The 115,343-nt window shown below is 35.8% G+C and carries 96 protein-coding genes, 2 tRNA genes, 3 rRNA genes, 1 other RNA gene and 4 pseudogenes (2 of these 106 cut by a window edge); 83 read left to right on the forward strand and 23 right to left on the reverse strand.

Features of this window, described 5'->3' with window-relative positions; translation table 11 throughout:
• Together IP358_RS03305 and IP358_RS03310 are read left to right on the forward strand one after the other, a co-directional pair.
• Window positions 1-188 carry the end of a dipeptide ABC transporter ATP-binding protein gene (locus IP358_RS03305; protein WP_006801696.1) on the forward strand. 1,399 nt of this gene lie to the left of the window's left edge, so the window shows 188 of its 1,587 coding nt (coding positions 1,400-1,587); its start codon lies off the left edge, out of view; its stop codon occupies window positions 186-188.
• The gene (locus tag IP358_RS03310; RefSeq protein ID WP_006801695.1) at window positions 178-759 is read left to right on the forward strand and encodes a thermonuclease family protein; all 582 of its coding nucleotides are present in this window, start codon (window positions 178-180) and stop codon (window positions 757-759) included. Before IP358_RS03305 ends, IP358_RS03310 begins: the two co-directional genes overlap by 11 nt.
• Window positions 760-782: 23 nt before the next feature.
• Here IP358_RS03310 and IP358_RS03315 read toward each other — a convergent pair whose 3' ends face one another.
• Window positions 783-1,148 carry a hypothetical protein gene (locus IP358_RS03315; RefSeq protein WP_006801694.1) on the reverse strand — a complete coding sequence of 122 codons (366 nt, stop codon included), beginning with the start codon at window positions 1,146-1,148 and terminating at the stop codon, window positions 783-785.
• 70 nt (window positions 1,149-1,218) lie between these two features.
• Between IP358_RS03315 and pseI the strand changes: the two genes are divergently transcribed.
• The 10 genes from pseI (at window position 1,219) to IP358_RS03365 (ending at window position 12,947) form a co-directional block, all read left to right on the forward strand.
• The gene (pseI, locus tag IP358_RS03320) at window positions 1,219-2,235 is read left to right on the forward strand and encodes a pseudaminic acid synthase (protein WP_006801693.1); all 1,017 of its coding nucleotides are present in this window, start codon (window positions 1,219-1,221) and stop codon (window positions 2,233-2,235) included.
• 782 nt (window positions 2,236-3,017) lie between these two features.
• Window positions 3,018-4,514, forward strand: a 16S ribosomal RNA gene (locus IP358_RS03325).
• Between the two features lie 85 nt (window positions 4,515-4,599).
• A tRNA-OTHER gene (locus IP358_RS03330) sits at window positions 4,600-4,675 on the forward strand.
• Window positions 4,676-4,689: 14 nt separating this feature from the next.
• Window positions 4,690-4,764 (forward strand) — tRNA-Ala (locus tag IP358_RS03335).
• A gap of 442 nt (window positions 4,765-5,206) precedes the next feature.
• Window positions 5,207-8,086: ribosomal RNA gene (locus IP358_RS03340) — 23S ribosomal RNA — on the forward strand.
• A 393-nt stretch (window positions 8,087-8,479) separates the two neighbouring features.
• Window positions 8,480-8,595, forward strand: a 5S ribosomal RNA gene (gene rrf / locus IP358_RS03345).
• Together the 16S, 23S and 5S rRNA genes with 2 tRNA genes alongside form the textbook arrangement of a ribosomal RNA operon.
• Window positions 8,596-9,005: 410 nt before the next feature.
• Window positions 9,006-11,156, forward strand: a complete 2,151-nt coding sequence (locus tag IP358_RS03350) for a hypothetical protein (RefSeq protein ID WP_370525628.1) — start codon at window positions 9,006-9,008, stop codon at window positions 11,154-11,156.
• Between the two features lie 145 nt (window positions 11,157-11,301).
• Window positions 11,302-12,225, forward strand: a complete 924-nt coding sequence (locus IP358_RS03355) for a hypothetical protein (protein ID WP_370525629.1) — start codon at window positions 11,302-11,304, stop codon at window positions 12,223-12,225.
• Window positions 12,222-12,422 carry a hypothetical protein gene (locus IP358_RS03360; RefSeq protein ID WP_370523637.1) on the forward strand — a complete coding sequence of 67 codons (201 nt, stop codon included), beginning with the start codon at window positions 12,222-12,224 and terminating at the stop codon, window positions 12,420-12,422. Before IP358_RS03355 ends, IP358_RS03360 begins: the two co-directional genes overlap by 4 nt.
• Window positions 12,423-12,431: 9 nt before the next feature.
• Entirely contained in the window at window positions 12,432-12,947 is a 516-nt protein-coding gene (locus IP358_RS03365) for a c-type cytochrome (RefSeq protein WP_040498942.1), read from the forward strand.
• A gap of 2 nt (window positions 12,948-12,949) precedes the next feature.
• On the opposite strand, the pseudogene IP358_RS03370 reads toward IP358_RS03365, so the two are convergent.
• The 3 genes and pseudogenes from IP358_RS03370 to IP358_RS03380 all read right to left on the reverse strand — a co-directional run.
• Window positions 12,950-13,932 (reverse strand): annotated as a pseudogene (locus IP358_RS03370) (cation diffusion facilitator family transporter).
• A gap of 88 nt (window positions 13,933-14,020) precedes the next feature.
• On the reverse strand, window positions 14,021-14,767 hold the full coding sequence (locus IP358_RS03375; RefSeq protein WP_370521400.1) for a methyl-accepting chemotaxis protein: 747 nt from the start codon (window positions 14,765-14,767) through the stop codon (window positions 14,021-14,023).
• Between the two features lie 36 nt (window positions 14,768-14,803).
• Window positions 14,804-16,120 (reverse strand): annotated as a pseudogene (locus IP358_RS03380) (hypothetical protein); the annotation flags it as partial.
• A 262-nt stretch (window positions 16,121-16,382) separates the two neighbouring features.
• Between IP358_RS03380 and IP358_RS03385 the strand changes: the two are divergent.
• The 27 genes from IP358_RS03385 (at window position 16,383) to IP358_RS03515 (ending at window position 47,306) form a co-directional block, all read left to right on the forward strand.
• The gene (locus IP358_RS03385; protein ID WP_006803243.1) at window positions 16,383-18,401 is read left to right on the forward strand and encodes a methyl-accepting chemotaxis protein; all 2,019 of its coding nucleotides are present in this window, start codon (window positions 16,383-16,385) and stop codon (window positions 18,399-18,401) included.
• A 142-nt stretch (window positions 18,402-18,543) separates the two neighbouring features.
• Entirely contained in the window at window positions 18,544-19,326 is a 783-nt protein-coding gene (locus IP358_RS03390; RefSeq protein ID WP_006803242.1) for a transporter substrate-binding domain-containing protein, read from the forward strand.
• Window positions 19,327-19,341: 15 nt separating this feature from the next.
• Window positions 19,342-20,040, forward strand: coding sequence for an amino acid ABC transporter permease (locus tag IP358_RS03395; protein WP_006803241.1), 699 nt, complete (start codon window positions 19,342-19,344; stop codon window positions 20,038-20,040).
• On the forward strand, window positions 20,027-20,857 hold the full coding sequence (locus tag IP358_RS03400) for an amino acid ABC transporter ATP-binding protein (protein WP_006803240.1): 831 nt from the start codon (window positions 20,027-20,029) through the stop codon (window positions 20,855-20,857). The genes IP358_RS03395 and IP358_RS03400 overlap by 14 nt, the downstream gene beginning before the upstream one ends.
• A 62-nt stretch (window positions 20,858-20,919) precedes the next feature.
• Entirely contained in the window at window positions 20,920-22,167 is a 1,248-nt protein-coding gene (gene lysA, locus IP358_RS03405) for a diaminopimelate decarboxylase (protein WP_006803238.1), read from the forward strand.
• A 9-nt stretch (window positions 22,168-22,176) separates the two neighbouring features.
• Entirely contained in the window at window positions 22,177-23,238 is a 1,062-nt protein-coding gene (gene pheA, locus IP358_RS03410; protein WP_006803237.1) for a prephenate dehydratase, read from the forward strand.
• 36 nt (window positions 23,239-23,274) lie between these two features.
• Window positions 23,275-23,811, forward strand: a complete 537-nt coding sequence (fliL, locus tag IP358_RS03415) for a flagellar basal body-associated protein FliL (protein ID WP_006803236.1) — start codon at window positions 23,275-23,277, stop codon at window positions 23,809-23,811.
• A 2-nt stretch (window positions 23,812-23,813) separates the two neighbouring features.
• Window positions 23,814-24,176, forward strand: a complete 363-nt coding sequence (gene acpS, locus IP358_RS03420) for a holo-ACP synthase (RefSeq protein WP_006803235.1) — start codon at window positions 23,814-23,816, stop codon at window positions 24,174-24,176.
• A gap of 100 nt (window positions 24,177-24,276) precedes the next feature.
• Window positions 24,277-25,674: a class II fumarate hydratase gene (fumC, locus tag IP358_RS03425; RefSeq protein WP_006803234.1), complete on the forward strand. Its 1,398-nt coding sequence runs from the start codon at window positions 24,277-24,279 to the stop codon at window positions 25,672-25,674.
• Between the two features lie 148 nt (window positions 25,675-25,822).
• Window positions 25,823-27,163: an Asp-tRNA(Asn)/Glu-tRNA(Gln) amidotransferase subunit GatA gene (gene gatA / locus IP358_RS03430; protein ID WP_040498875.1), complete on the forward strand. Its 1,341-nt coding sequence runs from the start codon at window positions 25,823-25,825 to the stop codon at window positions 27,161-27,163.
• 9 nt (window positions 27,164-27,172) lie between these two features.
• On the forward strand, window positions 27,173-28,624 hold the full coding sequence (gene guaB / locus IP358_RS03435; protein WP_006803232.1) for an IMP dehydrogenase: 1,452 nt from the start codon (window positions 27,173-27,175) through the stop codon (window positions 28,622-28,624).
• Between the two features lie 14 nt (window positions 28,625-28,638).
• Window positions 28,639-30,075, forward strand: a complete 1,437-nt coding sequence (glnA, locus tag IP358_RS03440) for a type I glutamate--ammonia ligase (RefSeq protein WP_006803231.1) — start codon at window positions 28,639-28,641, stop codon at window positions 30,073-30,075.
• Window positions 30,076-30,250: 175 nt separating this feature from the next.
• A complete protein-coding gene (yajC, locus tag IP358_RS03445; RefSeq protein WP_006803230.1) occupies window positions 30,251-30,523 on the forward strand; it encodes a preprotein translocase subunit YajC in 273 nt (90 codons plus the stop codon).
• Window positions 30,524-30,528: 5 nt separating this feature from the next.
• Entirely contained in the window at window positions 30,529-32,106 is a 1,578-nt protein-coding gene (secD, locus tag IP358_RS03450; RefSeq protein ID WP_006803229.1) for a protein translocase subunit SecD, read from the forward strand.
• Window positions 32,107-32,114: 8 nt separating this feature from the next.
• A complete protein-coding gene (gene secF / locus IP358_RS03455) occupies window positions 32,115-33,086 on the forward strand; it encodes a protein translocase subunit SecF (RefSeq protein ID WP_006803228.1) in 972 nt (323 codons plus the stop codon).
• Window positions 33,086-33,427 carry a DUF6394 family protein gene (locus IP358_RS03460; protein WP_006803227.1) on the forward strand — a complete coding sequence of 114 codons (342 nt, stop codon included), beginning with the start codon at window positions 33,086-33,088 and terminating at the stop codon, window positions 33,425-33,427. Before secF ends, IP358_RS03460 begins: the two co-directional genes overlap by 1 nt.
• 10 nt (window positions 33,428-33,437) lie before the next feature.
• The gene (leuS, locus tag IP358_RS03465) at window positions 33,438-35,903 is read left to right on the forward strand and encodes a leucine--tRNA ligase (protein ID WP_006803226.1); all 2,466 of its coding nucleotides are present in this window, start codon (window positions 33,438-33,440) and stop codon (window positions 35,901-35,903) included.
• The gene (lptE, locus tag IP358_RS03470; protein ID WP_040498833.1) at window positions 35,903-36,403 is read left to right on the forward strand and encodes an LPS assembly lipoprotein LptE; all 501 of its coding nucleotides are present in this window, start codon (window positions 35,903-35,905) and stop codon (window positions 36,401-36,403) included. The genes leuS and lptE overlap by 1 nt, the downstream gene beginning before the upstream one ends.
• On the forward strand, window positions 36,403-37,632 hold the full coding sequence (locus IP358_RS03475; protein WP_006803224.1) for a GGDEF domain-containing protein: 1,230 nt from the start codon (window positions 36,403-36,405) through the stop codon (window positions 37,630-37,632). Before lptE ends, IP358_RS03475 begins: the two co-directional genes overlap by 1 nt.
• Window positions 37,622-38,842: a Mur ligase family protein gene (locus IP358_RS03480; protein ID WP_006803223.1), complete on the forward strand. Its 1,221-nt coding sequence runs from the start codon at window positions 37,622-37,624 to the stop codon at window positions 38,840-38,842. Before IP358_RS03475 ends, IP358_RS03480 begins: the two co-directional genes overlap by 11 nt.
• On the forward strand, window positions 38,843-39,775 hold the full coding sequence (locus IP358_RS03485) for a peptidoglycan DD-metalloendopeptidase family protein (RefSeq protein ID WP_006803222.1): 933 nt from the start codon (window positions 38,843-38,845) through the stop codon (window positions 39,773-39,775).
• An 8-nt stretch (window positions 39,776-39,783) separates the two neighbouring features.
• The gene (locus IP358_RS03490; RefSeq protein ID WP_232086827.1) at window positions 39,784-40,137 is read left to right on the forward strand and encodes a bactofilin family protein; all 354 of its coding nucleotides are present in this window, start codon (window positions 39,784-39,786) and stop codon (window positions 40,135-40,137) included.
• The gene (gene mfd, locus IP358_RS03495; protein ID WP_006803220.1) at window positions 40,127-43,162 is read left to right on the forward strand and encodes a transcription-repair coupling factor; all 3,036 of its coding nucleotides are present in this window, start codon (window positions 40,127-40,129) and stop codon (window positions 43,160-43,162) included. The genes IP358_RS03490 and mfd overlap by 11 nt, the downstream gene beginning before the upstream one ends.
• A gap of 2 nt (window positions 43,163-43,164) precedes the next feature.
• Complete coding sequence (locus IP358_RS03500) at window positions 43,165-43,980, forward strand: TIGR00282 family metallophosphoesterase (protein WP_006803219.1); 816 nt, start codon at window positions 43,165-43,167, stop codon at window positions 43,978-43,980.
• A gap of 9 nt (window positions 43,981-43,989) precedes the next feature.
• The gene (locus tag IP358_RS03505) at window positions 43,990-45,873 is read left to right on the forward strand and encodes a menaquinone biosynthesis decarboxylase (protein ID WP_006803218.1); all 1,884 of its coding nucleotides are present in this window, start codon (window positions 43,990-43,992) and stop codon (window positions 45,871-45,873) included.
• Window positions 45,874-45,927: 54 nt separating this feature from the next.
• Window positions 45,928-46,479: a hypothetical protein gene (locus tag IP358_RS03510; protein ID WP_006803217.1), complete on the forward strand. Its 552-nt coding sequence runs from the start codon at window positions 45,928-45,930 to the stop codon at window positions 46,477-46,479.
• Window positions 46,476-47,306, forward strand: coding sequence for a CvfB family protein (locus IP358_RS03515; protein WP_006803216.1), 831 nt, complete (start codon window positions 46,476-46,478; stop codon window positions 47,304-47,306). The genes IP358_RS03510 and IP358_RS03515 overlap by 4 nt, the downstream gene beginning before the upstream one ends.
• 1 nt (window position 47,307) lies before the next feature.
• Here the strand turns inward: IP358_RS03515 and IP358_RS03520 are convergent, their stop codons facing one another.
• From IP358_RS03520 to exbB, 4 genes are all read right to left on the reverse strand, one after another.
• Window positions 47,308-49,449 carry a WD40 repeat domain-containing protein gene (locus tag IP358_RS03520; RefSeq protein WP_006803215.1) on the reverse strand — a complete coding sequence of 714 codons (2,142 nt, stop codon included), beginning with the start codon at window positions 49,447-49,449 and terminating at the stop codon, window positions 47,308-47,310.
• A gap of 97 nt (window positions 49,450-49,546) precedes the next feature.
• On the reverse strand, window positions 49,547-50,212 hold the full coding sequence (locus IP358_RS03525; protein WP_006803214.1) for an energy transducer TonB: 666 nt from the start codon (window positions 50,210-50,212) through the stop codon (window positions 49,547-49,549).
• On the reverse strand, window positions 50,209-50,598 hold the full coding sequence (exbD, locus tag IP358_RS03530) for a TonB system transport protein ExbD (RefSeq protein WP_006803213.1): 390 nt from the start codon (window positions 50,596-50,598) through the stop codon (window positions 50,209-50,211). Before exbD ends, IP358_RS03525 begins: the two co-directional genes overlap by 4 nt.
• Window positions 50,595-51,026 (reverse strand): TonB-system energizer ExbB, encoded by a 432-nt coding sequence (gene exbB, locus IP358_RS03535; protein ID WP_006803212.1) that lies wholly within the window; start codon window positions 51,024-51,026, stop codon window positions 50,595-50,597. The genes exbD and exbB overlap by 4 nt, the downstream gene beginning before the upstream one ends.
• Window positions 51,027-51,227: 201 nt before the next feature.
• Here exbB and IP358_RS03540 point away from each other — a divergent pair, with 201 nt between their 5' ends.
• From IP358_RS03540 to IP358_RS03590, 11 genes are all read left to right on the forward strand, one after another.
• Window positions 51,228-53,312, forward strand: coding sequence for a TonB-dependent receptor domain-containing protein (locus IP358_RS03540; RefSeq protein ID WP_006803211.1), 2,085 nt, complete (start codon window positions 51,228-51,230; stop codon window positions 53,310-53,312).
• A gap of 93 nt (window positions 53,313-53,405) precedes the next feature.
• Window positions 53,406-54,221 carry a peptidylprolyl isomerase gene (locus IP358_RS03545; RefSeq protein ID WP_006803210.1) on the forward strand — a complete coding sequence of 272 codons (816 nt, stop codon included), beginning with the start codon at window positions 53,406-53,408 and terminating at the stop codon, window positions 54,219-54,221.
• An 8-nt stretch (window positions 54,222-54,229) separates the two neighbouring features.
• Entirely contained in the window at window positions 54,230-55,153 is a 924-nt protein-coding gene (locus IP358_RS03550) for a class II fructose-bisphosphate aldolase (RefSeq protein WP_006803209.1), read from the forward strand.
• Between the two features lie 12 nt (window positions 55,154-55,165).
• The gene (efp, locus tag IP358_RS03555; RefSeq protein ID WP_006803208.1) at window positions 55,166-55,729 is read left to right on the forward strand and encodes an elongation factor P; all 564 of its coding nucleotides are present in this window, start codon (window positions 55,166-55,168) and stop codon (window positions 55,727-55,729) included.
• 9 nt (window positions 55,730-55,738) lie between these two features.
• On the forward strand, window positions 55,739-56,314 hold the full coding sequence (locus tag IP358_RS03560) for a DJ-1 family glyoxalase III (protein WP_006803207.1): 576 nt from the start codon (window positions 55,739-55,741) through the stop codon (window positions 56,312-56,314).
• Window positions 56,311-57,549 (forward strand): murein transglycosylase domain-containing protein, encoded by a 1,239-nt coding sequence (locus IP358_RS03565; protein WP_006803206.1) that lies wholly within the window; start codon window positions 56,311-56,313, stop codon window positions 57,547-57,549. Before IP358_RS03560 ends, IP358_RS03565 begins: the two co-directional genes overlap by 4 nt.
• Entirely contained in the window at window positions 57,549-58,262 is a 714-nt protein-coding gene (locus tag IP358_RS03570) for an arginyltransferase (protein ID WP_006803205.1), read from the forward strand. The genes IP358_RS03565 and IP358_RS03570 overlap by 1 nt, the downstream gene beginning before the upstream one ends.
• A gap of 2 nt (window positions 58,263-58,264) precedes the next feature.
• Window positions 58,265-59,101 carry a phosphatidylserine decarboxylase gene (locus IP358_RS03575; protein ID WP_083781407.1) on the forward strand — a complete coding sequence of 279 codons (837 nt, stop codon included), beginning with the start codon at window positions 58,265-58,267 and terminating at the stop codon, window positions 59,099-59,101.
• Entirely contained in the window at window positions 59,085-60,080 is a 996-nt protein-coding gene (gene nadA / locus IP358_RS03580) for a quinolinate synthase NadA (RefSeq protein ID WP_083781408.1), read from the forward strand. Before IP358_RS03575 ends, nadA begins: the two co-directional genes overlap by 17 nt.
• 12 nt (window positions 60,081-60,092) lie before the next feature.
• Entirely contained in the window at window positions 60,093-60,920 is an 828-nt protein-coding gene (gene nadC / locus IP358_RS03585) for a carboxylating nicotinate-nucleotide diphosphorylase (protein WP_006803202.1), read from the forward strand.
• A gap of 8 nt (window positions 60,921-60,928) precedes the next feature.
• Window positions 60,929-61,810, forward strand: a complete 882-nt coding sequence (locus IP358_RS03590) for a thiamine-phosphate kinase (protein WP_006803201.1) — start codon at window positions 60,929-60,931, stop codon at window positions 61,808-61,810.
• Between the two features lie 32 nt (window positions 61,811-61,842).
• Here IP358_RS03590 and IP358_RS03595 read toward each other — a convergent pair whose 3' ends face one another.
• From IP358_RS03595 to folD, 5 genes are read right to left on the reverse strand one after another with little or no spacing between them, the layout of a single operon-like run.
• Window positions 61,843-62,181 carry a hypothetical protein gene (locus IP358_RS03595; protein ID WP_006803200.1) on the reverse strand — a complete coding sequence of 113 codons (339 nt, stop codon included), beginning with the start codon at window positions 62,179-62,181 and terminating at the stop codon, window positions 61,843-61,845.
• A gap of 9 nt (window positions 62,182-62,190) precedes the next feature.
• Entirely contained in the window at window positions 62,191-62,616 is a 426-nt protein-coding gene (gene rpiB / locus IP358_RS03600; RefSeq protein WP_006803199.1) for a ribose 5-phosphate isomerase B, read from the reverse strand.
• 8 nt (window positions 62,617-62,624) lie between these two features.
• Window positions 62,625-63,305: a site-2 protease family protein gene (locus tag IP358_RS03605; RefSeq protein ID WP_006803198.1), complete on the reverse strand. Its 681-nt coding sequence runs from the start codon at window positions 63,303-63,305 to the stop codon at window positions 62,625-62,627.
• Complete coding sequence (lepB, locus tag IP358_RS03610; RefSeq protein WP_006803197.1) at window positions 63,306-64,121, reverse strand: signal peptidase I; 816 nt, start codon at window positions 64,119-64,121, stop codon at window positions 63,306-63,308. It lies immediately after the preceding gene.
• Window positions 64,121-64,972, reverse strand: coding sequence for a bifunctional methylenetetrahydrofolate dehydrogenase/methenyltetrahydrofolate cyclohydrolase FolD (gene folD / locus IP358_RS03615; RefSeq protein WP_040498830.1), 852 nt, complete (start codon window positions 64,970-64,972; stop codon window positions 64,121-64,123). Before folD ends, lepB begins: the two co-directional genes overlap by 1 nt.
• A 171-nt stretch (window positions 64,973-65,143) precedes the next feature.
• Between folD and IP358_RS03620 the strand changes: the two genes are divergently transcribed.
• The 13 genes and pseudogenes from IP358_RS03620 (at window position 65,144) to IP358_RS03680 (ending at window position 77,545) form a co-directional block, all read left to right on the forward strand.
• Complete coding sequence (locus IP358_RS03620; protein WP_306820936.1) at window positions 65,144-65,473, forward strand: c-type cytochrome; 330 nt, start codon at window positions 65,144-65,146, stop codon at window positions 65,471-65,473.
• Window positions 65,474-65,616: 143 nt separating this feature from the next.
• Complete coding sequence (locus IP358_RS03625; RefSeq protein ID WP_101357024.1) at window positions 65,617-67,182, forward strand: 4Fe-4S binding protein; 1,566 nt, start codon at window positions 65,617-65,619, stop codon at window positions 67,180-67,182.
• Window positions 67,175-67,777, forward strand: coding sequence for a TorD/DmsD family molecular chaperone (locus IP358_RS03630; protein WP_101312916.1), 603 nt, complete (start codon window positions 67,175-67,177; stop codon window positions 67,775-67,777). Before IP358_RS03625 ends, IP358_RS03630 begins: the two co-directional genes overlap by 8 nt.
• A 73-nt stretch (window positions 67,778-67,850) precedes the next feature.
• Window positions 67,851-68,045 carry a twin-arginine translocation signal domain-containing protein gene (locus tag IP358_RS03635; RefSeq protein ID WP_006803193.1) on the forward strand — a complete coding sequence of 65 codons (195 nt, stop codon included), beginning with the start codon at window positions 67,851-67,853 and terminating at the stop codon, window positions 68,043-68,045.
• A 26-nt stretch (window positions 68,046-68,071) separates the two neighbouring features.
• Window positions 68,072-70,909, forward strand: coding sequence for a molybdopterin-dependent oxidoreductase (locus IP358_RS03640; RefSeq protein WP_083781406.1), 2,838 nt, complete (start codon window positions 68,072-68,074; stop codon window positions 70,907-70,909).
• Window positions 70,910-70,920: 11 nt separating this feature from the next.
• Entirely contained in the window at window positions 70,921-71,550 is a 630-nt protein-coding gene (gene fdh3B / locus IP358_RS03645) for a formate dehydrogenase FDH3 subunit beta (RefSeq protein WP_006803191.1), read from the forward strand.
• 10 nt (window positions 71,551-71,560) lie between these two features.
• Window positions 71,561-72,514 carry a formate dehydrogenase subunit gamma gene (locus tag IP358_RS03650; RefSeq protein ID WP_006803190.1) on the forward strand — a complete coding sequence of 318 codons (954 nt, stop codon included), beginning with the start codon at window positions 71,561-71,563 and terminating at the stop codon, window positions 72,512-72,514.
• Window positions 72,514-73,302 (forward strand): formate dehydrogenase accessory sulfurtransferase FdhD, encoded by a 789-nt coding sequence (fdhD, locus tag IP358_RS03655; protein ID WP_006803189.1) that lies wholly within the window; start codon window positions 72,514-72,516, stop codon window positions 73,300-73,302. Before IP358_RS03650 ends, fdhD begins: the two co-directional genes overlap by 1 nt.
• Window positions 73,303-73,667: 365 nt before the next feature.
• A pseudogene (locus IP358_RS03660) lies at window positions 73,668-74,294 on the forward strand (Cache 3/Cache 2 fusion domain-containing protein); the annotation flags it as partial.
• A 753-nt stretch (window positions 74,295-75,047) separates the two neighbouring features.
• Complete coding sequence (locus IP358_RS03665; protein ID WP_370522961.1) at window positions 75,048-75,488, forward strand: methyl-accepting chemotaxis protein; 441 nt, start codon at window positions 75,048-75,050, stop codon at window positions 75,486-75,488.
• A gap of 119 nt (window positions 75,489-75,607) precedes the next feature.
• Entirely contained in the window at window positions 75,608-76,978 is a 1,371-nt protein-coding gene (locus IP358_RS03670) for an SLC13 family permease (protein WP_006803187.1), read from the forward strand.
• A gap of 81 nt (window positions 76,979-77,059) precedes the next feature.
• Window positions 77,060-77,155: pseudogene (locus IP358_RS03675) on the forward strand (adenine-specific methyltransferase EcoRI family protein); the annotation flags it as partial.
• A gap of 72 nt (window positions 77,156-77,227) precedes the next feature.
• The gene (locus IP358_RS03680; RefSeq protein ID WP_006803186.1) at window positions 77,228-77,545 is read left to right on the forward strand and encodes a hypothetical protein; all 318 of its coding nucleotides are present in this window, start codon (window positions 77,228-77,230) and stop codon (window positions 77,543-77,545) included.
• A 32-nt stretch (window positions 77,546-77,577) separates the two neighbouring features.
• On the opposite strand, the gene lepA is transcribed toward IP358_RS03680, so the two are convergent.
• Window positions 77,578-79,368 (reverse strand): translation elongation factor 4, encoded by a 1,791-nt coding sequence (lepA, locus tag IP358_RS03685; protein ID WP_006803185.1) that lies wholly within the window; start codon window positions 79,366-79,368, stop codon window positions 77,578-77,580.
• Between the two features lie 120 nt (window positions 79,369-79,488).
• Between lepA and sppA the strand changes: the two genes are divergently transcribed.
• Window positions 79,489-80,370 (forward strand): signal peptide peptidase SppA, encoded by an 882-nt coding sequence (gene sppA, locus IP358_RS03690; protein ID WP_006803184.1) that lies wholly within the window; start codon window positions 79,489-79,491, stop codon window positions 80,368-80,370.
• Between the two features lie 10 nt (window positions 80,371-80,380).
• Window positions 80,381-81,211: a formyltetrahydrofolate deformylase gene (purU, locus tag IP358_RS03695; RefSeq protein ID WP_006803183.1), complete on the forward strand. Its 831-nt coding sequence runs from the start codon at window positions 80,381-80,383 to the stop codon at window positions 81,209-81,211.
• A gap of 3 nt (window positions 81,212-81,214) precedes the next feature.
• Here the strand turns inward: purU and IP358_RS03700 are convergent, their stop codons facing one another.
• Entirely contained in the window at window positions 81,215-81,949 is a 735-nt protein-coding gene (locus tag IP358_RS03700) for a M48 family metallopeptidase (RefSeq protein ID WP_006803182.1), read from the reverse strand.
• A 121-nt stretch (window positions 81,950-82,070) separates the two neighbouring features.
• Here IP358_RS03700 and IP358_RS03705 point away from each other — a divergent pair, with 121 nt between their 5' ends.
• The 12 genes from IP358_RS03705 to IP358_RS03760 all read left to right on the forward strand — a co-directional run bounded on the left by IP358_RS03705 (window position 82,071) and on the right by IP358_RS03760 (window position 96,609).
• Entirely contained in the window at window positions 82,071-83,492 is a 1,422-nt protein-coding gene (locus tag IP358_RS03705; protein WP_006803181.1) for an NAD-dependent succinate-semialdehyde dehydrogenase, read from the forward strand.
• A 70-nt stretch (window positions 83,493-83,562) separates the two neighbouring features.
• Window positions 83,563-84,045: a YqhA family protein gene (locus IP358_RS03710; RefSeq protein ID WP_040498863.1), complete on the forward strand. Its 483-nt coding sequence runs from the start codon at window positions 83,563-83,565 to the stop codon at window positions 84,043-84,045.
• A 9-nt stretch (window positions 84,046-84,054) separates the two neighbouring features.
• Window positions 84,055-84,600, forward strand: coding sequence for a LolA-like outer membrane lipoprotein chaperone (gene lolA, locus IP358_RS03715; RefSeq protein WP_006803179.1), 546 nt, complete (start codon window positions 84,055-84,057; stop codon window positions 84,598-84,600).
• 121 nt (window positions 84,601-84,721) lie between these two features.
• Window positions 84,722-86,005, forward strand: coding sequence for a citrate synthase (locus tag IP358_RS03720; RefSeq protein WP_006803178.1), 1,284 nt, complete (start codon window positions 84,722-84,724; stop codon window positions 86,003-86,005).
• Between the two features lie 73 nt (window positions 86,006-86,078).
• On the forward strand, window positions 86,079-87,425 hold the full coding sequence (locus IP358_RS03725) for a class II 3-deoxy-7-phosphoheptulonate synthase (RefSeq protein WP_006803177.1): 1,347 nt from the start codon (window positions 86,079-86,081) through the stop codon (window positions 87,423-87,425).
• 166 nt (window positions 87,426-87,591) lie between these two features.
• Window positions 87,592-88,263 (forward strand): homeostatic response regulator transcription factor HsrA, encoded by a 672-nt coding sequence (gene hsrA / locus IP358_RS03730; RefSeq protein WP_006803176.1) that lies wholly within the window; start codon window positions 87,592-87,594, stop codon window positions 88,261-88,263.
• A 4-nt stretch (window positions 88,264-88,267) separates the two neighbouring features.
• Window positions 88,268-89,305 (forward strand): sensor histidine kinase, encoded by a 1,038-nt coding sequence (locus tag IP358_RS03735; protein ID WP_006803175.1) that lies wholly within the window; start codon window positions 88,268-88,270, stop codon window positions 89,303-89,305.
• 51 nt (window positions 89,306-89,356) lie between these two features.
• The gene (locus IP358_RS03740; RefSeq protein ID WP_040498821.1) at window positions 89,357-90,115 is read left to right on the forward strand and encodes a hypothetical protein; all 759 of its coding nucleotides are present in this window, start codon (window positions 89,357-89,359) and stop codon (window positions 90,113-90,115) included.
• Window positions 90,116-90,614: 499 nt separating this feature from the next.
• Window positions 90,615-93,188: an autotransporter outer membrane beta-barrel domain-containing protein gene (locus tag IP358_RS03745; protein WP_370525630.1), complete on the forward strand. Its 2,574-nt coding sequence runs from the start codon at window positions 90,615-90,617 to the stop codon at window positions 93,186-93,188.
• Window positions 93,189-93,197: 9 nt separating this feature from the next.
• Window positions 93,198-93,713, forward strand: a complete 516-nt coding sequence (locus IP358_RS03750; protein WP_040498942.1) for a c-type cytochrome — start codon at window positions 93,198-93,200, stop codon at window positions 93,711-93,713.
• Between the two features lie 115 nt (window positions 93,714-93,828).
• Window positions 93,829-95,229 carry an alanine/glycine:cation symporter family protein gene (locus IP358_RS03755; protein ID WP_006803173.1) on the forward strand — a complete coding sequence of 467 codons (1,401 nt, stop codon included), beginning with the start codon at window positions 93,829-93,831 and terminating at the stop codon, window positions 95,227-95,229.
• 51 nt (window positions 95,230-95,280) lie between these two features.
• On the forward strand, window positions 95,281-96,609 hold the full coding sequence (locus tag IP358_RS03760) for an MATE family efflux transporter (protein WP_248613419.1): 1,329 nt from the start codon (window positions 95,281-95,283) through the stop codon (window positions 96,607-96,609).
• Window positions 96,610-96,631: 22 nt separating this feature from the next.
• On the opposite strand, the gene IP358_RS03765 is transcribed toward IP358_RS03760, so the two are convergent.
• Window positions 96,632-96,844 (reverse strand): hypothetical protein, encoded by a 213-nt coding sequence (locus IP358_RS03765; RefSeq protein WP_006803171.1) that lies wholly within the window; start codon window positions 96,842-96,844, stop codon window positions 96,632-96,634.
• Window positions 96,845-96,970: 126 nt separating this feature from the next.
• On the opposite strand from IP358_RS03765, the gene serS reads away from it, so the two are divergent.
• The 3 genes from serS to IP358_RS03780 are packed head-to-tail and all read left to right on the forward strand — an operon-like array spanning window position 96,971 to window position 101,447.
• Window positions 96,971-98,248, forward strand: a complete 1,278-nt coding sequence (gene serS, locus IP358_RS03770) for a serine--tRNA ligase (RefSeq protein ID WP_006803170.1) — start codon at window positions 96,971-96,973, stop codon at window positions 98,246-98,248.
• Window positions 98,249-98,251: 3 nt separating this feature from the next.
• Window positions 98,252-100,675: a tetratricopeptide repeat protein gene (locus IP358_RS03775; protein WP_006803169.1), complete on the forward strand. Its 2,424-nt coding sequence runs from the start codon at window positions 98,252-98,254 to the stop codon at window positions 100,673-100,675.
• A gap of 4 nt (window positions 100,676-100,679) precedes the next feature.
• Window positions 100,680-101,447 (forward strand): TIGR02757 family protein, encoded by a 768-nt coding sequence (locus tag IP358_RS03780; RefSeq protein WP_006803168.1) that lies wholly within the window; start codon window positions 100,680-100,682, stop codon window positions 101,445-101,447.
• On the opposite strand, the gene IP358_RS03785 is transcribed toward IP358_RS03780, so the two are convergent.
• From IP358_RS03785 to IP358_RS03795, 3 genes are read right to left on the reverse strand one after another with little or no spacing between them, the layout of a single operon-like run.
• Complete coding sequence (locus IP358_RS03785) at window positions 101,444-103,738, reverse strand: flagellar hook-basal body complex protein (protein ID WP_006803167.1); 2,295 nt, start codon at window positions 103,736-103,738, stop codon at window positions 101,444-101,446. The genes IP358_RS03780 and IP358_RS03785 overlap by 4 nt on opposite strands.
• A gap of 11 nt (window positions 103,739-103,749) precedes the next feature.
• A complete protein-coding gene (flgD, locus tag IP358_RS03790) occupies window positions 103,750-104,916 on the reverse strand; it encodes a flagellar hook assembly protein FlgD (protein ID WP_083781404.1) in 1,167 nt (388 codons plus the stop codon).
• Between the two features lie 9 nt (window positions 104,917-104,925).
• Window positions 104,926-106,830 carry a flagellar hook-length control protein FliK gene (locus tag IP358_RS03795; RefSeq protein ID WP_169302242.1) on the reverse strand — a complete coding sequence of 635 codons (1,905 nt, stop codon included), beginning with the start codon at window positions 106,828-106,830 and terminating at the stop codon, window positions 104,926-104,928.
• A 129-nt stretch (window positions 106,831-106,959) separates the two neighbouring features.
• On the opposite strand from IP358_RS03795, the gene typA reads away from it, so the two are divergent.
• Genes typA through IP358_RS03810 form a run of 3 tightly spaced genes read left to right on the forward strand, consistent with a single transcriptional unit; the run spans window position 106,960 to window position 112,533 of the window.
• Window positions 106,960-108,759, forward strand: coding sequence for a translational GTPase TypA (typA, locus tag IP358_RS03800; RefSeq protein WP_006803164.1), 1,800 nt, complete (start codon window positions 106,960-106,962; stop codon window positions 108,757-108,759).
• Between the two features lie 9 nt (window positions 108,760-108,768).
• Window positions 108,769-111,141: a ribonucleoside-diphosphate reductase subunit alpha gene (locus tag IP358_RS03805; protein WP_006803163.1), complete on the forward strand. Its 2,373-nt coding sequence runs from the start codon at window positions 108,769-108,771 to the stop codon at window positions 111,139-111,141.
• Window positions 111,142-112,533, forward strand: coding sequence for a PhoH family protein (locus tag IP358_RS03810; protein ID WP_006803162.1), 1,392 nt, complete (start codon window positions 111,142-111,144; stop codon window positions 112,531-112,533).
• A 1-nt stretch (window position 112,534) separates the two neighbouring features.
• On the opposite strand, the gene prfB is transcribed toward IP358_RS03810, so the two are convergent.
• The 4 genes from prfB to IP358_RS03830 form a co-directional block, all read right to left on the reverse strand.
• Window positions 112,535-113,638: a peptide chain release factor 2 gene (prfB, locus tag IP358_RS03815; RefSeq protein ID WP_006803161.1), complete on the reverse strand. Its 1,104-nt coding sequence runs from the start codon at window positions 113,636-113,638 to the stop codon at window positions 112,535-112,537.
• A 9-nt stretch (window positions 113,639-113,647) separates the two neighbouring features.
• Window positions 113,648-114,646 (reverse strand): tRNA 2-selenouridine(34) synthase MnmH, encoded by a 999-nt coding sequence (gene mnmH / locus IP358_RS03820; protein WP_006803160.1) that lies wholly within the window; start codon window positions 114,644-114,646, stop codon window positions 113,648-113,650.
• A gap of 15 nt (window positions 114,647-114,661) precedes the next feature.
• Window positions 114,662-114,759: signal recognition particle sRNA small type (gene ffs / locus IP358_RS03825), an RNA gene on the reverse strand.
• 51 nt (window positions 114,760-114,810) lie between these two features.
• On the reverse strand, window positions 114,811-115,343 hold the 3' portion of the coding sequence (locus tag IP358_RS03830; protein ID WP_006803159.1) for a pyridoxamine 5'-phosphate oxidase family protein. 55 nt of this gene lie beyond the right edge of the window; the window shows 533 of its 588 coding nt (coding positions 56-588); its start codon lies beyond the right edge, outside the window; the stop codon is at window positions 114,811-114,813.

Here is a 115,343-nt window from a genome sequence, read left to right on the forward strand (position 1 = left end):
GACTAAGTTATATTTGTATTAGCCACGATTTAAGTGTGATTGCAACGCTGTGCCAAAATGTTTTAGTCTTAAAAGATGGAAGAGTTTTAGAGCGTGGAGCCACAAAAGAAGTCTTTAATGCACCTAGGGATTCTTATGTAAAAGAGTTATTGCAAGCAAGTATAATAGGGAGCGTAAATGATTTTTAGGCTTTGGTTTTTGGTTGTAATTATAAGTATGCAGGGTTTTGGCTTTAGTATCCCCCCTGTAAGTATGCAGGTGCTAATGAAGCATATTTTTTCACCCACACATTTTAGCGTGTATAGTAAGGATTATGGAATGATGTATTGCCAGCTTTATGGCGTGGCTAGCGTTAGTAAAAGTTTCAAATGGGAAGGATGTGAGATTTCACCGCAACAACTCAAAGAAATGCGCCATTTTGCAATGCAATATGCACAAAATCAAATTAAACTAGAACAACAATTTCGCTTAGGCTATAAGAATGGCTGGTGTTTTTTACAAAAGGGTGGGAATCTTTTTAACGCGCAAGTGGTGCGTGATGGCTATGCAGTGGTGCAACATTTTGATTTGAGTGAAGAAAAAACACTCAAGGATTTAGAACTCTTAGAATCTATTGCAAGAGATGAAAAAAGGGGGCTTTGGAAAGAATGGGGAGAGGAAATGCAATGTTTAAAGATAGCATTAAGAGAAATTGCACAAGTCGGACTTAAAGAGAGTTTAGAGAAGAGTATGGAATTAAGGATGCAGACAATGGAGTAAAATTGGAATCAGAAATGTGGAATCTAAATGGATTCCGTGTTTTGAGTGTTGCTTTTATTATTATTTAGGAATTCATTTAAATTTTCCATTTGTTGTTGTAAGAATTCTTTTGTTTTATTGGATTCTATGATTTTTTCAAGCTCATTTGCGCCTTCTTTTAGGATTTGTGTCTGTTTTTCTACAAATTCTTGCGTTTTGTTGCTATATAAAAAGTCATTAAGTTTTTGTGTGTGTGAATTTAGTGTATCTTTTAGCCCAGAATCTTGCATTGCATTTTGTAAAGTCTGCCCAGCTTTATTTTCTAAATCATTCAAACTTTTCTCATCACAGCCTGTGGATAAAAGCACAAAAGCCCCTAAAAAGAGTAATTCTGAATAGTATTTCACCATAAAAATCCCTTAAATTTTTAACAATTTAAGATATAATCTTATCCAAAAATCACAGAATTTTGGATAACAAATGCAAAAAGATAAAATTTTTTTAGTGGCTGAACTCTCTGCAAATCATAATCAAGATAAAAATTTAGCCTTGCAAACCATAAAAGCTGCCAAAGATGCAGGTGCTGATGCAATAAAGCTACAAACCTATACACCAGATTGTTTGACTCTAGATTGCGATTTGGAAGATTTTAAAATTAAAGGCACATTGTGGGAGGGGAAGAATTTTTATGCGCTTTATAAGGAGGCGATGACGCCTTGGGAGTGGCATAAAGAATTGTTTGACTATGCAAAAGAGCTTGGATTAGTTTGCTTTTCAAGCCCTTTTAGTAAAGAAGCAGTAGATTTTTTAGAAACATTGGAAAATCCTATTTATAAGGTTGCATCTTTTGAAATTGTAGATTTAGAGCTTATTAAGTATATGGCGTGCTTAGGCAAGCCTATGATTTTATCAAAAGGAATTGCCACAAAAGAAGAAATAGAAGAAGCGATTAATGTTTGCAAGGAGGTTGGCAATGATTCTATTACGCTTTTGCAATGCACAAGCTCTTATCCAGCTCCCTTAAATAGTGCAAATTTATCGTTGATTCCACGACTTCAAAAAGATTTTAGTGTTGCCATTGGCTTATCTGACCATACGCTAGGTATTACAGCCCCTATTGTTGCAGCATCACTTGGAGCAAAAGTGATTGAGAAACATTTTATTTTAAATCGTTCTTTAGGTGGTGTAGATAGTGCATTTAGCCTAGAGCCACAAGAGTTTGCACAAATGGCAAAGGCAGTTAGAGAAACAGAAGAGTTGCTTGGAGATTCTACTTATACTTTAAATGAAAAGTCTAAAGAAGGGCGTGTTTTTATGCGTTCTTTGTATATTGCAAAAGCCATTAAAAAAGGTGAATTAATACAAGAAAATGCAATAAAATCTATTCGTCCGGGGCATGGAATCGCACCAAAATATTTAAAACAAGCAGTGGGGAAGCGCGCTAGTAAGGATTTGTGGTATGGTAAGGCATTGCAATTTGGAGATTGGGTAGAATAAATATCCCCCCCAATTTTAATCTCCCCTTAAGCTTTTCTAGCTATAATTCCACTTCCTTTTTTGCGCTAAATTTTAATCCCTTAAATTAGCACATTGTAACAGATTATAATAAGTGAATTTCACTCATTTAATCCTTAGTTTTATAAATCTTTACTTTTCTTGATTATAATCAAGAATCCAGCAAATGATTTTATTTAAAACTTAAGATGCAGGCTTTTCTAAGGTTTAATCTTTAATGTAAAAATGTTCTTTAACTTTAGATTATGTAATATACATATTAATGTAGTATGCGCATTAAAGTTAAATGATCTTTGACAACTAAGCAGGAAATAATAAAGAACAACAACTTCTTAAATTATTTTCTAAATTCTTATACAACAAACTCAATTTATTGCTTTGTGGTTTTATTCTTTAAAGCAGTCTTTATGTCATTTGTTAAAAGTTTATATTTTTTGAGTTTCTTATTATAGAAAGATTAATTCTTTCTTTATATTTTGGAACTTTTACTAAACTTATAACTAAAGCACACTAAAGATTGTTTGCATAAAACACAAATCTAAAACAGAGATTTTGAGATTTTAGGACAAACTAATCCAAACACAGATTCTTTTTAGATAATTTAAACTTATTAATAAGAATCTAAAACCAAGTAAAACTTAAATCTTAAAATTTAAAGAAACTCTTTAGAGAATCTTTAAATCTTTATTCTTTTAAGCTTTTCTTTCTTTATCTTATGGAGAGTTTGCAATCATTATTTATTTTTGATACAAACTTCCATAATTTTTATGGAGAGTTTGATCCTGGCTCAGAGTGAACGCTGGCGGCGTGCCTAATACATGCAAGTCGAACGATGAAGCTTCTAGCTTGCTAGAAGTGGATTAGTGGCGCACGGGTGAGTAATGCATAGGTTATGTGCCCTTTAGTCTGGGATAGCCACTGGAAACGGTGATTAATACCGGATATTCCCTACGGGGAAAGGTTTTTCGCTAAAGGATCAGCCTATGTCCTATCAGCTTGTTGGTGAGGTAATGGCTCACCAAGGCTATGACGGGTATCCGGCCTGAGAGGGTGATCGGACACACTGGAACTGAGACACGGTCCAGACTCCTACGGGAGGCAGCAGTAGGGAATATTGCTCAATGGGGAAACCCTGAAGCAGCAACGCCGCGTGGAGGATGAAGGTTTTCGGATTGTAAACTCCTTTTGTTAGAGAAGATTATGACGGTATCTAACGAATAAGCACCGGCTAACTCCGTGCCAGCAGCCGCGGTAATACGGAGGTGCAAGCGTTACTCGGAATCACTGGGCGTAAAGAGCGCGTAGGCGGGATAATAAGTCAGATGTGAAATCCTATGGCTTAACCATAGAACTGCATTTGAAACTATTATTCTAGAGTATGGGAGAGGTAGGTGGAATTCTTGGTGTAGGGGTAAAATCCGTAGAGATCAAGAGGAATACTCATTGCGAAGGCGACCTGCTGGAACATTACTGACGCTGATGCTGCGAAAGCGTGGGGAGCAAACAGGATTAGATACCCTGGTAGTCCACGCCCTAAACGATGAATGCTAGTTGTTGGGGTGCTTGTCACTCCAGTAATGCAGCTAACGCATTAAGCATTCCGCCTGGGGAGTACGGTCGCAAGATTAAAACTCAAAGGAATAGACGGGGACCCGCACAAGCGGTGGAGCATGTGGTTTAATTCGAAGATACGCGAAGAACCTTACCTAGGCTTGACATTGATAGAATCCGCTAGAGATAGTGGAGTGCTAGCTTGCTAGAACTTGAAAACAGGTGCTGCACGGCTGTCGTCAGCTCGTGTCGTGAGATGTTGGGTTAAGTCCCGCAACGAGCGCAACCTCGTCCTTAGTTGCTAACTATTCGGTAGAGCACTCTAAGGAGACTGCCTTCGTAAGGAGGAGGAAGGTGAGGATGACGTCAAGTCATCATGGCCCTTACGCCTAGGGCTACACACGTGCTACAATGGTATGTACAAAGAGAAGCAATACCGAGCAAGTGGAGCAAATCTATAAAACATATCTCAGTTCGGATTGTAGTCTGCAACTCGACTACATGAAGCTGGAATCGCTAGTAATCGCAAATCAGCAATGTTGCGGTGAATACGTTCCCGGGTCTTGTACTCACCGCCCGTCACACCATGGGAGTTGTATTCGCCTTAAGTCGGAATGCCAAACTGGCTACCGCCCACGGCGGATGCAGCGACTGGGGTGAAGTCGTAACAAGGTAACCGTAGGTGAACCTGCGGTTGGATCACTCCTTTCAAGAGAGATAACTCAATATTTGTTTATTGAGTTTAAGTTGTTCTTTATCCTGCTTAGTTTTCAGAGATCATAAGACTTTAAGTAGGGGCTTATAGCTCAGGTGGTTAGAGCGCACCCTGATAAGGGTGAGGTCGGAGGTTCAAGTCCTCCTAAGCCCACCAGATGAAATTCTTTTGGGGAATTAGCTCAGCTGGGAGAGCGCCTGCTTTGCACGCAGGAGGTCAGCGGTTCGATCCGCTATTCTCCACCAAGTCTTAAAAGACAATGCGCTAATAACAAATTTAGTAGAGCAGTTTATTTGTAAATGAGTTATACTTAAATATGTTATCTATAAAAGCTAACTTTTAAATATAAGTAAGCCTGTTAGTATGTGATATTAATGCCTAATGTAATAGAATTAACAATAAAAGATAAACTTTTTATTTCTTTAAATAATATTTTTAAAGTAATTCTGGGATATACTTAGATAATTAAAGTGATTCTCAAGTGATTCTAATGTAAGTGTTTTAAATCTCAAACATTTACATTAGAATCTTTATAAAACCTAATAGATTTAGTAGAGATTCTAAATGATATTTAACAACACATTGTCAAAGCCTATATAAGTAATAACTACAATCACGCAAATAACTAAAGATTGTCTTAATGTTTGCATTGCATTCGATAAGGCAGTGGCGTTAGAATATAAAGTCAGTTAAGCTTGTGAAGGGCAAATGGTGGATGCCTTGGGTAGTAGAGGCGATGAAGGACGTACTAGACTGCGATAAGCTATGGGGAGCTGTCAAGATGCTTTGATCCATAGATTTCCGAATGGGGCAACCCAATACATAGCAATATGTATTACCTTAAATGGAGCGAACCTAGTGAAGTGAAACATCTCAGTAACTAGAGGAAAAGAAATCAATAGAGATTCTCTTAGTAGCGGCGAGCGAACGGGGAACAGGGCAAACCAGTAGCTTGCTACTGGGGTTGAGACTGCAACATCCACGGAGAGACTCTAATAGAACATTCTGGAAAGGATAGCCACAGAGGGTGATAGCCCCGTATATGAAAGAGTCTTTCTAGGTAGCAGGATCAGAGTAGGTCAGGACACGTGAAATCCGGGCTGAAGCAGGGGAGACCACTCTCAACCCTAAATACTACTACTACACCGATAGCGAACCAGTACCGTGAGGGGAAAGGTGAAAAGAACCGCAGTGAGCGGAGTGAAATAGAACCTGAAACCATTTGCCTACAATCATTCAGAGCCCTATGATTTATCAGGGTGATGGACTGCCTTTTGCATAATGATCCTGCGAGTTGTGGTATCTGGCAAGGTTAAACTAATGTGAAGCCGTAGCGAAAGCGAGTCTGAAAGGGCGATTTAGTCAGATGCTGCAGACCCGAAGCTGAGTGATCTATCCATGGCCAAGTTGAAAGTGGGGTAACACCTACCGGAGGACTGAACTCGTACCCATTGAAACGGGTTGGGATGAGCTGTGGATAGGGGTGAAAGGCCAATCAAACTCAGTGATAGCTGGTTCTCTTCGAAATATATTTAGGTATAGCCTCAAGTGATAGTAATAGGGGTAGAGCTCTGATTGGGCTAGGGCTGCTCACCGCGGTACCAACCCCTGTCAAACTACGAATACCTATTACCGTATCTTGGGAGTCAGGCGGTGGGTGATAAAATCAATCGTCTAAAGGGGAACAACCCAGACTACCAACTAAGGTCCCAAAGTTCTATTCTAAGTGGAAAAAGATGTGGAGTTACTCAGACAACCAGGAGGTTGGCTTAGAAGCAACCATCCTTTAAAGATAGCGTAACAGCTCACTGGTCTAGTGATTCTGCGCTGAAAATATAACGGGGCTAAGATAGACACCGAAGTTGTAGATTGTGCTGATGCACAGTGGTAGAAGAGCGTTCACATCAGCGTTGAAGCCATACCGGTAAGGAGTGGTGGAGCGGTGTGAAGTGAGCATGCAGGAATGAGTAGCGATAAAAGTGGTGAGAATCCACTTCGCCGAAAATCTAAGGTTTCCTACGCTATGCTCGTCATCGTAGGGTTAGTCGGGTCCTAAGACAAGTCAGAAATGGGTAGTCGATGGAAAATAGGTTAATATTCCTATACCAACATTAGTGTGCGATGGGGGACGCATAGGGTCAAGACAAGCTGACGGATAGAAGTGTCAGTCGAAGGGTGCAAGTTAGGAGATTGGTAAATCCGCTCCCGTATCCCAAACCCAACAGGCATACCAAAACCTTCGGGTAGCGGTGTGAATTGTTAAGATCGTCGTGCCAAGAAAAGCCTCTAAGTTTAGCTAATGTTGCCCGTACCGTAAACCGACACAGGTAGATGAGATGAGTATTCTAAGGCGCGTGAAAGAACTCTCTTTAAGGAACTCTGCAAACTAACACCGTAAGTTCGCGATAAGGTGTGCCACTTTAAGTGGTCTCAGCAAAGAGTCCTCCCGACTGTTTACCAAAAACACAGCACTTTGCCAACTCGTAAGAGGAAGTATAAGGTGTGACGCCTGCCCGGTGCTCGAAGGTTAAGAAGGATTAGTCAGCCGCAAGGTGAAGCTTTGAATTGAAGCCCGAGTAAACGGCGGCCGTAACTATAACGGTCCTAAGGTAGCGAAATTCCTTGTCGGTTAAATACCGACCTGCATGAATGGCGTAACGAGATGGGAGCTGTCTCAAAGAGTGATTCAGTGAAATTGTAGTGGAGGTGAAAATTATCCTACCCGCGGCAAGACGGAAAGACCCCGTGGACCTTTACTACAGCTTGGCACTGCCGATGGGAGCATTATGCGCAGCATAGGTGGGAGGCTTTGAAATCTTTACTCCGGTAGAGATGGAGCCACCGTTGAGATACCACCCTTAATGTTTCTGTCTGCTAACTAGCTAGAGTTATCCTCTAGTAGGACAATGCCTGGTGGGTAGTTTGACTGGGGCGGTCAGCCTCCTAAAAAGTAACGGAGGCTTGCAAAGGTTGGCTCAAAATGGTTGGAAATCATTTGTAGAGTGTAATGGCATAAGCCAGCCTGACTGTAAGACAAACAAGTCAAGCAGAGACGAAAGTCGGTCATAGTGATCCGGTGATTCTGTGTGGAAGGGTCATCGCTCAAAGGATAAAAGGTACCCCGGGGATAACAGGCTGATCTCCCCCAAGAGCTCACATCGACGGGGAGGTTTGGCACCTCGATGTCGGCTCATCGCATCCTGGGGCTGGAGCAGGTCCCAAGGGTATGGCTGTTCGCCATTTAAAGCGGTACGCGAGCTGGGTTCAGAACGTCGTGAGACAGTTCGGTCCCTATCTGCCGTGGGCGTAGGAAAGTTGAGGGGATCTGTCCCTAGTACGAGAGGACCGGGATGGACATACCACTGGTGTAGCTGTTGTCCTGCTATGGGCATCGCAGCGTAGCTACGTATGGATGTGATAAACGCTGAAAGCATCTAAGCGTGAAGCCAACTCCAAGATGAACTTTCCCTGAAGGTCGCAGGAAGACTACCTGCTTGATAGGGTAGGGGTGTAAGCATAGTAATATGTTTAGCTGACTACTACTAATAGACCGTTTGGCTTAATTGATAAAAAGCCACTGCCTTAATGAGTGTAATCCATTAAGATAGATTTTTAGTTATTGCATTACTTATAGTATCTCTTAATATCTTTAAAGCCTTTAGAATAGTTTAAGTAGCTAAAAGGATATTAAGATAAAGATTTAAAAGCTTCTAAAGAATTCAAGCTTTAAAAATTGAAACTTTAAAGAGTTAAATGATTAAAGACTTATTTGGTTGATTTTACTTTTCTTTTAAAGTATTTAATCAAATTAACTTATATAGGCTTAGTATCATAATTTAAATATTAAACCTAGATTCTTTTAAAATCTTTGCTAAAGTGTTAGTAAAGTTACTTAGGTTATGCTTTAAAGGGATAAAGCTTATATAGGCTTAGTATTATTTATGAGTATTACATTGTCATCTTCGTGCTAATAGAGAAGAGGTTCCACCTAGCTCCATTCCGAACCTAGAAGTTAAGCTCTTCTTCGCTGATGATACTGCTCCTTTCAGGAGTGGTAAAGTAGGACAGTGCGGAGATGAGAGTGTAATAAGATTGTGTTGGATTCTGCATTTGCTTCGTAGGGATTAATTCTTTCATTTTAAGTTTTACTTTGTTTGGGCTTTAATGGTTGATATAAGCTAAGTTGTTTGTTCTATGTTTGCTTTGTGTTATTTGTTTTAAAAATCAATAAAACTTTCTTAATATTTTTATTATCTGTTACCAAATGTAACTTCTAAATTAAATTTATAAAATATACTTAATCTTTTTATAAAACTTAATAAATCCCTATAATATGGAATTAATCTTTATATTTTTCTTTACATAATAAAAATGATTTTTATTTCATTTAAAAAATAGTAACAATATCACTTAAATTTTAAAAGGATTTATTATAAAATGGCAGGGTTTAAAATAAAAATCACACTTTAAACAAAGGAGAAAAACAATGGAAAAAACATTGAATAATCATTCTAGTATGATTGATATTCCTGCGGGGGGGGGGGCATTTAAGAGATATTTAAATCCATTTACTAGCAAGGCAATTTATTATAGCGTTCTTGCAACTTCACTTTCTACTTTTATCTTTCACTCACAAGCTTATGCACAATCAAATAATGAAAAATCTGTTCCACAAATTATTGCTTTAAATGTTACGCAAAATCCTTTGGTAAATCCTGCTCAAAACCTTAAAAATTCTAAGGTTAAATTAGATTCTAATTTAAAAACAAATAGAAATAATACTGGACAACTTAGGACTTTTTCTTCTGTAAAAGCTACAGAAAATAAACTTGAGATTGACAATAATACTCAAAATATAACTTATACGGGTGAGACAAAATTAGATGAATTGCAATTTAATAAACAAGACACAGGTGATAGCGCTACAAAAATTAGTTTTGAAAACCTTTCAATTAACAAACTAGCATCTAAAGGATTATTAGAAAAAACAATGGAGAATTTATTTAAAGATGCTGGTGTAGATATTAATGATAAAAGCACATATGACAATTGGTGGTTTAAATATGGTTTTGATGATATTAATCCAATTCCCAAAGCTGAGCGTTTGGATCTAGTTGGGAAGGATTTAACAATTACTGAAATTGATAATAAACACAATATTGTTATTAAGACGGAGAAATTGAAAGTAGATAGCATAAAAAATGGTGCTGGTGGGCTCTATATAGATTTTAAAGAGGGGGTGATAGGAGAGAAAGGCAAAGAGGCTATCGGTTTTTCCGAAGTTGATTATGTTCTTTCTCATTCTTCTTCCTTTCCATCAAATTTGAGGGCGCACAGCAACATAACGATATATACTGAAAAAGGACATATTGATGGAGATATTAACACCAAAGGAAGTGGCAGCAGGGGAATAGAAGTATGGGTGACTGGAGAAGGGGTTATTAGTGGGGATGCATATGTTATGTCTTCAGAAATGATACCAGCTTTTGATTGGGAAGGAGATTTATTGGAAAGTTCTAGTGGATCATTACATATAAGTCTAGCAAATGGTGCTAAGATGCTAGGAGATGTATTAGTTGAGAACGAATATGGTTACGGTGTTCTTGTGTTACAAGCAGGTCTGATAAAATCCCAGATGCAAGGAGATATTAATCTTAAACAAGGAAGTATGATGTTGGCTATGGGGGATAATACCGAAATAAGTGGAGAAATTAATATAGAAAAAGATGGGATTATGACCATCAAAGATATAGCGGGATTTCATAAAGGTAAAGGAGTGATTTCAAATAAAATTACTAACGAAGGTTTCCTGAATTTTGATATCAATAGCCAATTATCGTCGAATGATATAATAATTGAAAATGGTATTGATAATGATGGTGGAATTGTTAATATTACAAGTTATAATAATGATGAAAGTTATTTGGGATTTCTCAAAAAAGACGGTTATCACTTCAAAAATATAAATGGCGGTAAAATAGCAATTGACGGCTGGGATTTTAGAGAAAAAGAGGGTAATGGTAGAATTGTAATAGATACAGGAAATGGTGGGAATGACGGCACAAGAGAGCAGAATTTAAATAAAGTAGCTTTTGGCTCATATTTTGATGTTAATGGTAACATTATTCGCTCAACACAATGGGTAGATGGTAAAGAGATTCCTAGAACCATCACCCTCTTTGGCGATGATAAAATCTTCGCTAAAGGCTCTTATGTCCAATACCTTGTTTTAACCCCTGAAGAAGAAAAGGATCTTAAAGATGGAAAAATCAGTATCTATGATAAAGACGGCAGACATAATGTAGCAGGACATTTTATTGAAGGGGGAGCAGGAGCTAATGGAGAAAGTAACTTTGCAACCTTACTCCATGAAGGAAAAGTCATTAAACTTAGTGTTGGTGGTGGAGATACTATTGCACCTGTTGTTCAAGCAGATGGTTTAATTGGTGAATTAAAAGTTAATGATGATACTCCCGGCTCCACTATTGGTTCTAATCAAATTAATGCACTAAATACTAATATGACACAAACCTTTAACACCCTTAAAGAAATCTCTACTAAAACTTTTAGAACAGAGCATACTAATCTCTCAAGCTATAATACTCTAAAAAGAACAAGTAGCTTATGCTCTTTATAATCATTCTAAAAATGCTTCAAAGAATAATTCTTTAGATAACAATCCTACAAACAAGAATCTTTCTAGTAATAATTTAAAAAATCATACCAATAATAATCTCTTGAGTTATAATGCAAAGAATTCTTTAAATGATAATATAAATCTATTGGATAATACTAGTAACCCAGGTAATACAAATATTGCTAGTAATGTAAGTAATATAAATGCTTTGACAAATCCTGCAAGCAACACTTCAGGGAATAACACTTTAAGCAATGTTTCAAATAACACTAACTTAGAAGCTTATGCCACAGATGAACAAATTACTACTTATGCTACTTATGCACAAGCTGGTGCATCTGATGCTTTACTCTATGATGAAATCAATAAAGGCTATACAGATTTAGATCTCTTAAGAGCCTTAGATGATATTTTTATTAAGCAAAATAAAAAAGAAAGTGATCTTTATACTTATGCAGTGCCTTATTATAATTACATTAAAGATAAATCTTTAGGATTAGGCACCACAAAAACAAATAGTTATGGATTGCTAGCTGGAGGACAATTAAATTCTAATTATGGAGTTTATGGCTTTTATATTAATTTAGAAAACTCTAAGAGAGAAAACAACACAACAAGCACAGATACAGATAGCACAAGTTATTTAGCAGGATTAACTTATTACAATGCCTTCCATAGATTTTCTAATAAAGAACTCTATGTTAGTCTTAATACAATGCTAGGAACTACAAAGAGTGATGTCTCTATGATAGATAGTGATTCTTATAAAGATGATTTTGACTTTGATTCATTAAATTATGGAGCAGAACTAAGAGCTGGAGTTAATATTTATAATGTCTTAACTAATAGTTATTGGACACCAGAGTTAGGTTTAATCTATACAGGAATGGCAGTAGATTCTTATGAGATTAAACATACAAAGCTTACAGAATATTATGATAAAACAACAATTAATCTCTTAGAAGGGGTTGCAGGATTAAGATTCCATCACGCTTATAATCAAACTACACGCTTTAATGCAGCACTAGGAGCTAAGTTTAGACTCTATGATGATGCAAAAGTCAAATGAAAATTGCAGGAGAGACATTAGCAAATCCTTTGTTTGCTACAAGAGATATTAAACTTCCAGATACTTCTTATTATGTGCAATTTGGTCTTGTTAAACTTCTAGGAGATAATGTAGAGTTAAGTCTAAACTATCAAGGAAACTTTGCAAAAGATATTCAAGGACATACTGCCTTTGCTAGAATTGGATATTGGTGGTAAGGAGAGAAAATGCAAAGAATAATACTAACTTTACAACAAGAGAAACAAATAAAACAAAACAAAAGTCTAAGCTATCAAATACAGCAGGCTTTACAACAAAATAAACAAAGCAAACAACAAATAAAACAAGTTAAACAAATCAACAAACAAAACAAAAAGACTTCCTATGAAGTCTTTAAAACAACACTAACTTCTTTTTTAGGATTATGTTTATTAGGAAGTTTAAATCTTGCACAAGCAAAAGACAATTTTAATCCTAGTAAAGAATATAAACAAAATTGTTCTATCTGTCATGGAGCAAATGGATTAAAAGCTCCACCTGGAGGTAGAGAAACACAACTTATTGGTGCAATGCTAAAAGATTATGTGTATCAAAGACTTATTGATTATGCAAGTGATAAAGGAGGAACACCGGGAAATAACTTTATTATGTTTGCAGTAATGGATGAATACCAATACACTAAAGAAGAAATCAAACAACTAGCAGAGTATATTACAGATTTAGGGCATAAGGAGATGGAGTAGGGTTATAGCCATTTAGGGTTTGCAGTAAAGCTAACAGATAGCCAAATTTTATAGCTAGGAATCATAAGTGATTCTGCGATATGCTCCCTAATGGCGTCAAATTCTTGCATACTTTTAGGCTTAAAATTTTCCTGCGTTAGAATATTGACTTCAACCATATAAAAGCGTCCTGATTTTGCAGTGTGTGTATCGTAATCCTTAAAGCCGAACTCTTTGCTAATGTGCTCCATTATTTCTGTAATTCTCTCATCAATATCTATGGGGGCTACCATTATTAAGTCTTTGAAGTTTGCAATAGCAATGCGTGTGGGAGTGATACAAAGTAACAAAGATAATACAGCAAGCAAAATTGGATCAACATAAAGTGCAAATGCGGTATTTGTTTGGGGAAGTAAATAGATGATTCCAAATGCGACTAAAGCACCTAAATATAGCACGCAATCGATTTTCCATTCTGTATTATCTACTTGAATTAAATCTGATTCTAATATTTTTGTATAAATATGTGTATAGGTAAATAAAATCGTACAAAAGATAAAGGCACAAAGGCTATAAACAGCTGCACCACCTAGCTCTACGGCATATCCCCCGTGGATAATGCTTTTTAGCGCGTTAATAAAGGCATAAATACATACAAAGACTAATACAAGAGATTTACCATAGGTTCAAAACGCACATAACCATATTGAAAAATATCATCATCTTCTTTATAAATATAGCGCGAAGTTACTACGCTAAGCGCACCAAGTCCAACACTAACAAGTGCAACAAAGCCATCAAAAATCACCGCCATTGATTTAACAAAAATCCCAAATCCGATTCCAAAAATCGCTAAAAGTAAAGCGCTAAACATTGAAACTTTCAAAATAAATTGTTCTTTATGATTATCTACAATAGAATCCTTTGTGTTTGAAAGAGTGCGCACTTGATTATCACGCACGCTAGTGCCATAGTTTTGCTTAAAAATCTTGCTAAAAAGCCCCATTGAAGCCCTTGTTTGTGGAATACTTGATTATATAGTAGAGAAGTTAATGGATAGTTAAAAGACCCAAAAAATTGGAATCTTTTTTAAGTTAAAATTTCTTTTTGTTTGTGTCTTCTGTAATGTCTTGTGCAATTTGCTCAACATCTTTAGAGATGCTTGAAGTGTTATCGGCAATGCTCAGATTGTTTTGCGTGATTTTTTCTAGTTGCCCCACAGCTTCGTTGATTTGCTCAATTCCAGCGGTTTGCTCTTTGATAGATTCGCCCATATCATTCACGCCTTGCGCTAGGATATTAATGTTTGCGTCAATTTCACTTAATGATTTTCCTGTGCGTTCAGCTAGTTTTCTAACTTCATCTGCTACAACTGCAAAGCCTCTGCCGTGCTCACCTGCTCTTGCTGCTTCAATAGCGGCATTTAATGCTAGCAAGTTTGTTTGATCTGCAATATCTCTAATCACACCAACAACATTCTTAATATCACTGCTTTGGTTAATCACTTCTTGTGTTTTGGAACTCACATTTTGCATAGAGCTTGTGATTTGTTCTATTGCTTGTGCGGTTTGTTCCAAAGATGATGCTTGATGGTGTGAACCTTCTACGAGCTTGTCCATCATCTCTTCTAAGTTTTTAGACTTCGTGTTTAGTGCGCTTGCGAAGTTTGCCGATGTGGTTAGCATTGTCTTAATTTCTTGCCCTAAGGTGTTTGTAGTAATCTCTACTCCACCTTTAGCGTCCTTCACTTCCGTTGTGAAGTCTAAGTTTGTATAGCTTTGGAATACGCGTTCAATCTCATTAGTATCGCTTCCGATTTTATTTTCTAAGGTTTGTAGCATTTTATTTAACACTTTCTTAAGCTCATTGAGTTGTGGATTATAAGGCTGTGCTGTTATTCTTGCGGTTAAATCCCCACTTTCAATTCTGTTTGCTGTTTCAATAGATTCCTTAACTGCTTGTGTGTCTTGCTCTAACCCTTTTTGAGTTTTTTGGATATTTTCATTAATTGCTACCGTCATTAAGCCAATTTCATCTTCTGCACGAGGCTTGATGAAAGCTGGTGGTGTTTTTGTCTCGTAATTTAGGTATTTGAAGAAACCAAAGAGTAAGTTATAAAGTGTATTGATTCTTGTGATAACTTGCGTGCGGATATAGAAAAATAAGGTTAATCCAATAATGGCTAAAGCGATAAGTGTGCAAACAACAATGATTGTTGTAAGAGATCGAACAGGCTCTGTAATAGAGTCAATAGGTGCTGTTACAAACGCGCTCCAGTGTGTATTCATACTCTCTCTACCGATTTGAAAAGTGTTAATTGCCGTTAGACTTTCATTACCTTGAGCATTAAAGTATTCATAAATCCCGTCTTTTCCTTCTTTTGCTGCTTGCATTATTCTCTTAGTGCTTTCGTGTGGATTAATTTCATTTAATGCCTTGCCCAAAGCGTTTTGATTAATATGCGCTGCGATGATTCCATCAGCAGTCATAATGGCTTTATAATCACCTTTAAATACGGATCGTTCTTGTGTGTTAATGTCTTTAGAAATGGCATTAAGATTTACAAAAAGTCCTAAAACAGCAACAATTTCACCACTTTTATTTTTGAGTGGATAGTTCATTGCAACACCCACGCTTTCGCCTTGTTCTGCAATATTTCTAAGAGCTGGGATTCCAATATTTGGCTCACCACTTTGAAGTGCTTTAAGGACGCTTGGAATCTCTATAATAGCATTATCTGCTTTTAAGCTTTTTATGCCACCGAGATTTCTAATATCGGAATCTGTAACTAAGATTAGCATTTTTCCATTAGCAGCTTTAAAGTTTTCATTGCGGATATTCTCTCCAGAATACATTGGATCAATCACATACAAATAACCATAATCTGCAACTCCGGAGGAATCTAACATTGTCCCCACAGCATCTTGTAACACTTCTTCTCTTGCATTGCGGTCTATCATACCGCTAATTGTGTCTTGTTGTGATTCTAAGACGGCAAACATTTCATTGAGATACCCGCCAACAAGATTAGAAAATCTAGCTGCTGTGTTGTTGAGTAATTTGTGAGTTTCTTGGAGTTGGATAGTCGCTGAACGCGAAATGACTACATAAGACATAATCCCTAAACAAATCACTATAACAAATAGAATAGTTGAAACGATTTTTGTTCCTAATTTTAGCTTGTGCAAATTCATTTAATCAATCCTTATTAAATTTAATAGCGTTAAAGAGCATTTGCAAAAATTGCTAAACTCTTTCTTAGTAAAGCATTTAATAATACAATAAAAAACTTAAAAAGAAGCAAGAATATAAAGAATTTTATCTGCTAGAGTTTCAATGTTGTGCTAGATTTAAAGAAAGCTGAAATTTTAGTTTAATAGTAAAAATCTAATTCAATATAAATCATTTAAGCAATACAATCCCGCTACTATATTAAAGCATAAAAAGGAGAAGAATATGCTACGCTCATTAGGCGGTAAATTAACTGCAAGTGCAGTTGCTATCTTTGCCATTATTATTATGGTTATTAGTGCATTTAACTTTCAAAACACTTCAGGAGATGTGCAGGAGCTTTATCGTGGAATCCAAAAACAAACGCTAGAGTCTGCTTATAAGAGTATTTATATTACTATGGGTGAAGAGGCGCAAGAACATTTGCGTGTGCTTGCAAGAGATCTTTCAAGAATCAATAAAGATAATATTGTGCAGCAGCGCATTATTTTAGATACTGCTTCAGCCTTAGTAAAATATCCTTTAATGTTTATTGTTTATGAAGAAGATGGAAAAGCAATTTTGCAAGATTATAATAGTGAGGGGGAGACAAATTTTTCTTCAGAGTGGGATGATGTAGGGAATGTAGATTTGCGCCAACGCCCTTGGTATATCCAAACAAAACAGGCAAATGCCGGGATTATTACTCCTGTGTATGTTAGCGAAGTGGGAAAATATAAAGGAGATTCTTTTGCTACTGCAACTATGCCTATTATAAAGAATGGGAAGTTTGTCGGTGTCGTTGGAATGGATATTCAAGTCGATCAGTTTCAAGCGCGTTTTGAAGCATTTAAAAATCCAGAACTTCCTTCTATGAGCGTATTTATCACAGATAGCAATGGGGCGATTTTTTCCCACGAAGATATGGAGTTTGTAAAAAGTGGTTTATCTAAAGATGTTGAAACTGCACTCAAGCAAGATCTCCAAGCCAATGCAAAAAAAGAGGGTGAGATTGACTATAACTTAACCTTAAGAAATGGACAAGTTATTGATAAGCTTGGATATTATAAGCAATTTCCTTTTGGCTGGACAATTGTTGCTACGGCAGATAAGAGTGATTATACAGCAGCGGTTAATAAGAGTTTAATGGAGACAATTATCTTAGCAGTTGTTATGATTATCATCGGTGCGGTTGTGATTTTGTTTATTATACGCTATTTTACAAATCCTTTAAATACAATTAAATTAACCTTAATTGAATTTTTTAAATATCTTAATCATGAAAGTAAAGTTGCCCCTAAAGCACTTGAGATAAAAAGTCAAGATGAGATTGGAACAATGGCTCAGGCAATCAACGCAAATATTGAACAAACAAAAAATGGGCTACAAAAAGATGAAGCTCTTGTTGAACAATCTGTTAAGGTGATTCAAAGAGCAAAAGATGGTTATGCGGATTCCATTATTGACTTAGATGGTGTAAATCCACAACTTAACCATTTGCGCGATGTGGTAAATGATTTATTGAGATTGTTGTCTAGCGCAATTGGTAGAGATTTACCAGAATTAAATCGTGTCTTTGATAGCTTTGTTGCGCTTGATTTTAGCACGCAAGTAGCCAATGCACAAGGGCGTGTGGAGATAGTAACAAATACTTTGGGTGAAGAAATTCGCAAAATGCTTAGAACTTCTTTAGAATTTGCAAACTCTCTAAATGAGCAAAGTAGCAAGCTTGAAAGTGCGGTAAATTCGCTAACGCAGTCTTCTAACTCTCAAGCTTCATCTTTGCAACAAACAGCAGCAGCGGTAGAAGAAATCACTTCATCAATGCATAATGTAAGTGGTAGAACACAAGAAGTTATCCAGCAGACTGAGGATATTAAAAATGTAATCGGAATTATTAGAGATATTGCAGATCAAACAAACTTGCTAGCATTAAATGCCGCTATTGAAGCAGCAAGAGCAGGTGAGCACGGCAGAGGCTTTGCAGTTGTAGCAGATGAAGTAAGAAAACTAGCTGAACGCACAGGAAAATCTCTTGGAGAGATTGAGGCAAATGCGAATTTGTTGGTGCAAAGCATTAATGATATGGCAGAATCTATTAGAGAACAAACCGCAGGTATTACACAGATTAATGAGGCGATTTCAAATTTGGAAACTGTAACGCAAGAAAATGTAGGGATTGCAAACACAAGCTCTGATATTTCTCAAAATGTTTCTGAGATTGCCAAGGCAATTTTAGAGGATGCTAATAAGAAAAAAATCTAATATAAAATATGGAATCTAATTTGGATTCCATATTTTTCTGCATAACAACTTTTATTTCAATCACTAAAGATTTTATAGTATTTACAAAAATGCTTGGGATTTTGCTATAATCCTTGCTTATTTTTCTTGCAAGGAGATTTGCGTGTATCGTTTAATATTATCTAGCGTTTTAGCGACTTTTATAAGTTTTGGGTTGAGTGGTTGTAAAGAAGATGAAAAGTTAGTCGTAGCAACAGCAGCAGAGTTTCCGCCTTTTGAATTTAAAGAGGGTTCGGAATATAAGGGTGTGGATATGGATATATCCAAAGAGATTGCAAAGCGTTTAGGTAAAGAACTTGAAATTAAAGATATGGAGTTTGACTCTGTGATGAGTGCTGTGAGTAGTGGGAATGCAGATTTTGCAGCAAGTGGTTTGACAATTAATGAAACGCGTTTAAAGGTGGCTGATTTTACAAAGCCTTATTATAATGCTAATCAAGTGGTAGTTATTAAAAGTGAAAATGCCGAACTTAAGGCAGTTAAAAATAATGCAGAAGCATTAATTGACGCAATTTCTAAGAAAAATGGCATTAAAATTGGTGTGCAGACAAGCACAACAGGTGCATTTTTTGCCAAAGGGGATAAAGATTGGGGATTTGTAGGGTTTCCTAATGCGGAGGTTAAGAGTTTTGTAAATGGTTCTCTTGCCATTAGTGCTTTGGTAAATGGGCAGGTAGATCTTGTAATTTTAGATGAAGCTCCAGCAAAACTTATTTCTAAGGCAAATGCAGGCACGGAAGTTTTACCGATAACTTTAACGCAAGAACAATATGGAGTCGCAGTTAAAAAGGGCAATAAAGAGCTTTTGGATTCCATTAATGGCGCATTAGAAGCAATGGAGAAAGATGGCACTTTGGAATCTATTATGCAAAAATATTTCAAATAAAGCTTTTATTAAATAATGGATAAATTAGAAGTTTTTTACAATCAGCTTATCATAAAAGGTGGCTATGCGCTTGTTTTAGAAGGGATTTGGGTTACTATTGTATTGGCTGTTTGTGGATTGTTAATAGGCATTATCATTGGAACTTTATTAGCAATTCTACTAACAAAAGATGAAAAGAGCGCATTTGAACGTGTATTAGTTTTTATTGGCAGATTGTATGTTGGATTCTTTCGGGGGACACCTATTGTTGTGCAATTGCTTTTTATTTACTTTGTGATTTTGCCACTTTTTGGACTTGCAGGTAGTAGTGCATTACTTGTGGCAGTGGTGATTTTTGGCTTAAATAGTGGCGCATATGTGAGTGAGATTATCCGTGGTGGAATTTTAAGCGTGGATAGTGGGCAAAATGAAGCAGCAAGGGCTTTAGGACTTAATTCTAAACAGAGTATGCGCTTTGTTGTATTTCCACAAGCCCTTAAAAATGCACTTCCAAATTTAGGCAATGAATTTATTACTTTGCTTAAAGAGACTTCAGTGGCAAATTATGTAACAGTGCATGATTTAACCTATGCGTTTAAAACGATTGGAAGTGCAAGTTATGAATATATGATTCCGTATTTCTTTTTAGCGGTTTGTTATTTGGTGCTTGTAATATTGGCAAGCTTTATTGTGAAAAAATACGAAGGGAAGTTAAGAAGAAGTGATAAGCGTTAAAAATCTTGTTAAAAAATATTATGATTACACAAAAGTAGCTAAACAAGAAAAAGTCGTGCTTAATGGTTTAAATGTGGAATTTAAGCGTGGAGAGAAGGTTGTAATTGTAGGTCCTAGCGGGAGTGGAAAAAGCACTTTTTTGCGCTGTTTAAATCTTTTGGAGATTCCAGATAGCGGAGAGATATGGTTAGATAACAAAAGGATTTCTAATTTAAGTATTGAATTGTATCCAGAGCTTGTAAGTCTTAAGGGTAGGGCGTTAAAAAAGGAGATTTTAGAATATGATAAAAAGCATCATATTGATATAAATTTAGCGCGCGCTAAAATGGGAATGGTGTTTCAGCATTTCAATTTATTTAATAATTTGAGCGTTTTAGAAAACATTACGCTTGCTCCTGTGCAGTTAAAGCGTGCCACGCAAAATGAAGCAAAAGAGTTAGCTCTAGCGCTTTTGGCGCGTGTAGGTTTATATGATAAGGCGCATGAATATCCTGTGCGTTTGAGTGGTGGACAAAAACAAAGAATTGCGATTGCAAGGGCTTTGGCGATGAAACCTGAAGTGATGCTTTTTGATGAGCCAACGAGTGCATTAGATCCAGAAATGGTAGGAGGTGTTTTGGAGTTAATGAAAAGTGTGGCAAATGAGGGAATGAGTATGGTTTGTGTAACACACGAAATGGGCTTTGCAAGGGAAGTTGCTACGCGTGTTTTGTTTATGGAAGGAGGGAATATTTTAGAAGATTCTCCACCTAGAGAGTTTTTTGATATGCCAAAAAGCGAGCGGTTGCAGTATTTTTTAAGCCATATTAAACATTAAAGAGATTTGATTTTTAAGGCTTTTTTACTACAATGGTTGAAATTTGTTTTTAAAGAGTGAAAATGGAAAATGTGTTTAATATTCCGCAGCTTAGTGGAAATTTGAGAAAAGAGTTATTGCAGAGTGCAGCAGAGCAGTTTGGCACGCCTTTGTATGTATATGATTTAGAGAGAATTGAAGCGCGTTTTAATGCGTTAAAGCAGGCTTTTGCTGGCAGAAAAGCATTGGTGTGCTATGCGTTAAAGGCAAATTCCAATTTAAGCGTGATTAAAAAGCTTGCTAGTTTAGAAAGTGGGGCAGATTGCGTGTCTTTAGGAGAGATTAAGCGTGCAGTAATGGCTGGAATTCCAAAGTATAAGATTATTTATAGCGGTGTGGGAAAGCAGGATTTTGAGATTAAAGAAGCTATTAGCCTTGGAATTTTGTTTATTAATGTGGAGAGCAAAGAAGAGATGCTACGCGTGGAGGCTTGTGCTAGAGAGCTGGGAATCTCTGCTAGAATTTCAATTCGCGTTAATCCTGATATTGATCCCCAAACACATCCTTATATCTCAACAGGATTAAAAGAAAACAAATTTGGCGTTAGTATTGAAGAAGCAAAGGGAATGTATTTGCATGCGCATAATGCCGAGTTTTTAGAGCCTATTGGAATCCATTTTCATATCGGTAGCCAACTAACAAAGCTAAAGCCTATTGCAGAATCTGCGCAAAAAATCGCACAGCTTACACAAAGTTTGCTAGCATTAAAGATTGATATTAAGTTTTTTGATATTGGTGGGGGAATTGGAATTACTTATAGTGATGAAAGTACAATTAGCCCCTATGATTATGCGCAAGCAATTTTAGCAGAGTTGCGCGGACTTGATGTAACAATTGTTTGTGAGCCGGGCAGATTTATAGTAGGAAATAGTGGGGTATTTTTAACGAAAGTGTTGTATCAAAAGGAAAATCAAGGCAAGCGATTTGTTATAGTAGACGGAGCTATGAATGATTTAATCCGTCCTAGTCTTTATGCTGCTTACCATCAAATTTTAGCTCTTAAAAATATGGAATCTAAAGGGGAAGCTGAAGTGGCAGGTCCTATTTGTGAGAGTGGTGATTATTTGGGTAAAAACATTGTGTTGCCACATTGTGAGCGAGGAGATATTTTAGCAGTTTTAAGTGCTGGAGCATATGGCTTTAGTATGGCAAGTAATTATAATACGCGTCCTAGATGTGCAGAAGTGGTGGTTGAAAATGGAAAAATCCGCTTGGTGCGCAAAAGAGAGAGTTTTGAAGATTTAATCGCATTGGAAAAAGAGTATTTATAGGGGGCAATTGTGAATTTACAGCATTTTAGGACAGAGATTGATGGGATTGATGATAGTATTTTAGAACTCTTAGAAAAAAGAATGGAGATTGTTAAGCGCATTGGTAAAGCAAAAATGCAGAGCAATGCGCCTATTTATCGTCCAGAACGCGAAAAAGAAATTATTGATAGATTGAATTCTAAGAAGTCTTTATTGCTTGATAAGTCTGCTATTGAAGCGATTTATTTAGAGATTTTTGCGGTGAGTCGTAATCTTGAGTTGCCAGAGAGAGTAGCTTATCTTGGACCTCTTGGAAGTTATACGCACCAAGCAGCGGAGAGTCGCTTTGGGGCAATGTGTGAGTATTTTTCGCACAATACAATCACACAAGCAATTAAAAGCGTGGAGAATCGTCGCGCAAGTTATGCTGTGATTCCTATTGAAAATAATCAAAATGGGGCGGTTGGAGAAACACTGGATTTGCTTAAAGATACAGAGTTGAAAATCGTTGCAGAAATTTATATGCCCATTCATCATTGTTTTGCAAGTATAGCGCAAAGCGTTAAAGAGATTGAAGTGATTTATTCTAAAGATATTGCGTTTGGGCAGTGTTCTAGCTTTTTGAGTGAGCATTCTTTAGATCATATCCAAAGAATTCCTGTGGATTCTACGGCTAGAGCTGCACAACTTGCAGCAGAGAATCCCAAATGCGCTGCTATTTGTTCACATATTGCTGCAAAGTTGTATAATGTTCCAGTGCTTTTTGGGAATATTGAAGATAATTCGCATAATAAAACGCGCTTTATTATTGTAAGTAATTTTAAAAATCAGCGTTGTGGTAGGGATAAAACTTCCTTGTATGCAAATCTTGCAAATACTGATCGTCCTGGGGCATTATACCATTTGCTTTATGATATTAAGGATTTAAACATTAATATGACTTCGATTCAATCACGCCCCGTTTCTGGAAGTGATTTTAACTATTGCTTTTTTATTGATATTGATGGGCATATTGATGACGCAAATGTAGCAGAGCTTTTTTTGCGCTATCCTAATGCGTTAAAATGGCTTGGAAGTTATTTGAAAAACTAAGTATAATATGCATTTAATTTACAAAAGGAGTAATGTATGGCTGAAGAAGAAAAAAAACCTTCAAAGCTAGAAGGTTTAAAACAGAATAAAATGATTTTATTTATCATCATTGGTGTGGTTGCGTTGTTGTTGATTATTTTTATTGTTGTTGGAATCTTAATTTTTAGTGGTGGAAATGAGTCAGAACAAGCAGGAGTAGCACCACAAACACAACAAAGTGCAGCAAATAAGGGAAGTACAGCAAATCCAAATAGTAGTCTTTTGAGTGTTGGTCCAATGTATCCGTTGGATCAGTTTATTGTAAATTTGCTTGCTTCAGGAGGTGGGAAGCGTTATTTGAAGACTTCTATTGCATTAGAACTTAGTATTCCAGAAATGCAAGCCGAACTTGATATAAAGCGTGATGTATTGCGTGATACAGTAATTACAATCCTTAGCTCTAAGACATTTGAAGAAGTGCAAACCGCCAAAGGGAAACAAAAACTTAAAGAAGAGATGATGGAACGCATTAATGAATTTTTGGTAGATGGTAGAGTAGTTAATATGTTTTTTACAGAATTTGTTGTGCAATAGTTATGTTATGTGTTGGGGTTGATATTGTTAGCATAAAACGCATAGAAATGTTTGTCAAGAGATATCAGACACAAGGGCTTAGGCGTTTTTTAAGTGAATTTGAGATTTCTCTTGTAAAGACTCCCCAAAGCATTGCTGGCTTTTGGGCAGCTAAAGAAGCTTGCGCAAAGGCTTTAAAATGTGGAATTGGAAAGGAATTAGGATTCCACGATATTTTGCTTTCAAAAAGCAATAAAGGTGCGCCTTTGTTGCAGCTCACTCCAGAAAAGCTTGCTTATTTTAAAGTGCAAGATTTAAGTCTTTCTATCTCGCATGATGCAGGGTTTGCTATTGCAGTTGTTGCTGCAAGTATGGAAAATCATTAGAGTAATTTTATTTTTAGGATAGCGTTTTTGCTTAAGTAAATATTATAGAATTTTAGGCTAGATTTTTATATCTTAAAATTTTTAAAGAAAGGATTGAGCTATGGAGCAAAAATTTAGGATTGAGCGTGATACGATGGGCGAAGTGAAAGTTCCAGATGATAAGTATTGGGGGGCGCAAACAGAGCGGAGTTTTGAAAATTTCAAAATTGGGATAGAAAAAATGCCAAAAGTGCTAATTTATGCCTTTGCAAACCTTAAAAAATCTTTAGCTATTGTTAATCATAATTTAGGAAAGCTTGATGAAGTGCGTAAAAATGCGATTGTTCAGGCATGTGATGAAATAGTAGCGGGTAAATTTGATGAGAATTTTCCGCTTGCAATTTGGCAAACAGGTTCTGGCACACAAAGCAATATGAATATGAATGAAGTGATTGCAAACCGCGCCACAGAGATTGCAGGTTATGACTTTAGAAAAGAAAAATTTGTCCATCCAAACGATCATGTAAATATGTCGCAAAGCTCTAATGATACATTCCCAACGGCAATGAGTATTGTAGCAGTGGAGCAAGTGCTACAAAAGCTAATCCCTTCGCTTGAGTGTTTAAGCACAACACTAGGTAAAAAAGCGCAGGATTTTAAGGAGATTATTAAGATTGGACGCACTCATTTGCAGGATGCTACACCTTTGACTTTAGGGCAGGAATTTAGTGGGTATCATTCTATGCTAGAGCATTCCAAAGAGCAAATTCTAGCAAGTTTGCCTACACTAAGAGAGTTAGCCATTGGTGGAACAGCGGTAGGAACAGGATTAAATGCGCATCCACAACTTAGCGAAAAGGTAAGCGCAGAGCTAACAAAAATGCTAGGTATTGAGTTTGTATCAAGCCCTAATAAATTTCACGCATTAACTAGCCACGATGCGATTACTTTCACACACGGAGCAATGAAAGGCTTGGCGGCAAATTTAATGAAAATTGCAAATGATATTAGATGGCTTGCAAGCGGTCCTAGATGTGGATTAGGAGAGCTTAGAATTCCAGAAAATGAACCTGGAAGCTCCATTATGCCCGGAAAAGTTAATCCCACACAATGTGAAGCGCTAACTATGGTTGCTGTGCAGGTTATGGGGAATGATACAGCGATTGGAATTGCTGCAAGTCAAGGAAATTTTGAGCTTAATGTGTTTAAACCAGTGATTATTTATAACTTCTTGCAAAGCCTAGATTTGCTTGCTGATGCAATGCATTCCTTTAATATCCATTGTGCTGAAGGGATTGAGCCGGAGTTAGAAAAAATTGATTACAACTTGCACCATTCTTTAATGCTTGTAACTGCGCTTAATCCACATATCGGCTATGAAAATGCCGCAAAAATTGCTAAAAATGCCCATAAAAAAGGAATTTCTTTAAAAGAAAGCGCATTAGAGTTAGAGTTGGTGAGTGAAGAGGATTATAAAAAGTGGATTGATCCTAGTAAAATGATTGGTCCAAAGACTTAAATGAAATCTTAAAAGTTGGAATCCAAAATACGATTCCAACTTTGCACTTTTGCATAAAATTTTATAAAAACACAGAATTTTTAACCCTTCTATTAACAAAACTTCTTTATAATTCGCAAATTTTTAACATTTTGGAGTTTTTATGTCTATTCCAACACTACAAGAAGCACTAAAGCTTGATAAAGATGGCATCCAGGCTTTAAAGAACACACTCAAAGAAAAGATTAAAGCAAGTGATTTAAACGCTTATGTAGGAGCATTAGAAGATGCTGATACAGATCTTATTCCTATTGCTATTAAAGACAATATTAATGTTAAAGGATGGGAGATTACTTGTGGGAGTAAGATTTTAGAAGGTTATATTGCCCCTTATAATGCAAGTGTGATTGAAAATTTAAAACATAAGGGCTTCGCTCCTTTTGGACGCACAAATATGGACGAATTTGCGATGGGTAGCACAACGGCTAGTAGTTGCTATGGTAAAACTTTAAATCCTAGAAATAAAGAGAGAGTTCCGGGTGGAAGTAGTGGTGGAAGTGCAGCGGCAGTAGCAGGTGGAATTGCACTTGCGGCACTTGGAAGCGACACTGGTGGGAGCATTAGACAACCTGCTAGTTTTTGTGGTTGTGTGGGGCTAAAGCCAACTTATGGTAGGGTTAGTCGTTATGGGCTTGTGGCGTATAGTTCAAGCTTGGATCAAATTGGACCAATTACGCAAAATGTGAGTGATTGTGCATTGCTTTTTGATGCAATTGCAGGTTATGATAGGATGGATTCCACAAGCGCAAATTTAGAATCGCCAAGCACTTTTGAAGATTTAAATGCTAAGCGTAAGTTAAAAATTGCAATCTTGCCAGAGTTTTTAAAGAATGCAGATTCTAGTATTCAAAATGCTTATCAAAAAACCATAGATATTCTAAGTCAAAATGGACATACAATTTTTGAAAAGCAAATGCTAGATACTAGCTATATGATTGCTGCATATTATGTGATTTGTACGGCTGAAGCAAGCTCAAATCTAGCGCGTTTTGATGGGGTGCGCTATGGAAAAAGAGCAGAGAATTTAAGTAATCTTAAAGAATTATATCTTAAAACACGATCCCAAGGCTTTGGCGATGAGGTGAAGCGCAGGATCTTGCTTGGCTCTTTTGTCTTAAGTAGTGGATATTATGATGCGTATTATATTAAAGCACAAAAGGTGCGCACGCTAATTGCAAGGCAATATGAAGAGATTTTGCAGGATTGTGATGTGATTTTATCCCCTGTTGCGCCAAGCGTTGCTTTTAGTTTTGAAGCGTGTAAAACACCTTTGCAAATGTATTTAGAAGATATTTATACTATTGGTGTAAATTTAGCTGGGTTACCTGCAATCTCTTTGCCTGTGGATAGTGATGAGGGCTTGCCTATTGGAATGCAGTTTATTGGAAAGGCTTTTGATGAACAAACGCTTTTGGATATTGCATTGCATTTAGAAAATACATTAAAATAAGGAGTTTTTATGAAGATTAGAGCGCGCGCATTAACCTTTGAAGATGTTTTATTGGTTCCTGCATATTCTGAGATTTTACCTAAAGAAGTCTCTTTGCAAACGAAATTTTCACGCAATATCACCTTAAATGCCCCTCTTGTTTCTGCGGCAATGGATACAGTTACAGAAGAGCGCACAGCAATTGCAATGGCAAGGCTTGGAGGAATTGGAATTATCCATAAAAATATGGATATTCTAACACAGGTTGCACTCATTAAAAAGGTAAAAAAAAGCGAGAGCGGAGTGATTATTGATCCTATCTATATTTCTCCTAACTCCACACTTGCTGACGCAAAAGAGATTACAGATAATTATAAAATTTCAGGTGTGCCAGTAGTTGATGAGCATGGAAGTTTAATTGGAATACTAACAAATCGTGATATGCGCTTTGAGACAGATTTAACGCGCCCAGTTAAAGATGTGATGACGAAAGCACCGCTAATTACAGGGAGAGTTGGCACAAGTTTAGAAGAAGCGCGCAATATTATGAATAAGCATAAAATTGAAAAGCTTCCTATCGTCAATGAAAAAGGCATCTTAAAAGGATTAATTACTATTAAAGATATTCAAAAACGCATTGAGTATCCTAATTCCAATAAAGATGATTTTGGGCGTTTGCGTGTTGGGGCTGCAATTGGTGTATTCCAATATGAGAGAGCAAGGGCACTTGTGGATGCTGGGGTTGATGTGTTGGTTTTGGATTCTGCACACGGACATAGCAAAGGGATTTTGGAAACCATTAAGACTATTAAAAAAGATTTGGTGGTTGATATTGTTGCGGGAAATGTCGCTACAGGAGAAGGTGCGCAAGCCTTAATTGATGCAGGAGTTGATGGGGTGAAGGTGGGTATTGGACCTGGAAGTATTTGTACAACAAGAATAGTGGCAGGTGTTGGTGTGCCACAAATTACTGCAATTGATGCTGTTGCAAAAGTATGTCAAAAAGCCCAAATTCCAGTAATTGCTGATGGTGGTATTAAATATTCTGGAGATATTGCAAAGGCTTTAGCAGTGGGTGCCTCTAGTGTTATGATTGGAAGTATGTTGGCAGGTACGGAAGAATCTCCAGGAGAGACAATTATTTACCAAGGAAGACAATATAAAACTTATCGCGGAATGGGAAGTTTGGGAGCGATGAATCGTGGAAGTGCAGATCGGTATTTTCAAGAAGGAACAGCGCAAGAAAAACTTGTTCCAGAGGGTATTGAAGGGCGTGTCCCCTATCGTGGAAGGATTGCTGATGTTGTTCATCAAATGCTTGGTGGATTGCGCTCATCTATGGGATATTTGGGGTCCAAAGATATTCCAACGCTTTGGGAGAAGGCGGAGTTTGTGGAGATTACACAAAGTGGCTTAAGGGAATCACATGTGCATGATGTAATGATTACCAAGGAAGCACCAAATTATCATATTAATCATTAATTAAAGGAATTAAAATGCAAAGATTGGCAATGGATAGAAAAGCAGTAGAAGAGTTTTTTAATTATTGCAAAGAAAATGAAGTTGAATTTATTGATTTTCGTTTTACGGATATTAAGGGTGTTTGGCATCATTTTTCTTTTGATGCTGAAGTGATTGATGCAAGTAGTTTTGAAGGGATTCCTTTTGATGGGAGTTCACTTCCTGCTTGGCAGCCTGTGGATAAGTCTGATATGGTCTTAATCCCAGATCCTGTGCGCTATTTTATTGATCCTTTCACTGCGGATACAACAGTGGTCGTGTTTTGTGATGTGTGGGATATTTATAAAGATGAGCCTTACGAAAAATGTCCGCGCTCTATCATTAAGCGTGCTATGAATCATCTTAAAGAAACTGGAATTGGTGATGTGGCATATTTTGGTCCAGAGAATGAATTTTTTGTGTTTGATTCTATTAAAATTAAAGATTCTGTAAATTGCCAGTATTATGAGCTTGATACAGAAGAGGGTGAATGGAATCGCAACAAGGAATTTGAAGGGGTGAATTTTGGGCATCGTCCTGGCACTAAGGGAGGATATTTTCCAGTGGCTCCAGTAGATTCTATGGTGGATTTGCGTGCTGAAATGGTTAAGGTGTTAAAGCAAGTGGGCTTAGAGACTTTTGTGGTGCATCACGAAGTGGCACAAGGGCAGGGTGAAATTGGTGTGAAGTTTGGGGATATGCTTGAAGCTGCGGATAATGTTCAAAAGCTTAAATATGTTGTGAAAATGGTAGCGCATTTAAATGGCAAAACAGCAACCTTTATGCCAAAGCCTCTTTATGGCGATAATGGTAGTGGAATGCATGTGCATATTAGCATTTGGAAAGATAATAGGAATCTTTTTGCGGGGGATTCTTATCAAGGTTTAAGTCAAATGGCATTGCACTTTTTGGGGGGTGTATTAAAGCATGCAAGGGCGTTAGCTGCCTTTACAAATCCTAGTACAAACTCTTATAAACGCCTTATTCCGGGCTTTGAGGCACCAAGCATTTTGACTTATTCTGCACAAAATAGAAGTGCAAGTATTAGGATTCCTTATAATAGTGGAGAAAAGGCAAAGAGAATGGAGTTTAGATTCCCTGATAGCTCTAGTAATCCTTATTTAGCATTTGCATCGCTTCTTATGGCAGGGATTGACGGGATTAAAAACAAGATTGAGCCAGGGGAGCCTATGGAGATTAATCTTTTTGAGTTGCATTTAGATGAAATTCGCGAAAAAGGCATTAAGCAGCTTCCACACACACTCAGACACGCTATTGAAGAAATGTTGGTGGATAGAGCGTATTTAAAAGAAGGTGGAGTGTTTAGTGAAGAGTTTATCCAAGCCTATAAAACTTATAAATTTGAAACAGAAATCTGGCCTTGGGAAGCCCGCCCTCATCCTTTTGAATTTATTACTACTTATAGCTGTTAAGCTTTTCTTTATTTTGGATTCTAGGTTTGGAATCCAAAATAAAATTTTTGCTACTTCTTAAAATATAACAATTGTAAGATTGATTCCTAAAAGCTTAGATTCCATTTTTTTAAACATTTAATTAGTAAAGCGGTGGTAAAATCCGCAAATTTATTTCACTTTATAAGGGTAAACTATGGAAAATGCTGGAAATATCTTTACACAATTGCTTCCGCTAATTGTGCTAATTGCGATTTTTTATTTCTTGATTATTCGTCCGCAACAGACACAAGCAAAGCGTCATAGAGAGATGATTGCCAATCTTGATAAGGGAGATAAAGTTGTAACAAGTGGTGGATTTATCGTGGAAATTGTTAAAAAAGAAGAAGAGTTTTTTATGGTGCGTTTAAATGATGATACGCTTGTAAAGCTTTCTAAAGATTATGTTGCTAAGAAAATTGAACAATAATTCCTATGAAAAAAGCTTTTAATACAAAGTTGCTTTTTTTTGTTATTGCAACACTTTTTGGAATTGCGCTTTCTGTGCCTTCAATCTTTCAAACACAAGGTCCTAAAATTACTTTAGGTTTAGATTTGCAAGGGGGACTAAATCTACTCTTGGGTGTAAAAACAGAAGATGCAATCAAAACGCGTTATGGCTCTCTTGCATCACAGATTAATTATTATGCTTTAGATGAGCAAATTTTGCTAGATGGATTAAATGCGCGTGAGAATAGCGTAAGTTTTGAACTTTTGGATTCTAATGAAAAGGTAAAGGTAGACGCGTATTTAAAAACGATTCCAGGTTTAAATGTGGCTGAAAATCATTTAAACTACACAATTTCTTTTACGGAAACTGAGATTATGAATCTTAAGAATTTTGCTATTGAACAAGCAATTGGAAATATTAGAAATCGTTTGGATCAGTTTGGGTTATCTGAGCCCAGCGTAACTAAGCAGGGGGAAGATGCTATTTTGGTGCAATTGCCAGGCATTAAAACACAAGAAGAAGAGCAGCGTGCTTTAGAATTGATTTCAAAGGGTGGTCATTTGCAAATGATGGCAGTTGATGAAGCGCGTAATGCAAGAGTTTCATCAATGACGGATTTAGAAGCGCAATCCTATGGTGATGTAATCTTACCCTTTGTAGATGATGAAAAACAAAAGATCTTGTTAAAAGCGATTCCTATTTTAGATGGTGCAATGCTAACAGATGCAAGGGCGGCGTATGATCAAAATGGACAGCCTGTGATTAATTTTACTCTTAATGCGCAAGGTGGTAAGATTTTTGGTGATTTTTCTGGAAAAAATGTTGGCAATCGTATGGCTATTGTATTAGATGGTGAAGTGTATTCAGCCCCTGTGATTAGAGAGAGAATTGGAGGGGGAAGTGGGCAAATTAGCGGTGGTTTTAGTGTGCAGCAAGCAAGTGATATTGCAATTGCCCTTAGAAGTGGGGCTTTGCCAGCACCTATTACCTTGCTAGAAAAGCGTAGTGTAGGTCCTTCGCTTGGTGCTGATAGCATTAAAGCTTCCATGATTGCATTAATTACAGGTGCAATTTTAGTTGTGGCATTTATGGTGTTTTATTATGGGATTGCAGGGTTTATTGCTGATATTGCAATGGTTGTAAATATCTTGCTAGTAATTGCAGTGATGTCTTTATTTGGAGCAACTTTGACGCTTCCAGGTATGGCTGGAATCATCTTAACTGTGGGTATGGCAGTAGATGCAAATGTGATTATTAATGAAAGGATTCGTGAGGGATTTCGCGCTAAAGAAAACTTTATAAAATCCTTAGAAAATGGCTACGCTAATGCTTCAAGGGCAATTTTTGATTCCAATTTAACTTCTTTGATTGCTGCAGTATTGCTTTATATGTGTGGCACAGGAGCAATTAAAGGGTTTGCAATTACAATGAGTATTGGAATTTTAGCTTCTATTATCACCGCAATTGTCGGCACACACGGAGTTTTTAGAATGTTGCAAGATCGTATTGTAAAGTCAGGTAATTATGCATTATGGTTTGGCTATAAAGATAGAAGCAAATAAGGAGAAATATGGATTTTTTTAAACATAATAGAATCTATGATTTTGTAAAAATGTCTAGTTATGGAATCGTGCTTTCTTTAATTTTATTTGTGGGTTCTCTCATTTTATTTGTTAAACCAGGATTCACATTAGGTGTAGATTTTGCTGGTGGGACGATTATCCAAGTGCAATATGATAAACCAGCGCCTTTAGCAGAGATTAGAAAAACATTAGAAGCAGTGGATGCTTATAATGGAGTGCAAGTTAGTGAGTTTGGTTCGCCAGAAGAAATTTTAATTAAACTCCCAACTGCTTCATCAAGTGTTAATCAAGATATTGGACAAGAAGTTGCAAATATCTTAAAGAATACTGGTAATCTTAGTGTGCGTCGTGTAGATATTGTGGGACCAAAAGTAGGCAATGAGCTAAAAGAAAAAGGTGCTTTAGCTTTGGTTTTGGCTTTAGCTAGTATTATGCTTTATGTCTCTTACCGCTATGAGTGGAGATTTGCATTAGCAGCGATTTTGGCGCTTGTGCATGATATTGTTATTGCTACTGGAGCTGTAATTTTATTTGATATTGATTTGAGTTTAGAGGTTATTGCTGCACTTTTAACACTGATTGGTTATTCTATTAACGATACAATTATTATTTTTGATAGGATCCGTGAAACCATTGGGATACGCGTTAATGATAGCTTGGAAAATGTTGTCAATGAAGCACTTTCAGCTACGCTTTCAAGAACTGTTTTAACTTCTCTTACTGTATTTTTTACAGTCTTTACGCTTTATGCTTTTGGTGGGGAGATTATTAAGGGCTTTAGTTTGCCAATGTTGGTAGGATCCATTGTTGGAAGCTATAGCTCTATTTTTGTTGCAAGCAAACTTGTTATTTTATTTAAATTTGATTTGAAAAAATATTACCAAAAAGTTACAGAAGCAGAGCGTAAAGCATTAGAAAAAAAGAAACTGCGTGAAATGTATGAGAGAGGGAGAGTGTAATGGATTGGGGAAAAGTAACTTTTGTCTTTTTTATTTTAATGAGTTTAACTTCTACGGTAGGTTTTTTGTATGAGCAAAATTTGGTGATGTTGTTTATAGCTGGTGGAGTAAATATTCTTTCTACAATTTTAAAAGTTGGTGTAAGAAGTTTTATGTCAGCAGAGCTTATGGCGGCATCTTTGGTCGCAGATTTGCATTTGATTCCATCTTTTATTTATATGCAAGTCTTTAATAATGTAAATGTTGCTGTGGCATTGGCACTTGGAGCATTGGTTGCAAATATAGTTTCTATTGTGTTTATTGCTATTGAAAGCATTAAGAGTTATAACAATTACAATTAGAAGGTGGGATATGGAATATAATCCTAAGGTTATTGAGAAGAAGTGGCAAAAGTTTTGGGAGAAGAGTGGCGCATATGAGCCAAAAGAAAATAAAAGTCTTCCCAAAAAGTATATTTTAAGTATGTTTCCATATCCTAGTGGAAATATCCATATGGGACATGTGAGAAATTATTGCATTAGTGATGCGATTGCTAGGAAGTTTCGTAAAGATGGTTACAATGTGTTGCATCCTATTGGTTGGGATGCTTTTGGAATGCCAGCGGAAAATGCAGCAATCAAGCATAAAACTCATCCTAAAAAATGGACTTATTCTAATATTAAAAATATGAAATCTCAGCTTTATAGCCTTGGATTTTCTTTTTCTAAAACGCGTGAACTTGCAACTTGTGATTTAATTTATTCTAAATGGGAGCAAAGCTTTTTTATTGCGATGTGGGAAAAGGGGTTAATTTATCGCAAAAAAGGCTTTTTAAATTGGTGCCCGAACGATCAAACTGTGCTTGCAAATGAGCAGGTGATTGAAGGAAAATGTTGGCGTTGTGATACGCCTGTAGTGCAAAAAGAGATGTATCAATACTATATTAAAATTACAGATTATGCTGAAGAGTTGCTAAGGGATTTAGATACGCTAGAGGGGAAGTGGCCTAATCAAGTCTTAACAATGCAAAAAAACTGGATTGGTAAATCAGAGGGTTTAAGTTTTTCTTTTGATTTGGAAAAGAGTATTCAAAGTGAGGATTGTGTGATTTCTGCTTTGGAAGTTTTTACTACGCGCCCTGATACGATTTTTGGCGTGAGTTATTGTGCGCTTGCACCTGAACACCCTCTGGTTAAAGCAATGCTAAAAAACCCAGAAGTTTATGGACTTTCCAAAGAAGCAGTAGAACAAATTCAAGCAATACAAAATACAAGCGAGAGAGAGCGCGCACAGCAGGAAAAAATGGGGATTCCGCTTGGAATTTATGCAATACATCCACTAAGCGAAAAAAAGATTCCACTATGGGTGGCAAATTTTGTTTTAATGGGTTATGGAAGCGGAGCAGTAATGAGTGTTCCAGCCCACGATGAAAGAGATTTTGAGTTTGCTAAAAAATACAATTTACCTATTATTCCTGTGATTGCGCCAAAAGATTCTGTAGATTATTCTAAACAAGGTTTTTATGCAGAAAGTGGAACATTAATTAATTCCCAAGAATATAATGGCTTGGACAATGAAGAAGCAAAGAGAAAAATTATTGCTTATTTTGAGAAAAATGGCAAGGGCAAGTCTGTTGTTAATTATAAGCTTCGTGATTGGGGGATTTCACGACAAAGGTATTGGGGGACGCCTATTCCTTTAATCCATTGTGAGTTTTGCGGGATTGTGCCAGAGTCTTTAGAAAAACTGCCCGTTGCATTGCCTGAAGATGTTAGTATTGATGGGGAGGGAAATCCTTTGGATAAGCACCCAACTTGGAAGCGTTGTGTTTGCCCACAATGTGGAAAGGAAGCAATAAGAGAAACAGATACGCTTGATACCTTTATGGAATCTAGTTGGTATTTTTTACGCTATACAACTTCGCAGAGCTTGCGTGATAGTGAAGCAATTAATACACAAGAAGCGCGATATTGGATGGATGTGGATGAATATATTGGCGGAATTGAACATGCGATTTTACACTTATTGTATGCGCGTTTTTTTACAAAGGTGTTAAAAACGCTTGGATATACAGAGTCTAGTGAGCCATTTTCTCATCTTCTAACGCAAGGAATGGTTACAAAAGATGGTGCAAAAATGAGCAAATCCAAAGGAAATGTTGTTGATCCTAGTGAGATTATCACGCAATTTGGCGCGGATACTGCAAGGCTCTTTATTCTTTTTGCGGCACCTCCTATTAGAGAGCTAGAATGGAATGACTCCGCTGTAGAAGGTTCTTATCGTTTTATTAAACGCTTGTGTGCGAAAATTGAAAAAGTACAGAAAATTACAGCTTTGCCAAAAATTACAGCAGAAAATTTAAGCGAAGCGGAAAAATATGCACGCAAAAAAGTTTATGAAGCATTGAAGAAATCTTATGAAACTTTTACGCATGAGAGTGGGTATGCTTTCAATACACTAATTGCTGCTTGTATGGAAGCTTTGAATGCTCTTAATGAACAAGATAATGTAGAAGTGTGGAGTGAGGGGTATTTTATTTTACTTAATATTTTAGAACCGATTATTCCACATATTTGTTGGGAGTTAAGCCAAGAATATTTTAATCTTGCAAATTTTGCTCCTATTGTTGTAGATGGATCTGCATTAAAAGAGGATTCCATTACAATGGCAATTACGGTTAATGGTAAGCGTAGAGGAGAAATTAAGGTTGCTTTAAATGCGGAGAATGCGGAAGTTTTAGCACTTGCAAAAGTAGCTGTTGAAAAGTGGATTGCAGATTTTACTATTGTTAAAGAAATTGTTGTGCCAAATAAGCTTGTGAATTTTGTGGTGAAATGATGCGAAAAATTACTCTATTTATTGCTTTGGTTATTTGTTTTAGTGCGTGTGGTTATAAACCTTTGGCGCATAATACACAAAAAACACTTGGTGATAAAATTTATATAGAAGTCAAGATTGATCCTAGAGATCCTCAAAATAGCGTTACATTAAAAGATGAACTTTCTAAAAGCATTTTTGAGCGTTTGCACGCAAATATTGTGGATAAGGATGAGGCAACTTCTATTATAGAAGTGCAGTTGCGATCGGTTAGTTTTAACTCTCTTGCGGAAAATCGCACAGGTTTTGCGACATTTTATCGTTGTGAAGTTGTTGTAGAATTTAAATATATTAATAATTTAAGCCAAAAAATGCGCGTGTTTAATAAAAAGGGATTCTATAATTTTTCACTAAATGAAAGCTCCATTATTACAGATTCTGTACGCCTTGAAGCAATTAATTATGCGACATTACAGGCATTAGATGGATTTATCTCTCAAGCAGGAATTGATGGATATTAATGCAAAATACACAAAGTATTGCTAGAGAGGCATTAAAAGAACTTTTAAAGGAAGGTAAAGATCCAACTCCAGAAGCTTATGCGCAGGCTTATTGTGTGGCAGCCAAGAAGATGGGTATTGCAGCGGAATCAGAATTTAGTATTGAAAAAGTGCTTGAAATGTTAGAGACTGAGGCAAAGGAAAATTTACCAAATAAGAGATTTAAGAATAAAAATGAGCTTTTTATAGCCTTAACAAAAGCGATTAATCATTTGAATTTTTCTAAAAAAAATTTTAGCACTTCTTTGGAAATTTTAAAATTTCTTTTGCGTTTGCTTACTACACATCCTCAAAAAGAAATTAGCACACTTGCAAAAGGAAATTTAATAGAGATTGATAAGCTTAATTCTAAATCAATGCAAAGTTGGCGTGAGCGTTGGATGGAACAGGTTAAAAAGATTCCAGAATTTGATGCTTTGGATTCTTTAAAGGTGCTAGAAATTTTGAGTAATTTTAAGATTCCATATTTTGAGATTCAAAAATGGCAAGATGAAGCTAAAGTTTTATTGAAAGAGCAAAAGCCAAGCAAAGAAGCACAAATTAAGTTAATAAAAAGTCTAGAGGGGCAAATTTTAGCACTAGGTAATGCGCAATATTTGCAAAAGAAATCAGATAAAGAATTAGAGATAAAAGATTTTGCAAGCACAACAAATCCCTTAAAAAAATCAACACAAAAGCCCCTAGAATTTAAAAATGCAACAGCATTACCTATTGATGCAACTACGACTTTAATGTCTAAAGCTGGAATGCAAGAAGTGTTAAATTATGCCGAAGAAGCGTTTATTAGAGAAAATAAAAATTATTCTGTGATTGTTTTTGGAATTGCAAGTTATGATAAGATTAAATCACATTTTGGCTTGGAAGCAGCAAAACGGATCTTAGCAACACTTGGAAGATTATTGAAGCAATATAGTAACACAAGTGATTTAATTGCTTATTATGGAGATGAAGAGTTTTTGGCTTGTTTGCTTGGCAGAGAAAAAGAAGAAGCGATTGCTTTTATTTATAATTTAGATAAGATTGTAAGTAATAGCAAGTTTATGTTTCAACAAACACGCATTGCGATTGCTTTAAGCGCACAGGTTTCACATCGTGTAGAGGCAAAAGATTTGGAATCTATGCTTAAAGTTAGTATTGATGATTTTATTAAATGCAAAGACTCGCAAGGAATTATTAAATATGAGTCTTAGACTAGAGTGTTTTTTAGAGCAAAAGGGGGCAGAGTATGCACCTTTTAATCCAAAACGCGCACCAAAACTTTTAGAGCAACTTCACCTAAAATTCAATAAGAATCAAGTTATTATTCAAATAATAGGCACAAATGGTAAGGGTAGTACAGGAAGATTTCTAGCCTTAATGTTTAAAAATTTGGGAGTAAAGACTGGACATTTCACTTCGCCACATTTACTTTTTTTGCGTGAGCGGTTTTGGATTGATGGAGAGAGTGTTGCAGAATCTGTGCTGGAGAATGCTTTTGATAGCTTAGATATTGAAATTTTGCATAAAGCGAGTTATTTTGAAGTGCTTACATTTTTGGCTTTTAGAGTGTTTGAAAAATGTGAAGTGGTGATTTTAGAAGCAGGGCTTGGGGGGGAATATGATTCTACAACGACTTGTAGCACTCCACAACTCACACTTTTTACAAGTATTGGAATAGATCACGAAGAGTTTTTAGGAAAAAGCATTAAAGAGATTGCGACAACCAAACTTAATGCAATGGCTAAACTTTCTGTTTTAGGGTTTCAAAGAGAAAAGGAAGTAATAAGCATAGCTGAAAAAATTGTAAAAGAAAAAGATTTGGAGTTAGAGAAAGTAGAAGAGATTCCGCAAAACATTTTAGAGTATGTCAAGGAGCGTAATTATCCGCATTATCAAGCGCAAAATTTAACACTTGCTTGGAAGGCTTTGGTGATGGCGATAAAAAAGATTCCAACTTTAAAAAGGTTGGAATCTAAAATTGATTTTGATTTAAATTTTTCTTTAGATTCTTTTTTGCGAACACTTCCACTCCTTGATTTGCAAGGGAGATTTCAGAGTTTAACGCCAAAGATTTTTTTAGATGTGCTGCATAATGTTGATGGAGCAAAGGCATTATTAGAACATTATATAACTTTTAGTGAGGATAAAACAATTTTGATTTATAATTCTTATTTTGATAAGAATCCAAAAGCAATTCTATCGCTTTTAAAGCCTATAATTGAACGCGTTGAGATTTTTGAAGTGGAAAATTCGCGCATAATTAAAAAAGGCGCATTAGAGGAAATTTTAAAAGCATTAGAGATTCCTTATTGTGATTTTTCGCATTTAAATAAAGAATCGCAATACCTTGTGTGTGGTTCTTTTAGTGTGGTGGCAAAGTTTTTAAAAGATTTTAAAGAAAAGAAAATAAAAGAAGAATAGATGAAAAATCGTTTTGTGGTAACAATCACCGATATTAATGGTTCTAAACAATACAATATCCATCAGTATGTCAAGCAAATTATTTTGTATGTGATTTTACTTGTGGTTGTGATTTTTTTCTTTAGCTTTATTTCTATCCAGTTGCTTTTAAAAGAAGTGCGCCAGATTGAAGTTAAGCGTGATTTAATGCAGGAGGAATATTTAAAGATTAATGAGAAAAATGAAGAATTACAAGCTTTAATTGATGAAAAAACTGAAGAATTAGTCAAAGTTTCTGATAGAATTGAGGATTTAGAGGGAATTGTGGGATTGAGTGATCAAATTGTGGAATCCCAAGATTTAAGTTTAATTGAACGAGTGGATTTGGCAAGTATTACTGGGGCGCAAAAGGCGTTTGTAATGCAACTTATCCCAAATGGTGCACCTTTGCGCGGGAATTATCGTATCACTTCTGATTGGGGGACAAGAGTTAATCCAGTATTGCGCCGTACGCATTTACATACAGGAATTGACTTTGGGCTTCCTATTGGCACACCAATTTATGCGCCAGCTGATGGTGTAGCATATTTTGCAAATAATAGCTATAATGGTGGCTATGGAATTATGGTTAAACTTGAGCATTCCTTTGGCTTTAGCACCTTTTATGCGCATTTGAGTAAAATTGTTGTTAAAAAGGGCGATTTTGTAAGACGCGGGCAAATTATTGCTTATTCTGGCAATAGTGGGAGAAGCACTGGTCCGCATTTGCATTATGAGATCCGTTATTTAAGTCAAGATGTAAATCCGCGTCCATTTATTGAATGGACAATGAGAGATTACACTAAAATTTTTGAAAAGGAGAAAAGTGTCAAATGGCAATCTTTACTAACAATGATAAATCAACTAGTGGAAATTCAGGAAACACCAGCATTATTGCGAAGGGAACAAAAATAAAAGGGGATATGTATAGCGAGTGCAGCTTACATATTGATGGAGATTTAGAGGGGAATATTGTTGCAAAAACCAATGTGGTTATTGGTAAGAGTGGTAATGTAGATGGAAGTATTGATGCAGAGCATTTAGTAATTAGCGGGAAGCTTATGGGGAATTGCACTTGTAATGTTGTAGAGATTTTACCACAAGGCAGAATTGATGGTAGCATAGTAGCAAAAGAGTTAATCATTGAAAAAGGTGGAGAGTTTGTAGGGCAAAGTGTTGTGCATAAAAACAATGAGTTTGAGAAAAATACGACAGATTTAAAAGCGCCAAAATCAATTTCGTTAAACCAAAAAACAGAGGAAGGTATTGCAAAGTAGCGTCTATGCATTTTTAAAAGCGCGTAAAGGGGAGTTTAAAACGCGCTTTAAAAATGGGCTTATTATCTTGTGTGAAGATGGAAGAAGTGCCTTATCTTGTGGAGATGTAGCGAAATTTTTAGGATTTAAAACATTTGTTTTTCCGGATTTTAGGGCAGCATTTGGTGATGATTTGCGCAGTTATCAAGAAGAATTAAGTGCGTTATTTTGGACATTAAGAGAGTTTTACACATTTAAAGGGGAGAAAATCTTATTTTCGCCCCTTTATACGCTACTGCACCCCTTGCCAAATGCGGAATCGCTTTTGACGATGCAGCTAAAAGTGGGCGATGTTTTAAATCTTAAAAGTTTTAAAGAGAACTTGCTATATTTTGGTTATGAATTTGTAGATTTGGTGGAGCTTGGTGGGGAAGTTTCAATGCGTGGGGATATTATTGATATTTTAACGCCAAACGAACAAAATCCTTATCGTATCACGCTTTTTGATGATGAGATTGAGAGCGTGCGCTATTTTGATTCTCAAACGCAATTATGTTCTAAAGAAAATTTAGATTCTTTAGAGATTCCTCCAGCGTTTTTAAGTTTAAATGCGGAATCTTATGAAAACTTAAAAGAAGCGATTTTAGCAATTTTACAAAAGCAATCAATACTAGATGGTGGAAGTGGAGATATTTTAGGCTTTGGATTTTGGTGTTTAGAAAATCTTGGAATCACAAAAGATTTTTTGCAAGATTATCCCTTTGTAGTTTTGCCTAATGTTAAGGAATTGGCAAAAGAAGCCTTGGGGTTTAATGAGCAAAATGCTAACAAATTACAATGTGTGTTTGAAGGCGAAACTTTAGAATCCACACAGGAATTTGAAGACTTTACTTATAATTTTAATAGCTTACAAAGTTTTTTAGAGTTTCATAAGCAAAAAACAATCACAATCCTTGCAAAAAGTGAAGCGCAAGTGCGTCAAGCTGGGATTCCACTAGATGCGCCTTATACTTTTAAGTTTGGAGTGGATTATGCAATTAATCTTTTGGGCAAAGAGAGTTTAATTCTCTCTCTTAATACTCCACAAAAGCAGCAAAAACGCGCGAAAGTTAAGATTTTGCTTGATGAATTAAAAGTTGGCGATTATGTGGTGCATTGTGATTATGGAATCGCAATTTTTAGTGGAATCACGCAGGCAAATATTTTTGGTGCAACGCGTGATTTTATTGCGTTGCGCTATTTGGGTGAAGATAAACTTCTTTTGCCTGTTGAAAATTTAGATAGGATAGATCGCTATATTGCTGATAGTGGTGGGATTCCAATTTTAGATAAACTTGGTAAAGGCTCTTTTGCAAAACTCAAAGAAAAGGTTAAAGAAAAACTTTTTGTGATTGCAAATGCCATTATTGCGCTTGCGGCAAAGCGTGAATTAATAGATGGTGTGGTGTTTGATGTGCAAAAAGAAGAGATATTGCTCTTTCAAAATAAAAGTGGATTCCATTATACGGAGGACCAAACACAAGCGGTTAATGAAATTTTTAAAGATTTAAGCAGCGGTAAGGTTATGGATAGGTTGCTTAGCGGAGATGTAGGCTTTGGAAAAACGGAAGTTGCAATGAATGCGATGTTTGTAGCGTTTTTAAGCGGTTTTCAATCGGCGATGATTGTGCCAACAACCTTGCTTGCCTATCAGCATTTTAACACGCTAAAAGAGCGATTTGTGCCTTTTGGATTTAAGTTAGCGCGCTTGGATAGATATGTTAGCACAAAAGAAAAGAAACAAATTTTAAGAGACTTGAAAAATGGAGAGTTAAATGCAGTAGTTGGCACACACGCTTTATTAAGTGCGGAGTTTAAAAATCTTGCTTTAATGGTGGTTGATGAAGAGCATAAATTTGGCGTGAAACAAAAAGAAAAAATTAAGGATTTGAGTCAAAATATCCATTTGCTCTCAATGTCAGCAACCCCGATTCCAAGAACGCTAAATATGGCACTCTCGCATATTAAGGGTTTAAGTGAACTAAAAACTCCCCCAAGTGAGCGTCAAGCAACGCGTACCTTTGTAAAGCAGCTTGATGATACTCTTTTAAAGGAAATCATTATGCGTGAAATGCGGCGCGGTGGGCAAATGTTTTATATCCACAATAGCATTGCGACAATCCGGCAAAAAAAAGAGGAAATTTTGCGCGTGTTACCAACGCTTAAGATCGCGATTTTACACTCACAAATTCCAGCACAAGAGGCAGAGGATATTGTGTTAGAGTTTGCTAAAGGGACTTATCAAATTTTGCTTTGCACAAGCATTGTGGAATCGGGTATCCATTTGCCTAATGCAAATACGATTTTAGTGGATAATGCAAATTATTTTGGAATTGCAGATTTGCACCAGTTGCGTGGGCGTGTTGGGCGTGGGAATAAAGAAGGTTTTTGTTATTTGCTTATAGAAGATTTTGAGTCCATCACAGAAGATGCTAAAAAGCGTTTGTTGGCTTTAGAGAAAAATTCCTTTTTAGGCAGTGGGGGGGCGTTAGCCTATCACGATTTAGAAATTCGCGGTGGGGGGAATTTGCTAGGGGAGGCACAGAGTGGGCATATTAAAAATATTGGCTACTCACTCTATCTTAGAATGCTTGAAGATGCGATTTTTGCATTAAGTGGAAATGTGGCGCAAAAGGAAGCAAATGTAGAGGTTAAATTAAGCGTAACGGCGTTTTTAAATGCGGAGTTGATAGAATCCGAACGCTTGCGTTTAGAGATTTATCGGCGATTATCAAAATGCCAAGAAGAAAAGGCTGTGTTTGCAATAGAAGGGGAGATTGAAGAAAGATTTGGGCGTTTGGATATTTACACAAGGCAGTTTTTGGATTTAATTCGCATTAAGATTGTTGCAAGAAATTGTGGAATCGCAAGCATTATGAATTATCAACAAAACATTAGTTTTACTTCAAATAATGGCGATAAGATAAGCATTAAAGCAAGTAGCAAAGATGAAGATGATGTGCTAAAGGCGGTGTTTTTGCATTTAGAAAAGCTACAAAAAGGATAAGAATGCGCTTTGGATTTATTGGCGATATTGTAGGCAGGGTTGGTAGGAATCAAATTGCGCGTTATGTGAAGGAAGTAAGGGAGAATTATAAGCTTCAACTTGTGATTGCAAATGGGGAGAATGCAAGCCACGGGTTTGGACTAACAGGCAAAAGCATTGCAGAGCTTCAGGGCTATGGAGTGGATATTTTTACAGGGGGGAATCATACTTGGGATAAAAAGGAAATCACTGCATTTTTAGCCCTTGAAAATTCTAATGTGTTGCGTCCGCATAATTATCCTAAAGGTGTTGTTGGAAGTGGCGTGTATAAGGGAGATGTGGATGGTGAAAAATTTGCAGTGGTCAATTTAATGGGGCATTTTGGTATGCCGCAATGTGATAATGCTTTTGTTTGTGCAAATGCTACCATTGAAGCCTTGCAAGAGGAAGGGATTAAGAATATTATTGTGGATTTTCACGCGGAAGCCACAAGTGAGAAGCGCGCAATGTTTATGATGTTAAAGGGTAGAATTGCAGCAATTTTTGGCACACATACGCATATTGGAACAGATGATTTAGAGATTTTTGAAGGAAGTTTTGGCGTGAGTGATGTGGGAATGAGTGGAGCTAGGGAGAGTGTGATAGGAATGGAGTGTGAAGAGCCTATTAATCGCTTTTTAACAGGGATTCCTAACCGCTTAAGTGTGCCAGAAAAGAGTGGAATCCCTAGCATTTTTCAAATGATTGTGTGTGAAATCATTGATGGTAAATGTGTGGAGGCTTTTAAATTAAAGGCGATAGATAATGGAGTGATAGAAAAAACATTGGTTGCAAAATAAGGAGAGCAAATGCGACAAACCATTGATAAGCTAAAAGCAAATAATGCGTTAAAAGTGATTAGTGAGCCTTTAGATGTGGAGCTAGAGATTCCGCATCTAGCGTATTTAGAAGTTAAAAGCAAGGATTCTAAAGCGTTGTTATTTGTAAATCCTGTGGATAAGGCTAGGGGTGTGCAGTATGAAACGCCTGTGCTTATGAATCTTTTTGGGAGTTTTAAGCTTGTAGAATTGCTCATCGGAGATGTGGAGGGTCAAGCAAGTGAAGTTGCAAAGCTACTTAAACTAAAGCCCCCTAGAAGCTTTAAGCAGGCTCTAGCTTTGCTCCCTAGTCTTTTGAATTTGCGCAACTTATCGCCTAAGATTTTAAAGGGTAGGGGCTTGTGCCAAGAAGTGATTAAGCAAGGCAGTGAAGTGGATTTAGAAGCAATTCCTGTGCTTAAAACTTGGAGTGATGATGGGGGGAGATTTATCACAATGGGGCAGTGTTACACGCAAAGCCTTGATGGATGCGTGCGCAATCTTGGAATGTATCGCTTGCAAGTGTATGATAAAAATCATTTAGGGCTGCATTGGCAAATCCATAAAGATAGCGTGCATTTGCTAGAAGAATATCGCAAGGCGGGTAAAAAAATGCCTGTTAGCATTGCTATTGGTGGAGATCCGCTTTATACTTGGTGTGCCACTGCGCCACTGCCTTATGGAATGTATGAATTAATGCTTTATGGCTTTATTAAAAAGCAAAGGGCGAAACTTGTGCGCTGTGTGAGCAATGATTTGTGTGTGCCTTATGATGCGGATTTTGTGATTGAAGGGTTTGTAGAACCTACAATGCGTGATGAAGGAAGATTTGGTGACCACACGGGATTTTACACGCCCATTGAGCCATATCCTGTGCTTGAAGTGTATGCAATTACTTCTAAAAAAAATCCTGTGTATTTAGCCACAGTGGTGGGTAAGCCTCCTTTAGAAGATAAGTATTTAGGTTATCCGACAGAGCGAATCTTTTTGCCCTTATTGCAAACAACAACGCCAGATTTAATGGAATATTATATGCCTGAAAATGGAGTGTTTCATAATCTTATTTTAGCAAAAATTAAGGCACGATTTCCTAATGCCGCAAAACAGAGTATGCACGCCTTTTGGGGTGTTGGACAGATGAGTTTTGTCAAACACGCAATTTTTGTAGATGAAAATGCTCCAAAACTCCAAGATTTAGAGATTATTCCTTATCTCTTAAATCGCTTTAGCACGCAACATTGTTTAATTAGCGATGGGGTGTGTGATGCGCTAGATCACGCTTCCCCAGAGTTTGCAAAAGGGGGGAAACTAGGGGTGGATTGCACGCAAGATTATGCAAAGGATTTAAAAGATTGTGAAGTGCTTAGTGATAATGCTTTGCAAGAGATTTTAGCAAATGTTCTAAAAGAAGGTGGGGAAGTCAAGCGTGTTAGGCAAATTTACGCAGAGACAAAAAATCCTATTGCATTAGTTGCTATAAATAAAAAAGATTCCATAGGTAAGGCGGTTTTGGATTTAGGTCATAAAAAGTTGGAATCTAAAAATGAACAAAAATTAGAATTGCTGCAAAAACACACACGCATTATCGTGGTTGTGGATAACGCAAAAAATGATTTAGAAAATTTATATATGCTACTTTGGCGCGTGGTAAATAATATTGATGCAAAACGCGATGTGGTGATTTTAGATTCCATTGTTTTTATAGACGCAACAGATAAAGATGCGCGTGATGGGCATTTAAGGGAGTGGCCTAAAGAAACGGATTGCTCTATAGAAGTGCTAAGGAACTTGGAGGTAAAAGGGCTTTTAAAAGATTATGGGGATTTAGAGAAGTTTTATCGCGCATTTCATATTGATAAATCTTATAATTGTTAAGAAGATTTTGACAAATTTAAGGCAGAATTTTAGCATTTTATTAAAGGGGCTTATATGGAAAATAAACCTAAAACGCGTAAAATTTGGCTTAAAGAGCTAAAATCTGAAATTATGGAATTACGTCATCAAAATTTAAGCGATAAAGAGATTAAGCGAAAAATGCGTTTAGCATTGCGCGAACATTCTACTAGGCTAGAAGTGGCGGTGGGATTTGTGTTTTGGCTTATCGTTTTAGCATTGGTTGGGTTTGGAATACATATTGGATATGCGGTATTGATGTGGGAAGCGCGTCTATATGAATTTAGTGTGTATTTTTCGCCTTATACTTCAATGCTTATTTTTATGTTTTTATGTGTTGTGCTGTGTGGGATTTTGATTGTTTGGTTTGGATATTTTGCGGATTGTTTTAGATTCCATAAAATTCTTGATGATACTTTAGAAGAGCAGTTTTATTTAAAACTCTTTAAAACATTGTTATTGCTTAGTTTGATGGGGTTTGTGGTGTTTATGATAATAGTGTTTTTTGTTGGGCTTCAGATTTCGGATTTTTATGGAATTCCACTTGGCAGAAGTTTATTTGAAACACTAATGGAGATTATAGATTGAGCAGTGTTGGATTAATTAAAACATTGGTGATTTCGCGTTTTGCAAATCCGGGGGCGTATTTGTTTGATGGTGTTGATGAAGTTTTGCTTCCAAATGCGTATGTGCCAAAGGATGCAAAGATAGGCGATAAAATAGAAGTGTTTTTATATACAGATTCTAGTGATAGACCTGTGGCAACAACACTAATGCCAAAGGCACAAAGGGGAGAAATCGCGGTTTTAAAAGTAGTGGATAAAAACAATTTAGGCTGTTTTTTAGATTTAGGTATTGCAAAAGATGTTTTTATGCCAACAAAGATTCCGCAAAATTATCCTATTGGTAGTGAAGTAGCAGTATTTTTGACTTTAGATAGGGAAAATCGTTTGCTTGCAAAAGAAAATATAAAGCCTTATTTGCAGAATTTCAAAACAAACTTACAGACAATGAAAGTTGGAGTGAAAGTTAGAATTCTACCTTTTAGAAAAACTCCATTAGGTTTTGAATGCGTGATTAATGGAGAGAATTTAGGCTTGCTTTATCATAATGAAGTTTTTGGTGAGTTTATGCTTTATGAAGCTAGGGAAGGTTATATCAAGCGCATTTATCACAATGGAAAATGTGATTTAAGTCTAAAGCATCCTTTGTCTAAAAATGATAAAAAGTCGGAATCTACAATACTTTTGGGATTACTAAGAGATAGAGGAGTGTTAGAATTAAATTATGATAGCGAGCCTATGAAAATTTACGCGCAATGCAAGATGAGCAAAAAGGCTTTTAAGCGCGCATTAAGCGCATTATTAAGTGAGAGTAAGGTTGTGCTTGAAAATGGAGTGATTAAAAGAAAGTAAATTAAGTCTTTATTACAAGTAAGGATTTTGCTACAGGTTCCATTAATGAGCATTGTAAAGTGTCGCTCTTGGTTTCTAAAATGTGTTCTAGAATAGGGTAGAGTTCTAATTCTTTAGAAACTTTTATAATATCTTCATCTTTGCCATAGCGTTTAATATATTGACTGAAGCTACTATGCCAGTCAATGTTTTTTTGCGTGCGTTTTGGGTTATTGTATTGAAATTCTCTTAAATAAGCAGCTTTTAAAAGAGTGTTGGTTTTAGTTTTTAGGCTACCAATAGTTGTGTAATCTTTTAGAAGTTGCAATACAATTTTTGGCTCCCCTTTTGTTGCAACTTTAAATGCTTGTTCGAAAATTTCCAAAAATTGGTCATAAAGCATCTTAAACTCTTTAGTATTTTTTAATTCAATGCTTGTTTCTGCCAAATTAAATGCTTCTTTTATATTGTTGTGTGTATAGGCTGTTAAGAATCTTTTTTTAAGATGAAGGATTTTTAGTTTTTCATTGGTTATTTTCTTGAAAAATGGAATATTATTTAGATATTCGCATAATTTTAATGCTTGTTCTATGTTGTTTTCTTTTTCAAAAATATTAATATGTTTGAGCAAATTTTTGCTTGCATAAAGTGCTTTTTTGTAAGTGTGAGTTTCTTTTAAAAAATGAAACTTCTCGCATAAAGAAAAATAAGCAATCATATTTTTGTCTTTATAGATTTGCTCTGCTTCTAAAAAAATATTTGCATTATCTAGTAATAATTGTATATCCCTCTTTTTGGATTCTACATCATTAAATACGCCTAGGAGTTCTTTTGCTTTTTTGATATTTAGTGTGGTATCTTCCAAGAGAAGAACTTGGCAAGTCCTAAAAATCTTTTGCCAAAGTTCTTCTATATTTTCATAAGAGAGTGTATTTTTGACAAAGGGGTATCTCTCTGCGATTGCATAGGCTTTGATGTAATTTTTTTTCTCCGCAGCGTCAATAAATTCTGCTATATAATGGACTTGTTCTAGGCAAGTGTTAAATTCTTGCTTTTTTTCTATATCTCTCATAAAAGGATTGGTTAATTTTATAGCTTCTTGGATGAGATTTTTGGATAATAAGGCAACAGCTTGTTTTAGTGTTTCTTTCCACTGTGTATCAAGTTTTTCTTTGTAGATTTTTAAGGTGCACAAAAAAATGTTATCTTGATAAAACATTTCTGTGGCATTGCTAATGCTATCAATTTCTAGCGTTCTAAGAAAGGCTTCCATTTGAAATGCAGTGTCGTAATATTCAATTGTGCCATCACTATATCCTAGGAATAGGATATTTTCACAAAAGTGTATTGTTGTGATTCCATAATGCGTAACTTTTAGTGTCTCTACAAGTTTATTTGACGAGATTCTTATTAAAAATAATGAATTGTCCCTAGAACCAACAAGAGCGAAGTCTGTATTTGGAATTCTTTTACAGAAAGTCAGCCAAGTGTCTTTGAAATGATTTTTGTTAAGGATTTTGTTTTCTATTAAGTCATATAGAATTGTTTCTCCATTGCGAGTAATACAAAAGATTCTCGTGTTGTCTTTGTCGAACAATGCATCTTCAACTATGCTATCAAAGGTTGTCTTGGTAATTATTTTATCATAGGGAATATTTACTACGATAAATTCTCCACTAAAGCTGGCCCCTAGAGCATAAAGTTCATCATCGCTAAAAGCTATTGTAGAAATAGAATCAGAAAAAGGAGAAGAGCTTAGTAAAAAATTATAATTTTTTCCATAATATACAACAATTCTTCCGCATTCCCCTCCGGTTGCTAAGTAAGTATCATTAGGGGAAAAAATCGCTTTAGTAATTTCTTTTTTTTGCCAAGTCAGTGGCTCTAATTCTTTAATTTGCTCCAAGCCAATTACAGATCCTATATTAGTGTTGCTAAAGCCAATTGCGAAACATTTCTGTTTATTGGCAAAGCCCACTGCCTTGCTAAATTCAAAAAGGGGCTTTCTATCTTTTTGAATAATTGTGGATTTTTCTAAAATTTTATTTTGTTTTGAAAATGCATAGGTGTTATAAAGATTATCTACTGCATAAATCTTATCTGAATCTGTACCAATTCCTAAAACACTATTAGAAAGAGAGAAAGCTCCTTTTAAAGGTAGCATAGTGTATCCTTAAAAAAATTTATTAACCTTTTTATAATAAAAATTATTAATAAGCGATAAAATACACAAAATCAAATAAAAATATTTTATTTTGAAATTAATTTCTTAACATAAAAACAATTGGAATTTGCAAATACACATCGTTTGTATGCTGTGGAAAATGCAATGCAGCTTGCTGGATTGCATTAAGAGCACTCCTGTCAAGAATAGGTTGTCCTGAGCTTTTATACACTTTTAAATTTTTAAGAAATTTGTGTTTTGTCCATAAAAATTCTACTATAACTTCACCTTGTATGCGCATTTTTCTGGCTTGCCTTGGATAATTAACATTGGAATCTATTGCTTTTTTTACTGCTCTTAAAAATGGATGGTTATCCTTTCCAAAAGTTAATGTTTCAATAGTATTTTTAGGAATTATATTTTCTTGTGTGCTACTGTTACTGGGTGTTATGGGGGATTTTTTGTGTTGTGGAGTGGGCTTTGGATCTTGTTTTTGTGAGTGTTTTTTAGATGGAATATTTTTTGACTCTTTTGGGATTTCTTTTGATATTTCTTGCGTTGAATTTTTAGGATTTGGTGTTTGATTTTGTGGGGCTTGTGTGGAATGTGTGATAAATTGTTGCATTGCTAGACTAAAGGAATTTTGTTGTTTTGGGGAGATTCTAAACCAAGAAGCACTATATAAGAATCCAATAAACAGAAGAGCAAATAAAAAACTTGTGCAATAAAATGCTTGGGATTTATGGTTTAAGAGTAGCTTCATGGTGTTTTCTCTGTTAGGATTTGGAAGTTTTTGTGATTATTTTTTCGTAAAATATCAATAATTTGAACAAAGCTATCAAATTTTGCATTTTTATCACTTTTAAGTTCAATGGGGGTGGTGCTATCTGTGGAATTGATTTTGGTTTGAATTGCTTCTAAATTTGATTCTTTTCCATTAAGAAAAAATACATTTTCTGCATTAATTGCAATTTGAATTTTGTCTTTATCGCTATTAGATTGCGTGCTAGATTCTACCTTTGGAAGCTCTAGTTTGATTTCTCCGTGTGCAATGAAAGTAGAGATGCTAAGAACCATTGCTAATAGCACCAAAATTATATCAATAAAAGGAATAATGTTAAGTCCTTCTGTTTTTTGTGCTTTTATCATATTTTGTTTTCCTGAGTTGTTTTGTAGTGTGTGCTTAGAAGATTTACTTTTCTTATAAGAGCATTATAAGCCATAAGGCTAGGAATTGCTACTAAAAGCCCAAGCGCAGTTGCCTTGAGAGCTAGAGAAAGTCCAACAACAATGGATTTGACATCAATATTTCCACTCATTCCCATATCATAAAAGGTTATCATAATTCCAATCACCGTCCCAAGCAATCCAACATAAGGAGCATTAGAATAGATAATGTGTAAAGTTGTGAGATTTTCTGTAATGGCATCATCAAAGCTATCTTGAGAATTAAAATGTCTAAGATTTAATTTTTTAAAAAAAAGTAATCGTTCAATTACGCACCAAACAGCGATAAACGCCATTAAGCCTAAGATTCCAAAAATAATAATATCGATGTAGGATTTAAGAATTTCCATTGGTTTCCCTTAAAATATAAATTATGATAATTAAAATTATAATTATAAAAACTTATATAATAATTAAGAATGATTATTATTGATTTTTTTAATATGATAATTTTTGGTTTAAAATATTTAATATAAAATTAATAATTATTATCATAATATAATATTGCCAAAAGACATTTTTGGCTAAAAATATTTTTAAGGATTATTATAATGCGTAAAAGTTTATTCTCAATTCCATTGATGGGGCTTTTATATCAAGGATTGTATGCACAACCAGAGAAATTTTTGTTAGAGGAGTCTGTTGTTAGTGCTTCTGGGTTTGAACAAGACATTAAAGAGGCTCCAGCTAGTATTTCTGTGATTTCAAAAGATGAGATTTTAAATCGTCCTATTAGGGATCTAGGAGATATTGTCCAAGAGGTTCCGGGGGTTTCCACAATGGTTGGCAAGACTGGAGCAACCACAATCCAAATGCGCGGTATGGCTTCAAAATATACTTTGATTTTAGTTGATGGCAAGCGCGTAAATATGGATAGTGGATTTGATGGAAATGGGTTTGATTCTACAAGTGGTTTTATTCCTCCAACAAGTATGATTGAGCGTGTGGAAGTGATTCGGGGTCCAGCCTCAACGCTCTATGGAAGTGATGCAATGGGTGGCGTGATTAATATTATTACCAAAAAGAATGCAGATAAATTTACAGGTTCGGTGGCTTTTGAGACAAGATTGCAGGAACATCACGATACTTGGGGTAATTTGTATGGAGTAAATTCCAGTGTATTTGCTCCAATTAATGAAAAAATTTCTTTTAATTTTAGGAATAAAGTTTATTATGGAGAACGAAACGCCTTTTACCAAAAAGATATTCCCGGATTTACGCCAACAGGACAAAATCCTTATACAAGTCACTCTCCAACTGGGTATCGCAATATAGGAGTTGGCGGAAGAGTGAATTATGAATATGATTTAGAGAATAGTTTTTATGTGGATTTTGATTATGGATTCCAACGATTGGGGAGTTTAAATACTTCAAGTCGTAGTGTTACAGCAGTTAGGGATTATCATCGCTATAATACCATATTAAATCACGATGGAAACTACACTTGGGGTTCTATGAATAATTACATACAATATGCAAATACAACAAGGATTCCGCATAAAAATGTGAATATTGGAGCAAATGCGGGAGAGCCAAATCGTGATGCGCTTGTAGAAAATCAGAATCTTATTCTTAGTTCAACTTTAAGAAAAAATTTTGATTTTGGGAGTAATGGAGCCTTGATTTTAAGCGGTGGTCCTTATTTTAAAAATGAGCGTTTGTTTAATCGTGATAATAGGTTTGATAAAGACTCTAATCAGTTTGCACTTTTTGGTGAGGGAGAATATTTTTTCAATGAATATATTTCTACAACTGCTGGGCTTAGGGTGAATTATGATGAAACCTACAAGGAATTTTTTAATCCACGCTTTTATATCAATACATATCCTTTAGAGTGGCTAACTTTAAAAGCTGGGATTGCAAGTGGCTTGAAGCTTCCAGAGCTTAACACGCGATATAATGGTCTTTATGATATAGATAACAATAATATTGCAAAATACGGTAATGAGAATTTAAAAGCAGAAGAAAGTTGGAATTATGAATTAAGTGGAATTGTGGAATCGCCTTTTGCAACATTTACACTAACAGGATTTTATACAGACTTTAAAAATGCTATTAGCACGCAAAATTATGGAAATGGTCAAGCTTTGCCTGATGGGTATGGAAATTGTGGGTATGCAGAGTGTTCTATTTATGAAAATGTGGATAAAGCTATTATTTCAGGTTTAGAACTTTCAATAAAAACGCAGGCACTGCTAACACATCTAATTCCAAATGGGGTTTATGTGGATTTTAATTATGCTCTTACAGAAACAGAGCGCAAAAGTGGAACAAAGAAAGGAACTGATTTAAATGATGTTCCACGCCATAACCTTTCTACAAAACTTACCTATAAAACTAGCAGATTGGATACTTATATACGCTATGTTGGCAAATTAAAAACCCCAACAAGCAATACACATACTGCAAATGTAGGACCAGGAGAGTATTTTAAAGATGTGCATACAATAGATTTGGGGATGAATTATCGCTTTATGGGTGGTTGGACGCTTGGAGCAGTGATTAATAATTTGCTAGATAAAGATTTTGTGGATTATACGACTTATATGGATGGAAAAAGGATGCGCTATACAAATAATTATCAGAGAATGATTCCCGGAAGGAATCTTTGGCTAACATTGCGTGCAGAATTTTAAAAGTTAATGTAAAGTATTTAAGTATAACTTATTAATTAAATATTTAAAAATTTAAGGTAGAATTTCAAAAAATTTCATAAAAAAGGTTTGATAATGAAAAAGATTTTAGCAAGTTCAGTGATTGCATTTGCATTGTTACAGGGCGCGAGTTTTGCCAAAACTTATGCTGAGGTTAATGGAGCTGATATTACAGATAGAGATATTGCAACTCTAATGCGTGCAATGCCTGGTGTTGCATTTGACCAACTTCCATCAGAAGCAAAAACGCAAGTCATTAATCAAGCAATTGAAAGAAAGCTTTTAATTGAGCAAGCTAAAAAAGAAAAAGTGCAAAATTCAAAAGAATATAAAGAGGCAGTTGCGAGCGTTGAAGAAGACTTAATGCTTGAGATTTGGATGCGTAAGCAAATGGATAAGGTAAAGGTTTTAGATTCTGAAATTACGAAATTCTACAATGAAAATAAAAGTAAGTTTGTGCAGCCTGAAACAATAAAAGCAAGTCACATTTTAGTAACCAGTGAAAGCGAAGCAAAAGCAATTATTGCAGAACTTAAAAAAGCTGGAAAGAATGTCGCAGGTAAATTTGATTCTCTTGCGAGAGAAAAATCTAAAGATGGTTCTGCACAAAATGGTGGAGAGCTAGGTTATATTGCTAAAAATCAAGTGGTTCCAGAGTTTGCAAATGCAGCTTTTAAGCTCCAAAAAGGTGCATATACAACAACTCCTGTTAAATCACAATTTGGCTATCATGTCATTTTGGTAGAAGATAAAAAGCCAGCCGGCACAATTGCTCTAAAAGACATTAAAGGGCAAATTGAGCAAAATTTAAAACTTAAAAAATTTCAAGAAGAAATTAAAAAAGAAGGTGAAGAGTTGCGCAAAAAAGCTAAAATTGAATTGTCAAAATAAGGAATTTTATGCGAGTTTGTGGAAGCGTTATTTTAGATAAGGCAAATAAGGAAAATTATGGAGTTGGTGCTTTTAACTTTGTTAATTATGAAATGCTAAGCGCAATCTTTGAAGCTGCGCATTTGAAAAACTCCCCCATTATTGTGCAAGCAAGTGAAGGTGCGATTAAGTATATGGGAATTGATATGGCAGTGGGAATGGTTGAGATTTTATCTAAGCGTTATCCACATATTCCCGTTGCTTTGCATTTGGATCATGGAACAAGTTTTGAGTCTTGTGTGAAAGCGATTCGTGCAGGCTTTAATTCCGTAATGATTGATGCAAGTCATCATCCCTTTGAAGAAAATCTAGCAGAAACAAAAAAAGTTGTTGAGGTGGCGCATATCGCAGGTGTGAGTGTAGAAGCGGAGCTTGGGCGTTTAATGGGGATTGAAGATAATATTTCTGTGGATGAAAAAGATGCTTGCTTGGTTAACCCAAAAGAAGCAGAAGAGTTTGTAAAACTCTCCAAAGTAGATTTTCTAGCTCCAGCCATTGGGACAAGCCATGGTGCATTCAAATTCAAAGGTGAGCCAAAACTTGATTTTGAACGCTTAATTGATGTTAAAAAACGCACGCAAATTCCACTTGTTTTACACGGAGCAAGCGCAATTCCGCAAAATGTTAGCGAAGCGTTTTTGGCGAGTGGTGGCGATTTAAAGGGGAGCAAGGGTGTTCCTTTTGATTTCCTAAGAGAAGCAATAAAGGGTGGAATTAATAAGATTAATACAGATACAGACTTAAGAATTGCCTTTATGTCTGAAGTGCGTCGTGTGGTAAATGAAGACAAAACACAATTTGATCTAAGAAAATTCTTTGCTCCTGCAAAAGAATTTATGATAAAAGTTATTGCAGAGAGAATGGATATTTTAGGCAGTTCTAATAAAATCTAAAAAGGGAAAATTATGGCATATTCTATGGGAGATTTAAAAAAAGGTTTAAAAGTTGAGTTAGAAGGGATTCCATATAGAATCACAGAATATCAACATGTAAAACCAGGTAAAGGTGCAGCGTTTGTGCGCGTAAAAATGAAATCATTTTTAGATGGCAGAGTGCTTGAGAAGACTTTTCATGCAGGTGATAAGTGTGAAGAGCCAAATTTGCAAGAGCGTTCTATGCAATTTCTGTATCACGATGGCGATCATTTTCAATTTATGGATAATGAAAATTATGAACAAATTGGTTTGAGCGATGATCAAGTGGGCGATGTAGCAAAATGGATGATTGATGGAATGGCTGTTCATATTATGTTTCATAATGGTAAGGCAATTACAGTCAGTGTGCCACAAACTGTTGAGCTAAAAATTACTGAAACTCCACCAAACTTCAAAGGTGATACAACAAGCGCTGGTAAAAAGCCTGCTACGCTTGAGACAGGGGCTGTTGTGCAGGTGCCTTACCATGTGTTAGAGGGGGATTTAATCCGCGTAAATACAGAGACAGGCGAGTATTTAGACAAAGTCAAATAGGGGCGATGTATGAGAGTGAGTGTTCTTGTTGCATTGGCAAAGGGATTTGAAGAGCTTGAAGCCATTAGTGTAATTGATGTATTGAGGCGTGCAGGCTGTGATGTGATTGTAGCAAAAGTGGAATCTAAAAATGATGTTTTGGATTCTAACTTGATTGTGGAATCGCAAAAGGGCGTGAAAATCGTTGCAGATAAATTCTTAAGTGCGGTGGATTGCGAATGTTTAGATGGAATCGTATTCCCCGGTGGCTGGGAAGGGACGCAAAACTTAATTGCTTCTAGCTCCCTTAAAGAAGTCTTAGAAAAACTTAATGCAAAGGGTAGAATCATTGCGGCGATTTGTGCAGCACCCTTAGCACTCTTTAAACATGGAATCCTAAAAGGACAAGCATTTACCTGTTACCCTAGCATTGAAAAAATGATTGAAAATCCGCAATACAAAACTGATTCTAATGTGATTCAAGATGGTAATCTTATCACTTCAAGAGGTCCTGCAACGGCTTTGGAGTTTGCCTTTTATTTAGCAAGCGTTTTTGTAGGTGAACAAAAAGCGAAAGAATTAAAAGCTGAAATGTTAGTCCTTTGAAACTCTCTTTTAAAGCTTTAAAGATTTTTAGCATTAGTGTTGCTTGCGTAGCCCTGCTTAGTGGCTGTTTGTTGGGCTATAAGGATTTGATTTATAATCCTAGCATTTTGGCAAATGGAATTTCAAAAGAGCAGGTAATTAAAAAAGCAGTAAATTATGCGCTAAATCCAGAACAACTTGAAAAAGACATTGCAAATTTGCAGATTAATTTTAAGAAGGTTGTTGTGGCTTTAACACAAAATGCTTCGAAAAAATGGGGTGAAAAAAATACTCCAATTGCCTCACAAGATATTTATGTTAAATATACAGATTCTTATCTCTCGCGTGCGCAAGTAGATTTTACTAAGGGTGTGATTTCTGTTGCGACTTTGGATACAAAAGATCCAAAGGCATCGTTGAAAAAGGCAATTGTTGCAACATTGCTAACTCCAGAAGATCCTGAGCAAGTAGATTTGTATTCTGATAAAGAGATTGCTTTTAAAGGAAAGCCGTATTTAGCGGAGTTGGTTAAAGATAATGAAGGCAAAGTTGTGCTGTATCCTTGGCGTGCCAATCGCTATGCGGATTATTTGATTGAAAACAAACTCCAAACTACGCAAATTACAGAAAAAGGGGAGAATAAGAAGGTTTATTATGTGCAATTTGATATGGTGACAGATCACGAAATTAAAAGTGAGCATAAATATGGGGAGTATGTTGCGCTTTATGCAAGGGAGTATAACTTAGAGCAAGCATTGATTTTTGCTATCATTAAAACAGAGAGTAGTTTTAATCCTTATGCGGTTAGTCATATTCCAGCTTATGGACTGATGCAGGTAGTTCCTGGCAGTGCTGGTAGAGATGTTTATAAAGCTTTAAATAATAGGGATGGGATTCCAACTAAGGAGATGCTATTTACGCCTAAAATTAACATTCAATATGGTTCGGCATATTTAGATATTCTTTTTACGCGCTATATTAAAGGTGTAAATAATGCCTTATCACACGAATATTGCGTGATTGCGGCGTATAATACAGGTAGTGGGAATGTGCTAAGTGTCTTTGATAAGGATCGAACAAAAGCGGTGAAAATTATTAATTCTATGACTTCAGCAGAAGTGTATAGAAAACTACGCACTTCCTTGAAGTATGAAGAAGCTAGAAATTATCTTCATAAAGTTACAAATGCTAAAAAAGATTTTCAAAAAAACGCAACCACAGCACAAAATACAAGTTTGAAGCTTAGCTTAAAGTAATGGAAGTTTATGAACTTATCCAAGAGCCACGCCCTTGTAGTTATCTTTCAAATTTAGAAGCGAAATTTCATTATTTTTTTATTAAAGATTGCACGATTCCTTTTTATGTGCATTTGCTAGAGAGAGGTTGGAGAAGGTTTGGGAATTATTTTTTTGCGCCAATTTGTGAAGCCTGTGAAGCTTGTGTTTCTATTCGTCAAGATTGTGAAGAGTTTGTGTTTTCAAAATCTCATAAACGCATTTTAAGAAATCCCATAACCTTGCAAATTAGGCGTCCTTGGGTAAGTGAAACACATTTAATATTGTATGATAAATATCATAAAAAAATGCAAGACAAAAAAGGCTGGGAATACCATAATATTACGCTTGAGACGTATTATGATACTTTTGTTCAAGGCTTTTTAGATTTTGGCTATGAGTTTGATTATTATGTAGAAGAGCAGCTTGTGGGTGTGGCGTATGTAGATGTGATGGCGCAAGCTGTTTCAGCGGTTTATTGTTTTTATGATCACGATTTTTCGCAATATTCTATTGGAACATATTCTATTCTTAAACAAATAGAAATCGCAAAAGAGTATAATATTAAATATCTTTATCCGGGTTATTGGATACAAAATCACGCATCAATGGGCTATAAAGAGCGTTTCAAGCCTTTTGAGATTTTGTGTAATCGCCCAAATTTAGAAGAAAATCCCCTTTGGGCAAAGGAGTAGTTTTGCATTATACAAACCTTTTATCTTGCTTGTTTGAAAAATTTGCTTCTTATGCGTTTCCTTTCAGGCTTCAAGGCTGGATTAATAGGGCGTATGTTAGAATTTTTGATATTAAACTTGATGAGTTTGATACGCTTGCAAGTTATCCTACATTAAATGCGCTTTTTACGCGTTCATTAGTCAAAATGCGAAGTTTTGATAAGATGGAATCTAATATGATAGCTCCTTGTGATTCTATGATTATGGAGTTTGGGGAATGCGTAGATAATCGTGCTATGCAAATTAAAGGAAAGCATTATTTTATAAGCGATTTTATAAAAACAAAGCTAGATGAAGGTTATTGTTATGTTAATTTTTATCTCTCACCTAGAGATTATCATCGCTTCCACGCTCCGCTTAATTTAAAGATAAAACGCCTAGAATTTATCACAGGAGTGCTTTTGGGTGTAAGTGAAAAGGCTCTTTTAAGATATAATGAAGTTTTTACTAAAAATAAACGCGTTGTGCTAGAGTGTGAGGATGATTTTGGTGAGATTTTGTATTTTGTAGCCATTGGTGCATTAAATGTAGGGAGAATCCAAATTAACTTCGCGCCTGAAGTTACAGGATTCAAGAAGTCTCAAACGCTACATTTTGACACGCCTATTATTGTAAAAAAGGGCGAAGAGATAGGAAGTTTTTTAATGGGATCAACTATTGTTTTATTGAGTAAAAATTGGAAATATGATTTAAAGCTTAAGGAAAAAGTCTATTTTGGGCAGTGTATTGCTAAAAAAACTAATAAAAAATTAGAATTCAAAATCAATGAAAGGAAGTTAAATGATGAAAATGCGCATTAAAGAGTTGTTAAAAGAGCTTGATGCACTTCTTGTGGCGCATTATTATCAGCGCGATGAAGTGGTAGAAATGGCAGATTTAACAGGTGATAGCCTAGAGTTATCGCGCAAGGCAAGTGCAAGTGAAAAATCAAAAATTATTTTTTGTGGAGTTGGATTTATGGGGCAGAGTGTGAAGATTTTAGCTCCAAATAAGCGTGTTTTTATGCCAAAAATTGCGTGCTGTTCTATGGCTAGAATGATTGATGATAGTTATTTTGACACTTCTATTGCGCAACTTAAAGAGTGTGGGATTACAGAGGTTTTTCCTATTACTTATATTAATTCTAATGCGGAAGTTAAGGCAAGGGTAGCGGAGCTTGGCGGAGTAGTTTGCACAAGCTCTAACGCTTCTAGGATTTTAAAATATGCTTTGGAGCAAAAGAAAAAAATATTCTTTTTGCCAGATTTTTGTTTGGGGCAGAATCTTGCCAGGGAAAATGGTTTAAAAAGTGCGATTTTAGGTGTGGATAGTGTGGATAAGATAAAGAATGCTGATGTGATTTGTTACTATGGATTTTGTTCCGTGCATCAACTATTTAGCACAAAAGATATTGATTTTTATCGCACAAAATATCCGGGAATTTTAATAGCGGTGCATCCAGAATGCCAGCCTGAAGTTGTAGAAAGAGCAGATTTTGTAGGTTCTACAAGTCAAATTATTAAGTTTGTGCAAGGCTTGGATTGCAATCAAAAAGTCGCTGTTGGGACAGAGTTTAATTTGGTAAATCGCTTAAGAGTTCCTGTTAATGGAATCCAAAATACCTTTGTGCTAAGTTCCACAAAGCCAGAGTGCCCTACAATGAATGAAACAGGGATTGAAGATGTGCTAAAATGCCTAGAAGCCATTAAGAAAAATAAACCCTTTAATGAAGTTTTACTTAATGAAAATATTGCAAAAAAGGCAAAACAGGCATTAGATAAAATGTTGGAATTATCTTAAAAGGAAGGAAAAATGCATAAAATTTTGTTAGATGATTTTTTAAAAGAAGTGCTTAAAGAAGATATTGGGCGTGGGGATTTGTATATGCGTATGCAAAATGAGATAGAGATTGAAGCTTATATTATCGCTAGAGAAGATGGAATCCTATCTGGTAAAATGTATGTAGAGCGTTTGTGTGAACTGCTAAATATTGAGTGTGATTTTACTTTTGAAGATGGAATGCCTTTTAGGCGAGGTGAAAAACTTGTAATGTTTAAGGGCAAGATGTCTGAGATTTTAAGTGCAGAACGCACAATTTTAAATCTTTTGGAGCATTCTAGTGGGATTGCAACGCTCACACGCAAATATGTGCAAAGGATTGAAGGCACAGATTGTATGTTGCTTGATACGCGCAAAACTCGTCCATTGCTTAGGGATTTTGAAAAATACTCCGCGCGTAATGGCGGTGCTGTCAATCACCGCTTAGGATTAGATGATTGCTTAATGTTAAAAGACACGCATTTAACAAGGATTTTAGCGCTAAATAAATTTGTCAAAGATATTCGTAAAAAGATTCCATTTACTGCAAAGATTGAAGTAGAATGTGAGAATTTACTGCAGGCAAAAGAAGCATTAGAATCAGATATTGATATTTTAATGTGTGATAATATGGAGCTTGAAACGATTGAAAATGTTGTAAAGATGCGCAATGCAATGGCTCCAAATGTTCTTTTGGAGGCTAGTGGTAATATTACACTAGAGAATATTTTAGATTATGCAAAAAGTGGTGTAGATGCGATTTCATCAGGAGCTATTATCCATCAGGCAGTTTGGGTGGATTTAAGTATGAAGATTGATTAAAGTAATGAATGCAAGATAGAGAGAAGGCGTTTATCCGCGCATTAATCCAAAGTGGCGCGACAGAGGGAATTGGTGATGATGGAGTGTTGATTGCTAGGGATTGCGCGGGCTATGTTGTGGCAAGCGATGCGTTCTTTGAGGATGTGCATTTTAAGCGTGCATGGGGGAGTTTGGAAGCCATTGTGGAGAAGTGCTTTGCTGTGAATCTCTCTGATATTTATGCAATGAATGCGATTCCATCTTTTTGTCTCTTGACACTTGCTTTGCCAAATGGCTTTAAGGAAGTTGGGAGATTGGCTAATGTAATAGGAAAATGTGCTTTAAAACATAGAATTAAAATCATTGGTGGAGATACGATTGCTGGAGAGAAATTGCATTTCTCTTTGACGATTTTAGGTAAAAGACAAGGTAGAATCCTGACTAGAAAAGGCATAAAAAAGGGTGATATTCTAGGTTACATTAGCCCAAATAGCGTTCTAACACATTGTAAAACTCAGGCTTTTGGTGGCAATATAAAAGCACTAAAAACTGCATTGCGATTCCATAAAAATAGCAAAATTCAAAGCAATACGCGCTTTGCAAAACCTATTTTATATCCTAAAATGCTATTAAGGCTAAATGGTATAGCAAGGGTTGGAATGGATATTTCAGATGGAATTTTTATGGAGCTTTCACGCCTTAGTCGCCTCAATCACTTGGGTTTTAAAATTACTAAATATAAGGGAGAGTGGCTGTATTCTCCAGAAGAGTATCAAATGCTTTATGCAATTCCTAAAATGCGATTAAAAAAAATGAAAAATCTTGCAAAACAATATCGCCACGCATTTATTCCATTTGCTCAAGCGGTGTGTGGAAGATTTATGGAATCTAAAAGGAATTGGCACGCTTAAGTAAGTTAAGCTATATTTTCTAAAATAATTTGTTAGAGTAGAGCTTCTATTTTTTGTTCTAAGTCTTTGATTTTACTTTTGTATTTTTCGCTCTCTACACGGTATTGAGAGTTACGCTGTTTTAAGGCTTTTACTTCATTGCGTAAAGCGGTAATTTCATCAGTTAGAATATCAATATTTCCTAGCGCTCTTTGAAGTTGTAATTGATGTTTGCGGATTAGAATTTCTGCTTCTTGTAAAGTGAGCTTCATTACAGCACTATTTTTTTCCTCTTTTTGGGCAATGCTTTTGTAAAAAAAAGTTTTAACAACCATAAACAGGACAAATAAAATAAAAGCTGTTAGAAACAGCCATTGCGTAAATTGCGCCATAAAGATTCCTTATTGTAATTTTCCTATGCGACAAGAGTGGCGACCACCTTCAAAAACCCCTTCGCAGAAGCTTTTTAGAATACTCTCTACCATTCCGATTCCAACAATACGCGCACCAAGACATAGCACATTGGCATCATTGTGGGCACGACTCATCGCTGCGCTATAAGGTTCTGCACATAAAGCAGCACGGATACCTTTATGCCTATTTGCAGCAATACTCATTCCAATTCCACTTCCGCAAATTAAAATTCCAAAACTTCCTTCATTATCCAAAACTTTTTCACATAAAGTATTTGCAAAATCTGGGTAATCCACGCGTTCTGCATCTAAGGGTCCTAAATCCACAACTCTATGTCCCATTTGTTCTAAAATCCCAAGAATAGAACCTTTTAACATAAATCCTGCATGATCACTTGCTATAAAAAATTGCATAAATCCTCCTATAAAAGCAAATTGATAATATATTGCACTGGAATAAAGATTAAATTTGATAATGGTGTGCTCAAAATAATGATAAGTATCAGCATTCCAGCTATTGGTGGAATTTTATTAAAAATTCTTGCAAAGAAGTCGTTTTTAAACATTAGCCCAAAATATGCTACTGCGTTTGCGCCATCTAAAGGTGGAATTGGAATAAGGTTAAACACAGCTAGCACAACATTGTAAATTAGAAGTTGCAATAAAAAATAAAGACAGAGTAATAAAAGAAAATTTCCATTTTCTAATGTGTTAATTCCGCTAAAAATATCGCTTCCTAACGCATAAATTAAAACACTTGCAAAAACTGCTAACGCGAAGTTATATACCACACCTGCCACTGAAACACCAAAAGCTCCAAAATATCCACCATTATAAATCACACGATCAATGCGTACAGGGACAGGTTTAGCCCATCCAAACAAAAAGGGAGCATTCATTAAAAACAAGGATCCGGGTATTAGAATTGAGCCGATTAAATCAATATGAATGATAGGATTTAAACTTAGGCGTCCTGCATCACGCGCTGTTGTGTCACCAAATCTTAGAGCAATATAGCCGTGCATTATTTCGTGTCCGATGATTGCCACTAAAAGTGCGGTAACCATTATAGGAATTTTATAAATTAGTGGGATTTCAAACATTTAGGATTCCATCTTTCTTTTTAAGGCTTGTTTTTCTAGGCTTTCTACACTTTTTCCAATGCGATCCCAGCGGATATTAAAAGAATCATCCCAACTAAAGTAAATAAACCAAGGCTTACCTACAATGTATTTATAAGGTACAGAACCCCAAAAGCGAGAATCACTGGAATTATTGCGATTATCCCCCATCATAAAATATTCATCATCTTTTATGCTTGTATAAAATGCAACTTCTCCATTACTTAAATGCACGGGCGCCATTGCAATTTTTTCTCCATTGTGAGAGAGAATTTTAAGCTGTTCAAAAGCACTTAGCTTTTCATTTATGTATTGCACGCCTGCGTGATGTTTTGCATAAGGCTCGTAATAAAATGTCTTACCGCCAAATTCTAGAGTTTTTGCGCTTGTGTCTTTGTAGCTAGAATCGCTACTAAAATATAGCCATAGCCCATCTTTTGTATAAAGCACTTCATCGCCACTAATGGCAACATTGCGCTTAACAAAATGGATTTTTGGCGCATTGGGATCGCGGAAAATTACAATATCTCCGCGTTTTGGTCGTTCCCCTTCAATTAAGTGCCCATTTTTATTAAAATCTGGCAAAACTTGCACTTCAATCCATGGGATTGTAGGTGTTGGGATTCCATAAGAGAATTTTTTAACAAAGAGATTATCACCGATAAGTAGAGTATTTAGCATACTTCCACTTGGAATTACAAAGGCTTGGGCCAAAAAGAAAATAATCCCCAAAACGATAATAATCGTCCCAACCCAACTATTAATGAAAGCGTAAAATTTAAGCAATAGAGTTTTCATTATTTACCTTTAATGCGGAGCTTTGCTGCTTTTATGGTATTTTGTAGCAAGGAAGCGATTGTCATTGGACCTACACCTCCAGGAACTGGTGTAATAAAGCTGCATTTAGAGAAAACATTAGAGAAATCCACATCGCCGACAATTTTACCATCATCTAATTTGCTAATCCCTATATCTACAACAATTGCGCCTTCTTTTACCATATCTTGTGTGATAAGGTTTGGTTTGCCTACAGCTACACATAAAATATCTGCTTCTTTGGTATGTCTGATTAGATCTTTTGTATAAATATGACAGAGTGTAATGGTTGCATTTTCATTTAAAAAGAGTGCGCCTAAAGGTTTGCCAACAATATTGCTAGCCCCAACTATCACGACATTTTTTCCTTGTAAGGGAATATTATAGTGTTTTAAAAGTGTAATGACTCCCATCGGCGTAGCCGGAATAAAGCCATCAAGATTTGAGAAAATGCGCCCCATGTTAAAAGGGTGGAATCCATCGACATCTTTGTGAGGAGCAATAGCTTCTAAAACAGCGGTTGTATCAATGTGCTTGGGTAATGGAAGTTGCACTAATATTCCATCAATGTTTGGATTCTGATTAAGCATTGTAATGGTTTGTAAAAGGGATTCTTGTTGAATATTTTCTGGCATTTCGTGTGTGATAGAGTAAATTCCAGTGCGTTTGCAAGCTTTAGCTTTCATATTAACATAGCTTTGCGAAGCTGGATTGTTACCCACTAAAATCACAGCAAGACCTGGAGTTATACCTTCTTTATTTAAGAATTGCACTTCTTGATAAATAGCGTTTTCAATATCTTGCGCAAGTGTCTTTCCATCTAAAATTTGCATCACAAACCTTTAAGGATTAATTTTTAAAAGAATTTTGCAATTATAGTAAAAGAAAGTTTTTTATACCTTTAAGCTTGGTTAGAATTTACTAAAAGCTTTTTTTGAAGTGTGTTCAAAACTAAAATCTGCTATGATTTGTCAAAAAAATAAGGAATCTAAATTTTGCGTTTTGTGATGGTTTTAGTCTGTATGATGGAGTTTTTAATTGCTGAAGAGAGCTTTATTACACCTTTAGAATATGGAAAAATGCTGTATGAAAATCCGCGTGGAATTGGTTGTGTGGAGTGCCATGGGCAATATGGACAGGGTGACAAAATTGCAAATTACATACATAAAAATCAAGCTAAATCAATCCATGCTCCACGCATTAATAACCTAGATTTTACTGCTTTTAAAAACGCTTTACAAAGTGGGAAGCGTGTGATGCCTAAGTATTATTTAACTTCTGATGAAATTGAAACAATTTATAAGTATCTACAAAGTGTTAAACAGAATCAATAGTTATTTTTTAAAAAATAGAGTCGTTTGAAATATTTATATAAAAATAAGTATAACCAAAAAAGTTAAAAATTATTGACTTTCTTATTCTTAAGGGGGTAAAATTATGGCTAAAGATAATAGTTTATTATAAGGTTATTGCAAAAATGCAAATCGCAAATGCTTCTAATTCTTTGCCATTTGGAAATCTTTTATTGGATAAAAACACTTCGGATTATAATGCCAAACTAACGCTCTTAAATAGTGTGCAAGAGATTGTAGATGATTTTGTGCTAGAAGTAAAGCACCATCGGAATATTGATTCAAGACTTGCGGTTGTGTATGCAAGTGATGATTCACAAGAAAATGGAGTGATTCCACAATCTGTGCAAGAATTTGCGGAGTTGGCACAAGATTTTTTCGAAGTTTCTTTATTGGATATTGCGCTTTTAGAGAATTTTAGCGGAAGTTTTGGTGCGTTTAATGCGCGTTTTCACAATGGTAATGTGATAGAGTTTTCGCAAGTTGTGATGTTTGTGTATGAAGAGGAGTTATTGCGCTTTAAGGGTGTGTATAATGTGGCGGATTTTCAAAACGCTAATGGGCTTTTAGAAGCATTGCGTGAAAATTTAGGTGAGTATGGTTATAAGGATATTATTAGCTATAAAGAAGATTATTGCCAGTATCACCATAGGCGTGAGAAGCATTGCGCAAAATGCGCTGAAGTGTGTCCTACCTTTGGTGTGGGATCAAATGATTCTTTAATGGAACTTGCTTTTTCAATGGTGGATTGCATAAATTGTGGAGCTTGTGTTGGAGTGTGTCCTACAAATTGTTTAGAATATGAAGAGTTGCCAAAGGAAGGCTTAGAAGAGATTATTGAGCTTTATAAGGGGCAAAAAATCTTTTTATGCGCATTTAGTGATTATGAAAAATTAAGCACTAAAAATGTAACTTTACCGGAATTTTTAATGCCTATGGTTCTCCCAAATCTCTTAATGCTAAATGAAAATGATTTATTAACAATGCTTCAAACAAGTGGCAATGGAATCCTTGTTTATGGAGAAAGTTTAAGCTCGTCCATGGAGTTTTTAAACAATATCACTCAACAAATTTATAAAAAAGATTCTATCTTTTTGGTTAAAACTATAGAATCACTTATGGAAATCGCACAAGAATTGCCATCAGTGGAATCATATTTATATAAAAACCGCTATAACAAGCCTTTTAGAGAATCTTTTGCGCAACGCTTGCAATATATGATAAAGGATAATGATTTTGGGCTTGCTTCAAGCGTGGTTAAAGAAAACAGCGCACCTGTGTTTTATGGAGATATAAAGGTTGATGCTAGCAAATGCACACTTTGTTTATCTTGTGTGGGTGCTTGTAATGTGAATGCAATTTTTGCTAGAAGTGATGATTTTTCTTTACGCTTTAATGCATCTCTTTGCACAACCTGTGGATATTGCGTAACTTCCTGTCCGGAAAATGTTATAGAACTAAGTCGTGAAGGGATTGCCCTAAATGCGGGATATTTTAAAAGCAGAGAAGTGGCTAAAGATATGCCATTTTTATGTGTGGAGTGTGGCAAAGCTTTTTCGACGCAAAAATCTATTGAAAAGGTAATGGGAATGTTAAGCCCAGCATTTAGCTCTGATTTCAAAAAGATAAAAACAATTCAATGTTGTCCTGATTGCAAAGTAAAAGTTATGTTTGGAGATGCAAATGCTTAATAATCTAAGCCCACAAGAAATGCAAGATTTGAAAAAAGCGCGATTGTTGTTCTATGATTTTTTCTATGGATTGTTTGTGTTTGAGCTTTTAGAAGGGCGTGTGGAGCTGGCAAAAAAGCAATTAGAAATTTTACAAAATGCTCCTTTTGATGAGTTTTCAGAGACTAGCATTGTGCTTTTAAGGCAAGAATTGGGAGATAATGGAATTCAAAATATAAAAGAGGAGTTTTCGCGCCTTTTTGCCTTGCCTTTTGGCGAGAAGCAAGTGGGAATGCACTTATCACATTATTATGAGAATTGTATCGGTGCAGAATCGCTTCTTAAAATGCGTGCTTTACTTAAGAAAAGTGATGTGCGTGTGGAAACTTCGGAATTTAAAGAGAGTGAAGAACATTTGGGATTCCTATTTGGCTTTATGCGCCATTTAATTGAGAGTGAAAATACAGAGCTTGAAGAAGAAGTTTTTTTGTTTATCAAAGACGCTTATATTGGATTAATTAAAGAAATTAGAGGGCGCAAAGATGCGAAGTATTATCGTGCTTTGGCTGATATTTTAGAAGGATTTATAGAGTTTGAAAGTGATTTATATGCGTAATTCCACTAGGGCTTTTTAAGGGTAAAAAGTCTTCGTGGGATTATCCCAAATCTCAATACAAAGGAGCTAGCTTATGGAAAAAAGTAGGCGTGAGTTTTTAAAAACCACAGCGAAAACTTCCGTTGCTGTTGCAGGTGTAAGCATAGCACTGGCAGGTTGTGGCAAAAAAGGCACAAGTGAGAATCTTGTTCGCGGAAAATCACCAAAGACAGAGATTCTTTATCAAACAAGCAAGCAATGGGAATTGTATTATTCTGTTGCAAAATAGCAAAATAAAAGAAGGAAGGCAAATTTATGAGCGAAGCAATCAAAAGACGCCAAACTAGACGGGCGTTTTTGAAAATGACAGCTCTTGGAAGTCTAGCTGGTGCTAGCGTAGCTTTAGGTAATGATAGCCAAAAAACTATGCGTCAAGCAACTGCGCAAGAGCTAAAAGAAAGGTATCCAAATTCCCAAAAAATTAAGACCATTTGCACACATTGTTCGGTGGGTTGCGGGATTGTAGCAGAAGTTGTTGATGGTGTGTGGGTGCGCCAAGAAGTTGCACAAGATCATCCAGTATCTCAAGGTGGGCATTGCTGTAAGGGTGCTGACTTGATTGATAGGGCAAGAAGCGAGACAAGATTACGCTATCCTTTGGAGAAAAAAGATGGCAAGTGGGAACGCTTAAAGTATGATGAAGCAATGGATAAAATTGCAGCACAATTAAAGCAAATTCGTGAAGAGAGCGGTCCTGATGCAGTTATGTTTTTGGGGAGTGCAAAATGTTCTAATGAACAAAGTTACTATATTAGAAAGTTTGCGGCATTTTTTGGAACAAACAATATAGATCACTGTGCTAGAGTTTGACACAGCCCAACAGTTGCCGGTGTGGCAAATACATTTGGGTATGGTGGTATGACAAACCATCTTGGCGATATGATGTTTTCTAAATACATTCTTGTTATTGGAGCAAATCCAGCAGTTAATCACCCAGTATCTATGGTGCATATTTTGCGCGCAAAAGAGCAAGGAGCAAAACTTGTTTGTATTGATCCGCGCTTTACAAAGACGGCAGCTAAATGCGATGAATACCATAGAATTAGAAGCGGGACAGATATTGCATTTGCTTATGGATTGCTAAATCACATTATTGAAAAAAAACTTTATGATGAGCAATATTTAAAAGAACGCGTGTATGGTTATGAAGATATTATGGAAGAAGCTAAGAAGTTTCCACCTGAAGTTGCAGCTGATGTGTGTGGAATTTCAGCGGATATGATCCGCCATATTGCTGAAGAGATGGCAGCAGCCAAGCCTGCAAGTTTAATTTGGAATCAAGGTTTAACGCAACACACAGTTGGAACAAGCAATACTAGAATTATGCCAATTTTACAAATGTTTTTAGGAAATATCGGTAAAAATGGTGGCGGTGTAAATATCTTGCGTGGGCATGACAATGTCCAAGGTGCTTCTGATATGAATAATTTAGCTGATTCTCTTCCTGGATATTATGGATTAGGTGAGCCAGCTTGGAGACATTTCTGTAAGCATTGGGGTGTAGATTATGAATGGATGCTTGGGCGTTTCAAAGACAAAGAAATGATGGGCAAAACAGGATTTGCACACTCCACTTGGAAATTTGGTGTTTTAGAAGAAGAAAATGCTGCAAATAATGGTGGGACTAAACTAAGAGCTTTAGTTGTGATCGGTTCTGGTATGACAACAGTTTCTTTGTTGGATTTACAAAGAAAGGCTATGGATAAGCTTGATTTGGTTGTTTTTGTGGATCCTTATGTTAATGACTTGGCAATCTATAGTGATCGTAAAGACAATCTCTTTATGCTTCCAGCAGCTTCGCAGATGGAGACAAGTGGTTCAGTTGCTGCGACAAATAGAAGTTATCAATGGCGTAGTAAGGTTATGGAGCCTTTATTTGAATGCCGTCCAGATGAAGAGTTTTTGTTTGGTTTGGCGGAGCGTTTAGGATTCTTGGATAAACTCCAATGGAGATTATATGATGTTGCAAAATCTAAGGGTAGAGATAAATTTATTTGGCCAGAAGATGCAACGACAGAACTTACGCAAAGCATTAGAAGCATTGGTTTGCAGGGTATGAGTCCAGAGCGCCTAAAAGCACATCAAGAAAATTGGCATATGTTTGATAAAGTAACACTAAGGGGAACAGGTCCATTTAAGAATGATTATTATGGTTTGCCTTGGCCTTGCTGGAGCGATAAGCACCCAGGAACTCCTGTAATGTATAATGATACAATTCCGGTTATGGAGGGCGGTATGGGATTCCGTGTAAATTGGGGAGTAACAAGTCCGGATGGTCAATCAATGCTTACACAAAGAACATTGCCAGATGCGGTGTATCAAGGTGGGCATGCAGCGGTTACAGCAGCTAATGCAGAATCTTTGGGGATTAAATTAACAGAAGCCGAAAAAGAAGCGGTTGCAGGTTCAACTTTTGCATTGGGAATCGGAAATAATATCCTTGTAGAAAAGGCATTAGAGGCTGGAATTTGTCCTTATGGAAATGGTAAGGCTAGAGCCAAAGTATGGAATTGGTATGATCAAATTCCATTACATAGGGAGCCTTTGCATTCTATAAGAGGGGATTTAGTTGATAAATACCCAAGCTTCCCAGATAAAAAGAATCTTTTTAGGGCTAATGTTAAATACAGAAGTCGCCAAAAAGAGTTAGGGGAGAATAAAAATTGGGTGGATGAATTCCCTGTTAATATGCTTAGTGGAAGACTTGTTGCGCATATGGGAACAGGTGCTGAAACAAGAAGTGCGAAGTATTTGGCTGAAGTTGAAGGTGAAATGTTTGTAGAAATCCACCCGGATAAAGCTGCAGAGCTTAATATCGTTAATGGAGATATGGTGTGGGTTTATGGAACAATGGATACTAAAGTCTTAGTTAAAGCTAAACTTTCTACTAGAGTGGATTATAATAGTATTTGGTTGCCACAAAACTTCTCAGGTATGGATCAAGGAAAATCAAGGCTTGATTATTACCCAGAGGGAACAAAACCTTATGTAATTGGTGAGTCGGCTTGTATGGTTGCAAGTTATGGATTTGATTACAATTCTGCTTGTCCAGAAACTAAATGCGGTTTATGCCGTATTGAAAAAGCGCAATAGGGAGGCAGTAAATGAGCAATACAATTCCTACAAATCTTGAAAACTTTTCAAGAATTAAATTTTATTGTGATACTAATCGTTGTATTGAATGCCATGGTTGCGATGTTGCTTGCAAGGAAGCACATCATTTACCAGTTGGCGTGAATCGCCGTAGAGTTGTTCTTTTAAATGAAGGACAAGTTGGAAAAGAAAGTGCTGTTTCTGTGGCTTGTATGCATTGTGCTGATGCACCTTGTGCGCAAGTGTGTCCGGTAGATTGTTTCTATATTCGTGCAGATGGTATCGTTCTTCATGATAAGAAAACTTGCATTGGTTGTGGATATTGTTTGTATGCGTGCCCATTTGGTGCGCCACAATTCCCTAAAAATGGAGTTTTTGAGAGTCGTGGAGCAATGGATAAATGTACATTCTGTGCTGGTGGTCCTGAAGAAACAAATAGTGAAGAAGAATATAAACTTTATGGACAAAACAGGATTGCAGAAGGTAAGGTTCCTATGTGTGCAAGTATGTGCTCAACAAAAGCACTTTTAGCAGGAAGTAGTGAAGAGGTTTCTAATATCATTACACATCGTGCAACAATGCGTGGAGAAAATATTCCAAATGCCGTTCCAAATGTGTGGAAAACAGCATATGGAAACTAAGGGGGATTCTATGAGAAATTTGTTGAAATTCTTTAGAATCTTTATTTTTATTACCTTTGCGGGTGTTCTTGCATTTGCAGCAAATCCTAGTGTGCCGCAAGAGGGTGGTAAGCAATATGCTGAAGTGATTAAAGGAAATAACGCTTTGCTTTCAAAGGAGGATTTGGCTAATCCTTATCTTTATGGTGGTCCTGAGGTTGAAGCGATTAAAGCTTGGGGTGTTGGTTCTCCCAATGCTAGTGGATTTGGAGAAATCTTTACTCTTTTGCAAGGGCATTATTTTGCAACTATTTTTGCGATTTTAATTGTGCTTGTGCCTTTGGCATTTTTAGGGCATTTTGTGATTGTGGGACAAAAGAAGTTTGCACATGGAAAAAAGATCCGCGTGTTTTCTGGTTACAATATTTTTGTGCATTGGGCAGCTGCGATTCCATTTGTATTAATTTGTCTAACAGGGCTTGTAATGGTCTTTGGTGATAAACTAGGTGGTGGGGCGTTTGTGCGTTTTGCGCGAGATATACACGGAATTGCAACGATTTTATTTGTGATTTTTGGCGTGTTAATGTTCTTGATGTGGGTAAAAGATGCACTCCCTAAAGCTTATGATGTTCAATGGCTTATGATTATGGGTGGATATTTGAGCAAAGAGAAAAAGCCTGTGCCTGCTGGCAAATTCAATGCTGGACAAAAAATGTGGTTTTGGGTTTGCACTATTGGCGGTTTTGTAATGGCAATTTCTGGGGCTTATATGTTCTTTCAATTTGCAGATATTGATACATTACGCCTAATGGCATTAGTGCATAATATTTTAGGATTTTTAATTATTGCATTGCTTATCACACATATTTATATGGCAGTATTTGCTATTGAGGGTGCTTTGCATTCTATCATTGATGGAAATATGGGTGAAGAAGAGATTGCTATTTTGCATAGCTATTATTATAAAGAGCTAACTAACGCATAATGGAATCTTTTTTTAAAGCATTGCAAATTGAAAAAATCTCCCCTTCTGGTTTTTTAGAAGGGGAGAGCGTTGAAGATTGTGTGGTTGCAGAAGAGCGCATCGCTTTTTATCTAAATGGACAAAAATTGCTTTCAGTTATGAGTATCCCGAGGGAACAGGATTTTCATTTTGTTGGGTTTTTGATAAGTGAAGGTGTGATTAGTGATATTACGCAAATTAAGAGTTTAGAGATTGCAAAAGACGGCAAAAGTGTGTCTATGGAAGCTAGTATTCACACAGAAAATTTACAGAATCTCTTTAGAGAAAAAACACTCACTTCAGGTTGTTGTGTAGGTGTAGCTGGAAATTTAGAAGGACATATTGTAGAGCGATTTGTGGAATCTAATATTAAACTTGCTCCAAAGGAGCTTTTTAGACACTTAAGGGAATTTGAGACTCCAAGTTCTTTGTTTAGTAAAACAGGTTGTGTGCATAAGGCAATGTTAGTTTTAGGGGATACAATTTTAATAAGCGAAGATATAGGGAGACATAATGCTATTGATAAGGTTATGGGAAAGGCGTGTATGCAAGGGCTTAATGCCAAGGAATGTGTGCTTTATGTGAGCGGAAGATTATCGCTTGAAATGGTGATTAAGGCAGTTATGCACAATATCCCTATTGTGATTTCAAAAGCAGCTGCTACGCTAATGGGGGTAAGAGCTGCACAGGAAACAGGTGTTACGCTTATTGGGTTTGCTAGAGGAGAGATGGCAAATATTTACACACATAGTGGAAGAATACAAGTATAAGTTTAAATTTTTTATAAATATTTTAAATAAATTGACTTTCAAAAAAAAAAAAAAAAACAATATAATTATCCATAATTTTTATTCTTGTTTTTAAGGGGACTTCAATGGTTAAAAATACCACAACTCCATCATTTGGTTGGAGAAATTTTTCTTTAGGGCAAAAATTTGCAAGTATTCAGATTTTGATTTCTATTGTTTTGCTTGCAGCTTTTTTGGTTATTTATCACTATGTAATGAGTGGTTTTACTGATACACAGCTAAATCAGAGACTTAAGTCAAATAATATGATTGTTAATAACTTTTTGTTAGAAAAGGTTGCCGATGATACAAGTAGTTTGTCAGGTATTTTAAAAGCGAATTTATCAATGCACTTTGGAGAGATTAAACCACAAAGTTTTGTAATACAAGGACAAACAACGCTTTTTAAAGATTCCATACAGATGTCTGTTCCAAACCTTACATTAAATGGTGTAGAAATGGCAAATAACTTTCTTGCTATTGATGAGTTTTCAGTGCTTACAAATGCAGAAGCAACAATTTTTGTTAGAACAATCAATGGGGATTTTATCAGAGTGTCCACTTCTTTAAAAAATGCTAAAGGAGAACGATTAATTGGAACGAAGATTGACGCAACACACCCAGCACATAGTCAAGTTTTAAAAAATGAAAGTTTTTATGGCAGGGTGGAATTGTTTGGTGAGGATTATGTATCTGTGTATGAGCCTATTTCTAATGCTAACAATGAAGTTGTTGGAATCTTATTTGTAGCTTATAAGATTGATCGCGTTTATAATCTTATTTACTCAAGTATGAATGATGTAAAAGTCGGCAAAAATGGCTCTATTGTTATTTTGGATAAAAAGCTTAATCGGTTTATTTTAGGGTTTGGAGAAAAGAAAAATAATTTTGCTTTTTATTCTGATTTAAAAGAATCTGGAATTGTGGATTTTTCTTATAATAATGGTGTTTATCGTTCATTTTATAATTATAATCAGCCTTTAGATATTTATGTGATTACGCAATCCTTAAAGCAGGATTTTACAGAAGCCAACATGACTTTGGAGAAAATTTCAATGGGAATGATTATTGTGCTTTTGGTGAGTATAATTCTTGCTTCATTTTTAGCCATTAAAGGAATTGTGATTGCAAGGTTACAAGTGCTTTCTAGTTTTTTAACAAATTTTTTTAAATATCTAAACTACGAGATAAAAACTCCACCAAACCTTGTTTCGCCAAAAGCAAATGATGAAATAGGGAATATGGCAAAAGAAATCAACACAAATATCCAAAACATTGAAGCAGGGCTCAAACAAGACTCCCTAGCCATTGCACAATCTGCACAAACAGCAAAAGCAGTAGAAAGTGGAGATTTAACAGCTAGGATTATAGAAAATCCTCATAATCCACAATTAATAGAATTAAAAAATGTGCTCAATAATATGCTAGATGTTCTACAAGAAAAAGTAGGCTCTAATATGAATGAAATCCATAGAGTCTTTGAATCTTATAAATCCTTAGATTTCACAACAGAAGTGCAAAATGCTAAAGGAAGTGTAGAGGTTACTACAAATATTTTAGGTGAAGAGATTAGAAAAATGCTAGCTTCTTCTGAAAGCTATGCAAAAGAATTAGTAGAACAAACAGATGTTTTACAAGAATCTATGAATAAACTCTTAGATGGTAGCTCATCTCAAGCAAGCTCACTTCAACAATCAGCAGCAGCTATTGAAGAGATTAGCTCATCAATGCAAAATGTTAATGATAAAACTACAGAAGTAGCAAGACAAGCAGAAGATATTAAAAACATTGTAGGAGTCATTAAAGATATTGCAGATCAAACAAACTTGCTTGCTCTTAATGCTGCTATTGAAGCAGCAAGAGCAGGTGAGCACGGAAGAGGCTTTGCAGTTGTAGCAGATGAAGTAAGAAAACTAGCAGAGAGAACAGGAAAATCACTTAATGAAATTGAAGCTAATGTTAATGTGCTAGTGCAAGGTGTTAATGATATGAGTGAATCTATTAAAGAGCAAACTCAAGGTGTCAGTCAAATCAATGAAGCTATTGCTCAATTAGAATCTGTTACACAAGATAATGTAAGTGTTGCAAATCACACTAGTGATATTTCAACAAATGTTAATAAGATTGCAGATGATATTTTAGGAGATGTGAATAAGAAGAGGTTTTAGGGGAGTAAGCTTAGAAGTGATTTGATTTTAACGGAGAGATATTGTAGAATCTTAACTTTGTTTCTAGTCGTTTAAAAAACGCATTAGAATCCTAAAATAAGGATGGGTTAAAGATTTTTATGCTTAAGCGTGCATTAATAATTTTAGCATCGGATATTTGTTTGTTTATAACTCTTTATTCTCTTTTACCTTATGAACGCAGTGAGAATTTGGGGATTTGCCTTTTGGTTTTTGTTGGAATTTTGTGGCTAACAGAAGCTATACATGTGAGCCTAACGGCACTTTTAGTTCCTGTGCTATCTGTTCTTTTAGGCTTGCAAAACACAAGCTCCGCACTTAGTACCTTTGCAAATCCTATTATTTTTCTTTTTTTTGGTGGATTTGCACTTGCAACTGCATTGCATATTCAAGGCATCGATAAACTTATTGCTCAAAAGTTAATTGTCCTTGCAAAAGGTAAAGTAAAAATTGCTGTTTTTATGCTCTTTGTCGTAACTGCGTTACTTTCAATGTGGATTAGCAATACCGCAACAGCTGCAATTATGCTTCCCCTAGGACTTGGAGTTTTAAAAAATTTTAGCGCGCAAGAGGATAGGCAAACTTTCGTCTTTGTGTTGCTTGGGATTGCATATAGTGCCAGTATTGGAGGGTTTGGCACTTTAGTCGGAAGTCCACCAAATGCAATTGCTGCTTCATCGCTTGGGATTGGGTTTTTAGAATGGATGAAACTTGGAATCCCTTTTATGCTTGTGATGTTTCCTAGTTGTTTATTTATTTTGTATCTTGCAATAAAGCCAAATTTAGATGAAAATTTTTCTATGCAATTTGAAAAAATGGAGTGGAATCCACATAAAACAATAACAATTTTTATTTTTGCTTTAATGGCATTTGCGTGGATTTTTAGTGGGCAAATTAGCTCTTGGTTGGGTGGAATCCAAGATATTGATGCAATGATTGCTTTGATTGGAGCTGTGGCTATTGGGTTAAGTGGTGTTGCCTCTTGGCAAGAGATTCAAAAAAACACAGATTGGGGGGTTTTGTTTTTGTTTGGTGGGGGATTGGCACTTGGTGGGATTATCAAGGATTCAGGTGCTAGTGCTGTGATGGCAAACACTATTGCAAATGCTCTTGGAATGGGAGATTTTGGAGTTAGCACTTTGGGGTTTGGGAGCTGGATATTAGTTATTGCAGTGCTTGCTATTTTTATTATTTTGCTTACAGAATTTACAAGTAATACGGCAAGTGCGAGTCTTTTGATTCCGGTTTTTGCATCTTTAAGCGTTGCGCTTAATATGCCAGATTCTATTTTAACGCTTGTAATAGGCTTTGGAGCAAGTTGCGCTTTTATGCTTCCTGTGGCAACTCCGCCAAATGCAATAGTCTTTGGGACAGGCTATATTAAGCAAAGCGAGATGATAAAAGCTGGATTTTGGTTAGGAGTATTTTCTGTGTTTATGCTTACGATTTTTGCTTTATTTGTGTGGGGTTAAAATAAGGAGTGCTTTTGCTAGAGTTACAGAAGAATTTAAAGAGTAAGGAATAAAGCAAAGCAAAAAGTAGCAGATAGCAATCTCTACGATGCTAAAAAGAACAAAAATGAGTTTTATACCCAATTTAGCGATATAGAAAATGAATTTCAACACTACAAGGGGCATTTTGCAAATAAGCGTTATATGAGTGATTTAAGGTTGTGCAATAAAAAGTGTTTGGAGAGTGAATCTAAGCGCTAAGGGACTTATATGCTACACGCAAAGATAAAGAATTTTTCTTATATAAAATCTTGCACAAAATCTTGGGGACAGGATTTAGTGCGATATGATTTTGATAATATCAATAACTTGCCTAGTAAATGTATTGTAAATTTTGACAATAAAAGCTTTGCTATAAGCAAGTGGATAAGCCCTAAACACACAAGATCTTATCCTTACGCTAGAGTGTATGATACTTTTAGCAGGGGCACAAATAAAGTGCTAACGATAATCCCACTAATCAAAGATGAGGGGATAAATGGCGATAGGGATTACCTGCAATGGGATAGCCTTAGCACAAAAAGCTAAAAATGCTTATATGGATATTTGAAAAGCGCGCATTAATCAATCTTTAGCACAGCTAAAAATGCTTCTTGTGGTAATGCAACTTTGCCGATAGCTTTCATTCTCTTTTTGCCTTCTTTTTGCTTTTCTAATAATTTTCTTTTACGCGTAATATCGCCACCATAACATTTTGCGGTTACATTTTTGCCCATTGATTTTACGGTTTCTCTAGCGATGATTTTATTGCCGATACTTGCTTGGATTGCCACTTCAAAAAGTTGGCGTGGGATAATCTCTTTCATTGCTTCTACAAGCTCTTTTCCGCGCTCATAGGATTTAGACTTTGGCACAATAATGCTTAGTGCATCTACAATTTCATTAGCCACACGGATATCAAGTTTGACTAAATCCCCTTCTTGATAATCTAATGGCTCATAATCAAAGCTTGCATAGCCTTTAGTGCAGGATTTTAGCTTGTCATAAAAGTCTATAACAATTTCATTGGTTGGAATCCAATATTCTAAAAGCACGCGCGTTTCTTGTAGATATTCCATTTTCTTTTGGATTCCACGCCTTTTATTAAGTAAGGTTATCATATTGCCTAAAAACTCGCTAGGAACAATGATAGTTGCACGCACATAAGGCTCTTTAATCTGTGCAATTTTCTGCTCTGGTGGAAGTTCGCTTGGGTTTTGAATATAGACAATCTCGCCATCTGTTTTTGTAACTTCATACACAACTGTGGGTGCTGTGGCGATTAAATCTAATCCAAACTCACGCTCTAAGCGTTCTTTGATTACTTCCATATGCAAAAGCCCTAAAAAGCCTATGCGGAATCCAAAGCCTAATGCCACAGAAGTTTCAGGCTCATAAGTTAAGCTAGAATCATTAAGTTTAAGCTTATCAAGTGCATCGCGCAAATCTTCAAATTTATCTGTATCAATAGGATAAATCCCAGCAAATACAAAAGGCTTTGCAGGTTCAAAGCCGGCAATGGGTTCTTTTGTTTTGTTTTTAAAATCTGTCATCGTATCACCAACGGCAATATCGGTAACATTTTTTAATCCTAAAATTACGATTCCAATTTCACCAGTTTTAATGGTTTTTGTCTTTTCTTGGCGCAATGGGTGGGGATACATAAGCCCTAAGACTTCGTGATTTTTACCACTCCCCATAATATAAAGATTCTGCCCAACAGAGATATCCCCATCTATCACACGCACAAGAGCTAATGCGCCTAGATAATTATCAAACCAAGAATCGTAAATCAAAGCTTTTGTGGGAGCGGTAGCATCGCCACTTGGAGCGGGAATTTTTTCAACAATGCTATCTAGCAATTCTTTAATACCGATATTTGCTTTAGCGCTTACTTCTAGTGCATTGGCACAATCAAGTCCTATGGTTTGCTCTATCTCATCTTTTACGCGCTGTGGATTTGCTGCGGGTAAATCAATCTTATTTAGCACAGGGATAATCTCAAGGTTATTCTCTAAGGCAATATACACATTTGCAATGGTTTGTGCTTCTACGCCTTGACTTGCATCTACAACAAGTAATGCGCCTTCACAGCTTGCAAGGGAGCGAGAAACTTCATAACTAAAATCCACATGTCCAGGCGTGTCAATAAGGTTTAAAATGTAGTTTTCGCCCTTGTAGCTGTAGTTTAATCGTACGCTTTGGGCTTTAATAGTGATTCCACGCTCTTTTTCAATCTCCATTGTATCCATAACTTGCGCGCTCATTTCTCTTGCGCTAATTGCTCCACAAGCTTGGATTAAGCAATCTGCAAGGGTAGATTTTCCGTGATCAATGTGTGCAATGATGGAAAAATTACGAATTTTTTGCATAGAATCCATTAACAAACCTTAAAAACAAAATATAAGGTGGAATCTTAACAAAAATAGACTTTAATGTTATTGAGTGTGCTATAATTTTACCTTTGTTACTATGAAATTTATGGGGAATTTATGCGTTTTTTTAATATTTTTATTAAGCCTTTAGAATTTGTTGGCAAACATTTAAAGGCATTAATTTTTTTGCTTGTTGTAGTTTTAATTTTTATGTCAAAACAAGAGAAAGTCTTAGAAGATGCAAATGTTGCTAGGATTGACTTATATGGAGCAATTTTACAGAGTGATACTTTTTTACAAGAGTTGGAATCCTTAGAGAAAAATCCGCATTTAAAAGGAATTTTGCTTGTGATTGACTCCCCAGGTGGTGCAATTGCGCCTAGTGTTGAGATCTCTGAAGCTATTAAGCGTGTTAATTTTAAAATACCGGTGGTGGCTTATGCACAAGGCGCAATGGCAAGTGGAAGTTATTTAGCGGGTGTGTGGGCAGATTCTATTGTTGCAAATCGCGGAGCAATGTTGGGTTCTATTGGTGTAATTATTAATGGTATGGATTTGAGTGAATTGGCAAAGAAAGTAGGAATTGCTCCGCAAACTATTAAGGCTGGAATTTACAAGGAAGCTGGCACGCCAATGCGCTCTTGGAATAAAGAAGAAGAAAGAATGTTAAAGGATTTAGTGCAAGAGCAATATTGGATGTTTGTAGAAGAAGTAGTAAATGCTAGAAAGCTTGATATTGCACAAGAACCAAATTTTGCGCAAGGTAGAATTTTAAGTGCGAAAAATGCGTTTGAGCTTGGACTTGTAGATAAGGTAGGAAGCATTTATGATGCGCAAATGCTACTTTTTAAAAAGGCAAATATTTTAGAGCCAAAATGGCTAAAGAAAGAAAAAGATAAAATTGAAGTGTATTTAGAAAAAATCTTTGGTGAGCAAATCTCTAATGGAATCCAAAATGGAATCCTTAAAGGTTTAGAACAATTTAGCAAAGTGCAATAAAGGGTATTAAATGAAAATGATTTTAAAAATACAAACTCCAGATAGAAAGGGCTTGATTGCGGAGATTACGCGCGTAATTTTTGACTTTAATTTAAATATTTTAACAAATGATGAGTTTGTAGATATAGAGAATAATCTCTTTTTTATGCGCTCAGAAATGCTAGGGGATTGCGATATAGATGCGCTTAAGAGAGAGATTTTAAAGTTGCTCTCCATTGAAGCTAAGGTAGAGATTTTTGAGATGAAGCGTAGAAAAATAGTGATTTTATGCACTAAGGAAAATCATTGTTTAGGAGATTTGTTGATTCGCTATGATAGTGGAGAGTTAAATGCTGATATTTTGGCGGTGATTTCAAATTATGATTCCTTAAAGCCATTGTGCCAAAAATTTGGCTTGCCTTTTGTTTGTGTTTTAAATGAGAATCTAAGTCGTGAAGCCCATGAAGAAAAGGTGTTACAAGAACTTAGAAAATATCCTTGTGATTATATTGTGCTTGCTAAATATATGCGGATTTTAAGCCCAGAATTTGTAGGAGAGTTTGAAGGAAGAATTATTAATATCCATCATAGCTTTTTGCCAGCTTTTATTGGCGCAAATCCTTATAAGCAAGCGTATGAACGAGGTGTTAAGATTATTGGCGCAACGGCGCATTTTGTAAATAACGCCTTAGATGAAGGTCCTATTATTTATCAAGATATTACAAAAGTAAATCACGCAATGGGTTGGAAAGATATGCAAAAAAGTGGGCGTGATGTGGAAAAAATAGTGCTTGCTAAGGCATTAAATCTAGCCTTAGAAGAAAAGATTTTTACCTATAATAATAAAACAATTGTGTTTTAAGGTTTATTTGCCATTTAAAATTTCTTTGATTGCCTGAATGCGTTTTGTATCGCTTGGGTGTGTAGATAAGAAGTCTGAGCCACCTTTGCTTTTTGCTGCCATTTTTTGCCAAAAAGTGATTGCTGCTTGTGTGTTATAACCTGCTTTTTGCATTAAAGTGATTCCAACTTCATCTGCCTCTAGCTCGTGAGAGCGACTAAAAGGAAGCATTACGCCAACATTGCTACCTATATTGTATGCTTGATTAAAAAGTGAAGCGTATTCTGGAGTTTGTGATTGCACAACAAGCCCCAAGATACTGCCGCCAATTTGGCGGATATTTTGCATACTCATTCTCTCTGCCCCGTGTCTTAAAATGGTGTGTGCAATCTCGTGAGAGAGAACAACAGCAAGCTCATCATCATTGCTAACAAGCTCAAGCAAACCTGTATAAACAAAGACTTTTCCTCCGGGCAAGCAAAAGGCATTAATCTGTTTATCTTCTAAAACATAAAATTCCCATTGAAAATCAGGGCGATTGGAAACATTTGCGATTTTGCTTCCAACGCGTTGTGCCATTTTAATTTGTGTGGTATTGTTGCTAATCTTAGCGCTTTTTAAAATCTCTTTAGCGCTTTGTTCTCCTAGAGAGATTTCTTGTTGATTGCTTAAGAGCATAAGTTGTGAGCGATTTGTGTAATCTGTTGAAGCGCATCCATAGAAGAAAATAAATGTTATTGCAAGTAATAAGTAGTGCATAGATTTCCTTGTAAAAATTTTGCGTATATTTTATACAAAATTTTTAAATGGAATCTAAAATTATGTGATTTTAAAAAAGATTAAGTTTAAAGTTACATAATTTCTTAAAAAAGGAGGTGTAATGGATTTATTTGCACATAAAGATATTTTAAAGGTAAAAGAAAAAAATACGATAGAAGTTAGAAATCCAGCTACACAAGAGATTTTAGCTTATATTAAAAAAACAGATAAAAATGCATTAAAAAAAATTATTTATAACGCAAGTAAAGCGCAAAAAGAATGGGCAAACATTTTAGCTGAAGAGAGAGCAGATGCGCTAATGCGTTTTTTTAATCTAATGCTAGAACATAAAGATTTTTTAGCAGAGATTATGACAAAAGAGCAGGGCAAGCCTTTAAGTGAAGCTAGGGGTGAGATTGTTTATGCAGCTTCGTTTATTAAATGGTTTGCAGAAGAGGCACGCCATATTTGTGGGGATATTATGGAATCCAAAATGCAAGGACAAAAACTAATGACTATAAAACAGCCCATTGGTGTGTGTGCGGCAATTACGCCTTGGAATTTTCCATCGGCAATGATTACACGCAAGATTGCTCCAGCATTAGCAAGCGGCTGTGCTATTATCGTAAAATCCTCTTCTTTAACACCGCTTAGTGCGTATGCGCTTGAATTGCTTGCAAAAGAAGCCAAAATTCCAAAAGGCATTTTTGTGGTGGTTAATGGTGATTCTAATGTGATTGGTGATGAATTGTGCGAGAATGAGATTGTGCGTAAATTAAGCTTCACTGGCTCAACAGAAGTTGGAGCAAAGTTGTATGCAAAGTGTGCAAAGAGTATTAAAAAGCTTAGTATGGAGCTTGGTGGGAATGCCCCTTTTATTGTCTTTGATGATGCAAATTTAAAGGAAGCAGTGCAAGGGATAATGGCTTCAAAATTTCGCAATAGCGGTCAAACTTGTGTGTGTGCAAACCGCATTTATGCACAAAGTGGAATCTATCCTAAGCTATGTGTGGAGTTAGAAAAAGCAATGCAAGAATTAAAAGTGGGGAATGGATTGGAAGAAGGTGTTAATCAAGGACCTTTAATTAGTCAAAACGCTTTAGAAAAAGTCAAAGAACACATCGCCGATGCGCTCAAAAAAGGGGCGAAACTTCTAAAAGGAGGCAAGGAACATACGCTTAGTGGAACTTACTTTGAGCCTACATTAATCTGTAATGTGGAATCTAATATGCTGGTGGCAAAGGAAGAAACTTTTGGACCGCTAGCACCGATTTTTAAATTTGAAAGTGAAGAAGAAGTTATTACTATGGCAAATGATACAGAATTTGGCTTGGCGGCGTATTTTTTCACACAAGATTATAAGCGACAATGGCGTGTTGCTGAAGCATTAGAATATGGAATGGTAGGGATTAACACAGGGTTAATTTCTAATGAAGTTGCTCCCTTTGGTGGCGTTAAACACAGCGGTTTAGGGAGAGAAGGTTCAAAATATGGATTAGAAGAATATATGGAGCTTAAATATTTATGCTTAAGCTTAACGTGAGTTTGGCTATAATTGCGCTTTGAATTTTTAAATAAAAGGTTTTTCTTTGCGAGTATTGTTTGAAAAATTGATGTGGAATGCGCGGTTGTTTATTATTTTGGCGGTGATTTTATCGCTTGTGGGTTCAATCTTGCTTTTCGTTGTGGCAAGTGTGGATATTATAAAAGCGGCAAAACAGACTTATTTATATTATATTGGAGCATTATGGGAGGGAGCAGATATTCATAATATTTTGCTAAACTCTATTATTATGGCGATTGATTTGTATCTTATTGCTGTGGTGCTTTTAATCTTTGCCTTTGGTTTGTATGAATTATTTATTAACAAAATTGAAGTTAAAGATGAGAGTCAATCTAAAGTATTAGAGATTCATACACTAGATCAACTTAAAGATAAGCTTGCAAAAGTGATTGTTATGGCGTTAATTGTTGCGTTTTTCTCAAAGGTGTTAAATATGGGAATGAAAACAACGCAAGATATGTTGTTTTTTGCGATTTCTATTTTATCGCTTGCTGTTGGGCTGTATTTCTTACACAAAGATTCCAAACATTAAGGAAGTGTGATGAAAACCTTAAAAGATTGGTTAAAAGTTGGAATCCTTTTTTGTATTTTAAGCGCAATGGCGCAAGCAAAGGATTTACAAGTAGTTCAGAGTTTTAGTGCAAACTTTGAACAAAGGGTACATTCTGCTGATAACAAAGGAAGCACACTAAAATATACAGGCACTCTAAAGGCATTAGCCCCAACTAGCGTGCTATGGAAGTATGAAACGCCTATTCCAAAAGAGATTTATATTGATAATGGCACAATGATTATCTTTGAGCCAAAGCTTCAACAGGCAATTTTCACACAATTACAAGAAAATATGGATTTGCTAAGTTTGCTTAAAAAAGCAAAAAAAATTAAAGAAAATCATTATGAAGCGGTGATTTTAGGGCAAAAATACATTCTATTGCTTAAAGATGGAATCTTAAAAGAATTGCGTTTTGTTGATGCTCTAGGCAATAAAGTAGAGATTGTTTTTACTAAGATTGTGATTAATAGCAAGATTGATGAAGGCATTTTTGAGTTTAATCCCGCTGGAGATATTGATATTATCTATCATTAAAGAGTGTGTAAAATTGGTAAAAATTTGTGAATTTTCTCTAAAAATTTAAATATTTTTTGACTTATTTGTAGAAAAGTGCGTTAGAATAGAACTTGATTCAATCTTATTTAAGGAGTCAAGTATGGGAACAATTACACTTATTAATAATGAAACAGGTGAAAAGTTTGACTTTGATTTAATTGACTGCACAAGGGGACCTAAAGCGGTTGATTTTAGTAAGTTGTTTGAGCGCACAAATATTTTTTCTTATGACCCGGGATATGGTTCAACAGCGGGTTGTGAATCTACAATTAGTTTTGTAGATGGTAAAAATGGGCGTTTGCTTTATAAGGGCTTGCCCATTGAAGAAGTAGTAGAAAAATATCGCTTCACCGATGTTGCAAAACTTTTGATTACAGGGGAAGTGCCAAAAGATGAGAAGGAATCTAAAGAGTTTGATTTGGAATTGCGTCATCGTGGGTTTTTACACGAAGGGCTAATTAATATCTTTAGCGCATTCCCAGATGGCGGACATCCTATGGCAAATCTAAGCTCCGCTGTTGCGGCACTCTCTACATTCCATTTTGATCACAATGAAATGGAAGAAGAAGATGATTATCAAACAATGGCGCGTAGAATCATCGCAAAAATCACAACTTTAGTCGCATTTTCTTATCGTAATTCTATTGGAGCACCTTTTATCTATCCAGATATTAGTAGGGATTATGTGGAAAACTTTTTGTATATGTTGCGTGCATATCCCGGAGGCAAGCTAAAATACACACTTAAGGGAGAAGAAGAGATTACCCCATTAGAAGTTGAGGCGTTAGATAAAATCTTTACACTTCACGCTGATCACGGGCAAAATGCTTCTACAACAACGGTGCGTAATGTTGCTTCCACAGGTGTGCATCCTTATGCAGCAATCTCTGCGGGCATTAACGCGCTTTGGGGACCAGCACATGGGGGAGCAAATGAAAAGGTTTTAGTTCAACTTGCAGAAATTGGCGATGTGAAAAATGTAGAGAAATTCGTAGCACGCGCAAAAGATAAAAACGATCCTTTTAGACTTATGGGCTTTGGACATCGCGTGTATAAAAGCTATGATCCACGCGCAAAGGCGATTAAAGCATTAAAAGATGAGCTTGATAAAAAAGGTATTAGAATGAATGCGCGTTTTAGTGAGATTGCTGAAAAATTAGAAGAAGTGGCATTGAGTGATGATTATTTTAAAGAGAGAAATTTGTATCCTAATGTGGATTTTTATAGTGGGATTATTTTAACAGCACTTAGGATTCCTGTGTCGCTATTTACGCCAATTTTTGTGATTGGTAGAATGCCCGGTTGGTGCGCACAAGTAATGGAACATATCAAAAATCCACACGCAAGAATTACGCGTCCAAGACAAGTTTATTTGGGTAAATAAAGCTTAAGAGGTAAAGAGTGATTTTATTTTTTATGCGATACAATGCGCGCTAATTTTTAAGTTAGGAAAGATAATGCAAGAATGGAATCCTAAAAGTTGGCGTAGCAAAGTCGCTTTACAACAGCCTATTTACAATGATTTAGAAGTGTTAAATCGCATTCAAGATAAACTTAGTAAATATCCGCCATTAGTGTTTGCTGGGGAAGCAAGATCGCTAAAAGCACACTTGGCAAAGGTTTCACGCGGGGAAGCATTTTTGCTACAAGGTGGCGATTGTGCGGAGAGTTTTGCGGATTTTAATGCAGTAAGAATTAGGGATTTGTTTAAGATTATCTTACAAATGGCAGTGGTTTTAACCTATGCTGGAGCTTGTCCGATTGTAAAAGTTGGACGCCTAGCGGGGCAGTTTGCAAAACCTAGAAGCAGTGATACAGAAACTCTTAATGGAATCACTTTACCTAGTTATCGTGGAGATATTATTAATGGCATAGAATTTAGTGCCAAAGCTAGGGAAGCTAATCCAAATAGGATTTTGCAAGCTTATCATCAATCCGCTGCTACGCTAAATTTAATCCGTGCCTTTGCGCAAGGGGGTTTAGCAGATTTAAATCAAGTGCAAAAGTGGAATCTTGATTTTGTCAATAATGCTCAAAGTGAGAGATTTTGCGAAATGGCAGATAAAATCACGCAAGCCTTAGCGTTTATGGAAGCGTGCGGAATCACAGCAAAAAATACTCCAACCTTACACGAAACGGAGTTTTTTACTTCACATGAAGCATTGCTTTTAAATTATGAAGAAGCCTTGACGCGCAAGGACCATTTGACAGGTGATTGGTATGATTGTTCAGCACATATGTTATGGATTGGAGAGCGCACACGCAATTTAGACGGAGCGCATTTGGAGTTTTTGCGTGGCGTTGGAAATCCTTTGGGGGTAAAAATTGGACCAAATGCTACAAAAGATGATATTTTAGGGATTTGTGAGATTTTAAATCCAAGCAATGAAGCAGGACGATTAAATTTTATTGTTAGAATGGGCGCAAGCACAATCCTTGATAGACTTCCAAAGCTTTTGGAATCCATTAAGAGCGAGGGTAAAGAGATTGTATGGAGCATTGATCCAATGCACGGCAATACAATAAAAGCAAGTAGCGGTTATAAAACCCGTTCTTTTGATAGTATTTTAAGTGAAGTGAAAGCATTTTTTGAAATCCACAAAAGTGTCGGCACTTATGCAGGTGGCGTGCATTTGGAGATGACAGGAGAAGATGTGACAGAGTGTGTGGGAGGAATGCAAGCAATCACGGAAGAAAATTTGGGTTGCAACTATAATACACAATGTGATCCGCGCTTAAATGCAAGCCAAGCCATTGAACTTTCCTTTTTAATCGCTGATGTTCTAAAACAAAGGCGCATTTAACTCAAGGATTCCATATTCTAAAATATGGAATCCAAAATCAAACTGCTTTGTAAAATATTAAAGGACGCTTATTATTTTTTTAATTTTTTATAAAACTTTGTTTAAAAATAGCTAAAATTATGATACAATTCTGAAATTTTTAAATCTATCGCTAAGGATAAAAGGTATGAGAATTTTGATTATTGAAGATGAAGTTAGTCTTAATAAGACTATTACAGAGGGCTTAAATGAGTTTAGTTATCAAACAGATGTTGCAGAAAACTTAAAAGATGGTGAGTATTATATTAGTATTCGTAATTATGATTTGGTGCTTGCAGATTGGATGTTACCTGATGGTAGTGGATTAGAGATTATTAATCAAGTTAAGAATAAATCTCCACGCACAGCAGTTGTGGTAATTTCTGCAAAAGATGATGCGCAAAGCGAAGTGGAAGCATTAAGAGCGGGTGCAGATGACTTTTTAGCAAAACCTTTTGATTTTAGCGTTTTAGTTGCTAGAATTGAGGCGCGTTTGCGTTTTGGCGGAACAAATCTTATTGAAATTGAAGATTTAGTAATTAATCCTGATGAAGAGAAGATTACTTATAAAGGACAAGAGATTGAGCTTAAAGGTAAGCCTTTTGAAGTATTAACACATCTTGCACGCCATAGAGATCAAATTGTTTCAAAAGAGCAATTACTAGATGCAATTTGGGAAGAGCCAGAGCTTGTAACGCCAAATGTTATTGAAGTGGCAATCAATCAAATTCGCCAAAAAATGGACAAGCCTTTAAATATCGCAACGATTGAAACAGTAAGGCGCAGAGGTTATAGATTCTGCTATCCAAAGAGCGTTTAATCTCTTGCAAAAGCTCTTTTTATATATTTGTATCGCCCTTGTGGCGGTATTTTCTACTTTTTTTTATGCGTGCTTACACATTGTAACTTATCAAAATATAGAATCCAAATTACAACAAACTATCAAACAAGATCCCTTTAATGAAAAAATTTCGCAAATTCAACAAGATATTAGCCAAGAAGTTAGGAATCTAGAAACTTTTGGTATTGTGCTAGTAGCGTTAAATTGCGCATTTTGGATTCTAATTATAACGCTATTGTGGAAAGAAAAGCAAAGATTAAAGACAACTATTGCAACTCTAAATACACTAAGTGAGCCTAGCGCATTTAAATATTTGGAGAAAAATCCCCTAGAACAAGCTTTGAAGGGATTGTTAGAGCGCATACAAGAGTATTATGAAATCCAAAAACAACTTTATAGTGGGATTGTACACGAGTTAAAAACGCCCTTAGCAGTGATTAAAGCCAAATGCGAAGTTACCTTGTTAAAACCGCGCGAAAATGTAGTTTATATCAATGCCCTAAAAGAAAATATACAAAGTGTCAATGTAGCGCAAGCTAGCATTAAGGCGTTGTTTGATTTGCAAAACTGCCAAATCCACAAAGAAAGCCCCAAAAAGCTTGTTATCCAAAACGAACTAGAGAATATCACAAGAGATTTTGCTTTGTTGCATAAAGATAGAAAGTTTGATTACAAGCTTCAAGCACAAGGCTTAGAGCTAGCAATTCAGCCATCACTTTTAAGACAGATTATTCAAAACTTTCTGCAAAATGCTTTCAAATTTACCCCAAAAGATAAGGCAGTTTCTTTAAAAAGCTATGTGGAAAATGGAATCTTAAAAATAGAAGTTTTAGATGAAGGATGTGGAATTGCCACTAATTTTGATGTTTTTGCGCCTTTTAAAAAGAATGGAGAGCAAGAGGGAATAGGGCTTGGGCTGTTTTTGGCTAAAAGGGCAGCACAGGCTCTAGGTGGAGAAATCAAACTAGAAAATCGCAAGGATACACAAGGGGCTATTGCAACTTTTACGCTTAAAATTTAGTTTCTATTTTAGGAACAGAAATTGCTACAACACTTGTATTAAGGAGTTGTTATGCAAAGGATTGTTTTAAGTGTGTTAATGCTCTCTAGTGTGGCGTTTGCTGCTCCAAAAGTGGATTTTAAAAATGCTTGTGTGCCTTTAGCGCAGTTTTCAAAGTCTCAAAAAGAAGTGCTTTTACGCTCTTATCTTGCAGGAGAGAGTGAGGGGTTTGGACTGACGCTTGCAGCCATTGCGTGGAAAGAATCTTGCGCAGGTGAGTATAAAATGAATTTTCAAGATCCAAGTGCTGGTAATTTTCACGCCTATATTCCGGGCGTGATTAATCGCTACCCACAATTAAAACAAAATGGTTTTACGCAAAATATGGTAGGCGCAATGCTTGTAGAAGATGATGAGTTTGCTGCAAAAATCGCTATTTTGGAGCTAAAGTTTTGGCAAAAAGAACATAAAGGCAATTGGAAAAATATTATTAAGTCTTACAACAAAGGTTATAGCTGGAAAAAAAGCCAAAGCGCAAATACGCAAGCTGAGAAATATTATCAAGAAGTTGCGTGGCGCATTAGAGAGTTAGAATCCTATTTTAAAGGACGGGATATAAAACAAGTAGCATTAGAGCTTCCAAAGGCGCATAAGGAATACAAAAAAGCAAAGGAACAAGACAAGCAAGAAAACTTCTATGCTTATGAGAAAGATTTAGCTTCAAATGATTTTAAGTTTTTACCCATTTATCAAGTAGGCAATGAATTTGCAGCACCTTATACACCTAAAAAAACAGTATTAAAAGACTTTGAATTGTTAGAGATTTATTGATTGCATTAATTAAAATAGAAATGTTTATTAAATTTGTTACTAAAAGTAACTTTAACTTCAAATTTACTTTACTTTAAAAATTCTAATAAATCCCTATTAAATGGAATCTGATTTTATTTCTTAGAATATTATCTTTATAAAATATAAAATTTAATAATATTATTTTATTTATTTTTTAAAAAATAAATTGTAGATTTACAAAATTTTTAAAAAAGGAGAAAGAAGATGCAATACACTTCAAAAAGAAATTTTTCTTACAATAAACTTGCTGGGTTGTTTATTGTTGGATTATCAACTCAATTATTAGCTGCGGGGGGGGGGGGCTTTTCTAGATAGCCAAAATTTAGAATCTAGTCCTACATCTACTTCAAAAACACTAAATTCTACACAAACCAAAAATACAGATCCTTTTAAAGGCGAGGGAAACAAAACAGAATTAAATGCTGGAGAAAAAATCAATCAAGATATAACTCTTAACGGGGGAGGAAATATCCCTGGTGTGCCACCAACACCTTCACCTTCACAAACATTTATTCTTTCAAAAAATGGTGAAATTTTAGGTAATATTGATATGGAAAAAGGCGTGACAGGTCTTGGAAATACTCTTGGAATAAATTTATATGGAGATAAGGCATTGATGAGCGGAAATATCAATGCAAAAGCGGGACAAGCCTTTATAGCACTTAGGGGAGGTTCTAAAATCACTGGAAATATTAATATAGGGGAAAACGGATTTACCAAATTCGTTATTACAAATAGCCCATCTATTGCTGGACAAAACCATCATAATAACCCTCCAGAAATTGGAACAAATACTATTTCTAGCAAAATAACCGTAAATAAGCTTGGAATGTTAAATATTAGAGCTGAGAATGATAAGGCTTTCAAGATTAATGGTTCTATTGATAACAATGGCGGTATTGTTAATTTGGCAAGCTATAGAAATAGATTCGTTGGTGGAACATATAAGTGTGGTGAAAACAATAATCATACTTGTATAGTTAATGGATACACAATGGAAATGCAAGATGGCTTTATATTTTCTAAAACTGGTGATTACCATTTTAAAAACACAAATGGTGGAAAAATAGGGCTTCATTCTTGGAATTTTACAGAAAGTGGTAGAATCATTATTGATACTGATGGGCAGGATAAGAGAGAAGAGAATCTTAAAAATGTAAAGTTTGGAGAGTTTAATGAGTTTCCGGATCATCCTAATTATCCAAATTTTGTGCGTCCAAAGGAAGAAGAAACAATAACAGAGATGTCAGGTGCTCAGTCCATAAAAACAGATACTAAAACTACACCTATAACCATCACCCTCTTTGGCGATGATAAAATCTTCGCTAAAGGCTCTTATGTCCAATATCTTGTTTTAACCCCTGAAGAAGAAAAAAGAATCTGTAACAATGGAAATTGTGGTGATGTTAATAAAGGCACAGGTATCTATGATAAAGACGGCAGACATAATGTAGCAGGACATTTTATTGAAGGGGGAGCAGGAGCTAATGGAGAAAGTAACTTTGCAACCTTACTCCATGAAGGAAAAGTCATTAAACTTAGTGTTGGTGGTGGAGATACTATTGCACCTGTTGTTCAAGCAGATGGTTTAATTGGTGAATTAAAAGTTAATGATGATACTCCCGGCTCCACTATTGGTTCTAATCAAATTAATGCACTAAATACTAATATGACACAAACCTTTAACACCCTTAAAGAAATCTCTACTAAAACTTTTAGAACAGAGCATACTAATCTCTCAAGCTATAATACTCTAAAAGAACAAGTAGCTTATGCTCTTTATAATCATTCTAAAAATGCTTCAAAGAATAATTCTTTAGATAACAATCCTACAAACAAGAATCTTTCTAGTAATAATTTAAAAAATCATACCAATAATAATCTCTTGAGTTATAATGCAAAGAATTCTTTAAATGATAATATAAATCTATTGGATAATACTAGTAACCCAGGTAATACAAATATTGCTAGTAATGTAAGTAATATAAATGCTTTGACAAATCCTGCAAGCAACACTTCAGGGAATAACACTTTAAGCAATGTTTCAAATAACACTAACTTAGAAGCTTATGCCACAGATGAACAAATTACTACTTATGCTACTTATGCACAAGCTGGTGCATCTGATGCTTTACTCTATGATGAAATCAATAAAGGCTATACAGATTTAGATCTCTTAAGAGCCTTAGATGATATTTTTATTAAGCAAAATAAAAAAGAAAGTGATCTTTATACTTATGCAGTGCCTTATTATAATTACATTAAAGATAAATCTTTAGGATTAGGCACCACAAAAACAAATAGTTATGGATTGCTAGCTGGAGGACAATTAAATTCTAATTATGGAGTTTATGGCTTTTATATTAATTTAGAAAACTCTAAGAGAGAAAACAACACAACAAGCACAGATACAGATAGCACAAGTTATTTAGCAGGATTAACTTATTACAATGCCTTCCATAGATTTTCTAATAAAGAACTCTATGTTAGTCTTAATACAATGCTAGGAACTACAAAGAGTGATGTCTCTATGATAGATAGTGATTCTTATAAAGATGATTTTGACTTTGATTCATTAAATTATGGAGCAGAACTAAGAGCTGGAGTTAATATTTATAATGTCTTAACTAATAGTTATTGGACACCAGAGTTAGGTTTAATCTATACAGGAATGGCAGTAGATTCTTATGAGATTAAACATACAAAGCTTACAGAATATTATGATAAAACAACAATTAATCTCTTAGAAGGGGTTGCAGGATTAAGATTCCATCACGCTTATAATCAAACTACACGCTTTAATGCAGCACTAGGAGCTAAGTTTAGACTCTATGATGATGCAAAAAGTCAAATGAAAATTGCAGGAGAGACATTAGCAAATCCTTTGTTTGCTACAAGAGATATTAAACTTCCAGATACTTCTTATTATGTGCAATTTGGTCTTGTTAAACTTCTAGGAGATAATGTAGAGTTAAGTCTAAACTATCAAGGAAACTTTGCAAAAGATATTCAAGGACATACTGCCTTTGCTAGAATTGGATATTGGTGGTAAGGAGAGAAAATGCAAAGAATAATACTAACTTTACAACAAGAGAAACAAATAAAACAAAACAAAAGTCTAAGCTATCAAATACAGCAGGCTTTACAACAAAATAAACAAAGCAAACAACAAATAAAACAAGTTAAACAAATCAACAAACAAAACAAAAAGACTTCCTATGAAGTCTTTAAAACAACACTAACTTCTTTTTTAGGATTATGTTTATTAGGAAGTTTAAATCTTGCACAAGCAAAAGACAATTTTAATCCTAGTAAAGAATATAAACAAAATTGTTCTATCTGTCATGGAGCAAATGGATTAAAAGCTCCACCTGGAGGTAGAGAAACACAACTTATTGGTGCAATGCTAAAAGATTATGTGTATCAAAGACTTATTGATTATGCAAGTGATAAAGGAGGAACACCGGGAAATAACTTTATTATGTTTGCAGTAATGGATGAATACCAATACACTAAAGAAGAAATCAAACAACTAGCAGAGTATATTACAGATTTAGGGCATAAGGAGATGGAGTAGGGGGATCTTTCTCTCTAGTTAGGAGCATTTTATAAAATTTTATTCTAAATTCTGCAATAAATCCACAATGCTTTGCTAGAATTATATCTTTAATTTTTAATGTTTAAGGATAAAAATGGAGATGTTTTATAATTTAGTAGGCGCGACAAGTGGGTTTTTATATACTTATTGGCTTGTTTTTGCTCTGATTTTATGTGGGTTGTATTTGACAATTAGGACGCGTTTTATTCAAGTTAGATTTTTAAAAGACGCATTTTTGGTGTTAAAAGAGCGTGGAAACAAGGAACATATTACGCCCTTTGGTGCGTTAATGATTTCTACGGCTTCAAGAGTTGGAATCGGAAATATCGTTGGTGTTTCTGTGGCGATTGCTGGTGGTGGTGTTGGTGCGTTATTTTGGATGTGGATTACTGCTATTGTCGGTGGAGCCAGCGCGTTTGTAGAATCTACTTTAGCGCAAGTATATAAGCGCAGAGATGGAGAACATCACTATAAAGGCGGTCCTGCATATTACATAGAGGCGGCGTTAAAATCACGCTCTCTTGGTGTTTTGTTTGCAACTTCTTTAATCTTCTGCTTTGCTTGTGGCTTTAATGGATTGCAATCTTATACACTCACTTCATCTTTTGAGATTTTTGTAGGCACTGAAGCTTATAATGATGGTTATTTGACAATTTTTGTAGGGCTTGTTTTGGCGGTTTTGGTGTCGTTTTTCTTTTTTGGTGGGGCGAAAAAATCTGCAATTATTTCATCAATTTTAGTGCCGATTATGGCGTTTGGCTATCTTGTGGTGGCATTAATTGTAGTAGGAATGAATGTAGATAAGATTCCATTAATTTTTGGAAGCGTTTTGCAAGAAGCGTTTAATTTTGAAGCGATTTTTGGTGGATTTGCCGGAAGCGCGATTGTTATAGGGATTAAGCGTGGATTATTCTCTAATGAAGCAGGTATGGGTTCTGCTCCAAATGCTGCAGCGGCGGCGCACACAAGCCACCCTGCAAAACAAGGAATGGTGCAAACGCTCTCAGTATTTATTGATACGCTAATTATTTGTTCAGCAAGTGCTTTTATGGTGCTTTGTTCTAATATTGATACAAGCAATTTACAAGGAATGGCATTGATTCAAGGTGTTATGCAAGGGCATTTAGGGACTTTTGGGCTAATGTTTGTAAGTATAGCAATTGTGCTGTTTGCCTTTACTTCTTTAATTGGGAATTACTTTTATGCAGAAGCGAACTTTAAGTTTATCACAGAAAATAAGCTTGCCTTGCAAATTTTTAGGGCTTGCGCGGTGATAATGGTGTTTATTGGCGCTCAGCTTAATTTATCGCTTGCGTGGGATTTGGCTGATGTGTTTATGGGGCTTATGGCAAGTATTAATATCGTTGTGATTTTGTTTTTAAGTAATATTGCAATCAAAGTGTTAAAAGACTATGAAGCTCAAAGAAAAGAAGGTAAAAATCCTGTATTTAAAGCCGAAAACATAGGGATTACAAATACAGAGTTTTGGAAATAGATCTTGATATGCTGGAGTTTTTAAAATTTTTTGGATAATAAGTTGAACCAATTGCGTTTTTTTTCCAAAGAGAGAAGTCGCAGGATTTTAAATATTGCAATTCCTTCTGGATTAAACTCACTTTTGGATATTATTAATCTTAGCATTGATTTGTTGATGATTGGCACTTTTGGCGCAAGCGCTATTGTAGCGGTGGGTGTTAGCTTGAATTTTATTATGCTAATGTTTGCCTTTACAACGATTGTATTCGTGGGGAATAGCGCGCTTGTGGCTAGATTTTTAGGGGCAAAGGATCAAAAAAGCGCAAATGAAGTTGTGCTAAGTTTAACCTTTGCTTCCTTTTGTTTGTCGTTACCTTTGATGATGTTTGGGTTTTTTGGTTATGAGCTTTTTTTTTCTTGGATTGGAATCTCAGAACAAGCCCATAGTATTGGAAGCGCATATTTGGGAATAGTGCTTTTTAGTATACCTTTACTTTTGGTTAAACAAGTGAGTATTTCTGCATTTTCTGCTGCTGGGGCTACAAAATTTCCTTTTTATATTAAAATTGCAATTACGCTTATTAATCCTTTTGTTAAATTTGTATTGATTTTTGGCTTTGTTTTTATCCCATCTTTTGGGGTGATTGGTGCGGCTATTGGGACATTGATTATCAATTTTTTAGAAACTTTAGCGCTCTTTTTGCTTTTGTTGTTGTATAAAAAAAGCCCTATTGCGCTAAAGGGGCGGATTAATTTTGATTTTATTAAGCGTGCTTTTATTGTGGGGATTCCAAGTGGAGCGGAGCGCTTTTTAACGCTTTTTGCGATTTTGTTTATGACAAAATTTGTTGCATTGTATGGGACTTATGATTTGGCGGGTTACCAGATTGCAACAAGAATTGAAGGGTTTGTCTTTATGCCCGGATTTGGCTTTATGATTGCTGCAATGGCGTTAATGGGGCAAAATTTGGGCGCTAAGAAGCCATTAGAAGCAAAATATTCTACTTTAAACACTCTGCTATTGGGTGGAATCTTTATGGGAATTGTAGGCTTTGTGATGAGTGTTTTTGCTCCGCAAATTTCGGAGTTTTTTAGCAAAGATATTGAAACAATTAGTGGGAGTGTGAAATATTTAATCCCTATTGGAATCTCACAAGTTGCTTTTGCTTTTATCTGTATTTTAGATGGGGCATTGCGTGGGGCTGGAATTACAAAAATCACGCTAATAATTAATAGCGTGATGATTTGGGGATTACGCGTTATTCCTTGCTATTTTATTGCGACATTTGGGTATCCTGTGGTTTATATTTATATTTGCATTTGTGTGGAGACATTTTTGAGAGCTTTTGTGTATTGGAAGATTTTTCAAAGTGGGATATGGAAAAAACAAAAAATATAGATTCCAAAAAATTGGAATCCATTTAGTCAATTAGTGCGATAAATAGTTCAAGATTGCTTAAAATATACAGCACAATTACACCAAAACAAAGCAAAAATGCAACAAAAAATAGAACCTTTTTTTCAAAGCTGGTGAGTTTGGTGCTATTTTTGCTAATAGAGATTCCAGTGATAATTAAAATTACAAGTGAGATTCCGCCTAGAATGGCAAGTGTGAGTGTAAAATTCCCAAGCATTTAAACTCCTTAAAAAATTTTAATTATATATTATCTTTCTTTGATTTTCTCTAATTGATGAAATTTTTAGCCTGTTTTAAAAGGTGGTATTGTAAAATCCTTGCATTTTTAAATTTTGGGGTATTTATGATTGATTTAAAACTTCTTGTTAATGATTTTAATGCTGTTGTGGAAAAACTTTCAAAACGCAATATTGAAGCAACTTTGTTAGAAACTTTGCGTCAGAGCAGTTTAAACTACAAGCAAAAGAAAATTGCCCTAGAAGAGTTACAAGCTGAACAAAATGCTAAAACAAAGCTTTTTGCAAAATACAAGCAAGAAGGGGGTGATATTAACGCGCTTAAAATAGAATGCGATGGGCTTAAAACAAAGATTGATTTATATGCAAAAGAATTAGAAGTTTGGGAAAATCAACTCCAAGAACTCACGCATAATATTCCAAATATCCCAGATTCTAAAACACCTTTTGGCAAAGATGAGAGCGATAATGTGGAGCTTAAAAAGGTGCTAGAGATTCCACAATTTGACTTTAAGCCTAAAGAGCATTGGGAATTAGCGGAGCAAAATGGATGGATTGACTTTGAGCGGGGAGTGAAACTTGCAAAGAGTCGCTTTAGTGTATTTATGGGAATGGGGGCAAAGCTAGAGAGAGCATTAATTAATTATATGTTAGATTTTAATAGCGCGCGTGGGTTTAGCGAAGTTGGCACGCCAGTAATTGCAAATGCACAAACGCTTTTTGGCACGGGGCAGTTGCCTAAATTTGAAGAGGATTTGTTTAAGATTTCTGATTTTAAAGATGAAGAGAGCGGTAAGGGACACGCATTATACTTGATTCCAACGGCTGAAGCAACGCTTACAAATCTTTATAGTGATGAGATTTTGAAAGAAGATATGCTTCCTGTAATGCTAACAGCTTATACGCCTTGTTTTAGAAAAGAAGCAGGAAGCGCTGGAAGAGATACGCGCGGGATTATTAGACAGCACCAATTTGACAAAGTGGAGCTTGTAGCACTCACAATGCCACAAGATAGCGATATGATGCAAGAAAGAATGATTGCTTGTGCTTCGGAGTTGCTTGTTTCTTTGGGACTTCCGCATCGTTTGGTGCAACTTTGTGGTGGGGACTTGGGCTTTAGTGCAAGTAATACGGTGGATATTGAAGTATGGCTTCCAGGACAGAATTGTTATAGGGAGATTAGCTCTATTTCTAACACAAGAGATTTTCAAGCAAGAAGGGCTAAAATTCGCTATAAAGATTCCAATAAAAAGAATGTCCTAGTGCATACATTAAATGGTTCAAGTTTGGCAGTGGGTAGAACACTTGTAGCTATTATGGAGAATTACCAAAATGCAGATGGCAGTATTAATATCCCGCCTGTTTTAGAGCCATATTTGAGATAGTAAATGGCAGATAATCAAAGTTTTGAAAACTTCTCTAACTCTTTGGAAGCTTCAAATGCATCACAAAACCAAGAGGGCGATGTTATTCAGCTTGATGATAATTTTAATGTTTTAGATGATATTTTAAAAAAGGAGGAGCAACCACAAAATACAGAAGGGAAAACTGCCAAGTTATTAGATTATTTAGCTCAACATAAAAAAGTAACGGCAATTTTAGTTTTTTTGCTTGGTTGTTTGATTCTTGTTTTTATTTTTCTTGCTGGCTTATTTTTAACAAAAGACCATAAATTAGCGACAGAGGATTCAGTAATAGAATCTCCCAAGGAATTTGTTATTAAAAAAAGTGAGGGGCTTATTACGGATGCTGAGAATTTAGAAGCGTGGATTAAAAAGGCAAATTTTTTATATACAAATGGAAACAAGCAAGAAGCCTTAGAGTTATATGGAAAAATCTCTAATTATTCTGAAGTTTTGTCTAATTACAATTTAGGGGTTGCGCAAATGGAAGAAAAGGCATACGAAGAAGCGCTTAAGTCTTTTCAGAAAGCAATTGATTTAAATGAAGACAGAGTGATTAGTGCTTTAAATGCTGCTGTATGTTCTTTGCGTTTAGAAGAACCGCTAAAATACCGCTATTATTTACAGCTTGCGCAGACTTATTTGCCTTATTCTGGGAATTTACCTTTATATTCCTATTTGTATTCCTTGACAAATTTTTATTTGGGAAATTATTTAGAAGCATTTTCATCGCTATTGCATAGAAATTCTCCATATTATCAAGCAGAAAGTGATGCGTTATTGGCGGCTATGTATGCGTATTTTAATAACAATTATAAAGCCATTGAAGCCTTGAGTAAAAATTCAACAGACGCTAAGAATTGGTTTAACCTTGCCTTGCTTTATGCTCGTATTGGGGATTATCCACGCGCAAATTCTTTAATGTTGCAAAGTATTGATGCATTTGGAAGCAATCAAGAGATAGATTTTGCCTTGCTATTAATTAAAATGAAACTACCAGAATATGGACAGGCTGCTAAAATTTCTAGCAAATATGCAAACAATGAGAGCGCATTAAAAAACAATCCTTATCCAATTAAAATCACTTTGCGCGATGAGTTTTTTAACATAGATGTTGCGCAAAAGCGTTTTTGGGAGAGTTTTAGCGGGCAAAAGCTAAATGCGTATAAGATTTTGTTTTATTATGCGCCTTATAAGGTGTTTGACGCGCAAGAAGCCTTTAATGTGATACAAGAAGGTGGGATCAGCATACATATTGAAAACTTGCAAGAAGCAAAAGAAATTTTGGTGCGAGGACAGACAATTTCGCGTGTAAATCGCAATATCGCAAATGCGATTTTAGAAACGCTAAATGGAAATATCCGTAATGCTAATGCGCTTTTAAAAAAGGCGGTGGAGACTTATCCTAATCATTCTATTTTGCATTATAATTTAGGTTTAAATTATGCGCAAATGAATGATTTTGACTTGGCATATCGTCATTTTGTTCGTGCGTTTCATCTAAATCCTAGTGATTTGCACGCGGGGCTTTTTGCGATGATTACAGCAAAGCTAACATACAGGGATACAACGCGCTTAGAAGAGGATATAGGGAAAGAGATTGTAAATTTTAATGGAAATGCAATGGAGCAAGAGTTTATCCAAGCACTCTTAAACTTCGCACGCGATGGGATTCCACATCCGATAGAGTTGCTAGAGAAGGAAAAAAGTAATGTGGCAATTTATTACGCACTAGATTTTGCACAAGGCGTGCAACTTAATAATCAAAGTTTGCTTATTAAAAGTGCGGAATCCTTAAAGCACATCACGCCACGCGATCCTGTTGCAAACTTGCTAGCCTTGCTTGCGCTCAATTACAAAGATGATCCAAAAGCCCTATCTTTAAAGCTTCAGCAATATTATCAAGATCAAAACATCAATAAGGATGCGTTTTATTATGGCGCATCTGTGGTGCGTGAGATGTATATTGAAGTGGCACATATTATTGGAACTTTGCATTATATTCAGCAAGATTTAGATACGCGTTTAATCACGGAGCAAAAAGATGTGCGTGGCGTGATACAGGCTTTGGCATTGACTTATTTGTATCTGCAAGAGTTTGAAAAGGCTTTTACGCTTTATAATAGTTTGATTGATGATTTTAAAGAACAGGATACGCAAACTCTTTTTTTGGCGGGTGTTGCAGCGGTTGGAGCAGGGCATTTAGAAAATGCTACAGCATTGTTACAATTAGCAAAACTTGAAGCTCCAACGCATTATGAAACAAGGATTGCAAATGCAATTATTTACTTGCAAGAGAGAAATTTTAATGCAGCAAGTATGCAGTTTGGAATGCTCGGGGATTCTAAAATCTTATCTAAATATTTTGATTTTAAAATAGACACGCAACAATTATTGCAAAATCCTTAATTTTATGCTTCCTAAAAATCCTACTAAAAAAATCTTAAAAGTATTTTTAGAAGAACAATATCAGAGTTTTAACACAGAATGCGCTGTGAGTGAAGAGTTTTTGGATCCTTTGTTTGTGGCAAGAGAGTTTAAGAATGAGAAGGTTGCTTTGTTTTGTGCATTGTTTGCCTATGGTAATGTTAGAGCGATTTTAAATTTTTTGCAAAGTTGTAATTTGAGAGATTTGCTAGACTCTAATAGAAATTGTAAATTACAAACAAATAAACCTTATCGTTTTCAAAGCAATGCAGAAATTCAGGATTTCTTTAGCGCGTTGCAGTATTTAGGGTCTTTGGAGGATATTTTTTATCAAGGGTATCAAAAAGTTGGAATCCAAAATGGCATTTTAGGTGGAATCCAAAATTTGCAACGCGCAATTTATGAGCGTTTGGAAAATCCTAATTCTAAGGGTTTGCAGTTTTTACTAGGTGCGCCAATTACTGAGAAAAACACTTCGCCTTTAAAAAGATGGAATCTTTTTTTACGCTGGATGGTTAGAAAGGATTGTTTGGATTTGGGCTTGTGGAATAGTGTGGATAAAAGGGATTTGCTCTTGCCGCTTGATACGCATACTTTTAGAATCTCACAAAGATTAGGATTATTAGAGCGCAAGAGTTATGATTATAAAGCAGTGCTTGAAGTAAGCCAAAGTTTAAGAGAGTTTAATCCAAGCGATCCGATTAAATATGATTTTGCGCTTTATAGAATCGGACAGCTTGGGCTTTTAGATTAGCGTTTGAGTTGGATAGCCTCTTGCATTAGTTGGTCAGCTGTTGTGATGGATTTCGCGCTCATTTGATAACCTCTTTGATAGACAATTAAATCTGTTAGGGCAGTCCCTGTATCTACATTGCTAGTTTCTAGCATATGATCCATTACTTGCCCAAATTTAAGCCCTGCAAGCCCATCCTCATTCCACGCTAGAATGGGTGGTCCACTCACAACGCTAGTTTGTCCATTAATAGTGCGCGCATTCATTTCAAAAAGATTTCCACCTACTTTGCTCAAACCTTGATCATTGACAAATGCAGCAACTCCAAACCTACCGATAGGTTCTGTTCTTCCATTTGTGAAATTTACTAAAATGATGCCATCTTTGTTGATAACTATATCTTTCATAATTCCAGATGCTGTTCCATCTTGTGTGATAGATTTTGTGGTGGAATCCGTATAAGCAAAATTACTAGAAGTTTTACCATCTTCGGATTTCGTTAAATCTACAGTTATACTGCCATTATTAAATGGCACTTCAAAAGGAGTTGCATTTGCACTTCCATCAGCATTAAAAGTTATTTCACTCATTACGGGTGTATCGCTGATTAGTGCTTTTCCTGTGCTGTCATAAATTTCTGTACGCACTTCCCAGCGTTCTAGTGTTGCAGGATTAGAATTAGGGTCGCCTTGTTCTAAGAGTACATATTGACTCTTTAGGATAAATTTCTCGCCAGAATCACTAAAGATTTCCGTGTTTGTTTCATAAGTTGGAACTTGAAGTTGAGTGCTACTAATACCATTTAATTTAATGGCTTTCCAGCCTTTGGTATCTTCTGCTGGATTTGTGTTTCCTTCCCCATTAATTTTTTGATACAAGATTCCATTGTGGCTTACTATGGAATCTTGCTTATAGGTTTTACCATTTTCGTATTTTCCGATACTTCCTATTTTTGTTTCACCTACCTGCTTCCAGTTTGTGGTATCTTCTGCTGGGGATTTTATAGTAACTTCACCGGTGGCTGGGTCTGTAACTTCTTCTACAATTCCTTTATCGGTGAGCTTTTGATAAATCTTTCCATCTATAATAACAAAGGAATCTTTATCATATTCTTTAGCTTGTTTGTCGATGTATTCTTGCACAGAGCTACTATCAATAAGCGTCCAGCCATTAGTATCATCAAGAGGATTTCCCGCGGCTACCCCATCTCCATTTTTTTGAAAAATCATTCCCTCATATTTCACATAATCTTTGTCTTTATAGTCTTTGCCATCCACAAACTCGCTGAGTTGTCCTTTAAAAGCGGATTCCAAAGCACTTTCATTTGCTTTTAAGCCTAGTTTGTCTGCTAGCTTTCCACTTACGCTTAATTTTATATCTTGCATTCCGCTATTACTTAGGTATAAAGAACAATCTACAGGATTTCCTTCGCTATCAAGTTTTAATCCAAGTGTTAAGCCAGTTTTGTTTTTGACTAGCTCCATAAGTTCGCCTACGCTTTTAAAATCTACTCCATAAGAGAAAGTGTAATCTGTAGTTGCTCCGCCTTTTTCAATGCTAAATTTAAGATCTTTAAAGTTTTTAGCATCAATAGGCTTACCGCTTGCATCCATTAGAGAGTTAATATCTTGTGCTAGGAATTTATCCATACTAAATTTTCCATTTTCATCTTGTAAAGCAGTGATGCCCTTTGGATTTTGTGTGCGGTTTAGGTTGATTGCTAGATTGACTTCTGTGGTGAGTGTGGGCTTATAATGCAAATCTTTTGGGATTTGTAAAGGCTCTAATTTTGATCCTCCAAGCGCTGCATAATCTGCTTCTAGGTTATTTGTGCCAGTTAGAGTTCCATCTGCTGCAATTTTTCCTAGATTGATTCCATACATATAATAACCACTAGAATTTACCAAATATCCTTCGCCATCTAGACTAAAAGAACCATCTCTTGTGAAGAAATTTTGTTGTGTGCCTGTGTAATTTGGAGATTTAATATCAAATTCCCCACTTTTATCAAGCCCAACAACAAACCAGCCCTTTCCACTATAAGCAACATTGAAATCCCCATCAGCTTTTACATAAGTGCCATCATTGGAATTAATTGCATTAGAGCCAATGGTTGCACCATAGTTATAATCGTTATTGATGGGGGAGTTTGAATTAATAAAGTTTAAATTTGTGGCAAAAAGGCTTTTAAATTCTGGTAGATTTCCCCTATAACCTGTGGTATTGACATTTGCTATATTGTTTGATGTGGAATCAATTCCGAATTGATGTGTTTTGATTCCACTGATTCCATTATAGAACGATCCAACCATAACAAACTCCTTTAGGCTTTATCTTCTGGTTTTGGCAGATCGGGTAAATCCACACCTTCACCTGTTTTTTTATAATAAGAGGTTACATAGATAATTGGAACAGTTAATTTATCTCCCAATTTAACATAGGGAACACCTTGATCAAAGACAATGCTTTGCACTTCACCTCTTCCTAATTGTGTTTCTTTATATTTGTTTGTATCTTTATCAAGATTATATTCGGCTCTTACTGTGTAATCGCCTTTGCTCATAAACTCCCCTTTATTATTTCTAGTATCCCATTCAAAAGCGATATAGCCTTGCTTACCTTTATATTTATAGGATCCGTCTGGGTTTTTCTCTGCCAAGTCAATTTCACGGATTACATTATTGTCTTTATCGGTAATTGTAATTTTGGGTGAGCCTTTTTCTGGATCAATTGGTTCATCAAAATATAACTCAAACTCAATAGGCTCGTTTTTTTCTACTTTGAGTGCAGTAAATGCTGTTTCGGCGATATTTCCTATCATTCCAACTGTGTTATAACCACCAAGAATAGAGCTATCTTGGATGCTTCCTGCTAAAACACCCATTGTTTCTAGCATTTTTTTCTGTGTTTCTACAAGTTTATTTTGCGCTTCAATGGTTGCTTTGTTGGTTTCTTGCATGGATTTCATTGTTGTCGTCATATCTTCCATTGCTTTTTTCATTTTTTCTTGCGCTTCAACTTGTGTAAGTTGTGCAGTCTGTGTTAGTATCTCTTGTGTTTCCATAGGAGCTGTTGGATCTTGATTTTTTAATTGTTCTAAGAATAAACGCATAAAAGCTTCATTGGATAAGGAATTGCTGTCTTCTTGGTTTTTATCTGGAATTGGCTTGTCGCCTAATGGGTTGTCTGTCCCACCCCCACTGCTTGTTCCACCACCTGAGCTTGTTCCACCCCCACTTTCTGTGCTTCCTCCTGAGCTTGTTCCACCACCTGAACTTGTTCCACCCCCACTTTCTGTGCTTCCTCCTGAGCTTGTTCCACCACCTGAACTTGTTCCACCCCCACTTTCTGTGCTTCCTCCTGAGCTTGTTCCACCACCTGAACTTGTGTTATTTTCTTCTTCTTTTTCTCTAACCCCACTAGGTAGAATTGGATTAGATCTAGTTGATGGGTATTGATAATTTCCACTTAAAGTTGAGATTGTTGACATGGTTGCTCCTTAAGCATAGTATGAAAAGCTAAGTTCCGCAATGGCTAGTTTTGCATAGGGATTCTTTGCTTTTTTGTCTATGTGCAAGCTATTTTCGTTCCAATTTTCAGAATTTTTTGGATTTTGTTGTGAATTTTGTTTAAAATTTTCAGAATTTTGCTGTTGTCCTTGTTGGAATCCACCTTGCTGATTTCCACTAGAATTACTAAAATCTCCATTGCCTAGACTATTGCCTTGATTGTCTTTAAAATCAATTTCCACATTTTGGAATCCTAAATTTCCTAGTGCATTCTTGAAATCTTGCGTATTTTGCATAATAAGTTGCAAGGCGTTTTGATTGGAACTAATTTGCACAGAGAGTTTATCGCCATTTTTAGCAATGGTAAGCTCCACGCTTCCTAGATTTTGTGGATTTAGCTCTAGACTAATTTTTGTAACAGGCGGACGATAGTTTGTAATCGCATCTCTTAGGCGATCGCTAAAATGCGTGAAAGTATTTTGGAGGCTGAGACGCGATTCTCTCTGTGTTTGCAAGCTATTTTGGTAGTTTTCTTGATGTGCCTTTTCACTCTCTTTGCGCACTTCTTTTTCTTTGGGTTGTTGGATTTGTTCTTTTGTTTCGCTTTGAGATTTTTGACTTGTTTTTAAGAGATTGTCTAAAAAGCTCTCTTGCTTGGTTGTTTGCTCTTGGGGTTGGAGTATTTCTTGGTTAATATTTAGCGGACTTTGTCTCGTTTCTTTTACATCTTTTAGGGTTTCTTTTGAGATTATTTGAGGCTTTTCGTTTTTGGGAGTGGAATCTTTTTTGGCTTCTTTGTGATTTTTGGCGATAAAATCCATTTGGGTAGGGTTTGGCTTGTTTTCAAATTTTGAATTTTTGGATTCCAACTTTTCTTTTATATTTGCTTCTATATTAATGGGTTTTGGGGTTTGTGTTGGCTTTGGTGCTTCTTTTAAGGTTTGCGCTTGTGGCTCTTGCACCTTTGGATCTTGAATTTGCTGTGCTTTTTGTGGAGCTTTTGAGTTCTGTAAAATTTTGGTTTTGGAATCTATTTTTGTATTCTTGGGATCTAAATTCTCTTTTATTTCTTGTGCTTCTTGCGCTGTGTTAGTTTTAGATTCTACCTTTGTTTTTGGCGTTTCTGGTGTGGAGTTTTGCACCTTTGTTTGAGACTTTTCGTTTTGAGACTTCTCGTTAGGTTTGGAATCTAAAATTATAGAGTCATTTTTAGATTCCAACTTTTGAGTGTGCTTTGTATCATTTGTGTTGATAGGTTCTTTTGTATCTGTTTTTTTAGATTCCTTGTTTTGCTTGATTTCTTGTGCTTTTTTTTGAAAACCTAAAGAGTCTTTGGCGGTCAAATTTTTATCTTGTAAAATCGCATTAAACAAAGGCTTTTTAGGATTATTTTTAGGCTCTGTTTTTGGTTCAAGTTTAGAATCTATTGTGTTTTTGGATTCCGCATTTTCTAACTTTTCATTTAATTTGGCTGTGGTTTGTGTAGAAATTTTTTTAAGATTAAGCTGCAAATTTTTAGCAACTTCACTTAAATCTTTGAGAGTTTTTTCTTTGTTTTGTATGCTTGAAAATTCTAGTAAATCCTTAGCGCTTCTTGGCTGAGGTATTTTTTGAGATTTAAAATCTTTGGTGAGATTATATTTTTCATCAAGAATTTTTAGAAAATTGCTTTTGCTGGGCATTAATTTATCATCTTTTTGAGTGCTTAGCGGAATTTTTAGAGTGGAATCTTTTTTTATATCTTTTTTTGTAGCTGGCTGTGTTAGTGTATTAAAAATTTGCGCAAAACCTTGAGAATCTTCCGTTTGGGTTTCAAATGGATTGTGTTTGGTTGTATTTTTTGTGTGGATAGCAGATTTCTGATTAATAGATTCAACTTCTAAAAAAGGAAGCATAGCAACGCCTTTTTGCAAATAAGATTCCATATTTAAAGCAAAAAACATTCCATATAAAGCATTTTATGTTAAGAATAATTTGAGTAGAATCCGCAATTTATTTTACAGATTAAAATCCTAAGGAAACAAATGCAAGAAATTAGAAATATTGCGGTTATTGCGCACGTAGATCACGGAAAAACAACACTTGTAGATGGGCTTTTGCGCCAGTCTGGCACATTTGCAAGCCATGAACAGGTTGATGAGCGCGTGATGGATAGTAATGATATTGAAAAAGAGCGTGGAATTACAATTCTTTCTAAAAATACGGCAATTAACTATAAGGGTGCTAAGATTAATATTATTGACACTCCCGGACACGCGGATTTTGGGGGTGAAGTTGAGCGTGTTTTAAAAATGGTTGATGGAGTCTTGTTGCTTGTAGATGCACAAGAAGGGGTGATGCCACAGACTAAATTTGTAGTGAAAAAGGCGCTAGGGCTTGGAATCCGTCCTATCGTGGTGGTAAATAAGATTGATAAGCCTGCGGCGCAGCCTGATAGGGTGATTGATGAAGTGTTTGATTTATTTTCTGCAATGGGAGCAAATGAAGAGCAATTAGACTTTCCTATTGTGTATGCCGCTGCGCGTGATGGCTATGCAATAAAAGAGCTAGATGATGAAAAAAAGAATTTAGAGCCACTTTTTGATGCGATTTTAGAATATGTGCCATTGCCTAGTGGTAATAAGGAAAATCCTTTGCAGGTGCAAATTTTTACACTAGATTATGATAATTATGTGGGCAAAATTGGAATTGCAAGAATTTTTAATGGTAAGATTAGAAAGGGTGAGAATGTAATGCTTGCTAAGAGTAATGGAGAGAAAGTTACAGGTAAGATTACAAAACTCATTGGTTTTTATGGGCTTGCAAGAACAGAGATTGATGAGGCACAAGCAGGGGATATTGTGGCACTAGCGGGATTCCATTCTATTAATGTTGGGGATTCTATTGTAGATCCTAATAATCCTATTCCACTTGATCCTATGCACCTAGAAGAGCCAACAATGAGCGTGAATTTTGCTGTAAATGACTCTCCATTTGCTGGGCTAGAAGGTAAGCATGTAACAGCAAATAAACTAAAAGAGCGCCTTGAAAAAGAAATGCAAACTAATATTGCTATGAAAGTTGAAGAATTAGGTGAGGGCAAGTTTAAGGTTAGCGGTAGGGGAGAGCTACAAATCACAATTCTAGCAGAGAATCTAAGAAGAGAAGATTATGAGTTTAGTATTTCGCGCCCTGAAGTGATTGTGAAAGAGATTGATGGACAAAAATGTGAACCTTTTGAATCTTTAGTTGTAGATACGCCACAAGATTATTCTGGAAGCGTGATTGAAAAGCTAGGACGTAGAAGAGCAGAGTTAAAAGCTATGAACCCTATGGGAGAAGGCTACACAAGGTTGGAATTTGAGATTCCAGCTAGAGGACTTATTGGATATAGAAGTGAATTTTTAACAGACACTAAAGGGGAAGGTGTGATGAACAATAGCTTTTTAGAATTTCGCCCTTTTAGTGGAAGTGTGGAGACTAGAAGCAATGGTGCATTAATCTCTATGGAAAATGGTGAGGCAACGCCTTTTTCATTGGGAAATATCCAAGAGAGGGGTGTGCTGTTTATTCCACCACAAACTAAGGTATATGTGGGAATGATTATTGGAGAGCATAGCAGAGAAAATGATTTAGATGTTAATCCTGTTAAAGCAAAGCATTTGACAAATATGCGTGCAAGCGGAAGTGATGATGCAATTAAGCTAACACCGCCTAGGGATTTAAATTTGGAGCGCGCATTGGAGTGGATTGAAGAAGATGAGATTTTAGAAGTTACGCCAAAGAATATTAGAATCCGCAAAAAAGTGCTAGATCCAACACAAAGAAAAAGAAAAGCAAAATAAGGGGGCAAAATGCTGACAGTTGTTAAGAGGAATGGGAGAATTGAACCACTAGATGTTACAAAGATTCAAAAGCATACAAAAGATTCCGTTTTGGGGTTAGAAGGTGTTTCGCAAAGCGAATTAGAAGTGGATGCGAAGTTGCAATTTCGCGATAAAATCACCACACAAGAGATTCAACAAACGCTGATTAAAACAGCAGTGGATAAGATTGATATTGATTGTCCTAATTGGACTTATGTTGCGGCACGCTTGTTTTTATATGATTTATACCATCGTGTTAATGGTTTTAATGGCTATAAAAGCCTTGCAGAATATTTTGAGAAAGGGGAAAGAGAAAATCGTATTATTGGGGGCTTAAAAGAGAAATTTAATCTTGATCGTTTAAATAAAAAAATTGTTCCAGAAAGAGATTTGCAGTTTAATTATTTGGGTGTCAAGACGCTTTATGATCGCTATTTACTAAAGGATAAGCAGGGTAATCCTATTGAATTGCCACAGCATATGTTTATGGGGATTGCAATGTTTTTGGCGCAAAACGAAAAAGATCCTAATTATTGGGCAGAGCAGTTTTATGATTTGCTTTCAAAGTTTGAAGTGATGGTAGCAACACCTACGCTTTCAAATGCGAGAACTCCACGCCATCAACTTAGCTCTTGTTATGTAGGAAGCACGCCTGATAGTATTGAAGGAATTTTTGATTCTTATAAAGAAATGGCACTTTTAAGTAAATATGGCGGTGGAATTGGCTGGGATTTTTCTAAAATCCGTGGGCTAGGAAGTTTTATTGATGGGCATAAAAATGCTGCAGGCGGAGTGATCCCTTTTTTGAAAATCACAAATGATATTGCCATTGCTGTGGATCAGTTGGGCACTAGAAAAGGTGCAATTTCTGTATATTTAGAGCCTTGGCATAGTGATATTTTTGATTTTGTAGATATTAAGAAAAATAGTGGAGAAGAAAGAAGACGCACGCACGATTTATTTCCAGCGTTATGGATTCCAGATTTATTTATGAAAAGAGTAGGCGAAGATGGTTTGTGGAGTCTGTTTGACTCGCTTGCTTGCGCGGATTTAACAAATTTGTATGGGGAAGCTTTTGAGGCGCGTTATATTCAATATGAACAAGATGAAAGCATCGTTAGGGAAACTGTTAAAGCTAAGGATCTTTGGAAGAAAATTTTAACGAGTTATTTTGAAATTGGTTCTCCATTTTTATGCTTTAAAGATAATGCAAATCGTGCCAACCCAAATGCACACGCTGGGATTATTAGAAGCTCAAATCTTTGCACAGAGATTTTTCAAAATACAGAACCAAACACGACTTTTATTCGTGTAGAATTTGAAGATGGCACAATTGAAGATTATCCAGAGTATCAGCCTATTATTACAGATTATGGTATTGAAAAGCTTTCTAATAAAATCACTTCCACAGATAGTATTGGTGGTAAAAAGGTTTTTATTGCTCAAAGAGAATCAAAAGATGGTAAAACTGCTGTGTGTAATCTAGCGTCCATTAATCTTTCAAAAATTCACACAAAAGAAGATATTGAACGCGTTGTGCCAATTGCAATTAGAATGCTTGATAATGTGATTGATTTAAATTTCTATCCAAATCGTAAGGTTAAGGTTACAAATTTAGATAATCGTGCCATTGGACTTGGTGTGATGGGTGAAGCACAAATGCTTGCAGAATCTCGTATAGAGTGGGGAAGTGATGCACATTTGCAAAAGATTGATGCAATTATGGAATCTGTGAGCTATAATGCAATTAAATCTAGTTGTGAGCTAGCGCAAGAGAAGGGCGTTTATAGCGACTTTGTAGGCTCTGAGTGGTCTAAGGGGATTTTTCCTATTGATAAGGCAAATAACGAAGCAAAGGCTCTTGTGGATCGTGGTGGATTGTTTGCGTATGATTATGATTGGAATGCATTGCGTGAGGAAGTCAAAACTAAAGGAATGCGCAATGGTTATTTAATGGCGATTGCTCCAACAAGCTCCATTTCTATTTTAGTTGGCACAACACAGACAATTGAGCCAATTTATAAGCGCAAATGGTTTGAGGAAAATCTTAGTGGCTTGATTCCAGTTGTTGCGCCAAATTTAAGCTTGGATAATTGGAATTATTATACTTCAGCTTATGAAATTGATCAACGCCTACTTGTTAAAGCTGCCGCTGTGCGTCAAAAGTGGATTGATCAGGGGCAAAGCACAAATATTTTTATGGCTCTTAATTTAGCAAGTGGAAAATACTTAAATGAAATTTATACGCTAGCTTGGAAGCTAGGATTAAAATCTACTTATTATTTACGCTCGCAAAGCATAGAAGCAGAAATCTCAACAGACACGATGGATAGAAGTATTGAATGCGAAGGTTGTCAATAGGTGAAAAAATCCTATCTTATTGATACTTCTATAATCTTAGATGATGTGGAGAATCTATTTTTTCTCCATCAAGATGGTGAAAATACTATTTTTATTTGCGATGTAACCTTAAGTGAGCTAGATAAGAAAAAAGACTTAAATAGCGAAACAGGATTTTTTACAAGGGAATTTTTTAGAAGCATAAATGGCGATAATGCTAGCATTTCAGAATATATCGCGATAGAAAACGACAAAATCCACACGCTATATTTTAGCAATAACGCTAGAGAAATTCCTTTACAAATTATCCATCGTCCCATTTATAAAACTAAATTCCAAGATTATGGGCTAAATGATGCGCGTCTTTTAGAGATTGCTAAAGATTATAATCTCACGCTTTTAACAAATGATATATCTCTAAAGATTTATGCACTTTCTTTAAGTATTAACTCGCAATCCTTAATGCGTGATCGCATTGAAAATCCACAAGAAATTGATTTTTTAACACATTTTAGTGTGCATAAGAGCAATATTAAAGTAAATATAGAAAAAGAGCAAAGGTTTAAGGCTCTAAAAAACTGGAGTTTGCTTGCTATTGATGAGCTAGATAACACAGAAAACAGCCTGTATCAAACAGGCAAAAAACATTATGGAATCAAGCTTGATGGAGTGTTTGAATCTTTGGATTTTGACGCACTTTTAGAAGAATTTGTGTTTTATGTTAAGCCTATTAATTTGGAACAAAAATTCCTTTACGCACTTTTAATGCACCCTAGAAATAAAATTACCATTTGTAGTGGTGCAACAGGCAGTGGAAAAACACTAATTGCTTTGCAGGCGGGATTACATTTGCTTAAAAAGGGCATGGTAGATGGAATCGTATATTTGCGCAACACCGTTACAGCAAATGACAAAGAAGCAGAACTTGGATTTCGTAAAGGCGATGAGAGCCAAAAGCTAAATTATTTTATGTATCCACTCTTTAGTGTAATTAATTTTATGATTACTAAAATGCAAAAGGAATCCCTAGCAAAACGCATTGAATATCGCGGAGATGCAAACAGCATTGAGAGTAAGGAAGCCACAGAATATTTTATCACAAAGCATAATATTGAAGTTATGGATATTGCGCACGCTAGGGGGGTTAGCATTGCTAAGAAGTTTGTGATTTTTGATGAAGCGCAAAATGCGTCAAATGCGACAATTAAGCTCATTGGCACAAGAATGGCAGAGGATTCTAGGATTGTGTTTTTAGGCGATCCTATGCAAATTGATCACCCCTATCTTAGCAAGTTTCGTAATGGGCTTGTGAGTCTGCTAAAAAAAGCAAAGCAAGATAATTTTCTCTCTGCCATTGTGCTACACCAAACAATCCGAAGTGAGATTGCAGGCTGGTTTGAGGATAATTTTTGAATTACGATTCCGCTTTTTGCGTGTTAATGTGGATTAGCACACCTTCTAAAATTGTATCAATATCGCCATCTAAAATCGCATCTACATTAGTGTAAGCAAGGTTTGAGCGTAAATCTTTGACTTGCTGATAAGGCGTTAAAACATAGCTTCTAATTTGATGTCCCCAGCCATTATCACCTTTATCAGTGTGATTGGATTCTGCCTCACGCTTTAGGCGTTCTAGCTCATAAAGCTTAGATTTTAGCATTTTTAACGCGCTTGCTTTGTTTTTGTGTTGGCTTCTATCATTTTGGCATTGCACGACAATTCCGCTAGGCTTATGCGTGATGCGCACAGCAGATTCTGTCTTATTTACATGTTGTCCGCCAGCCCCACTAGCACGATAAGTATCAATCTCTAAGTCTTTTTCGTCAATTTCAATATTAATCTCATCATCAATTTCGGGGCTAACCTGCACAGAGCTAAAACTTGTGTGGCGTTTAGCATTAGCATCAAAGGGGGAGATTCTAACAAGGCGATGCACGCCATTTTCAGCCTTTGCATAGCCATAGGCATTTTCGCCCTTTATAATAAAACTCGCATCTTTAATCCCTGCTTCATCGCCTTCTTGATAATCTAGTAATTCCACTTTAAAGTCCTTGCGTTCCGCCCATCGTAAATACATTCTATAAAGCATACTTGCCCAATCCTGTGATTCTGTTCCACCAGCACCTGGAGTAATGGTAAAGATTGCATTGTTGGAATCTAGTGGATCACTTAACATTACTTCAATTTCAGCATTCTTAATAATAGATTCCAACTCTTCAGATTCTGCAAACAGCACTTCAAGACTCTCTAAATCATCACTTGAGAGTTCAAAAAGTTCAATTGCATCATCAAGGGCAGATTTTGCGTTGTTGTATTTTTCAAGTTGTCGCTCACAACGCTTTTTTTCTTTTTGTAACTCTCCAGCTTTTTTTGCATCTTCCCAAAAATCCTTTGTTTGCTCTAGTTCCGTAATCTCTAAAATACGATTTTTTAGGGAGCTAGGTTGCATAATTTTTTTGATATTTTCACATTTTATATTAAGTGTTTTTAAAAGTTCGCTATAAGTATAAGTATCCAAAAGTTTCCTTTATTTATAATATTCTCTTGCAAGTGTGCAAATCTCGGTGTGTGCTTGCTCTAAAGAATGATAAGAAATAGTGTAAGCATAAGATTCTTTTTTATAGACCTTATCATAATATTCTACAAGTAAAATCTCAGCCACACTCTCTAAATCACCACAATTAAAGGCATCTTTAGCCTTTTGCCAAAAGTCCTTTTTCATAAAAGGAGAGATTTTTTGCATTGCGTTTTCAAAAAATGCGTGTGAGATTTTACCATATTGCTTAGTAATTCTCTTGATTCGCTCTTCAAGTGGAGTTTGGATAAAAATCTTTGGAGCGTTTTGATAGGCGTTATAGAGCACGCTAGGAAGGATTAAATTGCCAATCCTTTTACTCTCACCCTCTACCAAAACAAAAGGTGCATTTTCTAGCTCCCTAAGTCTTTCAAATAGCGCGTTTTGAAAGCTTTTTACACTAGGTTGTGTGCCACAAATCCCACCAAAGCTAGAGCCTAAATGCTTTGCAATCCCTTCTAAATTTAAAGAATTTTCAAAAGAAGCAATAATCTCACTCTTCCCGCTCCCTGTTTGTCCTATAAGAGTAATAAAGTGGTGTGGTAAGGGGGATTGTAAATAGCGCGCCACTTCCTTGCGATAAGCTTTGTAACCACCTTCTAGTAAGGCAACTTGATAACCAATTTGATAAAGTATGATTCCAAGTGCTTGACTGCGCATTCCTCCACGAGCACAATGGATTCCAATAGATTTTTTTGGGCTGATTTTATCTTGCAGTTTTAAAAGATGCTTAGAGATATTAGCGCTCACAAAGCTTGCCCCTAAAACTTTGGCTTTAAAAGAGTTTTGTTTATAAAGTGTGCCGATATACTCAAACTCATCATCATTTAAAACAGGGTAATTTATGGCATTTGGAATGTGTGATTGCTTGTATTCTCTAGGAGAACGCACATCTATGATATGAGAAAAATCTGTTTGTAAAAATTGCTCTATGGGAAGTTTTTTTGTCATTTTAAATCTTTAAACCCCTTTTAAGATACTTGCGGCACATAAACTTTTTAGAGGCTCTGCTGTGTTCCCACCCTGAAGCATTATCCAAAAAGCCTATTGCACAAGTCTCAAAAAGGGCAAATGGAATTTTATCTCATCTTAAATAAAAATAAATTGAATTTTAGTTAGCTATTAAAATGCCGTATCATTTTTATGGTATTTTTATCAAGTTCTGTCCCCCTCTTTTCTAAATCTTTAATAATTTGTTCTCTAGCATTTGCTTTTAGATTCTGTCCAAATTTTGCTTTAATGCTTTTGCTAATTATTTCTATTGTTCCTACAAACACGCCTTTTTCTTGCCCTTCAAATTGTCCTAAATCCATATTTAAAGATTGGTGAGAAGGTTCATATTTTTGAACAAGAGTTTTTAGAATATGTTTTTTTCTTTGTACTTCGGTTATTGTTTTGAAAATGCCACTTAAATAAATTGAAAAGAAAAACTGCGTTGGGATCATAGTATTATTTAGAAAAGTAGAGTGGATATAAGAATAAACTTTTGTAGCAGTAAAAGAAACTTTAGGATTCTCTTTTAAGAGATGGTATTTTCTACCATTCTTTGCGCCGTGTAAGTAAATTTCATTTTCACAATAGCAAAAGCTAACTGGAACTCCATAAGGTTCAATATCCGGAATAATTATTACTCCAAATTCAATTTTTT

Origin of the sequence: Helicobacter winghamensis ATCC BAA-430, assembly GCF_028751035.1 — a bacterium.
Lineage (GTDB): Bacteria > Campylobacterota > Campylobacteria > Campylobacterales > Helicobacteraceae > Helicobacter_D > Helicobacter_D winghamensis.

Bases quoted from the DNA above. Each gene is read 5' to 3' on its own strand.
- acpS (WP_006803235.1), top strand. From the start codon at position 23,814: ATGTTATGTGTTGGGGTTGATATTGTTAGCATAAAACGCATAGAAATG.
- mnmH (WP_006803160.1), bottom strand. From the start codon at position 114,646: ATGACAAAAAAACTTCCCATAGAGCAATTTTTACAAACAGATTTTTCT.
- IP358_RS03775 (WP_006803169.1), top strand. From the start codon at position 98,252: ATGGCAGATAATCAAAGTTTTGAAAACTTCTCTAACTCTTTGGAAGCT.
- IP358_RS03670 (WP_006803187.1), top strand. From the start codon at position 75,608: ATGCTTAAGCGTGCATTAATAATTTTAGCATCGGATATTTGTTTGTTT.
- IP358_RS03625 (WP_101357024.1), top strand. From the start codon at position 65,617: ATGCAAATCGCAAATGCTTCTAATTCTTTGCCATTTGGAAATCTTTTA.
- IP358_RS03700 (WP_006803182.1), bottom strand. From the start codon at position 81,949: ATGCACTACTTATTACTTGCAATAACATTTATTTTCTTCTATGGATGC.
- IP358_RS03750 (WP_040498942.1), top strand. From the start codon at position 93,198: ATGCAAAGAATAATACTAACTTTACAACAAGAGAAACAAATAAAACAA.
- lptE (WP_040498833.1), top strand. From the start codon at position 35,903: ATGCGAAAAATTACTCTATTTATTGCTTTGGTTATTTGTTTTAGTGCG.
- lepA (WP_006803185.1), bottom strand. From the start codon at position 79,368: ATGCAAAAAATTCGTAATTTTTCCATCATTGCACACATTGATCACGGA.
- secF (WP_006803228.1), top strand. From the start codon at position 32,115: ATGGATTTTTTTAAACATAATAGAATCTATGATTTTGTAAAAATGTCT.
- IP358_RS03725 (WP_006803177.1), top strand. From the start codon at position 86,079: ATGCAAGAATGGAATCCTAAAAGTTGGCGTAGCAAAGTCGCTTTACAA.
- fdhD (WP_006803189.1), top strand. From the start codon at position 72,514: ATGGAATCTTTTTTTAAAGCATTGCAAATTGAAAAAATCTCCCCTTCT.
- IP358_RS03550 (WP_006803209.1), top strand. From the start codon at position 54,230: ATGCGAGTTTGTGGAAGCGTTATTTTAGATAAGGCAAATAAGGAAAAT.
- IP358_RS03505 (WP_006803218.1), top strand. From the start codon at position 43,990: ATGCGACAAACCATTGATAAGCTAAAAGCAAATAATGCGTTAAAAGTG.
- IP358_RS03570 (WP_006803205.1), top strand. From the start codon at position 57,549: ATGGAAGTTTATGAACTTATCCAAGAGCCACGCCCTTGTAGTTATCTT.
- lysA (WP_006803238.1), top strand. From the start codon at position 20,920: ATGGAAAATGTGTTTAATATTCCGCAGCTTAGTGGAAATTTGAGAAAA.
- IP358_RS03460 (WP_006803227.1), top strand. From the start codon at position 33,086: ATGGATTGGGGAAAAGTAACTTTTGTCTTTTTTATTTTAATGAGTTTA.
- IP358_RS03525 (WP_006803214.1), bottom strand. From the start codon at position 50,212: ATGAAGCTACTCTTAAACCATAAATCCCAAGCATTTTATTGCACAAGT.
- IP358_RS03500 (WP_006803219.1), top strand. From the start codon at position 43,165: ATGCGCTTTGGATTTATTGGCGATATTGTAGGCAGGGTTGGTAGGAAT.
- IP358_RS03590 (WP_006803201.1), top strand. From the start codon at position 60,929: ATGCAAGATAGAGAGAAGGCGTTTATCCGCGCATTAATCCAAAGTGGC.
- hsrA (WP_006803176.1), top strand. From the start codon at position 87,592: ATGAGAATTTTGATTATTGAAGATGAAGTTAGTCTTAATAAGACTATT.
- serS (WP_006803170.1), top strand. From the start codon at position 96,971: ATGATTGATTTAAAACTTCTTGTTAATGATTTTAATGCTGTTGTGGAA.
- exbD (WP_006803213.1), bottom strand. From the start codon at position 50,598: ATGATAAAAGCACAAAAAACAGAAGGACTTAACATTATTCCTTTTATT.
- IP358_RS03705 (WP_006803181.1), top strand. From the start codon at position 82,071: ATGGATTTATTTGCACATAAAGATATTTTAAAGGTAAAAGAAAAAAAT.
- IP358_RS03375 (WP_370521400.1), bottom strand. From the start codon at position 14,767: ATGCTACAAACCTTAGAAAATAAAATCGGAAGCGATACTAATGAGATT.
- IP358_RS03795 (WP_169302242.1), bottom strand. From the start codon at position 106,830: ATGCTTCCTTTTTTAGAAGTTGAATCTATTAATCAGAAATCTGCTATC.
- sppA (WP_006803184.1), top strand. From the start codon at position 79,489: ATGCGTTTTTTTAATATTTTTATTAAGCCTTTAGAATTTGTTGGCAAA.
- nadC (WP_006803202.1), top strand. From the start codon at position 60,093: ATGCATAAAATTTTGTTAGATGATTTTTTAAAAGAAGTGCTTAAAGAA.
- leuS (WP_006803226.1), top strand. From the start codon at position 33,438: ATGGAATATAATCCTAAGGTTATTGAGAAGAAGTGGCAAAAGTTTTGG.
- fliL (WP_006803236.1), top strand. From the start codon at position 23,275: ATGGCTGAAGAAGAAAAAAAACCTTCAAAGCTAGAAGGTTTAAAACAG.
- IP358_RS03520 (WP_006803215.1), bottom strand. From the start codon at position 49,449: ATGCTACCTTTAAAAGGAGCTTTCTCTCTTTCTAATAGTGTTTTAGGA.
- guaB (WP_006803232.1), top strand. From the start codon at position 27,173: ATGAAGATTAGAGCGCGCGCATTAACCTTTGAAGATGTTTTATTGGTT.
- purU (WP_006803183.1), top strand. From the start codon at position 80,381: ATGAAAATGATTTTAAAAATACAAACTCCAGATAGAAAGGGCTTGATT.
- IP358_RS03540 (WP_006803211.1), top strand. From the start codon at position 51,228: ATGCGTAAAAGTTTATTCTCAATTCCATTGATGGGGCTTTTATATCAA.
- IP358_RS03605 (WP_006803198.1), bottom strand. From the start codon at position 63,305: ATGTTTGAAATCCCACTAATTTATAAAATTCCTATAATGGTTACCGCA.
- IP358_RS03485 (WP_006803222.1), top strand. From the start codon at position 38,843: ATGAAAAATCGTTTTGTGGTAACAATCACCGATATTAATGGTTCTAAA.
- nadA (WP_083781408.1), top strand. From the start codon at position 59,085: ATGAAAATGCGCATTAAAGAGTTGTTAAAAGAGCTTGATGCACTTCTT.
- IP358_RS03310 (WP_006801695.1), top strand. From the start codon at position 178: ATGATTTTTAGGCTTTGGTTTTTGGTTGTAATTATAAGTATGCAGGGT.
- fumC (WP_006803234.1), top strand. From the start codon at position 24,277: ATGGAGCAAAAATTTAGGATTGAGCGTGATACGATGGGCGAAGTGAAA.
- fdh3B (WP_006803191.1), top strand. From the start codon at position 70,921: ATGAGCAATACAATTCCTACAAATCTTGAAAACTTTTCAAGAATTAAA.
- IP358_RS03650 (WP_006803190.1), top strand. From the start codon at position 71,561: ATGAGAAATTTGTTGAAATTCTTTAGAATCTTTATTTTTATTACCTTT.
- folD (WP_040498830.1), bottom strand. From the start codon at position 64,972: ATGCAAATTTTAGATGGAAAGACACTTGCGCAAGATATTGAAAACGCT.
- IP358_RS03360 (WP_370523637.1), top strand. From the start codon at position 12,222: ATGAAAATTGCAGGAGAGACATTAGCAAATCCTTTGTTTGCTACAAGA.
- lepB (WP_006803197.1), bottom strand. From the start codon at position 64,121: ATGAAAACTCTATTGCTTAAATTTTACGCTTTCATTAATAGTTGGGTT.
- exbB (WP_006803212.1), bottom strand. From the start codon at position 51,026: ATGGAAATTCTTAAATCCTACATCGATATTATTATTTTTGGAATCTTA.
- lolA (WP_006803179.1), top strand. From the start codon at position 84,055: ATGAAAACCTTAAAAGATTGGTTAAAAGTTGGAATCCTTTTTTGTATT.
- rpiB (WP_006803199.1), bottom strand. From the start codon at position 62,616: ATGCAATTTTTTATAGCAAGTGATCATGCAGGATTTATGTTAAAAGGT.
- efp (WP_006803208.1), top strand. From the start codon at position 55,166: ATGGCATATTCTATGGGAGATTTAAAAAAAGGTTTAAAAGTTGAGTTA.
- IP358_RS03740 (WP_040498821.1), top strand. From the start codon at position 89,357: ATGCAAAGGATTGTTTTAAGTGTGTTAATGCTCTCTAGTGTGGCGTTT.
- IP358_RS03680 (WP_006803186.1), top strand. From the start codon at position 77,228: ATGCTACACGCAAAGATAAAGAATTTTTCTTATATAAAATCTTGCACA.
- IP358_RS03480 (WP_006803223.1), top strand. From the start codon at position 37,622: ATGAGTCTTAGACTAGAGTGTTTTTTAGAGCAAAAGGGGGCAGAGTAT.
- IP358_RS03720 (WP_006803178.1), top strand. From the start codon at position 84,722: ATGGGAACAATTACACTTATTAATAATGAAACAGGTGAAAAGTTTGAC.
- IP358_RS03710 (WP_040498863.1), top strand. From the start codon at position 83,563: ATGTGGAATGCGCGGTTGTTTATTATTTTGGCGGTGATTTTATCGCTT.
- IP358_RS03755 (WP_006803173.1), top strand. From the start codon at position 93,829: ATGGAGATGTTTTATAATTTAGTAGGCGCGACAAGTGGGTTTTTATAT.
- IP358_RS03475 (WP_006803224.1), top strand. From the start codon at position 36,403: ATGCAAAATACACAAAGTATTGCTAGAGAGGCATTAAAAGAACTTTTA.
- IP358_RS03315 (WP_006801694.1), bottom strand. From the start codon at position 1,148: ATGGTGAAATACTATTCAGAATTACTCTTTTTAGGGGCTTTTGTGCTT.
- glnA (WP_006803231.1), top strand. From the start codon at position 28,639: ATGCAAAGATTGGCAATGGATAGAAAAGCAGTAGAAGAGTTTTTTAAT.
- IP358_RS03630 (WP_101312916.1), top strand. From the start codon at position 67,175: ATGCTTAATAATCTAAGCCCACAAGAAATGCAAGATTTGAAAAAAGCG.
- IP358_RS03350 (WP_370525628.1), top strand. From the start codon at position 9,006: ATGGAAAAAACATTGAATAATCATTCTAGTATGATTGATATTCCTGCG.
- IP358_RS03765 (WP_006803171.1), bottom strand. From the start codon at position 96,844: ATGCTTGGGAATTTTACACTCACACTTGCCATTCTAGGCGGAATCTCA.
- typA (WP_006803164.1), top strand. From the start codon at position 106,960: ATGCAAGAAATTAGAAATATTGCGGTTATTGCGCACGTAGATCACGGA.
- IP358_RS03665 (WP_370522961.1), top strand. From the start codon at position 75,048: ATGCAAAATGTTAATGATAAAACTACAGAAGTAGCAAGACAAGCAGAA.
- secD (WP_006803229.1), top strand. From the start codon at position 30,529: ATGAAAAAAGCTTTTAATACAAAGTTGCTTTTTTTTGTTATTGCAACA.
- IP358_RS03490 (WP_232086827.1), top strand. From the start codon at position 39,784: ATGTATAGCGAGTGCAGCTTACATATTGATGGAGATTTAGAGGGGAAT.
- pseI (WP_006801693.1), top strand. From the start codon at position 1,219: ATGCAAAAAGATAAAATTTTTTTAGTGGCTGAACTCTCTGCAAATCAT.
- IP358_RS03635 (WP_006803193.1), top strand. From the start codon at position 67,851: ATGGAAAAAAGTAGGCGTGAGTTTTTAAAAACCACAGCGAAAACTTCC.
- IP358_RS03785 (WP_006803167.1), bottom strand. From the start codon at position 103,738: ATGGTTGGATCGTTCTATAATGGAATCAGTGGAATCAAAACACATCAA.
- IP358_RS03560 (WP_006803207.1), top strand. From the start codon at position 55,739: ATGAGAGTGAGTGTTCTTGTTGCATTGGCAAAGGGATTTGAAGAGCTT.
- flgD (WP_083781404.1), bottom strand. From the start codon at position 104,916: ATGTCAACAATCTCAACTTTAAGTGGAAATTATCAATACCCATCAACT.
- IP358_RS03780 (WP_006803168.1), top strand. From the start codon at position 100,680: ATGCTTCCTAAAAATCCTACTAAAAAAATCTTAAAAGTATTTTTAGAA.
- IP358_RS03595 (WP_006803200.1), bottom strand. From the start codon at position 62,181: ATGGCGCAATTTACGCAATGGCTGTTTCTAACAGCTTTTATTTTATTT.
- yajC (WP_006803230.1), top strand. From the start codon at position 30,251: ATGGAAAATGCTGGAAATATCTTTACACAATTGCTTCCGCTAATTGTG.
- IP358_RS03365 (WP_040498942.1), top strand. From the start codon at position 12,432: ATGCAAAGAATAATACTAACTTTACAACAAGAGAAACAAATAAAACAA.
- IP358_RS03805 (WP_006803163.1), top strand. From the start codon at position 108,769: ATGCTGACAGTTGTTAAGAGGAATGGGAGAATTGAACCACTAGATGTT.
- IP358_RS03545 (WP_006803210.1), top strand. From the start codon at position 53,406: ATGAAAAAGATTTTAGCAAGTTCAGTGATTGCATTTGCATTGTTACAG.
- IP358_RS03395 (WP_006803241.1), top strand. From the start codon at position 19,342: ATGGATAAATTAGAAGTTTTTTACAATCAGCTTATCATAAAAGGTGGC.
- IP358_RS03510 (WP_006803217.1), top strand. From the start codon at position 45,928: ATGGAAAATAAACCTAAAACGCGTAAAATTTGGCTTAAAGAGCTAAAA.
- IP358_RS03385 (WP_006803243.1), top strand. From the start codon at position 16,383: ATGCTACGCTCATTAGGCGGTAAATTAACTGCAAGTGCAGTTGCTATC.